This window comes from Halomonas sediminis (assembly GCF_044871105.1).
Taxonomy (GTDB): domain Bacteria; phylum Pseudomonadota; class Gammaproteobacteria; order Pseudomonadales; family Halomonadaceae; genus Vreelandella; species Vreelandella zhuhanensis.
On the sequence record NZ_CP085246.1, the window covers coordinates 2,005,806 to 2,121,148 of the forward strand.

General features: G+C 56.4%; 107 protein-coding genes (2 of these 107 cut by a window edge). 50 read left to right on the forward strand and 57 right to left on the reverse strand.

Features of this window, described 5'->3' with window-relative positions:
• From lipB to LG290_RS09645, 11 genes are all read right to left on the reverse strand, one after another.
• Positions 1 to 438, reverse strand: the 5' portion of a protein-coding gene (lipB, locus tag LG290_RS09595; protein WP_499834636.1) for a lipoyl(octanoyl) transferase LipB. The gene continues 273 nt to the left of window position 1, outside the view; the window shows 438 of its 711 coding nt (coding positions 1-438); its start codon is at positions 436 to 438; the stop codon falls past the left edge of the window.
• Complete coding sequence (locus tag LG290_RS09600; RefSeq protein WP_160418716.1) at positions 438 to 746, reverse strand: HP0495 family protein; 309 nt, start codon at positions 744 to 746, stop codon at positions 438 to 440. The genes lipB and LG290_RS09600 overlap by 1 nt, the downstream gene beginning before the upstream one ends.
• A 74-nt stretch (positions 747 to 820) precedes the next feature.
• Complete coding sequence (locus LG290_RS09605; protein ID WP_499837072.1) at positions 821 to 2,002, reverse strand: D-alanyl-D-alanine carboxypeptidase family protein; 1,182 nt, start codon at positions 2,000 to 2,002, stop codon at positions 821 to 823.
• A gap of 118 nt (positions 2,003 to 2,120) precedes the next feature.
• Complete coding sequence (locus LG290_RS09610; protein ID WP_499837073.1) at positions 2,121 to 3,083, reverse strand: septal ring lytic transglycosylase RlpA family protein; 963 nt, start codon at positions 3,081 to 3,083, stop codon at positions 2,121 to 2,123.
• Positions 3,083 to 4,141 (reverse strand): lytic murein transglycosylase B, encoded by a 1,059-nt coding sequence (mltB, locus tag LG290_RS09615; RefSeq protein WP_499834637.1) that lies wholly within the window; start codon positions 4,139 to 4,141, stop codon positions 3,083 to 3,085. The genes LG290_RS09610 and mltB overlap by 1 nt, the downstream gene beginning before the upstream one ends.
• A gap of 46 nt (positions 4,142 to 4,187) precedes the next feature.
• The gene (gene rodA / locus LG290_RS09620; protein WP_499834638.1) at positions 4,188 to 5,348 is read right to left on the reverse strand and encodes a rod shape-determining protein RodA; all 1,161 of its coding nucleotides are present in this window, start codon (positions 5,346 to 5,348) and stop codon (positions 4,188 to 4,190) included.
• A complete protein-coding gene (gene mrdA, locus LG290_RS09625; protein WP_499834639.1) occupies positions 5,349 to 7,235 on the reverse strand; it encodes a penicillin-binding protein 2 in 1,887 nt (628 codons plus the stop codon).
• A 50-nt stretch (positions 7,236 to 7,285) separates the two neighbouring features.
• The gene (rlmH, locus tag LG290_RS09630; protein ID WP_499834640.1) at positions 7,286 to 7,753 is read right to left on the reverse strand and encodes a 23S rRNA (pseudouridine(1915)-N(3))-methyltransferase RlmH; all 468 of its coding nucleotides are present in this window, start codon (positions 7,751 to 7,753) and stop codon (positions 7,286 to 7,288) included.
• Entirely contained in the window at positions 7,753 to 8,118 is a 366-nt protein-coding gene (rsfS, locus tag LG290_RS09635; protein WP_499834641.1) for a ribosome silencing factor, read from the reverse strand. Before rsfS ends, rlmH begins: the two co-directional genes overlap by 1 nt.
• A 111-nt stretch (positions 8,119 to 8,229) precedes the next feature.
• A complete protein-coding gene (gene nadD / locus LG290_RS09640; protein ID WP_499834642.1) occupies positions 8,230 to 8,895 on the reverse strand; it encodes a nicotinate-nucleotide adenylyltransferase in 666 nt (221 codons plus the stop codon).
• Positions 8,896 to 8,907: 12 nt separating this feature from the next.
• Positions 8,908 to 10,146, reverse strand: coding sequence for a glutamate-5-semialdehyde dehydrogenase (locus tag LG290_RS09645; protein WP_499837074.1), 1,239 nt, complete (start codon positions 10,144 to 10,146; stop codon positions 8,908 to 8,910).
• A 276-nt stretch (positions 10,147 to 10,422) separates the two neighbouring features.
• On the opposite strand from LG290_RS09645, the gene LG290_RS09650 reads away from it, so the two are divergent.
• From LG290_RS09650 to LG290_RS09660, 3 genes are read left to right on the forward strand one after another with little or no spacing between them, the layout of a single operon-like run.
• A complete protein-coding gene (locus tag LG290_RS09650) occupies positions 10,423 to 11,292 on the forward strand; it encodes a hypothetical protein (RefSeq protein WP_499834643.1) in 870 nt (289 codons plus the stop codon).
• Entirely contained in the window at positions 11,289 to 12,224 is a 936-nt protein-coding gene (locus tag LG290_RS09655) for a diguanylate cyclase domain-containing protein (protein ID WP_499834644.1), read from the forward strand. The genes LG290_RS09650 and LG290_RS09655 overlap by 4 nt, the downstream gene beginning before the upstream one ends.
• A 46-nt stretch (positions 12,225 to 12,270) precedes the next feature.
• Complete coding sequence (locus tag LG290_RS09660) at positions 12,271 to 13,668, forward strand: bifunctional DedA family/phosphatase PAP2 family protein (RefSeq protein ID WP_499834645.1); 1,398 nt, start codon at positions 12,271 to 12,273, stop codon at positions 13,666 to 13,668.
• A 4-nt stretch (positions 13,669 to 13,672) separates the two neighbouring features.
• Here LG290_RS09660 and LG290_RS09665 read toward each other — a convergent pair whose 3' ends face one another.
• Genes LG290_RS09665 through mpl form a run of 3 tightly spaced genes read right to left on the reverse strand, consistent with a single transcriptional unit; the run spans position 13,673 to position 16,390 of the window.
• Positions 13,673 to 14,296: a LysE family translocator gene (locus LG290_RS09665; RefSeq protein WP_499834646.1), complete on the reverse strand. Its 624-nt coding sequence runs from the start codon at positions 14,294 to 14,296 to the stop codon at positions 13,673 to 13,675.
• Positions 14,293 to 14,997 carry a flavin prenyltransferase UbiX gene (locus LG290_RS09670; RefSeq protein ID WP_499834647.1) on the reverse strand — a complete coding sequence of 235 codons (705 nt, stop codon included), beginning with the start codon at positions 14,995 to 14,997 and terminating at the stop codon, positions 14,293 to 14,295. Before LG290_RS09670 ends, LG290_RS09665 begins: the two co-directional genes overlap by 4 nt.
• Positions 14,987 to 16,390: a UDP-N-acetylmuramate:L-alanyl-gamma-D-glutamyl-meso-diaminopimelate ligase gene (gene mpl, locus LG290_RS09675; RefSeq protein WP_499834648.1), complete on the reverse strand. Its 1,404-nt coding sequence runs from the start codon at positions 16,388 to 16,390 to the stop codon at positions 14,987 to 14,989. Before mpl ends, LG290_RS09670 begins: the two co-directional genes overlap by 11 nt.
• A gap of 155 nt (positions 16,391 to 16,545) precedes the next feature.
• On the opposite strand from mpl, the gene LG290_RS09680 reads away from it, so the two are divergent.
• The 9 genes from LG290_RS09680 (at position 16,546) to LG290_RS09720 (ending at position 23,211) form a co-directional block, all read left to right on the forward strand.
• On the forward strand, positions 16,546 to 16,944 hold the full coding sequence (locus LG290_RS09680; protein ID WP_499834649.1) for a glutaredoxin family protein: 399 nt from the start codon (positions 16,546 to 16,548) through the stop codon (positions 16,942 to 16,944).
• Between the two features lie 71 nt (positions 16,945 to 17,015).
• Positions 17,016 to 17,672, forward strand: a complete 657-nt coding sequence (gene trhA / locus LG290_RS09685) for a PAQR family membrane homeostasis protein TrhA (protein WP_499834650.1) — start codon at positions 17,016 to 17,018, stop codon at positions 17,670 to 17,672.
• Positions 17,673 to 17,751: 79 nt separating this feature from the next.
• Entirely contained in the window at positions 17,752 to 18,204 is a 453-nt protein-coding gene (locus LG290_RS09690; RefSeq protein ID WP_499834651.1) for a DUF2170 family protein, read from the forward strand.
• Between the two features lie 61 nt (positions 18,205 to 18,265).
• Positions 18,266 to 18,967, forward strand: coding sequence for a PspA/IM30 family protein (locus LG290_RS09695; protein WP_499834652.1), 702 nt, complete (start codon positions 18,266 to 18,268; stop codon positions 18,965 to 18,967).
• A gap of 65 nt (positions 18,968 to 19,032) precedes the next feature.
• On the forward strand, positions 19,033 to 20,103 hold the full coding sequence (locus LG290_RS09700) for an ion channel (protein ID WP_499834653.1): 1,071 nt from the start codon (positions 19,033 to 19,035) through the stop codon (positions 20,101 to 20,103).
• Positions 20,103 to 20,822: a DUF2491 family protein gene (locus LG290_RS09705; RefSeq protein ID WP_160418734.1), complete on the forward strand. Its 720-nt coding sequence runs from the start codon at positions 20,103 to 20,105 to the stop codon at positions 20,820 to 20,822. The genes LG290_RS09700 and LG290_RS09705 overlap by 1 nt, the downstream gene beginning before the upstream one ends.
• Positions 20,823 to 20,911: 89 nt before the next feature.
• Positions 20,912 to 21,325: a DUF350 domain-containing protein gene (locus tag LG290_RS09710; RefSeq protein WP_160418785.1), complete on the forward strand. Its 414-nt coding sequence runs from the start codon at positions 20,912 to 20,914 to the stop codon at positions 21,323 to 21,325.
• An 11-nt stretch (positions 21,326 to 21,336) separates the two neighbouring features.
• A complete protein-coding gene (locus LG290_RS09715; protein WP_499834654.1) occupies positions 21,337 to 21,960 on the forward strand; it encodes a DUF1190 domain-containing protein in 624 nt (207 codons plus the stop codon).
• Between the two features lie 84 nt (positions 21,961 to 22,044).
• Positions 22,045 to 23,211, forward strand: coding sequence for a glutathionylspermidine synthase family protein (locus LG290_RS09720; RefSeq protein ID WP_499834655.1), 1,167 nt, complete (start codon positions 22,045 to 22,047; stop codon positions 23,209 to 23,211).
• Positions 23,212 to 23,290: 79 nt separating this feature from the next.
• Here LG290_RS09720 and LG290_RS09725 read toward each other — a convergent pair whose 3' ends face one another.
• The 11 genes from LG290_RS09725 to LG290_RS09775 all read right to left on the reverse strand — a co-directional run bounded on the left by LG290_RS09725 (position 23,291) and on the right by LG290_RS09775 (position 35,326).
• Positions 23,291 to 23,728 carry a VOC family protein gene (locus tag LG290_RS09725; RefSeq protein ID WP_160418737.1) on the reverse strand — a complete coding sequence of 146 codons (438 nt, stop codon included), beginning with the start codon at positions 23,726 to 23,728 and terminating at the stop codon, positions 23,291 to 23,293.
• Between the two features lie 128 nt (positions 23,729 to 23,856).
• Positions 23,857 to 25,302 carry an NAD(P)(+) transhydrogenase (Re/Si-specific) subunit beta gene (locus LG290_RS09730; protein WP_499834656.1) on the reverse strand — a complete coding sequence of 482 codons (1,446 nt, stop codon included), beginning with the start codon at positions 25,300 to 25,302 and terminating at the stop codon, positions 23,857 to 23,859.
• 15 nt (positions 25,303 to 25,317) lie between these two features.
• On the reverse strand, positions 25,318 to 26,889 hold the full coding sequence (locus tag LG290_RS09735) for a Re/Si-specific NAD(P)(+) transhydrogenase subunit alpha (protein WP_499834657.1): 1,572 nt from the start codon (positions 26,887 to 26,889) through the stop codon (positions 25,318 to 25,320).
• Between the two features lie 566 nt (positions 26,890 to 27,455).
• Entirely contained in the window at positions 27,456 to 28,511 is a 1,056-nt protein-coding gene (locus LG290_RS09740; RefSeq protein ID WP_499834658.1) for a YeiH family protein, read from the reverse strand.
• Between the two features lie 174 nt (positions 28,512 to 28,685).
• Positions 28,686 to 29,672: an alcohol dehydrogenase catalytic domain-containing protein gene (locus LG290_RS09745; protein WP_499834659.1), complete on the reverse strand. Its 987-nt coding sequence runs from the start codon at positions 29,670 to 29,672 to the stop codon at positions 28,686 to 28,688.
• A gap of 24 nt (positions 29,673 to 29,696) precedes the next feature.
• Complete coding sequence (locus tag LG290_RS09750) at positions 29,697 to 30,458, reverse strand: SDR family NAD(P)-dependent oxidoreductase (RefSeq protein ID WP_499834660.1); 762 nt, start codon at positions 30,456 to 30,458, stop codon at positions 29,697 to 29,699.
• A gap of 1 nt (position 30,459) precedes the next feature.
• On the reverse strand, positions 30,460 to 31,695 hold the full coding sequence (gene hisD / locus LG290_RS09755; RefSeq protein ID WP_499834661.1) for a histidinol dehydrogenase: 1,236 nt from the start codon (positions 31,693 to 31,695) through the stop codon (positions 30,460 to 30,462).
• A 319-nt stretch (positions 31,696 to 32,014) separates the two neighbouring features.
• Entirely contained in the window at positions 32,015 to 33,322 is a 1,308-nt protein-coding gene (locus tag LG290_RS09760; RefSeq protein WP_499834662.1) for a TRAP transporter large permease, read from the reverse strand.
• Positions 33,323 to 33,333: 11 nt separating this feature from the next.
• Positions 33,334 to 33,897, reverse strand: coding sequence for a TRAP transporter small permease (locus LG290_RS09765; protein ID WP_499834663.1), 564 nt, complete (start codon positions 33,895 to 33,897; stop codon positions 33,334 to 33,336).
• The gene (locus LG290_RS09770) at positions 33,869 to 35,053 is read right to left on the reverse strand and encodes a TRAP transporter substrate-binding protein (protein WP_499834664.1); all 1,185 of its coding nucleotides are present in this window, start codon (positions 35,051 to 35,053) and stop codon (positions 33,869 to 33,871) included. Before LG290_RS09770 ends, LG290_RS09765 begins: the two co-directional genes overlap by 29 nt.
• A gap of 45 nt (positions 35,054 to 35,098) precedes the next feature.
• Positions 35,099 to 35,326, reverse strand: coding sequence for a hypothetical protein (locus tag LG290_RS09775; RefSeq protein ID WP_499834665.1), 228 nt, complete (start codon positions 35,324 to 35,326; stop codon positions 35,099 to 35,101).
• A gap of 249 nt (positions 35,327 to 35,575) precedes the next feature.
• Here LG290_RS09775 and LG290_RS09780 point away from each other — a divergent pair, with 249 nt between their 5' ends.
• The gene (locus LG290_RS09780) at positions 35,576 to 36,604 is read left to right on the forward strand and encodes a LacI family DNA-binding transcriptional regulator (RefSeq protein ID WP_499834666.1); all 1,029 of its coding nucleotides are present in this window, start codon (positions 35,576 to 35,578) and stop codon (positions 36,602 to 36,604) included.
• 3 nt (positions 36,605 to 36,607) lie between these two features.
• Here the strand turns inward: LG290_RS09780 and LG290_RS09785 are convergent, their stop codons facing one another.
• The 7 genes from LG290_RS09785 to LG290_RS09815 form a co-directional block, all read right to left on the reverse strand.
• The gene (locus LG290_RS09785) at positions 36,608 to 37,612 is read right to left on the reverse strand and encodes an Ldh family oxidoreductase (RefSeq protein ID WP_499834667.1); all 1,005 of its coding nucleotides are present in this window, start codon (positions 37,610 to 37,612) and stop codon (positions 36,608 to 36,610) included.
• Entirely contained in the window at positions 37,605 to 38,546 is a 942-nt protein-coding gene (locus tag LG290_RS09790) for a hydroxyacid dehydrogenase (protein WP_499834668.1), read from the reverse strand. Before LG290_RS09790 ends, LG290_RS09785 begins: the two co-directional genes overlap by 8 nt.
• A gap of 72 nt (positions 38,547 to 38,618) precedes the next feature.
• On the reverse strand, positions 38,619 to 39,101 hold the full coding sequence (locus LG290_RS09795) for a tripartite tricarboxylate transporter TctB family protein (RefSeq protein WP_499834669.1): 483 nt from the start codon (positions 39,099 to 39,101) through the stop codon (positions 38,619 to 38,621).
• Positions 39,101 to 40,630 (reverse strand): tripartite tricarboxylate transporter permease, encoded by a 1,530-nt coding sequence (locus LG290_RS09800; RefSeq protein ID WP_499834670.1) that lies wholly within the window; start codon positions 40,628 to 40,630, stop codon positions 39,101 to 39,103. Before LG290_RS09800 ends, LG290_RS09795 begins: the two co-directional genes overlap by 1 nt.
• 19 nt (positions 40,631 to 40,649) lie before the next feature.
• Complete coding sequence (locus LG290_RS09805; protein ID WP_499834671.1) at positions 40,650 to 41,615, reverse strand: tripartite tricarboxylate transporter substrate binding protein; 966 nt, start codon at positions 41,613 to 41,615, stop codon at positions 40,650 to 40,652.
• Between the two features lie 190 nt (positions 41,616 to 41,805).
• Positions 41,806 to 42,975 carry a UxaA family hydrolase gene (locus LG290_RS09810; RefSeq protein ID WP_499834672.1) on the reverse strand — a complete coding sequence of 390 codons (1,170 nt, stop codon included), beginning with the start codon at positions 42,973 to 42,975 and terminating at the stop codon, positions 41,806 to 41,808.
• Positions 42,976 to 42,977: 2 nt separating this feature from the next.
• On the reverse strand, positions 42,978 to 43,262 hold the full coding sequence (locus tag LG290_RS09815; protein ID WP_499834673.1) for a UxaA family hydrolase: 285 nt from the start codon (positions 43,260 to 43,262) through the stop codon (positions 42,978 to 42,980).
• 231 nt (positions 43,263 to 43,493) lie between these two features.
• On the opposite strand from LG290_RS09815, the gene LG290_RS09820 reads away from it, so the two are divergent.
• Positions 43,494 to 44,219 (forward strand): GntR family transcriptional regulator, encoded by a 726-nt coding sequence (locus LG290_RS09820; protein ID WP_499834674.1) that lies wholly within the window; start codon positions 43,494 to 43,496, stop codon positions 44,217 to 44,219.
• Positions 44,220 to 44,247: 28 nt separating this feature from the next.
• Here LG290_RS09820 and LG290_RS09825 read toward each other — a convergent pair whose 3' ends face one another.
• The gene (locus LG290_RS09825; RefSeq protein ID WP_499834675.1) at positions 44,248 to 44,559 is read right to left on the reverse strand and encodes a transposase; all 312 of its coding nucleotides are present in this window, start codon (positions 44,557 to 44,559) and stop codon (positions 44,248 to 44,250) included.
• Between the two features lie 996 nt (positions 44,560 to 45,555).
• Here LG290_RS09825 and LG290_RS09830 point away from each other — a divergent pair.
• The 7 genes from LG290_RS09830 (at position 45,556) to pepQ (ending at position 53,678) form a co-directional block, all read left to right on the forward strand.
• The gene (locus LG290_RS09830) at positions 45,556 to 47,124 is read left to right on the forward strand and encodes an ABC transporter substrate-binding protein (RefSeq protein ID WP_499837075.1); all 1,569 of its coding nucleotides are present in this window, start codon (positions 45,556 to 45,558) and stop codon (positions 47,122 to 47,124) included.
• 122 nt (positions 47,125 to 47,246) lie between these two features.
• Complete coding sequence (locus LG290_RS09835; RefSeq protein WP_499834676.1) at positions 47,247 to 48,296, forward strand: ABC transporter permease; 1,050 nt, start codon at positions 47,247 to 47,249, stop codon at positions 48,294 to 48,296.
• The gene (locus tag LG290_RS09840) at positions 48,293 to 49,264 is read left to right on the forward strand and encodes an ABC transporter permease (RefSeq protein ID WP_499834677.1); all 972 of its coding nucleotides are present in this window, start codon (positions 48,293 to 48,295) and stop codon (positions 49,262 to 49,264) included. Before LG290_RS09835 ends, LG290_RS09840 begins: the two co-directional genes overlap by 4 nt.
• An 8-nt stretch (positions 49,265 to 49,272) precedes the next feature.
• Entirely contained in the window at positions 49,273 to 50,292 is a 1,020-nt protein-coding gene (locus LG290_RS09845) for an ABC transporter ATP-binding protein (protein ID WP_499834678.1), read from the forward strand.
• An 11-nt stretch (positions 50,293 to 50,303) separates the two neighbouring features.
• A complete protein-coding gene (locus tag LG290_RS09850) occupies positions 50,304 to 51,371 on the forward strand; it encodes an ABC transporter ATP-binding protein (RefSeq protein ID WP_499837076.1) in 1,068 nt (355 codons plus the stop codon).
• A gap of 38 nt (positions 51,372 to 51,409) precedes the next feature.
• Positions 51,410 to 52,330: a LysR family transcriptional regulator gene (locus LG290_RS09855; RefSeq protein WP_499834679.1), complete on the forward strand. Its 921-nt coding sequence runs from the start codon at positions 51,410 to 51,412 to the stop codon at positions 52,328 to 52,330.
• A 13-nt stretch (positions 52,331 to 52,343) separates the two neighbouring features.
• On the forward strand, positions 52,344 to 53,678 hold the full coding sequence (gene pepQ / locus LG290_RS09860; RefSeq protein ID WP_499834680.1) for a Xaa-Pro dipeptidase: 1,335 nt from the start codon (positions 52,344 to 52,346) through the stop codon (positions 53,676 to 53,678).
• 25 nt (positions 53,679 to 53,703) lie between these two features.
• Here the strand turns inward: pepQ and LG290_RS09865 are convergent, their stop codons facing one another.
• Positions 53,704 to 54,177, reverse strand: coding sequence for a GFA family protein (locus tag LG290_RS09865; RefSeq protein ID WP_499834681.1), 474 nt, complete (start codon positions 54,175 to 54,177; stop codon positions 53,704 to 53,706).
• 148 nt (positions 54,178 to 54,325) lie between these two features.
• Between LG290_RS09865 and LG290_RS09870 the strand changes: the two genes are divergently transcribed.
• The 5 genes from LG290_RS09870 to LG290_RS09890 all read left to right on the forward strand — a co-directional run bounded on the left by LG290_RS09870 (position 54,326) and on the right by LG290_RS09890 (position 61,259).
• On the forward strand, positions 54,326 to 55,180 hold the full coding sequence (locus LG290_RS09870) for an AAA family ATPase (RefSeq protein WP_499834682.1): 855 nt from the start codon (positions 54,326 to 54,328) through the stop codon (positions 55,178 to 55,180).
• 3 nt (positions 55,181 to 55,183) lie between these two features.
• The gene (locus LG290_RS09875; protein WP_499834683.1) at positions 55,184 to 56,362 is read left to right on the forward strand and encodes a vWA domain-containing protein; all 1,179 of its coding nucleotides are present in this window, start codon (positions 55,184 to 55,186) and stop codon (positions 56,360 to 56,362) included.
• A gap of 92 nt (positions 56,363 to 56,454) precedes the next feature.
• Positions 56,455 to 58,245, forward strand: coding sequence for an ABC transporter transmembrane domain-containing protein (locus LG290_RS09880; protein ID WP_499834684.1), 1,791 nt, complete (start codon positions 56,455 to 56,457; stop codon positions 58,243 to 58,245).
• Between the two features lie 109 nt (positions 58,246 to 58,354).
• Positions 58,355 to 60,499: a PDC sensor domain-containing protein gene (locus tag LG290_RS09885; protein WP_499834685.1), complete on the forward strand. Its 2,145-nt coding sequence runs from the start codon at positions 58,355 to 58,357 to the stop codon at positions 60,497 to 60,499.
• Between the two features lie 139 nt (positions 60,500 to 60,638).
• On the forward strand, positions 60,639 to 61,259 hold the full coding sequence (locus tag LG290_RS09890; RefSeq protein ID WP_499834686.1) for a rhomboid family intramembrane serine protease: 621 nt from the start codon (positions 60,639 to 60,641) through the stop codon (positions 61,257 to 61,259).
• A gap of 2 nt (positions 61,260 to 61,261) precedes the next feature.
• On the opposite strand, the gene trxC is transcribed toward LG290_RS09890, so the two are convergent.
• Both trxC and LG290_RS09900 read right to left on the reverse strand, forming a co-directional pair.
• A complete protein-coding gene (gene trxC, locus LG290_RS09895; RefSeq protein WP_499834687.1) occupies positions 61,262 to 61,705 on the reverse strand; it encodes a thioredoxin TrxC in 444 nt (147 codons plus the stop codon).
• A gap of 69 nt (positions 61,706 to 61,774) precedes the next feature.
• Positions 61,775 to 62,929: a phospholipase D-like domain-containing protein gene (locus tag LG290_RS09900; protein WP_499834688.1), complete on the reverse strand. Its 1,155-nt coding sequence runs from the start codon at positions 62,927 to 62,929 to the stop codon at positions 61,775 to 61,777.
• Positions 62,930 to 63,055: 126 nt separating this feature from the next.
• Here LG290_RS09900 and LG290_RS09905 point away from each other — a divergent pair, with 126 nt between their 5' ends.
• From LG290_RS09905 to LG290_RS09915, 3 genes are all read left to right on the forward strand, one after another.
• Positions 63,056 to 63,403 (forward strand): putative quinol monooxygenase, encoded by a 348-nt coding sequence (locus tag LG290_RS09905; RefSeq protein WP_499834689.1) that lies wholly within the window; start codon positions 63,056 to 63,058, stop codon positions 63,401 to 63,403.
• Positions 63,404 to 63,591: 188 nt separating this feature from the next.
• Positions 63,592 to 64,158 (forward strand): phasin family protein, encoded by a 567-nt coding sequence (locus LG290_RS09910; RefSeq protein ID WP_499834690.1) that lies wholly within the window; start codon positions 63,592 to 63,594, stop codon positions 64,156 to 64,158.
• A 179-nt stretch (positions 64,159 to 64,337) separates the two neighbouring features.
• Positions 64,338 to 66,320, forward strand: coding sequence for a hypothetical protein (locus tag LG290_RS09915; protein WP_499834691.1), 1,983 nt, complete (start codon positions 64,338 to 64,340; stop codon positions 66,318 to 66,320).
• 9 nt (positions 66,321 to 66,329) lie between these two features.
• Here the strand turns inward: LG290_RS09915 and LG290_RS09920 are convergent, their stop codons facing one another.
• Entirely contained in the window at positions 66,330 to 66,764 is a 435-nt protein-coding gene (locus LG290_RS09920) for a hypothetical protein (RefSeq protein WP_499834692.1), read from the reverse strand.
• Between the two features lie 216 nt (positions 66,765 to 66,980).
• Between LG290_RS09920 and LG290_RS09925 the strand changes: the two genes are divergently transcribed.
• The 3 genes from LG290_RS09925 to LG290_RS09935 all read left to right on the forward strand — a co-directional run bounded on the left by LG290_RS09925 (position 66,981) and on the right by LG290_RS09935 (position 72,162).
• On the forward strand, positions 66,981 to 68,702 hold the full coding sequence (locus LG290_RS09925) for a proline--tRNA ligase (protein WP_499834693.1): 1,722 nt from the start codon (positions 66,981 to 66,983) through the stop codon (positions 68,700 to 68,702).
• Between the two features lie 127 nt (positions 68,703 to 68,829).
• The gene (locus LG290_RS09930) at positions 68,830 to 71,175 is read left to right on the forward strand and encodes a putative bifunctional diguanylate cyclase/phosphodiesterase (RefSeq protein ID WP_499834694.1); all 2,346 of its coding nucleotides are present in this window, start codon (positions 68,830 to 68,832) and stop codon (positions 71,173 to 71,175) included.
• A gap of 90 nt (positions 71,176 to 71,265) precedes the next feature.
• Complete coding sequence (locus LG290_RS09935; protein ID WP_499834695.1) at positions 71,266 to 72,162, forward strand: DMT family transporter; 897 nt, start codon at positions 71,266 to 71,268, stop codon at positions 72,160 to 72,162.
• Between the two features lie 96 nt (positions 72,163 to 72,258).
• Here the strand turns inward: LG290_RS09935 and ccoM are convergent, their stop codons facing one another.
• A complete protein-coding gene (ccoM, locus tag LG290_RS09940) occupies positions 72,259 to 72,447 on the reverse strand; it encodes a cytochrome c oxidase subunit CcoM (RefSeq protein WP_499834696.1) in 189 nt (62 codons plus the stop codon).
• Positions 72,448 to 72,586: 139 nt separating this feature from the next.
• Positions 72,587 to 73,093 carry an FKBP-type peptidyl-prolyl cis-trans isomerase gene (locus LG290_RS09945; RefSeq protein ID WP_160418760.1) on the reverse strand — a complete coding sequence of 169 codons (507 nt, stop codon included), beginning with the start codon at positions 73,091 to 73,093 and terminating at the stop codon, positions 72,587 to 72,589.
• 107 nt (positions 73,094 to 73,200) lie between these two features.
• Between LG290_RS09945 and LG290_RS09950 the strand changes: the two genes are divergently transcribed.
• Complete coding sequence (locus LG290_RS09950; protein ID WP_499834697.1) at positions 73,201 to 74,568, forward strand: AmpG family muropeptide MFS transporter; 1,368 nt, start codon at positions 73,201 to 73,203, stop codon at positions 74,566 to 74,568.
• A gap of 5 nt (positions 74,569 to 74,573) precedes the next feature.
• Here the strand turns inward: LG290_RS09950 and LG290_RS09955 are convergent, their stop codons facing one another.
• Together LG290_RS09955 and LG290_RS09960 are read right to left on the reverse strand one after the other, a co-directional pair.
• Positions 74,574 to 76,394 carry an SEC-C metal-binding domain-containing protein gene (locus LG290_RS09955; protein ID WP_499837077.1) on the reverse strand — a complete coding sequence of 607 codons (1,821 nt, stop codon included), beginning with the start codon at positions 76,392 to 76,394 and terminating at the stop codon, positions 74,574 to 74,576.
• A 58-nt stretch (positions 76,395 to 76,452) separates the two neighbouring features.
• The gene (locus LG290_RS09960; RefSeq protein WP_499837078.1) at positions 76,453 to 77,697 is read right to left on the reverse strand and encodes an ABC1 kinase family protein; all 1,245 of its coding nucleotides are present in this window, start codon (positions 77,695 to 77,697) and stop codon (positions 76,453 to 76,455) included.
• Between the two features lie 143 nt (positions 77,698 to 77,840).
• On the opposite strand from LG290_RS09960, the gene LG290_RS09965 reads away from it, so the two are divergent.
• Positions 77,841 to 79,766 (forward strand): DNA topoisomerase III, encoded by a 1,926-nt coding sequence (locus LG290_RS09965; RefSeq protein ID WP_499834698.1) that lies wholly within the window; start codon positions 77,841 to 77,843, stop codon positions 79,764 to 79,766.
• A 23-nt stretch (positions 79,767 to 79,789) separates the two neighbouring features.
• Here LG290_RS09965 and LG290_RS09970 read toward each other — a convergent pair whose 3' ends face one another.
• The 4 genes from LG290_RS09970 to LG290_RS09985 form a co-directional block, all read right to left on the reverse strand.
• Entirely contained in the window at positions 79,790 to 80,305 is a 516-nt protein-coding gene (locus LG290_RS09970) for an MgtC/SapB family protein (RefSeq protein ID WP_499834699.1), read from the reverse strand.
• A 70-nt stretch (positions 80,306 to 80,375) separates the two neighbouring features.
• Complete coding sequence (locus tag LG290_RS09975; protein WP_499834700.1) at positions 80,376 to 81,668, reverse strand: cation:proton antiporter; 1,293 nt, start codon at positions 81,666 to 81,668, stop codon at positions 80,376 to 80,378.
• A gap of 135 nt (positions 81,669 to 81,803) precedes the next feature.
• Positions 81,804 to 82,514, reverse strand: a complete 711-nt coding sequence (locus LG290_RS09980; RefSeq protein ID WP_499834701.1) for an aspartate/glutamate racemase family protein — start codon at positions 82,512 to 82,514, stop codon at positions 81,804 to 81,806.
• Positions 82,515 to 82,663: 149 nt separating this feature from the next.
• Entirely contained in the window at positions 82,664 to 83,626 is a 963-nt protein-coding gene (locus tag LG290_RS09985) for a ribonuclease Z (RefSeq protein ID WP_499834702.1), read from the reverse strand.
• A 393-nt stretch (positions 83,627 to 84,019) separates the two neighbouring features.
• Here LG290_RS09985 and LG290_RS09990 point away from each other — a divergent pair, with 393 nt between their 5' ends.
• The gene (locus LG290_RS09990) at positions 84,020 to 84,940 is read left to right on the forward strand and encodes a ketopantoate reductase family protein (RefSeq protein WP_499834703.1); all 921 of its coding nucleotides are present in this window, start codon (positions 84,020 to 84,022) and stop codon (positions 84,938 to 84,940) included.
• Here LG290_RS09990 and mmsB read toward each other — a convergent pair.
• The 3 genes from mmsB to LG290_RS10005 form a co-directional block, all read right to left on the reverse strand.
• On the reverse strand, positions 84,928 to 85,818 hold the full coding sequence (mmsB, locus tag LG290_RS09995; RefSeq protein ID WP_499834704.1) for a 3-hydroxyisobutyrate dehydrogenase: 891 nt from the start codon (positions 85,816 to 85,818) through the stop codon (positions 84,928 to 84,930). The two genes, LG290_RS09990 and mmsB, sit on opposite strands and share 13 nt — an antisense overlap.
• Positions 85,819 to 85,886: 68 nt before the next feature.
• Positions 85,887 to 87,002: an enoyl-CoA hydratase/isomerase family protein gene (locus tag LG290_RS10000; protein ID WP_499834705.1), complete on the reverse strand. Its 1,116-nt coding sequence runs from the start codon at positions 87,000 to 87,002 to the stop codon at positions 85,887 to 85,889.
• A 62-nt stretch (positions 87,003 to 87,064) separates the two neighbouring features.
• The gene (locus tag LG290_RS10005; RefSeq protein WP_499834706.1) at positions 87,065 to 88,219 is read right to left on the reverse strand and encodes an acyl-CoA dehydrogenase family protein; all 1,155 of its coding nucleotides are present in this window, start codon (positions 88,217 to 88,219) and stop codon (positions 87,065 to 87,067) included.
• A 29-nt stretch (positions 88,220 to 88,248) separates the two neighbouring features.
• On the opposite strand from LG290_RS10005, the gene LG290_RS10010 reads away from it, so the two are divergent.
• Positions 88,249 to 88,428 (forward strand): hypothetical protein, encoded by a 180-nt coding sequence (locus tag LG290_RS10010; RefSeq protein WP_499834707.1) that lies wholly within the window; start codon positions 88,249 to 88,251, stop codon positions 88,426 to 88,428.
• 67 nt (positions 88,429 to 88,495) lie between these two features.
• Here LG290_RS10010 and LG290_RS10015 read toward each other — a convergent pair whose 3' ends face one another.
• The 5 genes from LG290_RS10015 to LG290_RS10035 form a co-directional block, all read right to left on the reverse strand.
• The gene (locus LG290_RS10015; RefSeq protein WP_499834708.1) at positions 88,496 to 89,488 is read right to left on the reverse strand and encodes a branched-chain amino acid ABC transporter permease; all 993 of its coding nucleotides are present in this window, start codon (positions 89,486 to 89,488) and stop codon (positions 88,496 to 88,498) included.
• Between the two features lie 2 nt (positions 89,489 to 89,490).
• The gene (locus tag LG290_RS10020; RefSeq protein ID WP_499834709.1) at positions 89,491 to 90,378 is read right to left on the reverse strand and encodes a branched-chain amino acid ABC transporter permease; all 888 of its coding nucleotides are present in this window, start codon (positions 90,376 to 90,378) and stop codon (positions 89,491 to 89,493) included.
• Positions 90,379 to 90,504: 126 nt separating this feature from the next.
• Positions 90,505 to 91,725 carry an ABC transporter substrate-binding protein gene (locus LG290_RS10025; protein ID WP_499834710.1) on the reverse strand — a complete coding sequence of 407 codons (1,221 nt, stop codon included), beginning with the start codon at positions 91,723 to 91,725 and terminating at the stop codon, positions 90,505 to 90,507.
• Positions 91,726 to 91,855: 130 nt separating this feature from the next.
• Complete coding sequence (locus LG290_RS10030; RefSeq protein WP_202114861.1) at positions 91,856 to 92,602, reverse strand: ABC transporter ATP-binding protein; 747 nt, start codon at positions 92,600 to 92,602, stop codon at positions 91,856 to 91,858.
• Positions 92,599 to 93,375 (reverse strand): ABC transporter ATP-binding protein, encoded by a 777-nt coding sequence (locus LG290_RS10035; RefSeq protein WP_499834711.1) that lies wholly within the window; start codon positions 93,373 to 93,375, stop codon positions 92,599 to 92,601. The genes LG290_RS10030 and LG290_RS10035 overlap by 4 nt, the downstream gene beginning before the upstream one ends.
• A gap of 322 nt (positions 93,376 to 93,697) precedes the next feature.
• Between LG290_RS10035 and LG290_RS10040 the strand changes: the two genes are divergently transcribed.
• The 9 genes from LG290_RS10040 to LG290_RS10080 all read left to right on the forward strand — a co-directional run bounded on the left by LG290_RS10040 (position 93,698) and on the right by LG290_RS10080 (position 104,091).
• Positions 93,698 to 94,216, forward strand: a complete 519-nt coding sequence (locus LG290_RS10040) for a MerR family transcriptional regulator (protein WP_499834713.1) — start codon at positions 93,698 to 93,700, stop codon at positions 94,214 to 94,216.
• A 33-nt stretch (positions 94,217 to 94,249) separates the two neighbouring features.
• A complete protein-coding gene (locus LG290_RS10045; RefSeq protein WP_499834715.1) occupies positions 94,250 to 95,419 on the forward strand; it encodes an isovaleryl-CoA dehydrogenase in 1,170 nt (389 codons plus the stop codon).
• A 10-nt stretch (positions 95,420 to 95,429) separates the two neighbouring features.
• Entirely contained in the window at positions 95,430 to 97,037 is a 1,608-nt protein-coding gene (locus LG290_RS10050; protein ID WP_499834716.1) for a carboxyl transferase domain-containing protein, read from the forward strand.
• Between the two features lie 7 nt (positions 97,038 to 97,044).
• Positions 97,045 to 97,929: an enoyl-CoA hydratase-related protein gene (locus tag LG290_RS10055; RefSeq protein ID WP_499834717.1), complete on the forward strand. Its 885-nt coding sequence runs from the start codon at positions 97,045 to 97,047 to the stop codon at positions 97,927 to 97,929.
• Positions 97,926 to 99,956, forward strand: coding sequence for an acetyl/propionyl/methylcrotonyl-CoA carboxylase subunit alpha (locus LG290_RS10060; protein ID WP_499834718.1), 2,031 nt, complete (start codon positions 97,926 to 97,928; stop codon positions 99,954 to 99,956). Before LG290_RS10055 ends, LG290_RS10060 begins: the two co-directional genes overlap by 4 nt.
• 13 nt (positions 99,957 to 99,969) lie before the next feature.
• A complete protein-coding gene (locus LG290_RS10065) occupies positions 99,970 to 100,878 on the forward strand; it encodes a hydroxymethylglutaryl-CoA lyase (protein ID WP_499834719.1) in 909 nt (302 codons plus the stop codon).
• A 71-nt stretch (positions 100,879 to 100,949) separates the two neighbouring features.
• On the forward strand, positions 100,950 to 102,650 hold the full coding sequence (locus LG290_RS10070) for an AMP-binding protein (protein WP_499834720.1): 1,701 nt from the start codon (positions 100,950 to 100,952) through the stop codon (positions 102,648 to 102,650).
• Positions 102,647 to 103,477, forward strand: coding sequence for a class I SAM-dependent methyltransferase (locus LG290_RS10075; protein WP_499834721.1), 831 nt, complete (start codon positions 102,647 to 102,649; stop codon positions 103,475 to 103,477). The genes LG290_RS10070 and LG290_RS10075 overlap by 4 nt, the downstream gene beginning before the upstream one ends.
• A gap of 53 nt (positions 103,478 to 103,530) precedes the next feature.
• A complete protein-coding gene (locus LG290_RS10080) occupies positions 103,531 to 104,091 on the forward strand; it encodes a putative outer membrane beta-barrel protein (RefSeq protein WP_499834722.1) in 561 nt (186 codons plus the stop codon).
• A 33-nt stretch (positions 104,092 to 104,124) separates the two neighbouring features.
• Here LG290_RS10080 and rluF read toward each other — a convergent pair whose 3' ends face one another.
• Positions 104,125 to 105,201 (reverse strand): 23S rRNA pseudouridine(2604) synthase RluF, encoded by a 1,077-nt coding sequence (rluF, locus tag LG290_RS10085; protein ID WP_499837079.1) that lies wholly within the window; start codon positions 105,199 to 105,201, stop codon positions 104,125 to 104,127.
• A 132-nt stretch (positions 105,202 to 105,333) separates the two neighbouring features.
• Between rluF and LG290_RS10090 the strand changes: the two genes are divergently transcribed.
• Positions 105,334 to 106,431, forward strand: a complete 1,098-nt coding sequence (locus LG290_RS10090) for an NAD(P)H-dependent flavin oxidoreductase (RefSeq protein ID WP_499834723.1) — start codon at positions 105,334 to 105,336, stop codon at positions 106,429 to 106,431.
• A gap of 20 nt (positions 106,432 to 106,451) precedes the next feature.
• On the opposite strand, the gene LG290_RS10095 is transcribed toward LG290_RS10090, so the two are convergent.
• Together LG290_RS10095 and otsB are read right to left on the reverse strand one after the other, a co-directional pair.
• Entirely contained in the window at positions 106,452 to 108,896 is a 2,445-nt protein-coding gene (locus LG290_RS10095) for a glycoside hydrolase family 65 protein (RefSeq protein ID WP_499834724.1), read from the reverse strand.
• Positions 108,893 to 110,503, reverse strand: a complete 1,611-nt coding sequence (otsB, locus tag LG290_RS10100; RefSeq protein WP_499834725.1) for a trehalose-phosphatase — start codon at positions 110,501 to 110,503, stop codon at positions 108,893 to 108,895. The genes LG290_RS10095 and otsB overlap by 4 nt, the downstream gene beginning before the upstream one ends.
• 212 nt (positions 110,504 to 110,715) lie before the next feature.
• Here otsB and LG290_RS10105 point away from each other — a divergent pair, with 212 nt between their 5' ends.
• Entirely contained in the window at positions 110,716 to 110,889 is a 174-nt protein-coding gene (locus LG290_RS10105; RefSeq protein ID WP_499837080.1) for a DUF1289 domain-containing protein, read from the forward strand.
• Positions 110,890 to 110,965: 76 nt separating this feature from the next.
• Positions 110,966 to 112,522, forward strand: coding sequence for an IS1182 family transposase (locus tag LG290_RS10110; protein ID WP_499834726.1), 1,557 nt, complete (start codon positions 110,966 to 110,968; stop codon positions 112,520 to 112,522).
• A gap of 176 nt (positions 112,523 to 112,698) precedes the next feature.
• Here the strand turns inward: LG290_RS10110 and LG290_RS10115 are convergent, their stop codons facing one another.
• Positions 112,699 to 113,859: an RNA-guided endonuclease TnpB family protein gene (locus LG290_RS10115; RefSeq protein ID WP_499837081.1), complete on the reverse strand. Its 1,161-nt coding sequence runs from the start codon at positions 113,857 to 113,859 to the stop codon at positions 112,699 to 112,701.
• A 308-nt stretch (positions 113,860 to 114,167) separates the two neighbouring features.
• Between LG290_RS10115 and LG290_RS10120 the strand changes: the two genes are divergently transcribed.
• On the forward strand, positions 114,168 to 114,905 hold the full coding sequence (locus tag LG290_RS10120; protein WP_499834727.1) for a PRC-barrel domain-containing protein: 738 nt from the start codon (positions 114,168 to 114,170) through the stop codon (positions 114,903 to 114,905).
• Between the two features lie 121 nt (positions 114,906 to 115,026).
• Positions 115,027 to 115,343 carry the start of an endonuclease/exonuclease/phosphatase family protein gene (locus tag LG290_RS10125; RefSeq protein WP_499834728.1) on the forward strand. 439 nt of this gene lie beyond the right edge of the window, so the window shows 317 of its 756 coding nt (coding positions 1-317); it begins with the start codon at positions 115,027 to 115,029; the stop codon falls past the right edge of the window.

Sequence of the window (115,343 nt, forward strand, 5' to 3'; positions counted from 1 at the left end):
GGCCTGTTCTTCATGGTCGTGGTTGCCTGCGACATACACACCCGGTGCATCAGGCCGGGCGCATGCAGAAACACCGTACCCTGCCAATACCGCAATCACGGCATTCTCCAGGGCTGAAACCAACGCTCTTACACCGATACGCGCCCGACGCACATCCAACAAGGGGTAAAGTACCACCTGTCCTGGCCCATGATAGGTCACCTGACCTCCCCGGTCGGTCTGCACCACGGGAATATCTCCCGGCATCAACAGGTGCTCCGGCTTGCCTGCCTGGCCTTGCGTGAATACCGGTTCATGCTCAACCAGCCAAAACTGATCCGGCGTCGCCGCATCACGCCTATCGGTCAGTTCGCGCATGGCCTGCCATACCGGCAAATAAGGCTGACGCCCCAAAACGTACATATTGATGGGAGCCGAGCCGAGGTCCTCATCATTCATCACAGCACCATATGCACACGACCAGTGGCCTTCAAATCTAAAAACAGCTGTTTCAGCTGCTTTTCTCCAGTAGCACGAATCGTAATACGAACCGATTGAAAACGACCGTTACGGCTATCCACCACCTGCATCTCGGTGGCATCGAATTCCGGCGCATGTTGAATGACTATCTGGCATACCGTAGCGGCAAAGTCATCGGCGGCATTTCCCACCACTTTGATAGGATAATCACAGGGAAAAACGATTTCAGGTTTTTCCGCCGGTGCCGCCGTAGCTGGCTGGCGCAGGTCTCGTAGCCCTTTTTTCATGATAAAGACGCTCCATGAAGAGAGAAATAATCAACGGGCCTGATCTCTCTTACCTCAACAGGCCGAACATGGCATTAATCGAAGAAGCGGCCCAGCAGTCCACTGAAGAAGCGTCTGACTTGATCCAACAGACGCTTGAACAGGCCTCCCTCTTCGACATCCTCAAGAGCTATCAGCGACCGCTCGCCAATCACCTCATCACCTAGACGGACTTCCAGCGTGCCGACGCTATCGCCCAAGTGAACCGGAGCATTCAGGTCGGAGTCCAGGTCCAAGCGAGCAGTCAGCTCGGCATCGCGATTACGTGGCAAGGTCATGTGAACATCGTCATCTACGCCCACACGCAACTCGTTCACACTGCCACCCCATATCCGTGGGGTAGTCAATACTGCGCCCCGATCATACAGCTTGAGCGTTTCGTAATAGCGAAACCCGTAACTCAAGAGTTTCTGGGTCTCCTGGGCACGCGCTTCTTCGGAGTTAGTTCCCATCACCACGGAAATCAAGCGCATGTCCTCGCGCTTGGCCGACGCCACCAGACAGTAACCCGCTTCATTGGTCCAACCGGTTTTCAAGCCGTCTACGCTGGGGTCACGCCACAACAGTCGGTTACGATTAGGTTGGCTGATGTCGCTATAGGTGTAGTTACGCTCGGAATACATGGCGTAGTGTTCGGGATAGTCATTGATGATGTGCTGTGATAAAAGCGCCATATCACGTGCCGTGGAGTAATGATCTTCTCCCGGAAGACCAGTGGCATTGACGAAATTGGTGTTATGCATGTCCAAACGGGTGGCATGCTGGTTCATCAAGTCGGAAAAAGGCACTTCACCACCGGCCAGGTGTTCGGCCATGGCCACACTGGCATCGTTACCCGAGACGATGACAATACCATGCAACAGATCGCGGATAGCCACCTTGTTACCGACTTCGATAAACATCTTCGAGCCACCGGTGCGCCAGGCACGCTCACTGACATTGACCATGTCATCCAGCTTGATAGTGCCACGATCCAGTTCATGCTCCACTAGGTAGGCGGTCATCAATTTGGTGAGACTGGCGGGAGGTAGGCGTTCATCCGGATTGTGCTGCGCCAGAATTCGCCCACTGTTGGCATCCATCAGAATCCACGAATTTGCCGCAAGCTGAGGTGTCGCTGGAATCATTGTCTGGGGTTGAGGAATGACCTGAGCCATGGCGTGAGATGTAACCAATACCAGACACATTAAGCAGGGTAGCAAGCGCAAACGGAGCATAGACTTCAAGGCATTCATCGACAGGATCTCATTGGCGTTACAGCAAAACTGATTCAGAAAAGCTGGTAAAGAGTAGGCGATGAAGTTTCAGCGCCTCTCAAGGTATGTATTCCGGCTATTATCGCACTACAAAAACTTGCGGAAAACCGGCTTGGCGCAGCGTCTCACGTAACAGCACCATACTATTTTCATTATCTACCGGCCCCACCTGTACGCGATGCATGTCGGCATCGCTCGTGACCCGAACCGGATGTGAAAGCTCACTTTCCAGACGATCTCTGAGCTCACGTGCACTGTCCGAAGATGCCAACGCTGCAATCTGCAGGTATACCTTATCAGCACCCTTACCCTTTTCAGTATCGACCGGCGTGGTGCTGCGTTGAGGGCTTATCGGCACCATAGCCACTGGATCAGGCTGAGCTACCGGTGAACGATTGAATGCGCTCCCCCGTTCGGCCAGCCAACGCTCAGGGTCAATGGTTTCCACTTCCACCGCACCGGTACCGGCATCCAGAAAGCCCAGGCGTGCCGCTGCCGCATAGGATAAATCGATTTCTCGGTCACTATGAAACGGTCCCCGATCATTGACACGTACTATCACCGAGCGACCATTGTCCAGACTAGTGACCCGAGCAAAGGTAGGCAAGGGCAAGGAGCGATGGGCTGCCGACATTTTGTACATGTCATAGATTTCACCATTGGAAGTGGCATAACCGTGAAACTTTTCACCGTACCAAGAGGCGGTTCCTCGCCGCTGGTAGTCGCGGGCGTCGGGTAATACCTGGTAGGTTTTACCCCACACTTCATAGCTTGAACGATTACCTGCCCGAGACGGCGCTTCGATACGCGGCTCAGCATCCGGCACTTGCGAAACATCCGGTGGCGCCATCGGGTAGGCGTCCCCACTCATGGCGTAACGCTCTGAGGAAGACGCGCTCGCGTCAGAGCCAGTTTGGCGCAGGGAATCGGATGTCTGACGCTCCGGTTGTTGAACATCCTGGCTAGCACAGCCGCTCAACAACCCCAGCGCCAACACAACTACCAGCACCACGGGGCGCCATTCATGAATACGCTGCTCGATCACGGTGTTTCCCCACGTTGTTCAGCAATCGCTTCGGCCAGTTCGGTCACTGCCATCGCATAGAGGTGGCTATGATTGTAGCGCGTGATGACATAAAAATTGTCATGCGCGAGCCGATAGCGATAATGCCCATCCGCCATCTCCAATGCCAGCGGAATGACCTTCTGATCGGCTTTCATAATCCTGGGTGCATCCCCCTGTGCAGCGGCGGGATCGATACCCTCGGCACGCAACGCTTCAAGCGTGACATACGGCCGTGACGTCTGATTGAATTCGATGCCCTCAACCAGGGTTTCGGGGCCATTAGCCTCATGATAAACAGGTGCGCCCGGCTGCCAGTCATGTTCGCTGAAATAGTTAGCGACACTACCGATCGCATCCACCGGGTTATGCCACAGATCGCGCAAGCCATCGTCGTCAAAATCTATCGCGTACGCCTGATAACTGGTGGGAATAAACTGCGGGTAGCCCATGGCCCCGGCATAGGAGCCTTTCAAGCTTTCCGGCGCCTCGCCCTGCTCATGAGTGAGTTCCAGAAAGGCACTCAGTTCACCGCGAAAGAAATCACCACGTACAGGATGATGAAACGCTAGCGTAGCCAGCGAATCCAACACTCGGTGACGCCCGGTATGACGACCATAATAGGTTTCCACCCCGATAATCGCGGCAATGATTTCCGCTGGCACACCATAGTCGGTTTGCGCTCGGCCCATGGCATCGGTATGGCTATCAATGAAAGCCACGCCAGCATCAATACGCTCAGGGGTTAGAAAGATAGCGCGGTACTCATGCCAGCCCAACCGCCTCTCCGCGGCCCCCGCCATGGCATCCAGGACCCCCTGAGTAAATTCGGCCTTGTTCAGAGTGGCGGTCAGCCATTCTCGCGAAAGACCGCGTTCTGATAACTCCTCGACCAACTCGGCGGCCTGTGAGTGAACCTCAGGATGAAAGTGTCGCTGTTCCGAAGTCGGATTCGCTGCGCTGGCAGAGTTAAGCAGAAGCCACCCCAGCACTACCAAAGTCAAGCCCGCGGTCGCCTTGTGTACGGCCATAGTCATGTCCTCACCACTCCTGGAATTCACTGATACATCTGGTTAGTGGCCGTTAACGCGGTAGTAACCGGCGATGGGCTTGGATCGACATGAGGATACCGAAACCGGCCATCAAGGTCACGCTTGAGGTGCCACCGTAACTGACCAGAGGTAACGGCACACCCACCACTGGCAATATGCCGCTGACCATTCCTATGTTGACGAACACATAGATAAAAAACGTCAAGATGATACTGCCCGCCAAAAGACGCCCGAATGTATCCTGCGCATAGTTTGCCAGCCATAATCCTCGGCTGACGATCATCACGTAAAGCGCGAGTAGCAACAGCATCCCCACCAGGCCGAATTCTTCACCAAGCACCGCGATGATGAAATCGGTATGACGCTCGGGCAAAAACTCCAGCTGCGATTGCGTACCCTCCAGCCAACCTTTGCCAAACAGGCCACCGCTGCCGATCGCCGTGGTCGATTGCATGATGTTCCAACCGGAACCTAGAGGATCGCTTTCCGGATTGAGAAACGTCAATACCCGCTGACGCTGGTAGTTATGCATGTTCATCCACAACACCGGCAAGGCGGCCCCGGCCATTGCCATGGCGAACAGAATCAGTTTCCAGGAAAGCCCGGCCAGCACTATCACGATCACTGCCGCGCTGGTGACCAACAACGAAGTACCCAAGTCGGGTTGAGTGGCGATCAGCACCACCGGCACGGCAATCAGTACCGCGCATACCACCAAGTCGCGCAGGCGGGGCGGCAATTGGCGGCGACTCAAGTACGCCGCGACCATCAGAGGCACTGCCAGCTTCATCATTTCCGAGGGTTGAAAGCGCATCACGCCGGGAATCACTAACCAGCGTTTGGCGCCCATTCCCACATCACCGAACAATTCCACGGCGACCAGCATGGCCAGCCCGACGCCATAGACAAGCGGCGCCCAACGTAAAAAGGTCACCACGGAGAACTGAGCCAACACCGCCATCCCCACCAAGGCAACGCCAAATCGAATGCCTTGGGCAATCACCACGTCGATATGTTGTCCCGAGGCACTGTAAAGAACCAGCAACCCGGCGCCCATAAGCAACAGCAACATTCCCAGCAACCACGGGTCTATATGAATCCGTTCCCAGAGACTCTTGCGCCGGGCAATGCCACTGTCAGGGGGGCGCACAGTGTAACCACGCCAGCGTCGTGTTAATTGCATAATGCTCATTTACAGTTCTCCCTCGAGCAAGGCATCGAGGTTGAGCTGGCTATCTTCCGGCTCAAGCAACCAGGCGTCGGTCATGGCGCGCGCCAGATGAGCGGCATGGGTACTTCCTCCTCCGGCATTTTCGACTATCACCGCGACGGCAATCTGAGGGTCATCCAGAGGAGCAAACGCTATGAACAAGGCATGGTCGCGCAAACGCTCCCGAAGCTCGTCAGCATCGTAGCGTTGATCCTTGCCCAGCGAGAACACCTGGGCGGTGCCAGACTTGCCTCCCATACGGTATTCCAGCCCTACCCCGGTACGGCGTGCTGTCCCTTCATTACCGCTAAGGACTTTTTCCATGCCGTTGAAGATACTGTCCCACCAATCGGTATTACTAAGCTCGATATCAACTAACGTATGCGGCAATTCAAGCGGCATCGACGTATCGCCGACACGTCGAGCCAGGCGCGGCTTGACCCACTGGCCGCGATTGGCAAGTGTCGCGGTGGCACTGGCTAATTGCAGCGGGGTCACTTGCCAATAGCCTTGGCCGATGCCTACCGACAATGTTTCTCCGGGATACCATGGCTGACTGAAACGGGCTCGCTTCCATTCGCGGGAGGGCATCAGCGCTGCACTTTCGCCCTGCACATCATGCGCGACCTGTCGACCAAAACCGAAGGCACGCATGTTTTCGTGCAAGCTATCAATGCCCAGGTCATGGGCCAAGGTGTAATAATAGGTGTTATTGGACACCGCAAGTGAGCGCTCCATGTCCACCCGGCCATGCCCCCAGCGCAACCAGTTTCGATAACGCCTTGAATCATTGGGCAATTGGTAATAACCGGGGTCGTAGATAGGACTGTTCGGTGTAATGACGCCTTCCGCTAACCCGGCCATTGCCAGAAATGGCTTAATCGTGGAGCCCGGTGGGTAGCGACCGCGAATGGCACGGTTGAATAACGGCAGATCAAGGTCTTGCTGCAAGGCACGATAGGAGGCAACGTCTATCCCGGTAACGAACTGGTTACTGTCAAAGCCCGGCGCTGACGCTAGCGCCAATATTTCGCCACTCTGCGGGGCCAGTGCCACGATCGAGCCACGCCGGCCATCAAGCAACTCATAGGCCAGTTTCTGAAGCGATTTATCCAAGGTTAACGTCAGGTTTTTTCCCGGCACCGGTGCCGTTCGGCTCAGCTCACGTAACACACGGCCTCGCGCATTGGCTTCCACCTTGCGCAGCCCCGCCTCGCCGTGTAACGCATCTTCATAGAAACGTTCAATACCGGTTTTACCGATGAAGTGGGTCCCTGCATAACGCCCCGGATCCAGCACTTTGAGTTCGTCGGTATTGATCCGTCCCACATAGCCCAAGGCATGGGCCATGATCTCGGCGTCCGGATAGTAACGCAGTAACTGGGCCTCCACTTCCACCCCAGGCAAGCGATGGCGATTGACCGCTAGACGGGCAATCTGATCTTCGTTCAGATCACTGGTCAACAGCGCCGGCTGAAACGGTCGTTGGCGTTGCCGTGAACGGACGTGAAACGCTGCGACTTCTTCCTCGGAAAGCTCCAGCAATTTCACCAACAGCTCAAGCGTGGCATCCAGATCCTCCACTCGCTCGCGTACCAGCGTCAAATTATAGGTAGGCCGGTTTTCCGCCAACAAGACACCGTTACGGTCGTATATCAATCCACGGGTAGGCGACAGCGGCTCGATACGCACGCGGTTGCTTTCCGAACGCGTGCTGTACATATCGTGTTGCACCACCTGCAGATAGGCCAGGCGGGCCGTCAACAGACCGGTCAACACCGTCACCACCAGCACTGCCAACAACGAACGCATCCGGAAGATGCGCTGCTCCTGCCCTGGATTTTTCAGCGTGTCACGACGCTCACGCATGACGGCAAGCCAACCTCGATGAGATAGTCAAATGTAGGCAAACGGGTAATTTAACGGTGGTAGGGATGACCGACCAGCAATGTCCAGGCACGATAAAGTTGTTCGGCCAACATGATCCTGACCAGCGGGTGGGGTAGCGTCAACGGCGACAACGACCAATGCTGATCCGCTTGAGCGGAAAGCTCGGGCGCTAAACCATCCGGCCCTCCCACCAGCAATACAACGTCACGCCCTTGCATCCGCCACTCGTCCGCTTCTCGAGCCAGCTGCTCAGTGCTCCAGGGTTTCCCCTTTACTTCCAGCGCCACGCAGTGCTCATTACCGCGTAATTTGTCACGGATACGCCCGGCTTCTTGATTGACAGCTCGAGGAATGTCGGCATTCTTGCCCCGCTGCCCCAGCGCGATTTCTTCAATTTCCAGGCTAAAATCCCGTGGCAACCGCTTGCGGTAAGTCTCGACGCCCTCATCTACCCAAGCGGGCATACGGGTACCCACCGCCAACAAGCGAATCTTCATCAGGTCGGCGTCTGTTCCAGCGCGACTAGTGAACTATCCGCGGGCAGATCCGCCCATAACCGCTCCAGGTCATACAGCTGGCGCGCTTCGGGAAGCATGATGTGAACCACGATATCCCCCAGGTCGACCAAGACCCAATCTGCATTAGGCCCGCCTTCCACGCCCTTGGGCCGCAGCCCTTGTTCCTTGGCCTTTTCCACCACGTTTTCAGCCAGTGCGGCGACATGACGGGTAGAGGTACCGCTGGCGATCACCATTAAATCGGTAACATCGGTAAGGCTGGAAACATCCAGCTGCGAGACATCTCGCGCCTTGAGTTCTTCCAGCGCATCAATCGCTAATAACTTGAGTGTTTCGATGTGCATAACTCCTGAATTACAACCCCTGAGATAACTGACAGAATCGAGCCGGCCATTGTAACGGCTTATGGCGTGGCTGCCAGCGCTATCGACGGTTTAGCCGTTCCGATCGACAATTTATTCATCTCGATACAACGCTTTCTGGATAATCAGTCGTTCGACGGCTTCCGGCACTAGGTAACGCACACTTTGGCTTGCGGCCAGTCGATGCCGAATGCCGGTTGCCGAAATCGCCATGCGCGAGGGTAAGCTCAAACGTAACAGGCCTCCTTTCGCATGCCTCATCAGTACCGACACACTATCGACTTCTCTTTCACCCAGCAGTTCCCTCAAACCCTCAGGAAGAGGATCGTTGTAGCCGGGGCGATCGATCACCACCACATGCGCCAGCTCGAACAGACGTTGCGGTGCATGCCATTGAGCCAGCTTGAGAAAGGCATCATGGCCTACTACCATTACCAACCTTGCCTGGTCGCCATACTGGTCACGCAATTCAGCCAACGTATCGGCACTGTAAGAAGGCCCGGCCCGGCGCAGCTCACGGTCATCCGCCACCAACCCCGGCGTATCCCCGATGCCCGCCTGCAACAACGCCAGGCGGGTTTGGGGGGCCACCCGAGGTTCGCCGCGCAATGGAGGCTGCGGGGCGGGTATCATGTGCAACCGTTCAAGCCCCAGCGCTTCGTGAAGTTCTACGGCGCTGCGTAAATGACCCAGATGCACCGGGTCGAATGTCCCCCCCAGCATGCCGATACGCTGAAAGGTCGGCTGACAGCTATTCATGGGCATTCCTGACTATTGACGTACCTGGCCATCACCGAACACCACGTATTTCTGTGTTGTCAAGCCTTGCAGGCCTACCGGTCCTCGGGCGTGCAGTTTATCCGTGGAAATACCGATTTCCGCGCCTAGGCCATATTCGAAGCCATCGGCAAAACGAGTCGAAGCGTTGACGATCACTGAACTGGAATCCACTTCCGCCATGAAGCGCCGGGCAAGCCCGTAATGGTCGGTGACGATGGCATCGGTATGATGGGAACCGTAACGCTCGATATGCGCCATCGCCGCATCGATACCATCGACCACCTTGACCGCCAATATTGGCGCCAGGTATTCGGCATGCCAGTCGTCTTCCGTGGCCACGCCCACATCGGGCAAGATGGCTCGGGTACGTTCGCAGCCACGCAGCTCCACGTGATGGTCGGCATAGGCTGCAGCCAGGGCAGGCAGCATATCATCGGCAATCGAGGCATCCAGCAACAGCGTTTCCATGGTATTGCAGGTGCCGTAACGGTGGGTCTTGGCGTTCACCGCAATTGCCATGGCTTTGGCTTTGTCCGCCGTGGCATCGATGTAAACATGACAGACACCGTCCAGGTGCTTGATCACCGGCACCCGGGCATCACGCGAAACACGTTCGATCAATGACTTGCCGCCACGCGGAATAATCACATCGACGAATTCAGGCATGCTGATCAATTCGCCCACTGCGGCACGATCGGTAGTTGCCACCACCTGAACAGAGCTTTCCGCTAAACCGGCATCCACAAGGCCGGCCTGAATGCAGGCACCGATAGCCGCATTGGAATCACAGGCTTCCGAGCCACCGCGCAGAATGCAGGCATTTCCGGATTTCAGGCACAGGCTGGCCGCTTCCATGGTCACGTTTGGCCGAGACTCGTAGATGATCCCGATAACGCCCAAGGGGACCCGCATCTTGCCGACTTGAATGCCGCTGGGGCGCGATTGCAAACCATCGATTTCACCCACCGGATCAGGCAAGGCCGTCACCTGACGCAGCCCTTCCAGCATGGCATCGATGCGCGTGTCATCAAGCGCCAAGCGGTCAAGGAGGGCTGCGTCCAAGCCATTTTCCCGGCCACGCTGCATATCACGCGCATTCGCAGCCAGCACCGTCTGGCGCGCTTGGTCGAGTTGCTCGGCCATGGCCAACAAGGCGGCATTCTTGGTGCCTGTATCGCACCGACGCAGGGTGGATGCTGCCTTGCGGGCCGCCTGGCCAACTGAGTGCATATACGTGGCCACTTCCACCGATGCGGCTTCATTGGCTTCATACTCTTTCGATGATATTGGAACGCTCATGCCCTCTCCGTGCGTGGTTACGCCTAAACAAGTAAAGTGATATACGTCAGCATACGATATCCTTAGGCTCGCTGCGTTATCAGGATACTTTCACAATGCCGGCATGGCGTAGCTGACCAGCAGCATCATGAAGCGTTACCTCAACGCATCGCCCATTATCGCAAATACGTCAGCACTAACAATCATCTCAACGAATAGTAAGGCACCATGCAGAGCAAGTACAAAATCAGCCTGCTGCGCGGCAATCTGCTTGCCGCCGCGGCGACCATGGCTTTCTGGACCCAGACCGCGATGCCTCAGGCGGCAGCTTTATTGTGGCTGAGCGTGGGCTGGTTGCTGGTGATGACATTACTGCTCGAATTCAGCCATCGCCGCTCTCGGGGATTACCTTGGCAGCTTTTCCCGGGCCTTCTACTGATGGCATTGATCAGCGTTGCGCCGGAGCGACATGCGATATTGGTGTGGGCCTGGGTCGCCATATTGATGCTACCCCAGCCTACCTGGGCATTAGCCTTTAATCTCGGGGCCGCCGCCATCAGTCTATTGATCGTCAAACCCACCCTTGGTATTCCCACTTGGGCACTGTTGGTAGCATCGCTGGGTGTATTGACGCTACTGGCTCTCTCTCGAGCTCGCCAGATGACGGACATGAATGGCGCGATTCGTCAACGCTTGCGCTTGATTCCAGGCTACAACCTTTGGCCCGGCGAACAGCTACTGCGCGACCTGCCTCGTGAACAGGTTCGCTGTGAGCGAGAAAGCGTGCATGGTGAGCTGTTAGTGCTACAAGTCAAACGTCATCAACTATGGTCCATTGCACGCAAGCTAAGCGAGCTAACCTATGATTTCGAAAATGTCTACCGGCTGGATGGCACCACGCTTGCTACCTTATTGCTGGCACCTTCGCCCCAGGAAGCTGCAACGCGTCGTATTCTTTTACTTGCCCCCTTACCCGACACGATAGTAAGTCAACGCTACCCTCTGTTGGAGGTAGAGCCGCAATCCTTGAGCCTGGCATCATTATGCCAAGCATCTCTTCTCCTCTCGTCGGCACCTTCGGCAGAGGATATATTATGATCCAACACCGCTTTTCCGGGCGTCTAATGACCCTGGCCTATTGCCTTAGTTTACTCTTGATAACCGTTTATACTCTCTGGCTTTACGCCATGGGTGAGTACCACCAATTATTGCTGCCCGCCTTCGTGACGCTGATCATGTTGGCTACCCTTCTGCTGCATCTAGGACAAGGATTGCAGGCATATTCACCCCGGGTGCTGGCGCTCGGTTGCACTTTCCTGCTGGTGATCTTCGCTCTGCATCAACGCCCCGAGACCACCATTATCTGGGTAGGCTTGCCCATCACCGCTACCTTTCTGCTGCTACCGCTATGGGCGGCCTTTATCATCAGTTTGGGCATGATCCCGGTCTGGTACTGGTTACCGCTGGGTTCACAGTTAGGCTGGGATACGGTCTGGGGTTATCTGACGCTGGTGTTACTGCTGGCCTTGCCACGTGGTGAGCACGTACGCCGCCGAGCGTTACTGCGCGCTACCGACCCAAACGACAGTGAATGCGATGCGTTTCATATAGACACCCTCAATGAACGCTTACGCAGCGAATATCAACGCGCCACCATGCTGAACCAGCAGCTCGCCGTCCTGGTCATTCACCTTCCGCAATTGGACATGGCCGGTGAGCAGTTTGGCAATCGTGCTCGCCTGGCCTTGCTCGAGGCTTTATGTACGGATGTGTACGGCAGTTGTCGTGAACATGATATTCTCGGCCGAGCCGGCCCCACCACCTTCTGGCTGGTATTACCAGACACCAGCGAAAGTGGCGCACTGCTGGTGCGGGAACGCCTGCAACACTCGCTTTCACAGCGAGTACTGGTGGAAACCGGACCGCTTGAGGTGCGTATCGCCGCCTGCTTACCTTCTCGGCAGGAGCTGTTTGAACGCTACCTGAAACGACTTCAAGCGCGTGCCGACGCTCTTATTGAACACACTTGATACGTTAACCCTCCTTTTCTGACTCACCCATTCAAGGAAACCGCCTGTGTCGCTTGCCGATGCGCTGTATCAACTCACCCCACCCCCTGCTTTATTATTACTGCTGCTGCTATTGATTGCGCTGGTGGAATCGCTGGCGTTGGTGGGGTTACTGGTCCCCGGCGTGGTGCTGATAACTGCTGCCGCTTCACTGGCAGGCCATCAGGAATTGGCCTTGGCCTGGGTTATCGGCGTGGCGTTCATTGGCGCGGTGATCGGCGATGGTGCAAGCTTCGGTCTGGGATATCTTCAGCGTGAAAGGGTCACTCGATTATGGCCGCTTTCGCACCATCCGGAATGGTTGGCGCGCGGGGCACGTTTCTTTCAGCGTTACGGCCCCTTTTCAGTGTTTTTCGGTCGTTTCATAGGGCCAGTGCGCCCGGTGATTCCCCTGATTGCCGGGATGCTGCACATGCGGCCTCTCACTTTTATCTGGGCCAACCTGGCCTCGGCAGCCCTTTGGGCACCGGCTTACGTCTTGCCAGGTTATTTGCTCGGGCGTACCTGGAAACGATTACTGGACTTCCCTCCAGGATTTGAAACCTGGCTGATCACGTTCGCCCTGATCGTGGTGGGGCTGGCTGTGGCATTTTCCTGGGGCCGTGCACAATTGGCACGGGAGGGGCGCCTGTATCGTCTGATGGCGGGCGTTGCCCGCAGGGCACCGTTGCTGCGTCGCCCCTGGCTCGCCATGAGCCACAGCGGCGAAGTACCCTTGGCTTCTACGCTATTGCTGGTGGTTTCTCTCGGCGCCCTCTCGGGCTGGACATTATTGGTGATTTCCCACCATGGCCCCATGCCCATGGATACTCAGTTGCAACAACTGGTAATGGAGCTACAGACCCCCTTCTTGACCCAACTAAGCCAAATCATGGCGAGCATCGGTGACAAATACGGTGTCTTGGCGCTCTTTCTCCCTTGGGGGCTATGGTTATTGGCCAAACGCCACCTTGCTGCCCTGTTGCACTGGTTAGCCGCACTGGGTGGCATTGCCCTATTGAATATCTGGGGCAAGAATTTCTTTGCAAGACCGCGCCCCGAAACCCCCGATTACTTGAGTGGCTCGCTAGCCTACCCCAGCGCTCACAGCTCCACCGCCGTGGTGCTGTTCGGCCTGGGGGCGGCCTTCGCCGCCGCGGAACTACCTCACCATAAGCGCTTCTGGATATATTGGGTGGCAATGGCATTGGCCTTGCCCATGGCACTTTCCCGTCTGGTGCTGGGCGTGCACTGGTTCAGCGATCTAGTGGGCGGCGCCCTGCTGGGGTTAGTGGTCTGCGCCTTGGTGCAGCTCAACTGGCAAAGCCGCCCCCGCCGATCGCTTAGCCCCTGCCCTTGGCAGGCACTGACGGTGGCGTCCCTGGTATTGGTAAGCACCCGGGTGGTGTTGCTGTCGCCGGTTTAGCGCCCTAGCCTAGCGCCAGCCATAATCCGACCCCTACCATCAAGGCCCCGGCGATACGGTTGAGCAGGCGGACATTACTGCTTTCCCCCAATAGCTTGCGCAGAGTGCTTCCCCCCGTGGCATAAACCAGCATACTGCAAAATTCTATGGTCAGGATTACGCCGATCAATACCACCAATTGCTTGGCCAGCGGCCGTGAAGCGTCGAGAAAAGGCGGCAGCAATACCATGAAGAATGCCCACCCCTTGGGGTTGGCCACGGCGGTAAGAAAGCCTTGCAAGGCAAGTTGAACGCGCCCGGCGGGAGCGGCAACCTCTACCTCCAGCGGTATCGCCATGCGCCCGCGCGAGCGCCACATCATTACCCCGAGATAACCCAGATAAGCCCCGCCCACCCACTTGAACAAGGCAAACAGTTCCGGCTGACGCAACATCAATGCCGCCACACCGGCACCGGCCGCCGTGGCCACCAACCCTACCCCGGCCAGCTCACCGATCATCATCCATAAGGTCCGTTTGACCCCTTGCGTCATGCCAAGCACCATCGCCAGGGTCATGCACATGCCCGGGGTCAGCGACACCAACAGGAAGGTCGGCACGAACACAGTCACCATCGCCCAGGACATCATGAGCGCGGCACCGAATCCGGCGTTTCGCCCCAACGCGGTATCAAAGCATGCTGAATGCCTAACTGGTTGAGGATTCTCGCGACGATAAAATCGATCAGGTCATCCACGCATTGAGGACGATGATAGAAACCGGGTGCTGCAGGCAGAATCACCACGCCCAAGCGGCTCAAGGTCAGCATATGCTCCAGATGAATCGCCGAAAACGGCGTCTCTCGCGGCACTATGATTAGCTGACGTCGCTCCTTGATCGCCACATCAGCAGCACGTTCGATCAGATTATTGCTTGCACCGCAGGCCACCGCGGAAAGCGTGCCCGTCGAGCAAGGACACACCACCATGGCTGAAGAAGCTCCCGACCCCGAAGCCACCGGCGCCATCCAGTCTTCTCGACCGAAACAACGGATCTGCCCTGCTGCAGCGTTACTGCGCTCACACAGTGCTTGAGTCAGCCGCTCGGGCTGTGCAGGCAGCGATATCTCCATTTCGGTGGCAATCACCATGTGCGCAGCCTTGGAGATCATTACCCAGACTTCATGGCCGGATGCCACCAGTATGTCGATCAAGCGCAGGCCGTACTGGGCGCCGGAGGCACCGGTCAAGGCAACCGTGATCGGTGGGCGAAAGCCAGCACTTATGTCAGCACCTGAAACAGCGCTGGGGCTGGGGCTGGAGCCGGAGCTTGAAACAGTATCAATGGCCATGCGTGTCCTTGTAACGAGTCCTCAGTGCCTGCAGCAATAATTCATGGACGCCCCCGAAAGCGCCGTTGGACATCACCACGATACGGTCCAGTGGTTTGGCAGCCGCCGTCACTGCTACTACCAGTTCATTGATTTGATCATGCAATGCCGCCGCCTGAGTCTGTTGGGCAATGACATCCGCCAACGACCAGCCGAGCCCCGGTGGCTGATACCAGAACACTTGGTCGGCAAGCGCCACACTGCCACTCAGACGGTCACGCAGCGCGCCCAGACGCATCGTGTTTGAGCGTGGTTCGATGACCGCCAGCAGCCGCCCTTTCGGTGTCGCCGCGCGCAGTCCCTGCAAGGTGGCGGCTATCGCGGTGGGATGATGCGCGAAATCGTCGATCACCTGAATCCCGTTGACTTCGCCGCGTATTTCCTGGCGCCGCCGCGGGGTTTCAAAACGTGAAAGTGCCGCGCAGCCGCGCGCCAGGTCCACGCCGCAGGCATGCGCCGCCGCCAATGCCGCCAAGGCATTGCGTGCGTTGTGCTCGCCGGTCAATGACCAGTCCACCACGGCATCCTCGCCACCCCTGACGCTCTGGGCGCTCTCATGAATCACCTGAAAACGGCTGGCATCGTCACGCTCCAGCACCAATCGCCAAGAGCTTTGCGGCTGGGTACCGAAATGCTCGACAGGTGTCCAGACCCCCTGAGCCAGCACCCGCTCAAGTGCCGGCTGTTCATCGGCCACCAGCAACTTTCCGTTGCTCGGAACCGTTCGTACCAAATGATGAAATTGCCGTTCGATTGCCGCCAAATTCTCGAAGATATCCGCATGATCGAATTCCAGGTTATTGAGTACCGCGATGGTGGGTCGGTAATGCACGAACTTGGAACGCTTGTCGAAAAATGCCGTATCGTACTCATCGGCTTCCACAACAAAAGGACTGCCGGCTTCTCCCAACCGCGCGGAAACCCCAAAGTTGCGAGGCACTCCACCAATCAGAAAGCCGGGATTAAGCCCTGCCGACTCCAGCAACCAGGCAAGCAAGCTGGCCGTGGTGGTCTTGCCATGGGTACCCGCCAGAGCGATTACCTTGCGTCCCGGCAGCACTTTTTCCGCCAACCACTGCGGCCCGGAACTATATGCAAGGCCGCTGTTCAAAAGTGCTTCCACTTCGGGGTTGCCCCTGGAAAGCGCATTACCCACCACGACCTGATCCGGCACAGGCACAAGGTTTTCCGCCTGGTAGCCTTCATGCAGAACGATACCCGCCTCAGCCAATTGCGTACTCATGGGGGGATAGACGTTGGCGTCAGAGCCACTGACTTCCAGGCCAAGCTCTCGTGCCAGTAATGCCAGGCTACCCATGAAGGTGCCGCAAATCCCGATGATATGAAGATGCATGAAGGTTAAACCCCTGACAACAGTCAAAAACAGCTTGGCAGCCTAGCATGACAAGCGGCTTTGCTCATCCATGGCAGTGACAATAGCAGCCAGTTGTTGCAGGATGCTCGACACATTATTTTCCTGTTTTTTACGATATTATTAAGGATGGCTTCATGAGAATCGTGATTCGTTACTTCTTTCGCGGCTTGCGCCTGGTGCTGGCACCGTTCATGTTAATTGCGGAAAAGCTTTCCACTCCGCAATCAGTCGAGCGTAGCGAAGAAGAACAGGCCAAGGTCGATGCCGAATGTGAAAACCTTGCACTCTATCAATTTCGCACCTGCCCGTTCTGCATTAAAGTACGCAAGGAAATGGCGCGCCTGGGGCTTGATATCGAATTACGCGATGCCCAACTCGACCCTGAGCACAAGAAGGCACTGCAGGAAGGCGGAGGCAGAGTCAAAGTACCCTGCCTGAAAATCAGCCATGCTGATGGACAGGATCAATGGCTGTATGAATCCGACGATATCAATGCCTGGCTACACAAGCGTTTCGGCAAGCCAGCTTTATGATCAACCCCACGCCTTGAGGGCAAGGAAGAAGAAGCTAGCCAGCGCCGAATAACACTGACGCCGGAGGCTCAATGAGAGAATGGCTACCTGCACCCAGACGTAACCAGTCATTGGGTGAAGAAATCGCCAACAGTATCAGTCATGGCCTAGGCTTGGTTGCCGCTGTGGTGGGAACGCCTTTTCTCGTGAAACAGGCAGGGCTTCATGAAGACATCGGTTTCGTCATTGGCAGCTACGTTTTCGCCGCAAGCATGATAATTCTCTATCTGTCCTCCACCCTCTACCATGCGCTGCCCCAGGGACAATCAAAGCGAGTGTTTCGAGTCATCGAGCACTCCGCCATCTACCTGTTGATTGCCGGTACCTATACGCCTTTTACGCTCGGGGTCCTGCAAGGTGCCTGGGGCTGGTGGCTACTGGGAGCTGTCTGGATACTTGCCCTTCTCGGCGTATTGCAAAAAGCCTTCAGCAAGGGTACTCATCCTGTGGTTTCCACGGGTCTCTATCTGGCGATGGGATGGCTGGTCGTCGTGGCGCTTGGACCCTTGGTGGAGAGGATGTCACCCTCGGGGCTTTACTGGGTCGTCGCAGGCGGTCTCTCCTATACCCTGGGCGTGGTCTTCTTCGCCATGGACGCACGACTGCGCTACGGCCATTTTGTGTGGCATCTTTTCGTGATGCTGGGCACTCTGTGCCATTACTTCGCTATTTTGTGGCATGCAATATAAAACACGCTTTTTCATTGGCCACCGACCCTGAGCGCCTTTCATACATACGACCTACCTCACTGGCCCCATGGAGACATAGATGGACGTGAACAACAGCCCCACCCCGCTTGATGCAAAAGTCCTTTTCGATATCGTCAACGATACAAGCTCTTCCGTTCTCACGGAGCTGGCCTGGCCGGAAGGCGACGTCACCCTGGATGTGGACAACAATACGCTGGTCTGGGAACTCAGCGACTACGGCAATCTCGCCATTACCCTTTCGCGTAGCGAAAATGAATGGGTGGCGATGACTCCGATCGCGCCTGTGGCCAGCGTCAAGGAACAGGCTACCTTCAATGAAATCCTGTTACGCCAAGGGTTGATCCTGCCGCTCGCCTCCATCGGCATCACCGATATTGGCGGCCACGCTTATTACGTCGCTTATGGCCAGCTATTCGGTGACTCCAAGCTTGAATCCCTCTGTGCCGAACTTCACGCCACGGCCGGGGCGGCGATGGAAGTGGCAGGGCTTATCCAGGAACATTTTGCCTGAGACCAGACGTCGTCACTGAAATAATTATCCAGTTATCTAACAGTTAAAATGAGGGATCAACATGTTGAATAAGTTACTAACGGCCTTTCGCGGCAAAGCGACCGAAACCGGCCAAGCCGCGGTCGATTCACAGGCATTACGCATTCTCGATCAGGAAATTCGCGATTCAGAAACCCAGTTGGGCAAATCCAAGACCGAATTGACGCGCCTGATGGGGCAACGGCAGCTCAATGCTAACAAGGCGAGCACCCTTGAAAGCAAGATCTCCCAACTGGAGCAAAGTGCCGCAGCCGCCCTGGATAAAGGTGAGGAAGAGTTGGCAGTGGAAGTCGCCAACCGTATCGTGGCATTGCAGGATGACCTGGACGCGGAACGTGCCATCGTGACTGAGTATGACGCAAGCATTGAAAGCCTGCGCGGGGCCATTCGCGGCACCGAAAATCAGTTGCGCCAGTTCAAGCAGCAGGTCAGCGTGGTGAAAGCGACCGAATCGGCGCAGAAAGCCCAGTCCGCGGTTGCCGCTCGCCACTCCGGCCAGAACAGTGCGATGCACAGCGCCATGGAATCGCTCGACCGCATCAAGGAACGTCAGCAGCTCGACTCCGCCCAGATGAAAGCCGCCGATCAAATGGCCGCCGAAGAAAGCGGAAGCTCTCTCGAAGCGCGCCTGAAAGATGCCGGCATCGGGGCCACCAATCGCAAGGCCGATGATGTACTGGCCCGCCTGAAAGCGAAAAGCAACAAGGGATCGGCCCCCGAATAAGTCTCACCCATGACAGACCTGCCCTTTCGGACAGGTCTTGAGTAATGTTGCGAAAAGGAAGGGCCGTGCCGATTTTCTTGCGCCTGATGAAAGCGCTACAGGCATCCACCATCAACGTCAGCTGGACGTTTCTGCTGATTGTCGTGCTTGGCCATGCCAGCTTGTCCTGGGCCATGATGGTGCTGGCAAGCGAGCCAATTGCCCAGAGCCTCGGCTTGTGGGTCTACTTCTACATAACCACGACCACAACGGTGGGTTACGGCGACTTCAGCCCCACCACCGGCGCCGGCCAATGGATCGCTGCACTGTGGCTCATCCCGGGCGGAATCATGCTCTTTGCCGCTTTTATCGGCAAGGCCACAGCAAACGTCAGCCAAGCTTGGAGACATATCATGCAGGGGAAAGCCAACCACCAGGACCTTTCCGGCCACACGCTGATCATCGGCTGGCATGGTGAGCCGACGAAAAAGATTATCAATATCCTTCTGGAGGATCGCAACCTGCCGGACGACATCGTTCTGTGTGTGGTCAAGGATATCGACAATCCCATGCCCGGCACCGTCAAGTTTGTTAAAGGCGATAGCTTTTCCAGCCCCGAGTTACTAGCACGTGCGGGCGTCAAGGGAGCCAGTCGCATCATCATCTATGACGATGCCGACGAACGCGTGGCCACCATCGCTCTCTCGGTCTATGACCAGAAGCGCCCGGATTGCCATGTCGTGGCTCATTGCGATAACCACGCCACGGCCAACATGTTACGCCGCACCCTGCCGGGTATCGAATGCACCGAAGGACTTTCCATCGAAATGCTGGTGCGCTCGGCGACCGATGCAGGCATCAGTCGCGTCGTTAACGAGTTGCTAGCCATCAACCATGGAGCCACCCAGTATCAGATCCGCCTCCCCCAAGCGACGCCAGCCGTACGCTACGGCGACCTCATGAACGTGGCGAAAGCTCAGTACAACATCACTTTATTGGGCGCATGTCGATCGGGAACGCAAGACACCCAACTGCTCAACCCGCCGTTCGATCATGTGCTCGCCCCGGGCGACACCCTTTACTACATGGGAGATAAGCGCCTGTCCGAAAACGATATTCTCACATTGCTCAACCATGCCACCGCAGGAGCGGCGTAATGCTCAAGACGCTCAAAGCACTGCTTCGTTCAACGCAACAAGATACCAGAGCCGACAACTCAGCCATTACCGCCACGGGACTGCCACCGATGGTTTCTCTGGAGACGGTCGAAGGCTTGCGCCTGGATGGTCGGGTCAAGATCCAGCTGATCGGCTTACGTGCCCACGAGGATGCCCTCTTTGCCTGGGACGATGACAGCTACCACCATATCGCTGCCGTAGGGCATGTCGACCTGGGGCAAGGTTCGCACCTGGTTCGCTTTTATCTGGACAACGACACCTGGCTGCAAGCCAATATCGAACACGGGCATGTCATCGAATACAAGCTCTTCGATTTCTACCGGGTTGCGCATGTCTCTGATAGTGAGTTCGATACCTTAGTCAACGGGGTCGAGAAAAAAGCCGATACATTGGGCGCCAATTGCGTCACCCTCACCGCCGCGCCGCCCGCGGAACGTAGCTGTGAATTCAACCGCGTTTGGGGCGCCCCCGACAGCCTTTGGTCGGCGCCGGTGGTCTTCGAGGAAAGCGTGACGACACTGGAAAGCCTCGTGCCCAGGCAGGTACGCCATCATGCCATGCTCTACGAACGCAACATCCAGGCTTCCGAACGTATGGAATACCTACTGATCAGTGCCGAGGATGACGGCCAGGGAAGCTTCATGGTGGTTTACAACTTGGGCGTGGATGTTGCTTCGGTGGATATCGACGCCCTCTAGTAACGCCCTCCTTACAGTATCATCTTCAAAACATGTTTTTTAGAACGTGTTTTTTCTAACATTCCAAAAGGACCCACCGCATGGACAACATCGTACTTTACCTACAAGGTTTGCCGTTTTTCTTCGCCTATTTGTTCGGCGCCATCGTACTGCTGGCTGCGTTCATGTTTTGCTACAGCTTTATCACTCCCCACCATGAGTGGACGCTGATTCGTCAAGGCAATGCAGCGGCCGCAACGGCTTACGGTGGTTCTATCCTGGGTTTCACCATTCCGCTGTATAGCGCCATGGCTAACTCGATCAATTTCATCGATTTTCTGCTGTGGGGTATTGTCGCCTTTTTCGTGCAGTTGGCGACGTTCTTCGGTTTCAAGCTGTTCTTGCGCAAGCAGGGAGAGAGCCTGTCGCAGCATATCACCGAGGGGCACCACGCCTACGGCATTCTGGTAGCAACGGTCTCCATTTCGGTTGGCTTGCTCAACGCCGCTTCAATGACGTGGTAAGGAGAGAGGACATGTCGACCCAAGATCAAACACCAAGATTGCCACGCCGCAAGCGCAGCGCTCGCTTATCACTCGCTCTGATGGGAGTGGGCGCCTTCGGTTTAACGGCCTGCAGCCCTGAGCCGGAAGAACAAATTACCGACGTTCGCTTCGACGAGCCCAAGGCATTCCAGAGTGTAGAAGAGTGCGTTGCCGCCAACGTCTATACCCGCAATGCCTGTGAAGCCGCTTATGAAGCATCGCTTGAGGCAGTGCCCCGCTTCGATTCTCTAGAAGCCTGTGAAGCCCAGCATGGCGAAGGCGCCTGCACAAAGCCGACCGAAGAACAGGCGCAGGCCGCTACCGGCAGCAGTGGCGGCGGCTGGTTCATGCCCGCGATGATGGGCTACATGGTCGGCAACATGATGTCGAACACCAACCGTGGACGTAGCATCGAGCGAGTCTACCAGGAACCGGTTTACCGCAACCGCCAGAACCAGGGCGACTGGAATGCCGCCACGAGAAATACCTCACAGCGAGTAGCGCGGCGCAATGAAGCTACCCGTACTGCTGTGCGCCAGACGGCAAGCACCCGAGCCACTCAGCGCAGCGGCTTCGGTTCCAGTTCCTCGGCACGAGGCGGCTGGGGCTCTTGAGGCTTCAAGCCAAGCGTCAGCCGTTCCGGTTGACGCTCATTCTTGTCTTGTGACTCATGGGATGTCACACACCCTAGGAACGCCATGCTGAAAATCGATATCGCCGAACGCCGCAACTGGAAAGGTTTGGCCAAAGAATTGGGCTTTCATTTCCACACCATCGAAGGCGCGCCTTACTGGAAAGAGGCGGCGTATTACCAATTCACCTTGACTCAGGTCGAAAATGACATTGAAGCCCCGACGGAAGCCTTGCACGAACTCTGCATGGCCATGGTCGAACGCGTCTGTCACTCCGATGAACTGATGCGACGCCTGGCCTTGCCCGAGTACATGTGGGAAACCATTCGCCGCTCATGGGCGGAGGGGCAGCCCCACCTTTATGGGCGCATGGATTTCGCCTATGACGGTAACGGACCGGCGAAGCTTCTCGAACTGAACTACGACACCCCCACTTCCATCTACGAAGCGGGTTTTTTTCAGTGGGTGTGGCTGGAACAAGCCATTCAGCAAGGGCTTATTCCACGTCAGGCCGACCAGTACAACTCCATCCAGGAACGCCTGCTCAACGTCATGGCCCATCTGGGGCAGCGGCTCGAAGACGCAACGCTGCATTTCTCCTGCGTAAAAGATAACGTGGAAGAACGGGCCACCGTGCATTATCTGCAGGATATTGCGGTCCAGGCCGGCCTCAAGGCGCCTTTCGTGTTCATGCAGGATATTGGCCTGAACCCCGGCATGACGCATTTCGTCGATCTCGACGACAACCCGATTCGAGCCATCTTCAAGCTTTATCCATGGGAAGAAATGGCCCATGACACTTTTGGCGAACAGCTGCCCGCCATGCAAACCCACTGGTTCGAGCCACCCTGGAAAGCGATTCTGTCCAATAAAGGCATTCTGCCGTTATTGTGGAAGTATAACGAAGGCCACCCCAACCTCTTGCCCGCCTTCTTCGACGACGACCCCAGCCAGCCGTTGCCCCCCGGCTGGGTGCGCAAGCCGTTTTTCTCGCGTGAGGGGAGCAATATCGAACTGGTCACCGATGCCGGTGAACGCGAGTTTGTCGACGGGCCTTACACCGATAGCCCCTATATTCGCCAAGCGTATCAGCCCATGCCCAAATTCGGCGATCAGCATGCGCTGATCGGCAGCTGGGTGGTCGGCGATCGTGCCTGCGGCATGGGCATTCGTGAAGATAGCGGCAAGATCACCAAGGACACCTCGTGCTTTATTCCCCATGCGATTGTGTGAGGGGGGCGACTACAAAGGAAATAGCGAGGCGCCTCTTGGCGATTAACTCGCTCTTTTCCTTGAGGCTTCGGGAATTGGCTCAGTTCTTCTTGAACAGCTGTTCATCCCGATTCTTGAAGGCCTTGAATTCCAGGGCGTTACCCGAAGGGTCGTAGAAGAACATGGTGGCCTGTTCACCGGCTTCACCCTTGAAGCGTATATAGGGCTCGATCTCGAAGGAGACCCCGTGTTCACGCAACTTCTTGGCCAATGCCTCCCAGGATGCCATGTCCAGCACCACACCGAAATGCGGTACCGGCACGCCGTGACCATCGACCGGGTTCTTGTGGCTGGTGACGGGATTGTCCTTGAGCGCAGGATTCAAATGACACACGAACTGATGGCCGTAAAGATTGAAGTCCACCCAGCTTTCCGATGAGCGCCCCTCCGGGCAACCCAGAAAATTCCCGTAGAATTGACGAGCTTCGTCGATATCGCGTACTTGTACCGCGAGGTGAAAAGGATCAGACAGGTTCATGGTTACTCCTTGCCAGTGGCAATTCTTTGCCAGTGCTATGTTGAACCAGAAAACCCGGGCCGATTTCGACGACCCGGGCGCTTAACCAACAGCTTATTACTAACAGTTTAATGCTCAAGCCAGGTGTTTCAGTCGATCAACGGCACCAGGGAATCGATACTGCTCTTGGCATCGCCATAGAACATGCGCGTATTCTCCTTGAAGAATAGCGGATTCTCGATACCCGAGTAGCCGGTACCCTGCCCACGCTTGGAAACGAACACCTGCTTGGCATTCCATACTTCCAATACCGGCATGCCGGCGATGGGGCTGTTGGGATCCTCCTGTGCCGCCGGGTTCACGATATCGTTGGAGCCGATCACGATAACCACGTCCGTATTCGGAAAGTCATCATTGATCTCATCCATTTCCATCACGATGTCGTAAGGCACTTTGGCCTCGGCCAACAGGACGTTCATGTGCCCCGGCAAGCGGCCCGCCACGGGATGAATCGCAAAGCGTACATTCTTGCCCGCATCGCGCAGCTTGCGCGTCAATTCCCTGACTGAATTCTGCGCCTGGGCAACCGCCATGCCGTAACCCGGCACGATGATGACACTCTCCGCATCATTGAGCGCTGCCGCTACGCCACCGGCATCGATAGCCACCTGCTCGCCTTCGATCTCGGCGGACTCACCCTTGGCGCCGCTGCCAAAGCCACCCAGGATGACGCTGACGAAGTTGCGATTCATTGCTTTGCACATGATGTAGGAAAGAATCGCACCAGAAGACCCCACCAAGGCACCGGTAACGATCAAGAGGTCATTGGAAAGCGTGAACCCGATGGCCGCCGCCGCCCAGCCGGAATAGCTGTTCAGCATCGAAACCACCACCGGCATATCCGCCCCACCGATCCCCATGATCAAGTGATAGCCGATGAAGAAAGCCAATGCCGCCAGTACCAGCAATGACCAGAAGCCCGCGCCGTTGAGATAGGCGATAGCCATGACCAGTGACAATACCGCCGCTGCGGCATTGAGCATGTGCCCGCCGGGCAACTGACGGGATTTACCATCGACCTTGCCCGCCAGCTTGCCGTAAGCAATCACCGAGCCGGTGAAGGTTACTGCGCCGATGAAGATGGCAAACACGATTTCGACTTGAAGAAACGTCAACTCGGCGGGGGTCTTGGTGACCAACAGGGCGGCAAAGGCCGAAAATCTATCCGTGGCCTCGCCTGCAAGTAGCGCCGAGGCGACCCGTGTACGCTCCAGATCCGCGCTCCAGGCCACGAACACCGCCGCCAGACCCACGAAACTGTGCAGTGCTGCGACCAGTTGCGGCATTTCGGTCATCGCGACGCGCTTGGCGATATTCCAACCGATCACCGACCCGATAAGAACCATCGGGATCATGATCCAGTAGCTACCGATTCCGGGTCCGAAGGCAGTGAACAACACCGCAATGGCCATGCCCACGATGCCATACCACACCGCCCGCTTGGCCTTTTCCTGATTACTCAACCCACCCAAGGAAAGGATGAAAAGTATACTTGCCGCAATTGCCGCGGCAGAAACGAAACCTTGACCTAACATGTCGTATCCCCGCGTTTATGATTTTTGGAACATGGCCAGCATCCGGCGTGTCACCAGGAAGCCACCCACGATATTGATGGTAGCGATCAGCACGGAAATCGCCGCAAGTATGACCACCACCCAGTTACCCGAGCCTATCTGCAAGACGGCTCCCAGAATAATGATCCCGGAAATGGCATTGGTCACCGCCATTAGTGGTGTATGTAGCGCATGGCTGACGTTCCATATCACCTGATAACCCACAAAACAGGCCAGCACGAAAACGATCAGATGCTGCATGAACGATGCCGGTGCGATTTGCCCCAATACCAGCATAAGTAACCCGCCCACCCCCAGCAATGTCACCTGACGCTTGGTCTGAGCCCGGATCGCCGCAAGCTCGGCGGCTTTCTTTTCTTCCGGCGTGGGCTCCTTGACTTTCTCCTTGGGCTTGGCCGCGGCAATCGCCTTTACCTTGGGCGGCGGAGGCGGAAAGGTGATCTCACCCTGATGAGTGACCGTGGCGCCACGAATCACGTCGTCTTCCATGTCATGCACGACGTCACCGTCTTTCTTCGGGGTGAGGTCGGTCAACATGTGGCGAATATTGGTGGAATAAAGCAGTGATGACTGAGTCGCCATCCGCGAGGGAAAATCAGTGTAGCCGACAATGGTCACACCGTTGTCGCTGACCACTTTCTGGTCGGGTTTGGTCAAATCGCAGTTGCCGCCCTTTTCGGCTGCAAGGTCGACAATCACCGAACCGGGCTTCATGGCCTTAACCATGTCCTCGAGCCACAATTTGGGCGCGGGCCTACCCGGAATCAGCGCCGTGGTGATGACGATATCGACTTCGTGCGCCTGTTCGCGGAAACATTCCAGCTGTTTCTCGCGAAATTCAGGGCTGGAAGGCGCGGCATAGCCACCGCTGCCGGCACCATCCTGGTTCTCGTCGAAATCCAGAAACAGGAACTCGGCGCCCATGGATTCGATCTGTTCGGCCACCTCAGGCCGCACATCGAAGGCACGCACCATGGCGCCCAGGCTGGTCGCGGTGCCGATAGCCGAAAGCCCCGCCACACCGGCACCGATGATCAACACCTTGGCCGGAGGCACCTTGCCCGCTGCCGTGACCTGACCGGTGAAAAAACGCCCAAAATTGTTGCCCGCCTCGATCACCGCGCGATAACCAGCGATATTGGCCATCGAGGACAGCGCATCCATCTTCTGCGCGCGGGAAATACGCGGCACCATGTCCATGGCAATTACGGTAGCGCCTTTGGCCCGGCACTCTTCCAGTAATGACTCATTCTGCGCCGGCCAAAAAAAGGCGATCAGTGTTTGACCTTCACGCAGGTAACCGACCTCCACCTGGGAAGGCTCACGTACCTTGATGACGATCTCGGCGTCGGCCCATAGCTTTTCGGCACTATCGATGACGGTAACACCGGCCTCTTTATAGGCTTCGTCGGAAAAACCCGCCGCCGCACCGGCTCCGCTTTCCACCAGGCATTCGTGGCCCAATTTCTGTATGTGCACGGCGCTTTCGGGCGTCAAAGCGACACGCGCTTCGCCCTTGGCCGTTTCCCTGGGTGCTCCAATCTTCACAGTAAATCTCCCGAATTGTTGATGTTATAGCCACTTAGTTGTGCCTGGATGCCTAACATAGCGTTAACGGCATGAAGAGCCACTGTTTTTTTGATTAGCAAACGGCAACGTCACTCTCTTTACTCAGTGGACGAATGACGCCACTCACAATTTCGATTGCCTCAAGCGAGAGGGTCTCTTTATGGTTAGCCTATGGCCTGCGGGTCGACCATGTCCACTCGCCGCTCGATATATGCACTCCATGCAAAGCAATATGTTGGCGGGTTTTTCACAAAAATTAAAGTAATTATTCAGCTTGAGCCATGAGATTATCTATCTGATTAATATAAATTTTTATTTTTTATGACTGAGAAAGGAGATTCATCTAAAAATTAAAAAACACATAACAAACAATAAGATAAATATTTATCTCATTATTGAAAGCCATCCTGAAAAACAGTCAAATAATTGATTTTCAAGCGCTTTATGTGGTGAATAGCTCCCCAAAAGTAATTAACGCATTGTTTCTGTTAGCCGTTCCATGTGTGATTTTAAAAACATCCACAGCGCTACCACTCACTAAACCCCTAAACCCCTAAACCCCCGAACAACACCACACCAAGCACGATGGCCAGCAGTAGCACTGTTTCCAAGGCCATTAATATCACCGGTTTCCATCCCACCACGGCAAGCTTCTGGAATGAGGTCTTGATACCCAAGGCGGCAATGGCCGTGACGAGGCACCAGCGTGACAGCGTCGACATTCCGTCATTCACTGCATCGGGAATCAATCCCAAGCTATTGACCACGACTAGAATCACAAAGCCCACCAGAAAACTCGGTAACATCGGGACCTTGGTTGCCTGTCCCTCTCCCTGACGCGATGCTCGAAATAGCCACATGAAGACCATTACTGCTGGCACCAGCATGGCAACTCGCACCAATTTAACCAGTGTTGAGATGTCCCCCGTTTCCTCCGAGATCATGTAACCGGCTCCCACTACCTGAGCTACGTCGTGGATAGTACCGCCTAGGAAAATTCCTGTCTGGACATTAGCCAGTTCCAGAGCCCCAGCGAGCAGTGGATAGATCACCATTGCGACGGTTGAGAGCGTGGTCACACCGACCACCGTGAGAATTGTATTACGTTCACTGTCCTCATGGCGCGGCATCACCGCCGACAGAGCTAATGCCGCCGATGCCCCGCAGATGGCGACAGCGCCACCAGTCAAGAGACCCAGGTCACGGGGTAAGCCTAACGCCCTGGCAAGCACCGTCCCTATCACGATGACAATCACCACAGACCCTATAACAGTGAGCACAACCCCAACTCCGAGCTCGCCCACTTGCTCGAAAGTCATCCTCGCTCCCAGCAATGCCACTCCCAAGCGAAGGACGGTGCGAGCGGCAAATTCGATGCCTTCACGACAACGTCCCTCGTCACTCAAAAAGTGCAGCGACATACCGAATAGCAACGCATAAAGTAGCGTCGGACCTCCATAGTGATCGGCGATGAACGTAGTGGCCAAAGCGATAGTGACGCACACTAACAGGCCACGGCCAATGTCGCGGAAGTTACCAATCCGACGGACCAGCCGAAAGGACCAACCAGCCTCAGGTGACGTGAATATTGGTGGCTTCATTTCCCTGTTCTCCTAATGCTGTTATGCCCCGCCAAGGACATGCGACTGATGCGAGGCTAGCGTTCAGCCTCAATAGCGCAGCGCTACATCAGATCCTTGTTATTGTCGTCGCGAGTCTGTCGACATGCCGCAATACATTACCGCTGCGAATCATTCAGAAATGTCATGGATACGTCAGGGGCTCAGGATGATTTTGGCCGCCGGGGTTCGGCCCGCAACAAGATCCGCGAAAGCGGCAGCGCCTTCATTGAGCTGGCGGACTTCCACCCAAGAGAGATCCCCCAGCGCTTGCGAATCCAGCAGGTCGACCGTGGCTCTCAAGTCGGTAGAGGTGTACGTGTATGCGCCGAGGAAGGCAATTTCCTTGAGTGTGATGGCTCGGGTATCCAACCCACCTTCGTTGTCCTGCAGCCCCAGATGCATGATGGCCCCGCCAGGTCGCACGAACCGCACAGCCATATCCCGGGTGGGTGCCGACCCGACGCAATCAAAGACCGCTTCGAAGGTATCTGTCTCCGGTGTTTCATTGCGTGGGTCAAAAGCAGTGAGTCCAGCCTCTTCTGCAGTGCTTCGCCGGAGTGGATTCGTTTCGGCGAGTTGCAGATGACGTACCCCTTTATGGCGCAGGATCAGCCCTGTGAGCAGACCAATGGCGCCAGCGCCAATCACCAGCACCCGAGCCTCAGAGAGCGGCCTCAAAAGACAACGTGCCAAACGATTCACCCCATGTAATGCAGTAGCTGCGGGCTCGGTCAGTGCTGCTGCCACGGCAGACAAGGAATCAGGCAGTTCGATCAAACAGTGATTAGGGATGGTGAGTGTCTCAGCGAACGTGCCGGGACGGGTCATGCCAATCATGGTGCGATTGGTACAAAGATTCTGGCGGCCCTCCAGGCAGTAGTCGCAATGCCCGCAGACAATAAGGGGGTTCATGGTCACTCGCTTACCGGCAAGCGGGCCTTCCAGCACCTCACCAGCAGCCTCATGGCCCAAGATTAACGGCGGCTGACGACGCGGATCATGACCATGAAACGCATGCAGATCGGAACCACAGATCCCTGTCGCTAGAATGCGTACCCGGGATTCCCCTTCGGCCAACGGCACCTCTTCAGTCTCGCGCATTTCAACCTGCTCAGGGCCAACATAATAAAGTGCTTGCATAGTGCAACTCCTCGCGGGGTCAAGTTATTTGGCGGTAAAACCACCATCGACATAGAGCGTTTGCCCCGTGATGTAACCGGAGGCTGGGGAAGCCAGAAATACCGTCGGACCGGCGATATCAGTCATGCTGCCATTGCGACCGATAGCCGTTCGTTCGGCCAGATTCCCGGCCGACACCGGATCATCGAAGACCGGTGCCGTCAGCTCAGTGGGAAAGAAGCCTGGCGCAATTGCATTAATATTGATGCCATGCCTGGACCATGCCTCGGCCATGGCGCGGGTCAGCTGAACAATGCCGCCTTTACCGGCGCCGTAGGGCGCGCTGTTGGGGAAGGCTCGCTGCGACTGCAGCGAGGCCAGATTAATGATGCGCCCATAGCCTTTTTCGCGCATGCCCGGCACCAATGCCTGGGACAAAAAGAAAGGCGTCCCCAGATGAAGCTGCAGTGTCAGCTGCCAGGAAGCCAAATCGACTTCCTCAATCGGTTGGCGCAGATTGACACCCGCAGCGTTGACTAGGATTGTCACGGTGCCGAAAGGCTCGGCTGCACGACGAGCAATATCATCCAGCGATTCCGGTGCAGCGAGATCGGCAACGAGAGCGGCCGCTTGACCGGCCTGTGCTTCGATTGCCGACACACTCTCTTCGAGTGCCTGACGCCGTCGGGCAGCCACTACCACCTTGGCACCTGACGCCGCCAGTGCCTCGGCCATGGCCCGCCCCAGGCCACTGCTTCCGCCTGTTACCAGCGCCACCTGACCATCGAGACTGAAGTCCGGCTGCATCTTAGATCTCCTCGTGAATGACCAGATCAAACGTCTCGTCCGGATAGTACTTCGCCAGACGAACATCACCGGTACGCGCATGCCCTTCCATGCCTTCGCAACGAGACAGGCGGGCAGTGGCAGAGGCCACACTGCGAGTTGCCTCGCGACTCTGGCGCTGATAACTCACGACCTTGAGAAACTTCTGGGCACACAGGCCGCCGGTATAGCGAGCGGCCCCTTTCGTCGGCAAGATATGGTTGGTTCCGGAACACTTGTCCCCAAAGGCGACGGTGGTTTCCTCACCGACAAACAGTGAGCCGTAACTGCTTAGTCGCGCCACCCACCAATCGAGGTCTTCAACCTGCAGCTCCAGGTGTTCGGAGGCATAGCGGTCGCTGACTTCCACAACTTCTTCGCGAGTATCACAGAGGATGATTTCACCGTAATCACGCCAGGCAACCTCCGCTGCTTTGCGTTGTGTCTCGGGAAGCGACTCGATCAGACCCGGCATACGTTCTGCCACCGCTTCCGCCAGCTCCCTGGAGGTTGTAAATAACCAGACGGGGGTATCCGGACCATGCTCGGCCTGTCCCACCAGGTCAGCCGCCACAATATTAGGGTCAGCATTATGATCGCCGATGATCCCGATCTCGGTGGGGCCTGCAAACATGTCGATACCACAGCGCCCGAATAACTGGCGTTTGGCCTCGGCAACGAAACGGTTACCCGGTCCGACGAGGATATCGGCCGGGTTGCCGGTGAACAGCCCAAAGGCCATGGACGCAATACCTTGTACGCCGCCCATCTGGAGAATGGTGTCAGCTCCCGCCAGGTCCATGGCATAAAGAATTGCCGGATGAATCCCCTGCTCGTCACGAGGCACCGAACATGCCACAACGTTTTGGACGCCTGCTACCTTGGCCGTGGCAACGCTCATGATCGCCGAAGCGATATGCGCATAGCGTCCGCCGGGGACATAGCAGCCGGCCGTTTCCATCGGAATCAGCTTCTGGCCAGCAAAAAGACCCGGCGACAACTCGGTTTCGAACTCGCCGATGCTGTCACGCTGGGCGACAGCAAAGCGGCTTACCCGTTCGTAAGCAAACTGAATGTCCTGCTTGAGCTGCTCAGGTACTTTCGCTTTCGCCGCCTCGATCTGCTCTCGGCCGACCACAATATCGCCTTGCCAACCATCCAGGCTGAGACAGTACTCCTTGGCCTTGCTTTCTCCTTCAGCTTCGATTTCGGCGAGCATCCTTGCAACAATTTCCTGAGTCTGGTCGTAGCCAGTCGATGCGTTTTTATCAGCTTTTTTATAGTAAGTAATTGCCATTTTTATATTCCTCTTATTGATTTTATTTACGCTTTAATCCGCGCGCAGAGGCTCTTGAAAAAGCCAAACGACACAACGGTTGTTATTTACCTGTCCGGTGATAAATGACGCAGCATCAATCCCTCATATTTAAAACTGCCTATTTTCACGGCCAAGTAATATTGCCTGCCCACAAAATTGTAAGCGCTTACAATTTTTATGGGCAATGCTCTCTTTAATTAAGTGCAAGATAGTTATGTTATTACCGCCACCAGAGCGATAGCCAAGGCACGAAAGCGACCAATAAAGCCACGGATAACATGGCTAACACGAAGGGAATTGCATAGCGCGCTATTGCCAGCACAGAGCAACGTGTCAACCCGGCGACAACGAAAAGGTTAAGACCCAACGGCGGAGTAATGAAACCCAACCCCAGCGTGGTAATCATCAGGATGGCAAAGTGAAAATTATCCATTCCCACCGTCTGCGCAAGTGGCAATAAAAGAGGCGCCAGAATAACGATGTTTGGCGTCGCCTCCATCACGCAACCCGCCAGAACTAGTACCCCGATCATCATCAAAATAATCAGCACTGAAGAGTCGGTAACGCCAGTGATACTTCCCACCATGGTTTGCGGAATAGACAGGCTGGCCAGCATCTGAGCCAATGGGTGCGCAATCGCAATGATCGGCACAATGACCCCACACACCCGTGCCGATGATTCCAGCATGCGTGGAATATCACTCAGAGTAAGCGTGCCTTGCTTCATACCCACCAGCACCACAACGACGACAGCCACTGACGCCGCTTCTGTTGGCGTAAAGATGCCTGAATAAATCCCGCCAAGAATAACAATAGGTACAAACAGTGCCCATCGTGCATCCCAGACCGCATGCAGCCATTTTTGCAACGAAAAATGCTCATGTCCCTTCTCAAAACCATGCATCCGGTTAAGCACCACGTTCGTCATCATGATCGCCAGCATCACCAGAATACCGGGGATGATTGCGGCCAGAAATAACGTGGAAACCGGCATGCCAAGCACTAAACCAATGACGATATAGGCAATGGAGGGCGGTATCAGAATACCCGTACAGGCCCCTGCAGCCACCAGCGCACACGCTGCCGGAAGAGGATATCCCCTTTCAACCAGACGAGGGATCGTCATGCGCCCCACCGCTGCGGCACCTGCCGCATCAGAGCCTGAGATACAGGCAAAGAATCCACAGCCCAATGTCGTAGAGCTTCCAACGCCACTACGGAAACTGCCTACGGTGGCCTGTGCCAGATTCAACAATTTATCCGAGAGGCCAGAGCGAACCAAGGCATCACCCGTCAAGATAAACAGTGGCACCGCAATTAATGCAAAAGCGTTGATTCCTTGGAAAAGAGAGGCTCCAAATACCGATAAGGGCAATGCCTCAGTAAATGTAAGCGCTGTCAAGGTACCCAGTCCGATAGCTACCCAGATCGGTACGCCCAATGCAATCATGACGACCAGACCCAATATCGGTAAGAAGAACGTCCAACCCAGATCTGCGGCAGCCGGTTGATATGCCAAAAACTCCATCACGCTTCTCCTCAGTCAAACAGTTTCTGGCCATCAAATACTGGCTCACCGCGTTGTATACGACGGATATCTGCCAGCATTGACTGCACCACTCGTATTACAATCAATGTAAAACCGAGCGGCACTGCAGCCAAAAAGATAGCCTGCGAAACACGTAGACCAGGTGTTATCGACCCAAAGTTTATGGAAGTGAGAATAGGAGAAATCGACAACCACAATGCCCATACTGCCAGCACCAGTGTCGCAATATCCGCAAACCACCACGCGAGGCGCTTCATGCGAGGACCGCCAAGGTTGACCAGGACGTCGATGCGAATGTGCGCACGATCCCTGACGGCTGCCGCAGCGGCAAGCCAGGCCAGATATATAAAGGCATACCGCGCAACTTCCTCGCCCCAGGACGAGGAGTAGTTCATTACGAAGCGTCGAAAGACTTCAATGGCAATCGTCAAAATGATGAGTGCGTAGAAGGTTAATAGAAGCCAGCGTTCAGCATTACGATCAATCTTGTCGCAGCGTAAACGGAACGCTCTCCATTTTGACATTTTAGCTGTTGCTGTCGACGAAGTAGCCATTGTACTCCTCCGTAGCGGCTAACAACTGTTCAAAAATATCCATCGAACCCGCCAGCTCACGCTTAGTGTCATCCCAGTCCGACAGATGATGGCCACAGCGATCACGCCACTGGCCTATTTCGTCTTCAGTGGGTGAGTAGATCTCGACACCGGCCTGACGCATCTGGTTATAAGCATAAGCACGGGCTGCTGGAACCTTGGCCAGGTTTTCGCGGAAGGTCGTCTCGGCAGCTTGCATGACACCGTCCTGAATGGGAGCGGAAAGTGAGTCAAACCACTCCTTGTTGCAGGTATAAACCTGCGCATCAGCCACCGACTGGATAGTCGAAATACTCTGTAAAACGTCCGTGAAGCCAAAAACCAGCAGCGCCTGAACGCTGGGGTCAAGCGCATCCGCGACGCCCTGCTGCATGGCAGAGGATGTTTCCCCCCACGCCACCGGGGTTGGATTGGCACCCAACAGCCGGTAAACCTTTTGCAGGATTTGCGAGGAAGGTACGCGGAACTTGATACCCCTGATATCTTCCGGGGTTTTCGCTGGACCATCCAGAAGACCACGACGGACAGCGACGGTACGGGGATCGATACAGATATAAGAAAGCACCTTGAACCCGCGCTCTTCTACCTTTTTATGCACCACGTTTTGCCAGGCTTGCGAAGTGACCAGGTTGACAAGATTCTGGTTATTACCACACCAATAGGGAATATTGATCAGATCGACCTCCGGTGCGAAGGCGGCAAGGTTTGACATGGAATGCTGAGCGATCGCGACAGATCCATTCTGCACCTTACTGATCAGCGCATCACCCACACCCAATTCACCAGCAGGGGCCAACCGGACGTAAACCCGGCCACCCGTGAAGTTCTGCAGATTTTCTTTAAAATTCAGCTGCATGATCGGATAAGCTCGACTCGAACCAACCCGGTACCCTGTCGCTAACACAATGGTCACTTCAGCAGTAGCCTGAAGCTTACTCTCCTCCTGAGCCGTTTGCGCCATGGCTTGCTCGGAGAAAAGGACGCCACCAACAGCGCCAATAACGGCGGCACCAAAGCCGTAACGCCCAACGCTCATCATGAATTGGCGGCGTTCTGGAAGGCTAGGTTCACCAGAAATACCGGGGTTGAATGTATTGAAATGTTTGAAAAGAGACATCAGCGTGCTCCTTGTATTTATTGTTAAGCCTTCAATCGGCTCAGTTCATGCGGTGTGAGAATTTCGAGATTCGAGCTTCATGCAGGCAGAGATAAAAACGCCTGTTGCAATGACTAGCAGCAGCGCTTCTTGGGCTGCAGAGATACTCAACAACCCTGGATTGAAGCGCTGAATCGCAACATTAAGGAAGAAGATCGCAAAAAGACCGAAGGCTACCCACATGAGCGCCCCCAGGCTCTTACTCTTGGAGGGTTTATTAGGTGAATCCGACATAGATTGACTCCTCGAATCTTGTTCTTGTCATTATCCTTCGCCCGTCAGTGTTTCCGTACCTAGCCTTGGCAGTCGCTCTTTCAAATTACGCTTTGAAGTTGTATATAGGAACAACCTGAATGTAAGCGCTTACAAGACCATGTTTTCAAGTTAAACTCATATAGATGAATTGTCCAGAAAAAATTTACCTTCGCTACGATCACGTAAACACACAGGTATCCAACGATATAAAAAAGGAAAAAATCTTTAATGAACAAAGAATTACGAAACATTTTGCTGACAGATGTCGCTCGAGAGGCCGGCGTTTCGACAGCCTCGGTATCAAGGGTTCTCAATCGGATTCCCCATGTCAGCAAGCCACTGCGGGTGCGTGTAGAAGCCGCTATAGATAAACTTGGCTACGTACCGCACGGTACCGCCCGTGCACTTGCCTCGCGGCGCATTGGTGCGATCGGAGTGCTTGTGCCCACCCTGGACAATTCTGTTTTCAGTACTGGCATCAACAGCCTGGAGCAACGTCTCAAACATCACGATTGCCGCTTGCTTATTGCCACCTACCGCTACGACCTTGATGATGAATTCGACGCTTTGCAGACCCTTATCCAGCAAGGTGTTGATGGTCTGGTGCTGATCGGCCACGATCATCGACCTCTTGTACTGACGACCCTGAAGCGGCGTAAGCTTCCTTTTTTGACCTGCTGGCATGGCATCGACGACATCGAGTGGCCATGCATCGGGTTTGACAATACCGCTCCGGCACGCGCACTGGCCGAACACCTGCTACAACTTGGGCATCGTCGGCTGGCAGTGGTAAGCGCACCGGTAGAAAGCAATGATCGTGCCCGTGCCCGGATGCAAGGCTTTCTTCAGGCAGCCGAGCTGGCCGGCTGTTCGATACTCCCCGAACACATAATTACCGTCGATTACGGTATTGCCGAAGGCTTTCAGGCGTTCGAGACCCTGATGCAACTTCAACCCTCTCCCACCGCCATACTGTGCGGCAACGACACCTTGGCTTTCGGCGTCATGTTGGCCGCCCAACGTGCCGGTGTATGCATACCGCATGAACTCTCGGTCACGGGCTTCGATGACCTTCCCCAAGCCCGCTTCATGACGCCAGCGCTTACCACCGTGGCGGTTCCTGCCACTGATATCGGGTATCAAGTCGCCGATGCATTAGTGGCCCGCATTGAGGGCGAAACACTCCCACACCGGCAGTTGCTGGACGCTCCCTTAGTCATCCGGGAATCGACTGGCCCATTAAACACAACCGCTTGAAAGTCAGCTCGCTGCCGCGTGACTCTCAAGCGCGGCGACAAGAGAGGTGGACAATGTGACCTGGCCATCGCCCTCACGGCGCAGTTGAAAGCGACGCTCACCCGGTATGCGAACACCGGGCTGTTCCAACATGGCCGCAAAAAGACTTTCGGCATGCTCGACGAAGCCCGGGGAAAACCGCTGCGGATCAATCAGCAAAATCAGTTGCGCAATACCAGGAGGCTTGCCTTCTGCATCAAAAAAGGAGCTTGCCTGAAACCCGAAATTGCTACCGGTCAGCCCTGCCGTCAGTAGCTCAACCATCAGCGCTAACGCGGCCCCTTTGGCATCACCGGCGGGCACCATACTCCCTGCAATCGCCTCATCGGGATCCGTCGTTGAGCGCCCTTCGATATCCAACGCCCAACCTTCCGGGATCGGCTCTCCCTTGATCTTTGCCATCATGACCTTTCCACGCGCCACCTTTGACAACGACAGGTCAATCAACAGTGGATCACTATCACGACGCGGGCATGCAAACGCGATAGGGTTGGTACCGAACAAAGGTAGTTTGCCGCCCCAAGGGGCCATCGCGGAAGGTGCATTACTGAACGCCAGCGCCAGATAACCGCGACGTGCTGCAGCCTCCACTGGAGCACCGGCCACTCCGAAGTGATGGGAGCGGGCAATGGACACCGCTGCCACGCCTGATTGCGCGACGCATTCATAGCCAGCTTCGAGCCCCCGCTCTACCGCAGGAAAGGCCAGGCCGTGCTTAGCGTCAACGCGTACCACAGCCCCATCAGACTCTATCCGAGGCACCGCCGACGCATCGACCTTGCCACTGGTCGCCTGATCCAGATAGAAAGGTAGTCGCGATAGACCATGCGATGGCAAACCGTCGCGTTCAGCAGCCAGCAAAGCCTCCACGGTTGCAGCAGCCTCAGCTTCACCGAAGCCGCGACCACGCATAGCGGCCATGGCCAGTTCACGAACCTGAGTCACATTGAGTTCGATGTTGTCACTCATACGCCCCCTCTGTCTTCTCTAGAACTTCACGAACATTATCGGCGGTCATCTGACTGATACGGGCATTGGATTCTTCAGTGACCCCCGCGATATGGGGCGTCAGGATGAGGTTCGGAACACTTTCCAGTACCGAGCCACTCTGCAAGGGCTCTTGCTCAAAGACATCAAGCAGGGCACCGGCCAAGCGGTTCTCACGCAGGGCCGTGGCCAAAGCGGCTTCATCGACAATACCGCCGCGTGCAGCATTGACTAAAATGGCGCTGTGCTTCATGCGCTTCAAGGCAGCGTCATCAATCAGATGACGCGTCTCATCAGTCAATGGAACGTGCAAGCTGACCACATCGGCCACTTCCAACAAGGCAGAGAGGCTGTCGTGACGTTCGACACCAGCCCACTCAGGCGCATCAGCGGGCAAATGCGGATCGAAAGCGACTACTTTCATATCCAGAGCCAGCGCTCGCCGTGCGGTCTCCCGTGCGATGGCACCGAAGCCGACCAGTCCCAGCGTAGAACCACTTGCTTCTCGGCCAATCAACGCCTGACGCGGCCACTCGCCTGCCAGCATTGACTGACTGGAAAAGTAGGCCTGACGACGCAATAGCAAAATACCGGTCAGCACGTACTCAGCAACCGAACTACCATTCCCGCCATGCGCCGGTTTAACCGCAACGCCTCGAGCCTTACAGGCATCCATATCGATATTGTCGAGCCCTACCCCGAGGCGCCCCACTACCTTGAGGCGAGATGCGGCCGCCAATAATTCAGCATCCACCTGGGTACGGTTGCGCACGATAATACCGTCAGCGTCAGCAACGGCTTCCAGTAGCGATGGACGGTTATCCACCAAAGAGGTTTCAAAGATCACCTCAAATCGATCCTTGAGGCTCACGACGACCTCTTCATCCATGAATTCAGATATCACGATTTTAACCATGCGTACTCCTGCTTTATTGCCAAGCTAGGCCCGTTATCAGCTTTGTTATATGACGCGACACAAACAGCTTGATTACATCCACCACCGGCCCACCGGCAAAGGGACATTGAGCAGCAAAGCAAACAAGCCGTAGAAAAACGCCACCAGCAAGATGCCACTGATCAAGTGGCCCATTAGCCGTCTCGGTGTCCAGGGTTTATATTGAGCAATCATCATCAAAGTTACGAAGCTCACCAGCCCTGCCAGCAGAAAGCCCGCCCACGGCATAATGAATGCCCAGGCCGCCATCGCTAACACCATCAGTACCCGTCGTGGGGTAGAACCCCGTTCTCGCTCGGTGTTGCTTGACACGCCGCGCAACATTAGCTGGCCGAGTCGCAGCAACCCCGAAACGATGGTCACTATTGCGATGGTGACGGGAAAGATGGCACCAAGCTGGCTCATGCCCTGACTCTGCCATAGACAAATACCGCCTATAGCGATGAACAACACTGGCATCAGGAACTCGGAACGCGCCGAGCAAGCCGCCTGAACCTTGGGAAGTTCCTTCGTCATTACAAAACCTCCTGGTAGGGGTCACCTGCACTGTTCGGATTGCGCCGCCAGGCACGGCGTGCCTTGATCAATGGGTAGAAGAGGCTGAGAATCGACAGGGCGATGATCGTCAGCGAAATCGGCCCACCAAAGAACGTCCCCGCATAGGAACCGCTAGCTCGCCCCATCAAAAAGCCCTGCACGAAGCCCTGCTCGGCAATAGGCCCCAGGATCAGGCCCAGCACGATCGGCGATGGTTTGAAGCCATAACGGTTAAGCAACCATCCTATTACCCCCAACGTCAGCATGATGATGACATCGTTGACGCTGTTGCGGATCGCATAGGTGCCGATCACCGTCATAAAAGCGATGGTAGGCACAAGTAACGCCTTGGGAATGGTAATAATGGATTTGAAGGCATAGCGGCCGATCAGTAACCCCAGTGGCAGCAGCAGGCAAGTGGCGATAAATAGCCCCGCGACAAAGGTGTAAGTGATGTTGGCGTTGGTGGTGAAAAGCTCCGGTCCGGTACGAAAGCCCTGCACTAACAGAGCACCCAGGATAACAGCATCCGGCGGCGTACCAGGAATACCCAGCACTAACGTCGGGATAAAACCACCACCCACGGTGGCATTGTTGGCCGCTTCGGTCGCCAACACTCCTTGAGGGTTCCCCTTCCCAAAGGAACTGGAATCCTTGGCGGCACGTCTGGCTTCCGAGTAAGATACCAGACTTGCAATCGACCCTCCCGCGCCGGGCAAGATCGCTACGCCCGTGCCAATAGTGGCCGAACGCAACAGGTTGAGCTTGCCGACCCATGCATGTTTAAGACCTTCGCGCAAACGAATTCCACGCTGCTCTTCATCGACCTTGAGGTGAGATTCAGGGGTAGCGACCAGGTCAATAAGCACCGGAATGCAGTACAACCCAATTAACGCTGACACTATTTCGAGACCGCCCAGCAGTACCTGAGAGCCAAACGTGTAACGGACATCCCCCCCCACCACAGCCACGCCGATGGTGGACAACAACAGCCCGAAGCCTGCCCCCATAAAGCCCTTGAGGGTAGAACCCTCGGACAGTGCTGAGATCAGCGTCAGCCCGAAAATGGCCAGCCAAAAGTATTCTACAGGCCCGAAACTCAGTGCTACTTGCGCCAGAAGCGGCGCCAGTGTTAACAGGGCCAATACGCCGACCAGCCCCCCTACCACCGAGGCCAATGTCGAGAGAGTAATCGCAAGATCACCGTCACCACGTTTGGCCATCGGGAAACCATCAAAGGTGGTTGCTATCGCCGAGGGCGTTCCCGGTGTATTGACGAGGATGGCAGAATAAGACCCCCCATAAATCGCGCCAGTGTAGATAGCACCCAGCATGATGAGTGCCGACTCTGGCGCCATACCGAAGGTCACTGGCACGAGCACGGCCACGGCCATGGTAGCCGAAAGGCCGGGCAGCGCCCCGATGATGATCCCTGAGGCAACACCTAGCAGCGCAAGGCCCAGATTCATCGGCGACAGGGCGCCTAATGCATGACTAAAAATATCCATACGACTCCTCCCATAGGGATCAGTCGATCAAGCCGAGTTCGTGCGCAGAAGTCTCGTAAACATCCCTGCGCTCAGCCATGAAGGTATCCATTTCGCCCACTGGGACATCTATCAGCACGAAGCCAAGAGCTCGCATTTTTTCCTGGAACTCAGGGTGCTGATTGATCTGCTGGAAGATACCGGAGAGCTGTTGCCGAATATCCTCGGGTGTTCCCTTAGGTACCGCCATGCCGCGATAGGCTCCCCCCATCATGTCATAGCCAAGTTCCTGGAAGGTAGGGACATCCGGGAACATGGGATGACGTTCCTCAGAAGCGACCGCCAGCATGCGGGCTTTGTCCTGATGGTTTGCCGCCACCGTGGTGTACCCCCACTCAGCCTGTACCTGTCCGCCTAACAGCGCCGTAACTGCCGCGCCCGTTCCTTTGAAAGGAATATAGGTCGTGTTGATATCCGCCAATTGCTGGAAACGCGTATTGGCGACATCATTGGCGCTATAAGTGCCACTACCGGAAAAGGTAACAGCCCCAGGCATTTCTTCAGCAGCCTGAATCAAGTCATCCAGGGTCTGATAGGGGCTTTCGTTGCGAACCAGGATCGCATCGGGTGAATAGTGGAAATAGAAAAAGTTGTTGAGATCGTCGGTCTGGAAACCGACATCCTTGCCCATGGGCTTGAGGATGATATGTGGCAGGTTAGAGCCCATGATCGTGTAGCCATCAGCCGACATGTCAGAGAGCTGGGACCAAGCCACGGCTCCGCCTCCACCAGGCATGTACTGAATAATCAGCTCCTCGCCGGTGATTTCTTCGAAGTACTTCTGCTGGAGTCGGGCACTGATATCGGACTCTCCGCCAGGACCGAAGGGGATCACGTACCGGACATCCTTCGAAGGAAAGTCATCTGCCAGGGTCACTGTAGTCAGTGCACTGGCAAGGAATAAACCGAGACCGGTTGCCAGACCGATGGAAAGAGAGATTCGCATGATTCATTCTCCAAGTATTTTTCGTTGTCATTGTCAACTTGCGAGCCTAAAGCACCGGGATTGCGATAAACTCACGGTGCACGGCAGATGAAATTTCCTTAGTGAAGCACTTCCTCTTGTTGTCCAGATCTTTTATTGTCTATTCAATGAACAGGACAACTCTCCACCAAAGGTAGGGCATCAGAAAATATCAGGCACTTTCATAAAGACGGGTCATCACGAACTCACGGTGCCCAAGCGCCTCGGCTGCGGTATGCCGACCGTTAGCGGTACGCACCATCATGTCCAACAATGCATCACCCGCCTGGTCCATATCCATCTCACGTCTAAGAAGATGAGTCACATCGACATCAATGTGTTCGCTCATGGTGCGCAGGGTGCGTGGGTTAGCGCAGAGCTTGATGACCGGCAGGATGGGGTTACCGATAACATTGCCCTGGCCAGTCGGGAAGAAATGCACCACATAGCCAGCCGCTGCACAGAGCGTCACCATCTCGGCCGCTGCAGAAGAAGAATCCATAAACCACAGCCCCGACCCGGTGGGTGCTTCGGCTTTATCTAGCACACCATCCACCATACAGCGCTTACCAATCTTCTGGATATTGCCCAGCGCTTTCTCTTCGATAGTGGTCAGGCCACCTTCAATATTGCCCTTAGTCGGCTGAGACTCAGAAAGATCACTGGTCTTGTAGCGATCAATCATGTCGCTGTAGCCGTCGAACATTGCTTGGAACTGTTCACGCACCTCGGGCGTAGCGCATCTTTCGGCAACAAGATGCTCACCGCCGGTTAACTCAGAGGTCTCACCGAAGACTAGGGTGCAGCCTGCATCGTAGAGTTTGTCGAAAGCGTTACCCGTGGTCGGACAAGAAGCTAGACCAGAGGTGGTGTCAGACTCACCACACTTGGTGGATACCCATAGCTCACTAATATCACACTCTTCACGCTGCAGCTCACTGGCGTACTGCACAAGTTCGCGAGCCTTTTTAGAAGCAGCGCAGATAGTGTTGTGATCGCCATTCTGCTCAATCCAGAAACCTTCAACAGGCTTGCCGGTAGACTTGATGCCATCAACAACCTTATTGGTCCAGCCCGGTTCGATACCAATCACGATCACAGCAGCAACGTTAGGATTACAACCGATTCCGATCAGGGTACGGAAATGCAGATCTAGGTCCGGACCGAACTGCAACCGGCCATAGGCGTGAGGTAACGCCAGGGTGCCCTTGATATTATTGGCGACGGCCTCGGCAGCAGCATTGGAAATGTCGTCAACCGGCATAACGATAACGTGATTGCGGACACCGACACGCCCGTTCTCGCGACGATAGCCCAGAAATTTACGATCTTTGATTTCCATGTTTACCACCTCTTGGTTTTAACGTTGTGGACGTGAAGGTGTTCGCCCTTCTTGATCGGCTTGATGGCGCGGCCGATATCGACGCTGTACTTCATAACGGCACCGTTTTCTGCCAAATCACGAATTGCCAGCTTATGCCCAATGGGGATGGCGTCACTGACGGTGCAAGTAATGGTTTGATCTCCCTCCATCACCCAACCTGTCAGCTCCTGACCGGCCTGAATCCCCTCGACCACCGCGACGCCGACACTGTCGTCGGCATCATGCACTACGAAGTCGATACTCATGGTGTTTCCTCTCAACGTGTTTGTGAGGTCTATTGACGTTGTCTCAATTTCAGCCTGTTAAAAGCCACTTATAGAAACTGCTACGCCCCAATGCTGTGAGGCCACAATTCATATATATGATATATGATAGAGGATAGCAAGTCCTCTACATGTTTTTTTGGTATCATTGGTAAGAGCAAAGACAATTGATGGAAGCGAATGCTCTGCTAGCAGCACTCCAAGGAAACGAACATGAACGACCAGCCAACACCCAGCTATCGCCCGCTATATCAACAGATCAAGGAAGCGCTGCTATCGCGCATTGTGTCGGGCGAGTGGCCCCCCGGTACTTTCATCCCCAGTGAGTCAGCCCTGTCACAGGAATACGGTGTCAGTGTCGGCACCTTGCGCAAGGCGGTAGACGCCCTGGCCAATGAACACGTCGTCATTCGCTATCAGGGAAAAGGCACCGTCGTCGCAACACATGACAGTGACCGTTCGCTATTTCAGTTCTTTCATCTCATGAACCTCGACGGCACCCGCTCGCTACCCATTTCTCGGGTGCTGCAGCGCGAGCGCCGACCAGCCACCAGTGAGGAAGTTAATGCCCTGGGGCTTGAGGAAAAGACAGTGGTTGTGCATATCCGGCGGGTCAGGGTCCTGGACGAGGTGCCAGCACTACTGGAAGATCTGGTAGTCGATGCGGCTCGCTTTCCAGCACTGGAAAGCGAGCCGCAAACATTGCCCAATACACTTTATCAGCTCTACCAACAGAAATTCGGTCAAAGTATTGCGAAAGCTGAAGAACGCTTGTTCGCCGTTACGGCAGGTGTTCAAGAGCAAAAATACCTGGGCGTGGATCCCGGCTCCCCGCTACTTGAAATCCGCCGGGTTGCCCGAGGTTTTCAAGGCGAACCCCTTGAATACCGTGTCTCGCGCTGTAAAACCCAGCAGCATTGCTACTGGAATGTGCTCTGATCGAGCACACTGGTCTTAAGAATTCCTTTCAAAACTGTCTTTTGAATTGCTTGAAGCAGATCAGCGAGCAACCTAGCAAGGTGAACGCATAGTGAATATCCACGCGTCGTTCATATCTCGTCGCGAGGCGCCTCATCTGTTCGAGCCAAGCGAAGGTTCTTTCGACAACCCAACGATGACGTCCCAGTTGTTGAGTGTCTTTCACGCCTCGTCTGGCGATACGAGCTTGAATATGCCGAACTCGGCATGCACGACGACAACGAGCAATGTCATAGGCATTGTCAGCATGCAGTTTCAAGGGGCGTTGACGGACGGCCAGGCCTCCCGGCACTGGTATCACAGCGTCTAGCAGGGCTAGTCAGAGGAACACTATTGTGCATGTTCGCTCCCGATAGCAGGACCGCAAGAGGTGTTCCTCGCCGGTTCGTCAACAGGTACCGCTTTATGCCCGGTCGCGCTTGGCTGTTGGGTTCGGGCCGATGGCAGATCCCTCTCTTTTGCTTTGATGCAGGCACGATCCCAATCCAACCGATCCATCACCTGGAGGTTTTCCCACAAGGCGTCGTTGGAGGCACTGTGCAACCAAACACGCCGCCAGTGCTCAGCGAGAGGCCGCACTGCGAGGCCAGGAGATCCTGAATTCGGGCATACGGGAACAACTGATACTGCGAGAGGTACACGACGTGCGCCTTCAGGCGTGAGCCATACTGGATCGGGCGCGTCACGCCCTCAGGAAACGGTGCCACATAGCGTTTGCCCTGATCATCCTCGACGACCTCCGCCTGGTATTCGATGACCACCGCCTTGATGACGATGTTCTGGACCTGGCGCTTTTCGACATCCCCGAGTGGTAGGTGCGCTCCTAGGGCAACGACTGGGGATCCACGTGCAGGCTGACGATCTCATCGGGATCGTCGACCGGTCGCAACGTCGTGCCTTCATGCCTTGGCTGCCCACCGGGCTTGCGCTCGCCCGACACGCGCTTCGCCCTTGGCCGTTTCCCTGGGTGCTCCAATCTTCACAGTAAATCTCCCGAATTGTTGATGTTATAGCCACTTAGTTGTGCCTGGATGCCTAACATAGCGTTAACGGCATGAAGAGCCTGTTTTTTTGATTAGCAAACGGCAACGTCACTCTCTTTATTCAGTGGACGAATGACATCACTCACAATTTCGATTGCCTCAAGCGATAAGGTCTCTTTATGGTTAGCCTATGGCCTGCGGGTCGACCATGTCCACTCGCCGCTCGATATGTGCACTCCATGCAGAGCAATATGTTGGCGGGTTTTTCACAATAATTAAATAGTCTGGGAACTCCTATGACCCTCAGAAGAACAATATTCTTCAAAAAGACAATGCTGGCTTCTGTCATTGGTGCCGCCCTTGCAGGTACCGCCGTACTGCCTATGACTGCCAGTGCGGAAACCCTGCGTGTCGGCTACACCGCCGACCCGGAAACCCTCGATATCCACGAACAGCTTTCCGGTGGCATGCTGCGTTTCTCCCACCTGTCCTTTGATCCCCTGGTGCGCTGGACCAAGGATTTCGAGTTTGAGCCGCGTCTAGCCACTGAATGGGAACAGGTTGACGAAACCACCATGCGCATGAGCTTGCGTGAAGGCGTCACTTTCCACTCAGGCAACCCCCTCACCGCCAAAGATGTGGTCTGGACCATCGAACGCTTGAAAGAAAGCCCCGACTACCGTGCCATTTTCGAGCCGGTGGAAAGTGCCGAAGCGCTTGACGACCACACCGTCGAGATCAAGACCAGCGAGCCCTACCCGTTGTTGCTCAACCTGGCCACGTACATCTTCCCCATGGATCGCGTCTTTTATACCGGCGAAACCGACGATGGCGATGACAAGTCCGAGATCGTCAAGGCGGGTAATTCCTATGCCTCGCGTCATGTCTCGGGCACCGGCCCGTTCATCGTTACCGAACGACGCCAAGGCGTGCGCGTGGATTTCGAACGCTTCGATGATTACTGGGACACCGACACAGGCAACGTCGACCGCATCGTGCTGACGCCGATTGCCGAAAACGCTTCGCGTGTCGCGGCACTGCTTTCCGGTGGAGTGGATTTCATCGATGCCGTGCCGCCCAACGACCTGGAGCGCGTTCGTGAGGCCGACGATGTCAAACTGGTCGAGATCAATGGCACCCGTATCATCGGCTTCCAACTCAACGAAGAACGCGTTGAAGCCTTCCAGGACCCACGGGTACGCCAGGCTGTTGCCTACGCCATCAATCAGGAAGGAATCGCCGACCGCCTGATGCGCGGCTTCGCCACACCGGCGGCGCAGTTCTCGCCGGAAGGTTACTCCGGCCACAACCCCGATCTGACACCGCGCTATGACGTCGAACATGCCCAGGAGCTGATGGCCGAAGCCGGTTATGCAGATGGCTTCACCATCGACATGATTGCTCCCAACAACCGCTACGTGAACGATGCCCAGATTGCCCAGGCCGTGTCCAACATGCTGGCGCGCATCAATATTGACGTGAACCTGCGCACCATGCCACTGGCCCAATACTGGCCGGAATACGACACTCGCCAGTCTGACGCGGCAATGATCGGTTGGCACGCGGATACCGAAGACAGCGCCAACTTCTTTCAGTACCTGACCTTCTGTATCGATGAAGAAACCGGTGCGGGGCAGTACAACTACGGTAGCTATTGCAACGAAGAAATCGATGCCTTGGTAACCGCGGCCGATAGCGAAACCGACCTGGAAAAGCGCAACGCAATGCTGCGTGAGGCAGAAGCCATGCTCTACGAAGATGCCGGTTACATTCCCCTGCACTGGCAGAACCTGGCTTACGCTGCGCGCGAAGGCGTGGAGATCGAACCTGTCGTCAACGCTATCGATTTTCCCTACCTGGGTGATCTCGTCATCAGCGAATAATCGCAAGTTTTTCTAGAGCGCATGGATGCTTCGTCCTTTGGCCAGTTCCGAAGGGCGTAGCCTTTTGCCGTGACAAAACTTATTTTCCCCTGCTTTACTCCTTCATACAGGTGGCGCGAGCCATGATTGCGTTTTTGATCAAGCGGCTGATGCACGCGATATTGGTGATGTTTATCATCAGCGTGCTTGCCTTCGCCATCCAGGACAACCTGGGTGATCCCGTCCAACAGATGGTGGGACAATCGGTACCCGAAAGTGAACGCGAAGCCCTACGTGAGCGCCTCGGCCTCAATGATCCTTTTCTGGTGCAATACGGCCGTTTTGCGCTCAACGCGGTACAGGGAGACTTCGGCACTTCCTATTTCTATCGTGAGCCCGCTCTGGAAGTCATTGGACGGCACCTGCCGGCCACCCTGGAGCTGGTCTTCGCCTCCACCCTGATCATCGTGCTGTTTTCGGTGCCGATCGGGGTCTACAGCGCCATCAAGCCGCGGGCCATGCTGTCGCGCTTTTTCATGGGTGCATCGATTGTAGGTATTTCGATACCGGTATTTCTGACGGCGATCATCCTGATCCAAATATTTTCCATCGGCGTGACTATAACGCCGTTTCCCGAGTCGACCGGCTGGGGCAGCTGGCTCAATGATTTCTTCTCGACCGAAGGCAACATGCCGTCGTTCGGGCGTGGCTATGACCTGGTCCATGTGTTCGGCCATTGGGACACCAACCTGGCAACCTGGAACGGCCTGCAGCATCTGGTACTGCCCTCCATTGCCCTGGCATCGATCATGTTGCCGCTCTTCATTCGTCTGATTCGGGCGGAAATGATGGAAGTCATGCAGTCCGACTACGTCAAGTATGCCCGTGCCAAAGGTATCTCGATGCGTCGGGTGTATTTCGTCCATGCACTGAAAAATACCATGCTGCCGGTGATTACCGTCGGTGGTGTGCAGATAGGCACCATGGTGGCCTATACCATCCTCACTGAAACCGTCTTCCAGTGGCCAGGCATGGGCCTGATGTTCCTGGATGCGATCAATCGCGCGGATATACCCTTGATCGTCAGTTATTTGATGATCGTCGGGGTAATCTTCGTGGTGACCAACACTATCGTCGACCTGGTCTATGGCCTGGTGAATCCCACCGTCAAACTCACCGGTAAGCCCGCATGACGACACCGACCGTTACTCAGAGTAGTTCTCAAACGACCCGACCGCGCATCCCCAGCCGCTGGGAGCGTCTGCGCGACTCCTACCTGTGGTACAGCTTCAAACGCGACCGTACCGCGCAGCTGTGCCTGGCTATCTTCATCGGCCTGGTCATCGTCGCATTCGCCTCGCCGCTGCTGGCACCCACCGACCCTTATGACTTGCGCCAGATCGACATCATGGCCTCCGAGTTACCGCCCTTCTGGATCGAGGGTGCCGACGAACAGTTTCTTCTCGGCACCGACGCCCAAGGGCGCGACCTGTTGTCGATCATTTTATACGGCACTCGGGTATCGCTTTTGATCGGCTTTGGCGCCGTGATCCTGCAAGCACTGCTAGGTGTCACTTTCGGTCTGATGGCAGGCTACTTAGGTGGCCGCGTGGATGCCCTGCTGATGCGCCTGGCGGATATCCAGTTGTCATTCTCCACCTTGATGGTCGCCATCGTGGTGGGCGCCGTGGTCAAAGCGACCATGGGAGGTGCTTTTTACAGCGAATATGCGGTCATCATGCTGATTCTGATCATCGGCCTGGCGGAATGGCCGCAGTACGCAAGAACCGTCAGGGCCTCGGTATTGGCGGAAAAAAACAAGGAATACGTGGATGCTGCCAGGGTCATGGGCCTGCGCAGTAAACGCATCATGTTTCGCCATGTTCTGCCCAACACCCTGTCGCCGATTTTCGTGATTTCCACGGTACAGATCGCCAACGCCATCATCTCGGAAGCGGCGCTGTCGTTTTTGGGGCTAGGCATGCCGGAGACGCATCCTTCACTGGGTTCACTGATCAAATCCGGGTTCGATTATATCCAGTCAGGCTCTTGGTGGATCACCCTGATTCCCGGTGCGGTACTGGTGATACTGGTGCTGTCCATCAACCTCCTGGGTGACTGGCTGCGCGACGTCATGAACCCACGACTCTACAAAGGCTGAGGTGCACCATGGCATTGCTGGAAGTAACCAATCTGGACTTACGCTTTGGTTTACGCCAAGGCGAAGTACGCGCTTTACGCGACGTCAGTTTCACCCTGGAGCGTGGCGAACGCCTGGGCATCGTCGGTGAATCCGGCGCGGGCAAATCCGTGGCCGCCTTTTCCTTGTTGAACTTGGTCGGCAAGCCGGGGTTTATTGCCGGCGGGAGTATCACCTTCGACGGCCTCGAGCTGAATTCGATGTCCGAGCGCGCCTTGCGCAAGGTACGCGGCAACCGGATCTCGATGATTTTCCAGGACCCGATGATGACCCTGAACCCGGTGCTCTCGATCGGCGAGCAGATGGTCGAGTGCCTCAAGGCCCACCGGCGGATCTCATCGAAACAGGCTCGCGCCATTGCGCTAGACAAGCTGCAACAGGTCCAGATTCCGTCGCCGGAGACCCGTCTGGATCAGTATCCACATGAGCTTTCAGGCGGCATGCGCCAACGCATCATCATCGCCATTGCGCTGTTGCTAGACCCGGATATCATCATTGCCGATGAACCTACCACTGCGCTGGATGTCACCATCCAGGCGGAAATCATGGCATTGCTGCTGGATCTATGTGAGCAGCATAACGTCGGCCTGATCCTGATCACCCATGACTTGGGGGTGGTCAGCCAGGTTACCCAGCGCATGCTGGTCATGTATGCCGGTCGCGTCATCGAGCAGGGGCTGACCCGCGAGATCATCAACGACCCGCAACATCCTTACACCCAAGGATTGATCAACGCCTTGCCGCAAATGGCGACGCCCGGAGAAAGACTCAACCAGATTCGCGGCAGTATGCCGTCATTATCCAACCTGCCCAATGGTTGCGCCTTCCATCCGCGCTGCGATTTCATCAATAATACCCACGGTGAACCGCGCCCGGCCTGTATACAACAGGTGCCTGAATTCGTTGATTCGGGTAATTGCCGCGTCGCCTGCCACATGGTGGCGGAAATGCAGGAAGACCGCCGCCTGAAGCTGGAGGAAATATCATGACCGCGACCGCCATGAATCTGAAAGGCGCTAACCTGGAGAGCGTCGACACCCCGACCCAAAATGAGGAAAGCGCCGACTCATTGCTACAGATACGCAACCTGAAGAAGCGTTTTTCATTGTCCGGCGACTTTCTCGAACAGTTGCGTTTCAAGGGCGGCAAGCTGGTCCGGCATCGCGAATACGTGCATGCCATCAATGGCGTCAACCTGGATATCAAGCGCGGTGAAGCGCTATGCGTGGTCGGCGAGTCCGGATGCGGCAAGTCCACCGTGGCACGTACCGTCATGGGGTTGTTGACCCCCACGGAAGGTGAAATCAGTTACGCCGGCCAGCGTATCGACAACCTCAGCTCGCGTGAGTTATTGCCGTTTCGCAAGCGTATGCAGATGATTTTCCAGAACCCCTATGCATCGCTCAACCCGCGCATGACCATTCAGCAAACCTTGGAAGAGCCGCTTCGCCTGCACCACCCGGACTGGAATCACCAGAAAGTCCAAGAAAAGGTCCAAGAGGTGATGAGCTCGGTGGGCATCGACCCAGACTGGGGCAAGCGCTTCGGCCATGAATTTTCCGGCGGTCAGCGTCAACGTATCGCCATTGCCCGGGCGCTGGCTGTCGATCCCGAATTCATCGTTGCCGACGAACCCATTTCGGCACTGGATGTTTCCATTCAAGCCCAGGTGCTCAACCTGCTGATGGATGCCCAGCGTGACCGCAACCTGACCTATCTGTTCATCACCCATGACTTGGCCGTGGTGGAACACTTCGGTACTCGCGTGGCGGTCATGTACCTAGGTACGGTGTGTGAAATTGCCACCACCACCACTCTGTTCAACAAGCCACGTCACCCTTACACCCAGGCCCTGCTGTCGGCGATTCCGCGTCTAGAGGATGACCGCCCCCAGCATATTCGTCTGAAAGGCGAAGTGCCCACGCCGGTCAATCTGCCCAGCGGCTGCGTGTTCCATGGGCGCTGCCCGTATGCCAATACGCGCTGCCGCCAGGAGATCCCCACGCTGGTCACTCAATTGGATGGCACCCGGGTAGCGTGCCATGCGGTGGAGGAAGATCGCTTATGAAGTCAGGCATATCGTCTGCAGGCTCAGCGGGGTAATTCATGGAAATTCGCTGGCTGGAAGATTTCATCGCCCTGGCCAGAACACGGCATTTTTCGCGGGCGGCGGATGAGCAGAACGTCACTCAACCCACCTTTTCGCGACGGATCAAGCTACTCGAAGAAGAAATGGGCGCCACCCTGATCAACCGCCAGACGTTGCCGCTGTCGCTCACCCCGGCAGGGGAGGAATTTCTAGCGCTGAGCGAAGAGGTCACCGAACGTGTTCGATTGGCGCGTGACCGTGTACGCGAAATCAGTGCCGGACAGCAACGCCGCATCATGCTCGCGGCGCCCCAAAGCGTCTTGGCGCACTTTTTGCCTCAATGGCTTGGCATGATTGACCAGCAGTCACGCATACAGCCCTACCTGCGTGCCACCGGCTGGACCGCCAGCGAATACTTTCAGGCACTGGGACGCGGCGAATGCGATCTGGCTCTGTGCTACTGGCCCAAGGAACGTTGTGAACTGGACCTGGACACCAGTGCCTGCAGCTATCGGGTGATCGGCCATGAACGCCTGATTGCAGTTACCACGCCGGATGCTCAAGGCAAGCCCAGCGCCGTGCTCCCCGGTAGTCGCAGCCAACCCATCGCATGGCTTACCTATCCCAAACGTAGTTTGCTCGGTTCGGCGGTCAAGGCCCATCTGTCGCGCCTGGCTCAGGGCACTCACCTGATGGCTCAGAGCGAAAATTCCTATGCCGCCAGCATCAAGGAATTGGTGCTGCTAGGTTACGGCATGAGCTGGCTACCCGAACGCACGATCAAGGCGGAACTGGAAAGCGGCCAAGTGGTACGCGCAGGCGACACACGCTGGGACGTTCCCATGGAATTGCGCCTTTATCGTCATCAAAACCAACATCATGCCGGACTGGATGCCTTCTGGGCCACCGTACCCAGCTTCCCGACTCCATGCCCTTGAACGGATTATCGATATGCATGTAACAGCACTCGAAACACTGCATGCCCAACAGGGCGAGCATTTGGTCCACTTGCAACGCAGTTACGCCACCTTGCTGGAAACACACGGTTTCGATGCCGTCTTGCTCTACAGTGGTCACGCCACTGCGCATTATGCCGATGATCAATTTCCTGCCTTTCAAACCTTCGGCCACTTCATGCACTGGATGCCGATGGCCGATATACAGCACAGCTGGCTTTTGATTCAACCCGGGCGCAATCCTCAGCTTTATCTGCATGCGCCAACCGATTTCTGGCATTTGCCCACCGCCCTTCCCGACGAGCCCTGGGTCGCCGCCTTTGACGTGACCCTGAGCCCTGAGCCGTTGCTTCCGACCTTGCCGGGCGGGCGTATTGCGATACTGGGCGATACGGCTGCTCTGGCACAGGCGCCCGATGCCAAGCCTGACATAAAGCCCGATACCAAGCCCAATCCGGACGCTTTGCTGAAGGCGCTGGATGAGCTACGCATGCATAAAAGCGCATACGAAATCAGCTGCTTGCGTTCAGCAAACCGTATGGCGCTGGCCGGGCATCAGGCTGCCCGCGAGGCTTTTTCCCAAGGCGCCGGCGAGTTCGACATTCAGTTGGCTTACCTGGGCGCCAGCCGCCAGCGCGAGTCCGCGGTGCCCTACCAGAACATCATCGGCACCAATCATCACGCCGGGGTGCTGCATTATCAGCATTACGACCTGAACGCCTCGTCCAAGCACCACAGCCTGCTGGTGGATGCCGGGTACCGTTATCGCGGTTATTGCGCCGATATCACTCGCACCCAGGCAGGGCCGGATGCCCCGGCCGCCTTCGGGGAGCTGATCGATGCCATGCAACAGCTGCAAACCCAATTGATCGAGAGTGTTCGGCCCGGCGTCAACTTTGTGGATCTGCATCGACAGATGCATCGCAGCTTAGGCGAAGTGCTACAAAGCCAAGGGCTTATCCATTGTTCGGCAGAAGAAGCCGTGACCCAAGGTATTACGCGCGCCTTTTGCCCCCATGGCCTGGGACACTCGCTGGGACTTCAAGTGCACGATGTTGCCGGGCGGCGCCTCCCGGACGGCACACCGAACCCACCACCTACAGAGCATCCCGCCTTGCGTCTGACCCGCGAATTGACGCCTGGCATGGTGGTCACCATCGAGCCTGGCCTGTACTTCATCCCCATGCTGCTCGAACCGCTGCGCTTCGCGGAAACGGGCAAGATGATTGACTGGCAGCGGGTGGACGCTCTCACGCCCTGCGGCGGCATTCGTATCGAAGACAACATTGCCGTGACCGACACCGGATTCGATAACCTCACCGCCCCCTGACCCTGAGCACCCCTGTGCCAAGCGCTCAGGCTTTAACCAGGCCTCTGCGCTCGTGCCACTCAGCGATGCTTTCCTCGGGAGCGGCATCGAAACATTTGTCGTTGTCCCGGGCATCGACCTCGACCCAGTTGGCCTTGCTGTTCAATAGCAGATGAACCCGTTCCGGGGGAATTGGCAGGTCGCTATCGATCGCCGAGGCGAAAGGATGGATCAGCTCCGGCCAACGCGGATCGTAAACCCACAGGGCACTGGCGCAATTACCACAGAAGTGGCGTTCCCCCACGCTCGGCTCCCCTTCGATCATTGCATGGTAGACGCGCTTATGCTCGCTACCTTGCACTTCGAGCGTCTCGGCACGTCCACTCAGGTTGATGGCATAGCCACCGCCTCCGGCGGTCTTGCGGCAAATCGAGCAATAGCAGCGTTGATAAGGATACGGATGCGGTGACTCCAGGCTAAAATGCACGGAACCGCAGTGACAGGAACCTTCAAGCAACATATGACCTCCCTTACGTCAGCTTGCGTCTGAAAACCTCCTTGAACCATAGCCGATATTGCGCAAAGCAGCATTTGTCCCCGCCCGCTCCCTTACGTACACTTGTTTGATTCTTGAACTCCTTATTGATGATTAAGCCGAGGCACGACCCATGGCGTTTGAATCCACTTCCTCCTACATCGCAACCGATGCCTTGAAACAAGCGGTCAATGCCGCCGTCACCCTCCAGCGTCCACTGCTGATAAAAGGCGAGCCGGGCACCGGCAAGACCCTGCTGGCGGAAGAACTGGCCGCCAGCCTGGGTACGCGGTTGCTTACCTGGCATATCAAGTCCAGCACCAAGGCAGCCCAAGGGCTATATGAATACGACGCGGTCAGCCGCCTGCGTGACTCCCAGCTGGGTGTCGAAGGCGTGGAGAATGTCGGCAACTACATCAAGCCCGGCAAGCTGTGGGAAGCGTTTACCGCCGGCGAACGGGTGGTGCTACTGATCGATGAGATCGATAAGGCGGATATCGAATTCCCCAACGACCTGCTCCAGGAGCTGGATCGCATGGAGTTCCATGTCTACGAAACCGGCGAGACCATTACCGCCGAACACCGCCCGATCATCATCATTACCTCGAACAATGAGAAAGAGCTGCCGGATGCCTTCTTGCGCCGCTGCTTTTTCCACTACATCGAGTTTCCCGACCGCGAGACCATGCAGGCCATTGTCGACGTTCACTTTCCGGATATCGCACCGAAGCTGGTCAGCGAAGCGCTGGAAGTGTTCTTTGATCTGCGCCAGGCTCCCGGGCTAAAGAAGAAACCTTCCACCTCAGAGCTGGTCGACTGGCTGAAGCTCTTGATAGCCGATGAACTGGCCCGCGAAGCGCTCTATTCCCGCGACCCGGTGAAAGCGATTCCACCGCTGGCCGGCGCCCTGGTCAAGAATGAACAGGATACCCACCTGCTCGAGCGGCTGGCCTTCATGCTGCGCCGCCAAGGCAACCCGAGGCGCTAAGCCATGTTCATCACTCTGTTCGAGACCCTCAAACGTGCCGGTGTGCCGGTATCGATCCGTGAACTGCTCGACCTGCATGCGGTGGTCGAGCGCGGCGTGGTGTTCGCCGACATGGACGCCTTCTACCAGGTGGCGCGTACCGTCATGGTCAAGGATGAACGCAATTTCGACCGCTTCGATCGTGCCTTTGCCGCCTGGTTCGAAGGGCTGGAAAACCTGGATGCCGCCATTGAGGCCCTCATTCCGGATGACTGGCTGCGCCGCGAGTTCGAAAAGCAGCTTAGCGAAGAAGAGAAGGCCCAGATCGAATCCCTGGGCGGGCTGGAAAACCTGATCGAAACCTTCAAGAAACGCCTGGAGGAGCAGAAAGAGCGTCACGCCGGAGGTAACAAATGGATCGGTACCGGCGGCACCAGCCCCTTCGGTGCCTACGGCTATAACCCGGAAGGGATTCGCATTGGCCAGGAAGGCTCCCGCCATCGCCGCGCCATCAAGGTATGGGACGAACGGCGCTTTCGCGATTACGACGACTCCCTGGAACTCGGCACGCGCAATATCAAGATGGCCTTGCGCAGGCTGCGCAAGTTCGCTCGCCAAGGGGCACTTGATGAATTCGATGTCAACGGCACCATCCGTGAGACCGCGCGTGACGCCGGGTTGCTCAATGTGCAGATGCGCCCGGAACGGCATAATTCGGTAAAAGTACTGCTGTTTCTGGATGTGGGCGGTTCCATGGATGACCACATTCGCGTCTGCGAGGAACTGTTCTCGGCGGCACGCTCGGAATTCAAGCATCTTGAGCATTATTACTTTCACAACTGTTTGTACGAAGGCGTGTGGCGCAACAACATGCGGCGCGGCAACGAACGAATTCCCACCCTGGATGTGCTGCATACCTACGGCAGCGATTATCAGGTGGTCATCGTGGGGGATGCCGCCATGTCGCCCTATGAAATCACCCATCCCGGTGGCAGCGTCGAGCATTTCAACGACGAAGCCGGCGGTGTATGGCTCAAGCGACTCGCGGAAAAATTTCCACGCCTGGCCTGGCTCAACCCCATGCCCCCACGTGCCTGGGAAACCACCTATTCCAGCGGTTTGATCCGTGAGCTGATAGACGACCGCATGTACCCCATGACCCTGGAAGGCCTAGAAAACGCCATGCGGGAATTGGCCAAGTAAAATAGAGGTAGCCAACCCGCCGAATATTGAGCGCGCCACTGACGCGCCTTCGGCTGCTATGCTGCCTGTGTTTCTCTGCCGGAGCCAACCTCATGCCGACTCGCCCCAATCCGCGAATACTGCTACGCCTGCTCGGATTGTTACGTCCTTATCACTGGCGTCTGGTGCTGGCGGGGGTTGCCTTGCTGGTGGCGGCATCCAGCGTACTGGTGCTAGGCCAAGGGTTGCGGTTAGTGATCGACCAGGGGTTTCTAGCCGCCGACCGTAGCCGGCTCAACCAGGCATTGGGCCTGATGCTTGCCATAGTCAGCGTGCTGGCGATGGCCTCGGCGCTACGCTATTACCTGGTGACCTGGATTGGCGAACGCCTGGCAGGCGATCTTCGCTGCCAGGTTTTCGATCATCTGCTGTCCCTGGAACCGAGTTTTTTTGAAGCCAGCAACGGCGAAGGTGGTGGTGCCGGCGAGATCACCTCGCGTCTCACCGCCGATACCAGCGTCCTGCAAAGCCTGTTCGGCTCTTCGCTGTCGATGGCGGTACGCAACCTTCTGATGCTGGTCGGCGCCGTCATCCTGATGCTGGTCACCCAGCCGTTGCTTTCGGCCATCGTCCTGTTGGGGATTCCCGCAACGGTGTTGCCGATTCTCTGGTACGGGCGCCGAGTGCGGCGGCTTTCGCGTTTCAGCCAGGATCGAGTGGCGGAACTGGGCCGCTACGCGGGGGAAGCCCTGAACGGCATCCGCACCGTTCAAGCCTTTCATCACGAAAATATAGAAAGACATAACTACGCTCAGCGTGTCGAAGAGGCTTTCACCAGTGCCGTCGAACGCACCCGCCAACGGGCCTGGCTAACCGGTATCGCCATGTTGGTGGTCTTCGTCGCCGTGGGCATCATGCTCTGGCAAGGGGGCCAGGCGGTGCTGGCCGGCACCATGACCGCCGGCGAACTCTCGGCGTTCGTTTTTTATGCTGTGCTGGCCGCAAGCGCCGTGGCCACCCTTTCAGAGGTGGCGGGCGACGTACAGCGAGCGGCGGGCGCTGCGGAAAGGTTACTCGAATTACTCGATACGCAGCCTGAGATTCATGCGCCCACCCATGCCGCCACACTTCCCGAGCCGATAAACGGCGACATCCGTTTCGAAGCGGTCGATTTCACCTACCCTGGCCGCCAACAACCGGCACTCGAAGGGCTTGATCTGCATATTCGTTCGGGGGAACGCGTAGCGTTGGTAGGGCCTTCTGGCGCTGGCAAGAGCACGTTGCTTTCGCTGTTATTGCGTTTTCATGACCCGGACACTGGCCGGCTGATGCTTGACGGCATTGACTTGCGAAAACTTGAGCCGCAATCGCTACGTCGCACCCTGGGACTGGTGGCGCAGGAACCCACCTTGTTCACCGGTAGTGCCGCCGAGAACCTGCGTTACGGCAAACCCAATGCCACCCTGGAAGAGCTTCGCGACGCCGCCCGTAATGCCAACGCCTTGAGCTTCATCGAGGCGCTACCCTTGGGGTTCGACACACCGCTTGGCGCTGGGGGCATACAGCTTTCCGGTGGCCAGCGCCAGCGCCTGGCTATTGCCCGAGCACTTCTCAAGAACCCGCGCGTACTGCTGTTGGATGAAGCCACCAGTGCCTTGGACGCCGAAAGTGAGCGGCTCGTGCAACAGGCGCTTGATCGGCTGATGCAAGGACGCACCAGCCTGGTAATCGCTCACCGATTGGCTACGGTGGTTGCCGCCGACCGTTTGCTGGTGCTGGAAGCAGGTAAATTGGTTGCCCAGGGCCGTCATAATGAACTGCTGGAATCGAGCCCTTTATATCGCCATTTGGCCGAACTGCAGTTCGATACTCATCAAGGCATTTCGTATGTCGGCGAGCTTTAGCACAAGCAAGGTGTTTGCTGAAACACTACTTTTCCGACTAAATTGATGAATGCTTAAGCCGTTACGGTTCAACTCGATTTAACACTGACAGATGACGCAAAGGAACTGGATGCTTCCTCCTCCCGGCCCTTCTCGAATTGTTTTCAGCATCGCCCTGAGCATGGCCCTGCTAGGTTTTCTTATCGCTGCCGGCTTGCTCTGGGTCGATCGCAATGCCCGTGTGGAAACCACCGAGACTTGGCTGGAACGCATCCAGGAAGACACCACCGCGGCCGCCGAGTCCCTCGATCAGAACCTGCGCAATATGGCTGAGCTGGGCGATGAACTGGCCGCTGAACTAAGCAGCGGTGAACTCTCGGTCAAGGCAGTCGATGAACGCCTCGAAAACCTGGTTAAAGAGCACCCGCATGTATTCGGCGCCGGGGTGATATTCCGCCCCTTCGCCTACGACCCAAATCAGCGCCTTTACTCGCGCTATCTGGTTAGGCGCGACGATGCCTATCGGATGCTCCAGATCGAAGATCTTTACGATTATAGCCAGCCCCAACATGAATGGTTCCAACAGGGTATTAAGCAATCCGGTTGGATCGAACCCTTCTACGGTGAAGCCAGTCAGGCCATGCTAGCGCTGTATTGCACGCCTTTCAGCCTTCCCCAACAGCAGCCAATCCGGGAAGATACCCCAAGCGACGGCACTGTGTGCATCGATTATTCGATCGAAGATGTGTGGAGTCTGGTCAGCGCCCTGGATCTTGGCCAAACTGGCTATGCCATTGCCATGACCGACCAGGGCACACTAGTGGCGCATCCCCGCCGAGAGTATGTGCGCCAAGGGCAAAGCTTGTTCGACTTGGCCGAAACGCGGCAGGATTCAGACTTGCGCCGCCTGGCGGAGCAAGCCACCGCACAGCGAAGCGGTATACTTACCCATTCCAATTCGTTGACCGGTCAATTTTCCTGGATCTTCTACGAGCCGATTCCAGCGACCAACTGGTCTCTGGCGGTGGTCGCCTTTCGCGATGAAATACCGCTGGATATCAGCGAGCATAAATATCGCCAAATCGGCACCACCATTTTTTTGGTCATCGGGGGGATCGGCCTGATGGGCTTGGCTGCCTCCTATCAGTTGGACTCCAAACCCACACTCTGGGGCGCAAGCGTTGGCATCACCCTGCTATTTCTGTTGGGCATCATCAATATCTGGCGAATCGAATTTTCCGAAACCAATCGCGACCCACCGGAAGCCGTGATGCTGGTCGACTCTGCCGGTATTGAAAGCTATCTCAGCGACTATGACAAAACGGCACAGCAACAACAATTCGCAACCCCGATCAAGATTCCCACTGGGGTATTCGTTCAGGCTATCAATTTCGATACCCCGCATGACCCGGTGGTCTCCGGGTTCGTCTGGCAGCGCTATCGCGTACCTGAACATGACGATCTATCGCGTGGCATATTCTTTCCCGACGCCGTGCCTGACTACGATATCCGGGAAGAACTGTATCGCTTCCGTGAGGGCGATACAGAAGTGGTGGGCTGGTTTTTCAAGACCACCTTGCACCAGCCTTTTGATTATTCGGGATTTCCCATCGATGTCAAAACCGTACGCTTGCGCATCTGGCACCCGTCCATAGAACGCAACGTGATTCTGGTACCCGAGCTTGAAGCGTATCGCCTGATTCACCCAACCTCCCAACCCGGCATGGAAACCGACTTCCATCTGCCCGGTTGGAAAGTACAACGCAGCTTTTTTGCTTACCGTTTTCACAACTATCGCAGCGACTTCGGCATTCGCGGTAGCGCTATAAGCAGGTCATTTCCAGAGCTGACCTACAACGTCACCCTGCTGCGCAATATTACCGATGCCTTCGTTTCCAATCAGATTCCATTGTTTGTCGCTGCGTTCATGCTGTTCGCAATGCTGGTAATCGATACCCGAAAAAAAAGCCAAGCCTTGCTGCACGGTTTCACCACATCCACGGTACTGGGAACGGCAGCTGCCATCTTTTTCATCATACTGCTCGCCCATATCGATATCCGTCGCCGCTACGTCGCCGAACAAATCATGTATCTAGAATATTTCTACTTCATCACCTACTTCTCCATCCTCGCCATATCCTTTAACGCCTTCATGCTGACCGCCACCAGCCATAATCATTTCTTTCACTACCGCGACAATCTCATCCCCAAACTGTTGTTCTGGCCGCTACTCCATGGTGCCTTCTTCGTGGTCACTGTTTATGTCTTTCTGTGAGGAATCCATTCCATGCCTCAGCAAATATTGATCCTGCAAGGATATTCAGGCGAGCAACCCAATGTTTTCTCATGGCGGTCGGTTGCCATATATCTGCTACCGTTAACATTTCGCCATCCATGCAGTGTGGAGCACAACGATGCTGGACCTGACACAAACCCCCATCACCTTGTTACTGCTTATCCTCAACATTGTGGTCAGCCTTTATGTACTGAGCCGTAAGCCAGCACTTATCGACCGCCTGGCTTTCAAGCCCGAACGCATACTCAAACAGGGGGAAGTCTATCGCCTGGTGACGGCTGGATTCGTGCACATCAATGGTATCCACCTCCTCGTCAACATGATCACCTTGTATTTTTTCGGACCGTGGATGGAGCTTACGCTGGGGATCCTAGGCTTCTTGGTGTTGTATTTCGGCGCCGAGTTTACCGCCCATGGGCTCTCGCTCATCATTCAGCGCAACAATCCGCGTTATGCAGCGGTAGGAGCCTCAGGCGCCATCGCTGGGGTGCTTTTTGCTTTCTGCCTCTACGAGCCTTTTCGCTTGCTCTTCCTTTTCTTTGTAATCCCCATCCCCGCCATTCTCTTCGCGATTGGTTTTGTGGCCATTTCAATCGTAGCGATGCAAAGACGAGAGGCGGACCAGGTCGGTGGCCTGGCCCATGAAGCTCACTTGGGTGGGGCACTTGGAGGTATCATTATTGTGCTTCTGCTGGACCCAAACGTGCTACCCCGGCTATTCGATCAGTTGGGTGGCTAGGGCTATATGGTCTTCAAATACGGTGCTAGCCATTGGCGCAGCTGCGGCCCCTGCATGGCACCGGGCTGACGGGCGACTTCCTGACCGTTACGAAACACTATCAAGGTGGGAATGCTGCGGATGCCGAAGCGGCCGGCCAATGCCTGTTCGGATTCGGTATCCAGCTTGGCAAAGCGCATGTGCGGCTCCAGCTCGCGAGCGGTCTCGGCGAAAATAGGCGCCATCATCTTGCACGGGCCGCACCAACTGGCCCAGAAATCCACCACCACCGGCAGCTCGCTGCGCTCCACCAAGGCGGTGAAGTTGGCGCTGGTGAGTTCGACCGGTTCACCGGTGAAAAGCGCCCGTTTGCACTTGCCGCATTTGGGACCATCATTCAACCGAGCGCTGTTAACTCGGTTTATGGCACTGCAATAAGGACAACCAAGCGTAATGGAATCCGCCATGTAAAACTCCTTTATAGAATGGGTGGAAAATTCCAACCTTTATTGAAGAGTAGTCCACTTGATCGATACTCAAAGCTGTTCCACGATCAACCGAGCCGCCCGTTCCTTCAGGCGCACCCAACCACTGCGGCGTTTGAATTGCTCAGCACTCAAGGGTATCGCTCGCTTGCAATCGTCGTCGAAGTCAGCATCCAGACGGGCGACAACATCCTTGCAAAACATCATGGCGCTGCATTCCTCGTCTTTACCCATAGAGCGTTGATTGACGTTCACCGAGCCGACACTGGAAAGAATCCCGTCGACGGTCACGATCTTGGCGTGCAACACCGTGGGCTGGAAGGCCCAGACCTTCACTCCGGCCTTGAGCAGCACTTCGATGCTGGGCTGTCCGGCGAGTTGTGACAAGCGGCTATCGTTGTGGGCTCCCGGCACCAGTACTTCCACCTCGACCCCACGCTTGACCGCGGTAATCATTGCATTGATCAGGACGCTATCCGGAACGAAATACGCCGTGACGATACGTAACCTTATCTGGCTGATCGAAACCAATGACCGCAGTATGGCAGCTGTTTCGGTCCAGCCGATGGTCGAGGATGCGCGCAGGAATTGAATGGGCACCCCATTTTCATACGCTTGAGCACGGTGATGGATCGGCCGCCATTGCCAGCCCCCTCTCTCGTTCCAATTATCGAGAAAGGCCGAATACAGCCCTATGACGGAAGGCCCGTACACCCTTATATGAGTTTCACGCCATTCATGTTCGTTGCGGGCATCTCCTTCCCATTCGCTGGCGATACCCACGCCACCGGTAAACCCCACCTTGCCGTCACAAATGAGTATCTTGCGATGGGTTCGTTTGTCTATATGCCAAAGGCGTAGCAAATTGAACGGGCGAAACCAGCGAATCTCGACACCGGCCTCTTCCATCAGCGTCACAAGTTCTTGAGCCATCTTCTTGGCGCCTATCGAATCCAACACCAATCGCACCACAACGCCTTCACGCGCTCGGTCTGCCAACGCATGGGCAAATTTTCTGGCAATGTCACCGGTCCAGTAAACGAAAGTCACCATCTCGATGGATTCCCGAGCGGCACGAATGGCACCAAGCATGGCAGGGAAAATTTCCACTCCATTACGCAGTACGTCCACCCGATTACCTTCAGTGAAAGGCATTCCCAATGCATATTCCAGCTCAAGACGATAATCCGGGCTGTTAGCAGACATATTATATTCGCCCTCGCGCTAGCTCTTTGAAAGGCCTATAGGTATCACTTATTCTACGAAACCGTCTAGCTTGATGATATCGTCATTGCTATCTCATTAAATTAACCAACTACGCCAGGAAACATCATGTCCCAGAAGATCTACTGCACCGCGAGTTTCAAGCCCAAACCCGGCAAGGAAGATGCCGTCTTCAAGGCATTGCAAGCCTTGGAACCGAATGCTCACCGTGAAGATGCCTGCCTGCGTTACACCGTCACCCGCCATATCAGCAACCCCTTCGCCGAAGGCCAAAGCTACCCCATCGTGTTTCATGAGGTCTGGGCCAACCGGGCCGCCTTCGAAGCTCACTGCCAGCGCAATGAAATTCGTGAGTTCTTTGCCTCTCATCTTGAAGCCGAGGATGGCGATATAGAGGACGCCAATGTGTGCGTCTATACCGATGAACCGGTCAACTTTGACGCCCCGGACATATAAAGCCGCCAGCAGAAAAAACCATACTTCGCTGCTTGATTGGCTATCCAGTCGCCACTAAATAAGCCATTGTCTAAAAAGGCTTTTTAAAAAATCACCCACTTCGACTTATTTATTGCACTGCAATACTGGTAGTTTTCTGGCAATGATCTACCTTCAGGTAAAGGAATTGGCAGGACAAGGATCTTACCTTGGATTGTTACCTACGCTGGAGGAGTGAAGTGAGCATGGATAGTAACGAAAAAACTACCGAGAATGTCGAGCAGGCAGCCGAGCTAGCCCGTGATCAATTCGCAAACGCCGTTGTTGAGCCGGCGCGTGCCTACGGCTCTCTCGCGCTGGAGTATTACCAGAAACTGTTCTCCACCCAGCTGAATGCAATCCGTGAATTTACCGACACAAGCTTGGAACAGTCACGCTCCTGGCTTGAAGTGAAGGACAGCGATAGCTTCAGGAAAGTGATGGAAGACCAGCAGAAAGCGCTGCAGAACCTGAACGACCGCTTCAAGGCCGATGCTGAAGAAATAACGGCACTGAACCAGGAATACATGCAAAAGAGCATGAAGTTGATGGAAGACAACATGCAAAAAGGCCAGAAGCAGTTTGAGGAAAACATGCAGAAAGGCCAGCGCCAGCTCGAAGAAACTATGCAGCAAGGTCAAAAGCAGGTCGAAAAAAACATGCAAAAGGGCCAGAGCCAACAGCAAAAACAGTCTGAAGGCTCCAAGAAATCCAGTTCTTCTTCCAGCAGCTCGTAGTATTTAGTAGTCCATAATATTTGCAGTACAGTTATCGCCGTGAGTTACGGGTCACCTTCCCTTGGGAGGTGACCCGTTTTCGCTGTACTCTATTTAGTACTCTATCTACCAGCCAGCCTGGAAAAACCAGGGGCAGCAGTGTTCCGTGCTTCCCCGTTCGTTGGCATAAGGGAAGCGATATGACGCACACACCCCGTGATTCACAGAATGGCGGTGAAAGCCTTGATCTGTTGGCGGCTCAGTTCGATGCCGCCCTAAATCGACTGCTTCAGGCCCGTCAAATTGACCCGCTCTTCCCAACTGACGATGTCATCGAGTCGGCGAAGAAGCTGCTGTCGGTACCTGGTGGACACGAGACGCTCTATGTTCGGGTACCGGCAATCGAAGCCGCCGGTTTCTTTACCGGCACCGACTGGGGAAAGCCGCAAATATTACAGGCGGCACTGGCTGTTCGCTCGCTGCGCCATGGCGACTTGGCGACCACCATCACCGAAACCTTGAGCGAAATTCGATTACTCGCCGTCGCCAAGGGAGACTATTTTCACTCAGGTATCTCCGCCGAGCAGGCCTGGAATTTTCTGACCCAAGTTATGGCGCTGAACTTGGATTTGCTGTCAGGGCAAATGAGCGAAGCTGACCGTGAACGTTCCCATGGACTCGGCACCCTCATTCATGCGCATTATCAATATTTGCTCAACCAACTAGGTTACGAGAGCATTCTCGAAAGTTTGGTTGATGAAGTCTACCGGCTGCTTGCCCAGCGACAGGTTCAGGCTGACAGTATCAAACAAATGATCAGCCAGATCGCCATCTGCCTTTTCGATCCTGCCATCGAGACTGCGGGCATGGTCAGCGCAGCGCGCTTGGTCAGTGCATTGTTTGGCCCGACTCGCGGCTGCCGTGAAGATCCCGGCCTGGAAGTCTACGCTCAACGCCTATCGTCAATGGATGATATCACCCTGGCTGAAGAGGCCGCAGGCTTCGCTTTTGCGATGCACGATACCGGCTTGGTTTCGCCCTACCACCCCATGCTCATTCGCCACTTGCGCGGCTCCCGTGATCACCTGATCCCTACCGCTCTGGGGCTCAGCATGACGGGCATGGATGCGCTGCAGTGTTACAGCCAGTTGGTCCATACCCTGATCGACGAGGCCGTTTTTCCGGAAACCAGTCAAGCAGCCTATGGCTTGGCCATGATGCTCGAGCGCGGCGTACTTTTTACGCCGCCTATCGCAGCGGCGCTATGGCGACAAATTGCCCTGCCGCTATCCGCTGAAACCTCGCAAAAACTAAGCACCGTCTTTGGCCAGGCCCACCCTCCGCGTGTAACGCTTCTGGCGGGCGTGCTGAGCCTGTTGGGCTTGCCCTTGGGCATGGGACAGGGCAACAACCCTACCTGCCAATCAGTGATAGGCCTTTCCATGTGGGCTTGGAACGATGCGGATTATCTCTTGCAGCTTGTGGCCTGGGCGGCGCGTGATGACGAAGTGCTCACCCGCTTCGAAGGTCAACGCATATCTTCCAGAGGACTGGAAGCGGGACTTGCGAAAGCCCCACCCTGCGATGTGGACCCTGTCTCATTGATCTTGATACCGCACCTTGATCGCATCTATATAGAGATGGGCCGCTTATGCGGCAAGCGTGACGATGACCTGCACCGCTGGATCAACCCCGAATTTTACGGCTGGTGGGTAGGCCATGGCTTTCGTGTGGTAGTCAATGTAAACACCGGGGAGCTTGACGACTACGAAGGCTTTCTTCGCCAGTTCTTTGCCTACTATCACCCTTTTTACAATGGCAACCTGCCGTTGATCCATCCACAGCCTGCAGGCATTGCCGTCACTGACAGCGATGCACGCTTGGTGGGTCGCCATGCAATTACCATTCTTCGAGTGGCTCTCGACCCCAACAACCAGATGCGCGTTTACTTTTTCAACCCCAACAATGACAGCGGTCAGAACTGGGGGCAGGGAATTATCTGTGCCACCCAGGGCACTGGCGAGCTTCATGGCGAAGCCTCCCTGCCCATCGTCGAGTTTGCTTCCCGGCTCTATGTGTTTCACTACGACCCGCTGGAGCTCGGTGATACCCAAGCGGTTCCCACTGAAGAAATAACCCGAGCCATGGTGTTACAAAAAGCTAGCTGGGGTTCCCAGCCGTGAGGGGTAGGCTTATAAAAGCTCAAGGCGTTTCTGGTCATGCACGCCGGACATGCGCACCAACGCCAAGGCTTCTTCCAGAGAATCCACTTCTTCGATAAGTAGCTGTTCGCTTTCCACGCTTACCGGCCGCCCGGCCTTTTCCGAAAGCAGGCGGTCCAATGTGGCGATATCGATACTGTTATCGAGCTTTAACGCATCGATCGAGGCACTTTGGGAATTGGGCAGATAAATCGTGCCGTTGGAAAAATCCACCGCATAGGCAATTATCCCCGGCACTATGAAGAATAGCAGGCCGATACCATTAGCGACCGCTACCACCGGATCGATATCCCCCGTCAACTGGCCCTTGCGTTCGGGGTAAAGCAGCGTGCCACAGCCCGCTAGTGTCGTTATCATTATTGTTATGGACATAGCGCTCAACCAGCGACGAAGTGATTGCTGCATCGACATTTCCTTGTGAAATTCATATTGCCCGACATGCCACTATAGCTTCCTGTATCACTGGTAAGCCGGTACCTGCAAAGGCGTTGCAGTCTAACATAACCTTTTCCCGGGATAAGCGAGGTTTTACCGCACGCTTTGCCGCGCTCATGGCTTGGCCGTACAATGCTCACCATGCTTTAGAGCTCTTATTGACAAGACCAAGGAATCCTCACCCTCATGCGCGCTAGCCAATTACTGATTGCCACCCTGAAGGAAACGCCTGCCGACGCCGAAGTCATCAGCCACCAGCTGATGTTGCGTGCCGGCATGATTCGCCGCTTGACCTCCGGCCTGTACACCTGGCTGCCCGTGGGCCTGCGTACGCTGCGCAAGGTGGAAAACATCGTGCGCGAAGAAATGAACCGCGCCGGTGCTCAGGAAGTGCTTATGCCGGCGGTACAACCCGCCGAATTATGGCAGGAGTCCGGTCGTTGGGAACAATACGGCCCCGAGCTTTTGCGCATGAAGGATCGCCACGACCGTGATTATTGCGTCGGCCCGACGCATGAAGAAGTGATTACCGACCTGGTACGCAAGGAAATCGCCAGCTATAAGCAACTGCCGATCAATTTTTATCAGATTCAGACCAAGTTTCGTGACGAGATTCGCCCGCGTTTCGGAGTAATGCGCTCGCGCGAGTTCATCATGAAGGATGCCTATTCCTTTCACTTGGATGAAGCCTCGCTCAAAGATACTTATCAAGGAATGTACGATGCCTACACACGCATCTTCACTCGCCTGGGCCTGGATTTTCGTCCGGTAATCGCCGATAACGGCGCTATTGGCGGCACCGGCTCGCATGAATTTCATGTACTTGCCGAGTCCGGTGAAGACGATATCGTGTTTTCCAATGCATCCGACTATGCCGCCAATATCGAAAAGGCCGAAGCCCTACCCGCCCCGTTGGGAGAAACGCCCGAACGCCCGGCACCTTCGGAGGAACTGCGCCTGGTCGATACCCCCAATGCCAAGACCATCGCCACCTTGGTGGAGCAGTTCAAGCTGCCCATCGAAAAGACAATCAAGACATTGATAGTCAAGGCGGAACAAGGCGGCTTGATTGTGCTACTGGTACGCGGAGACCACGAACTCAACGAAGTGAAGGCCGAAAACCTGCCGCAAGTGGCCGTACCCTTGACCATGGCCACGGAAGAGGAAATTCGTGCAGCCGTGGGCGCAGGTCCCGGCTCACTCGGCCCGGTAAACCTCGATTTACCGATCATCGCTGACCGTAGCGTCGTCCTGATGAGTGACTTCGGCGCGGGTGCCAACATCGACCACAAGCACTATTTCGGCATCAACTGGGAGCGCGATGTCACCCTGCCCCAAGTCGCCGACTTGCGCAAAGTGGCCGAAGGCGACCCTTCGCCGGACGGCCAGGGCACGCTCTTGATCAAGCGCGGTATCGAAGTCGGCCATGTCTTCCAGTTGGGGCAGAAATACAGTGAAGCCTTGGGTGCCAGTGTGTTGGGTGACAACGGCAAGACCAGCCATCCCTGGATGGGCTGTTACGGCATTGGCGTAACACGCGTGGTCGCCGCTGCCATCGAGCAAAATCACGATGATGCCGGGATTATCTGGCCGAATGCGATTGCCCCGTTCCATGTCGCCCTGGTACCGATGAACGCGCATAAATCCCAGCGCGTGCGCGAAGAAAGCGAGCGCCTTTACCAACTCCTCACCCAGGCCGGACTGGATGTATTGCTGGATGATCGCGATACACGTCCCGGCGTCAAGTTTGCCGACCTGGAATTGATGGGGGTTCCGCACCGTTTGGTGATTGGCGATCGCAGCCTGGATAAAGGCGAACTGGAATACAAGGGACGGCGTGACAGCGAAGCCACCATGGTCCCGGCGGAACAGATCGTCGACTTCCTGCTCGAAAAAGCCCGTGCGTAGCGTGCCTTTCGGCTATAAGGGTGCCTGAAAAGCCTTTCGCATGCTGAATCGAATATCGTCTTTGCAGCAACGTTTTCGAGAGACAACCCAGGCTCTCTGAAACCTTTACTCATACCGAGATTTAAGCATGCGCTTTCGTTCGCGCCTTTTGATGATGCTACTTGCCGTCGTGGTGATCTCCCAGGTGGTTACCGGCGGCGCCTTCCTGCGGATCATTTATCAAGATGCGCTGGCCGAGGGCTCGCATAACCTGGAGGTCGGGACGCACCTGCTCAAGCAAGTACTGGACGCACAAGGTAGCCAATTACGCAACAGCATGACAATCCTGACCGACGATGTCGGCTTCAAGAGCGCTATGGCCACTCAGGATATCGCTACCTTGAATTCAGTACTGGCCAACCATGGCGACCGGGCCGGGGCTGACATGGTCATTTTCGCCAACCTTGAAGGCGAATTGCTGGCCAGCAGTCACCATGTCGAAGGTAGCTCGATGCCGTTTCCTGAGTTGTTCGCGCAGGCTCAACGTGACGGCGACGCCGTTAGTGTCGTCATCGAAAACGGACAGCCATTTGAATTCGTTCTGTTACCCGTGCGTGCTACCAAACTGATCGGCTGGGTTGGAATGGGGCTCTTGATTGATGCCGAACTAGCCGAGGAAGTACGTGGCTTAACCGGTCTTGAAATCAGCTTTATTCACCGAGATGCCAGCGGCAACCCCACTTATTTCGTTAGCTCTCATGAAAATATACAGGCGGCAAATATGCCCCGCCGCATGCAGGAAGTGACTCAAGGTGCTTATCTGCGACGCAGTGCGCTTACGCCCGATAATATGTATGTGACGCGAGCAATGACCCTGTTACGCAACGATGGTCACCATACCTACGCCCTGCTACAAATCTCTCGTGACGATCTACTCAGTGCCTATCACGATCTCCAGTGGCAGCTTCTAGGTATCATCGCACTTATCCTGTTATTAACAGTGGCGCTTGCAATCTGGAGCGCCAGAAGTATAAGCCGTCCCTTGATGATGCTGGCAGAAGCAGCACGCTGCATCGGCCGCGGTGAACGGCTCAATAGCATTCCGGTGTCCTCCCAAGGCGAAACCGGGATCCTGGCGCAGACACTACTATCAATGCAAGACGATATCGCGCTTCGTGAACAAGTCTTATTGCATCAATCGCGCCATGACCTCTTGACGGACCTTCCCAACCGCAGCTGCGCCCAGGAAGCGATTACCCAGCTTATCGCAGCAGGCCAGCCTTTTACGCTCATCCGCTTGGCCATTGACGATTTCCGCCGCATAAACGATACCTTCGGCTATGCCTTGGGTGATCGCGTATTACTCACCCTGGCCCAGCGCCTGGCCGCTTTACCCGCGCCTGCTCGTCAAGCATACCGCTTGGCAGGTGATGAATTTCTGCTGATCGTTGAGTGTGACGCGAGCGACCCTAACTGGCTGGATAGCCTGTTTAATGCCTTATCACAACCCATAGATCTCCAGGAATCCCCCATAAGGCCCTCATTAACCGCCGGTGAGGTCAATTTTCCTCGACATGGCATCGACCCTCACTTGCTTTTGAGGCGTGCTGATATTGCCTTGGGCATGGCTCGTCGCCAACACCGTCGCCACCAAACCTATCAAGAAGGCCAAGATGAGCAGCACTTGCGACAATTGACGCTGATTCGTGACCTTCAAGAGGCGGTGAGCGGACAGCAACTATGGATAGCCTATCAGCCCAAGGTGGATGTACGCAGTGGCGAGGTCATCCAATTCGAAGCGCTGATGCGCTGGCAACATCCCACTCTCGGCTTCGTTCCTCCCGATGAATTCATCAGCCTGGCCGAACGCTCCGGTAACATTCGCATTCTCAGTCGCTGGATGATCGATACCGTTTGCGTACAGCTGCACGAGTGGCAACGACAAGGCCATCATGTGTCTGCCGCGATCAACCTTTCCGCCGCAGACGTGATGGATATCGACTTGCCTGAACGGCTGCTAGGGACGCTGAATCATTACGATTTGGAGCCTCGCCAATTGGGGCTGGAGGTGACTGAAAGCGCAGTGATGCAGGATGCTGATCTCGCTATACAGTCATTGGAGCAATTGAGCCAGGCAGGAATGCTTATTGCAGTGGACGACTTCGGTACCGGATATTCCTCTCTGGCCCAGCTCAAGCGCCTTCCGGTACATGAACTCAAAATCGATAAGTCTTTTATGCTTCACCTGAATACCCTGGAAGATGACCTCACCATTGTGCGCTCCACCATTGAGCTTGGGCACAATTTAGGCCTTCGCCTGGTGGCTGAAGGTGTGAAGAATCAGGCCAATGCTATCCTGCTCGGCCAACTTGGTTGTGACTACCTGCAAGGCTACTGGATCGCAAGACCTATGCCCGCCTACCAGGTAATCGCTTGGCTCAATGATTTCCAACCTTTGGAACTGCCTTTTCCGAAGCCACTCCACACCCATTAAGAATACTCGAATAGTGTTTTTCTTTTATCCAGCTACCTTATCAGTAGTACTGCGCTTGATGTTTTATCCCAAAATTTATCGGGAGAGATCGTGTTGTTTCCGAGTACCCTGCTTGTAATATCAGCCGCTTTCCAATGGGGCCTGGCCGGAGGACTTGCCAGCCTGCTTATGTCCCGGGGTTGGTCACCGGAGGTAATTTCCTTCTGGCGCGTCCTGGTTGGGCTAGGATGCATGGCGATTTGGCTGGCCGTCATCCGCATACAAGGGCAGCGCTTCTCCTTTAACCGCAGGTTGGTATTTTGGTCACTGGTCGCAGGGCTGGGGGTCGCAGGTAACTTCACTTTCTATTTCATCAGTATCAGCGAGGGAAGCGTGGCGGTGGCCGTAACGCTGATGTATAGCGCGCCGGTCTTCGTTTACCTGGTCTCCTTTATTGCCGGAGTGGAGCGCCCCACACCGGTGAAGCTAGTCACCATCGCGCTAGTGATGGGGGGCATTGTCCTGCTGACCGGCATCTACCGTACAGAGGCGGACGCGATCACGACACTGGGCATCGTCAGTGGCCTGCTTGCAGGGGTTTCCTACGCCCTGTTCATCTTCGGGTTCAAGTACGCTGGCAAGTATGGGCCTGCGCCGAGCGTACTGGTGATCGCTTTCGTCACCGGCACGCTGGTACTGCTGCCGCTGATCGACCGCGGACAGGCGATGACCGTGACAATATCCGCCGATGTGGCCTGGTTCATCCTGCTTGGCCTGCTGGGCGCTGGCTTGTCGTTTTACTGCTATATCGTCGGACTCCGGCACACACTACCGACCATAGCCTCGATCGTCGCCATGGTGGAGCCGGTTACCGCTGCTCTCTTCGGTCTGCTCTTGCTGAGTGAGGCGTTAAATTTGTCACAGATGGCGGGCATGGCGCTGATTCTGGGTGCCGTCACCAGCTTGAGTATTCTGCAAAGCCGCCCTTCGCTCAGCGGCGCACCATAAAGGCACAAAAAAAAGCCGACCCCAAAAAGGGTCGGCGAGTGGGGGAATTTCCCCCTGGGGGAAAATCCCCCTCCCCTGACGACTTAAAGCAGCTGGCTAGTCCTTTTTCTGGCGATGGTGATCGCGAACGATAAAGCCTACCCAACCTGCCATGAATACGATCATCAACCCGACGGTTACCAGTCCAAAAATTACTGCATCATCCCAATACATGGTAATGCCCTCCCGCCGCGATGTGTTGAACACATGGTAGCCGCAACACGGCGGGCAAAATCTGACTTGCATCAAGTTTAGGAAATACGCTGACAGCAGCGAACAGGAAGTTGATATAAGTCAGTTTTTGGGCCCTTACGAAGGCCAAGGCGCTCTCTGTCTTTGACCTCTTGCTTGACTTGCTGCGGGACTCTCACTTGCTTTGAGCTGGCTACAGCACTTTGCGGTCTTCCACCTTGGCGTGGTCGGTACCCGGGGGTAGTGGATGGCCCTTGGCAAGTTCGGCTCGGGTAGCTTCGCGCACCTCAAGAATCTTGATTTGATACCGCAAGGTGTGCCCAGCTAACGGATGGTTGGTGTCGACCAGCACATGGTCTCCCACCACTTCGAGTACAGTGACGATCTGCGGACCGGCTTCGCCTTCGGTCTGAAAGCACATGCCCGGCTCAAGCTCTTCAGCTGTGAAAGCATTACGGCTCACTTCCTGCACCAGGTCTTCATTACGGATGCCATAGGCCTGCGCCGGCATCAAGGTAACGCTGAGTTCGGCCCCGGCCTGCTGACCTTCGAGCGCTTGCTCCAGGCCGGGCAATACGTTGTCATGGCCATGCAGGTACTCAAGAGGGGTCTCTCGTGCCTGTGAATCATCAAGCACCTGACCACTTTCATCTGTGAGCACGTAATGTAGCGTCGCCACTTGGTGGGCAGTAATCGACATATAAAACTCCTCTCCGGTAAGCTATCGGCGTCATTCACTGGTATCGGCTCAGTCTAACACCTGCCCTTTGTCATCGTCTTTGTTCAACCGCAAGGAGCCCTTGCCCTATGCTCATCCCCAACGCTCAGCGCAGCTGGCGCGCTGCCTTGATGATTTATCTGCAGGCGCCGGTCATCACCATGCTGTTTCTGGGGTTTTCCGCAGGACTGCCTTTCCTGCTGGTTTTTTCCACCCTTTCCGCCTGGCTGCGCAGTGACGGCGTGGAGGTCGCCGCCATCGGATTTTTCGCCTGGATCGGGATGCTCTATTCGATCAAATTTTTCTGGGCGCCGGTGGTGGATCGCCTGGCCTTGCCGGTACTGACGCGTGCTTTCGGCCAACGGCGTGGCTGGATGCTGCTGGCACAAGCCATGATCGCTGCAGGCTTGATTGGGCTGGCCGGGTTTGAACCGATAGGCAACTTGGGGTGGGTGGCGGCATTTTCCCTTCTGGTCGCCTTCGGCTCCGCCACGCAGGATATCGCCATCGATGCCTTTCGTATCGAATCCGCCCCGGACGATGTCCAGGCGGCCATGGCATCGACCTATATCATCGGTTATCGCGGCGGGTTGCTTGCCGCAGGCGCAGGCGCCCTCTACGTGGCATCGCTGGCCTCATGGGATGCCGCTTACATGACCATGGCTGCCTTGGTAGGGGTCGGGGTAGTGACGGTACTGCTACGCCCGGAACCGGCACGCACCTCACTGAGTATCCAACTGATTCATGAACCCAAGGTACGTGCCTTCATTCGCGCCAGCCGAGGCAAGCCCAAGGCATTGCGGCGCCTGGGCGCCTGGGTAATCGGCGCCATTGTTTGTCCGTTCACCGACTTCTTTCGCCGTTACGGCGTCAAGGCGCTGGGGATTCTGGTGTTTATCGCCATGTTTCGTATCAGCGACCTGGCCATGGCCTCGATGGCCAACCCCCTGTACATCGATCTGGGATTCTCGCTTGCCACGATTGCCAACATCACCAATATCTTCGGCATCGCCATGAGTATCGGGGGAGGTGTTTTGGGAGGGTTGCTGGTGGTGCGTTACGGTATCGGGCCGATCCTGGTATTCGGTGCCGCCGCCGCGACCCTGACCAACCTGCTATTTGCAGCGCTTGCCCTGGCCGGTGAAAGCCTGCCGTTTCTGGTGATGGCGATCATCGGCGACAACCTGGCCAACGGCATGGCCAGCGCGGTGTTCATTGCGTTTCTTTCGAGTCTGACCTCGCGGGCCTATACCGCCACCCAATATGCGCTCTTTTCCTCACTGATGACGCTGCCCGGCAAGTTTCTCAGCGGTTTCGGTGGGCTGGTCGTCACCGCCCAGGGCTATGCCACCTTCTTTGTCGTGGCCACCTTGCTAGGCTTGCCGGCAATTGCCCTGGCTATCTGGATCAGCCGGGACCGTAATCTCGTTCCCAAGCCGGTGCTTGCCGGCAGCTGAGCGAATTACTTGCGGTGTGCTTGCAGCCATTCAAGGGCACCGGGAGTGGTGCGCCATTGGTCACGCATCAAGGTACGGTATTGCCAGGCTTCAGCGCGAGTACCGGGGTCCACCTGCCCATCTGAAGCAGGCAGTGCCGGGCGCGGGGCTTCTGCGCAGAGCATGTCCACTGCATGGCGGTTATAGGCCGCCACTTGGCTGAGTACTTGCTCAGCCTCTTCAAGCCGGTCAAGACGATATAGCGCCAGCGTCCGACCCAACAGCAAGCCCAGTAGCATGGAGCTCTCTTCATCTCCCCGCTCGGACAAGCTCAGGGCTTCCTCATTGCGGTTATCGCGCAACAGTTGATCCAGCACCAGCTCCCGCAACCCCAGGCTGTCCTCCTGATCGATGGCAAGAAGCTCCTCGGCCAGTTCACGGGAATGATCCCGTGCACCACGCTCCATTCCCACCACCAACGCCAAGCCGGTGCGCAACAATAGGGCATTATCGGCATCGTCCCAGCACAGGCTACCTTCACCTTCCGCCCGCGCCTGTTGCAACCAACGCGACAGACGACGGGCCAAGGGTTCCAGCAAGCTCGGTGCCATCCACGGCAAGCTACCGAAGCGGCTGGTCAGTGCCAAGGTTACGTCCTGAACCACCTGAGGCGCATCCAGCCATTCCGGATGCGCGCAGAGTTCGGGCATCCATTCCTCGGCCGTCGCCCAGGGGTCTCCACGAAACCCCAGGGCGACATCTTCATCGATCATGACCTGGAAATGCTCATACCAGGCGGCATACAGCGTCGCTTCCCGGGCGCTGATATGGTAGGTGATACGCTGGGCATCGTCGTCATAGCGCAGGTCCAGGCGCGGCGCCGTGGGTAGCGAATTCAGCAGCGACTGAAGCGCCACCAGCGGTGTCGCCAGGTCTTCTTCGGCACTCAGCAGTTGGTCGGCCAAGGTGGCACCGGGGTTTTCCGCCAGGGCGGCGAGAAAATCCAACTGATCGGGGTCCAGTTCACCCTGACGGGCCAGGCGCCGATACCAGAACCTGGAGCGTTCCTTGGCCTCTTCTTCGTGGCCTTCATGCAGCAGCAGCATGGCTTCGACATAGGCCAGCGTCGGGGAATCAGGCAGGGCCTGCTGCGCCTTGACGAAGGCGGCGCGGGCACTGTCCAGGTCATCGTTATCCAGGTGCATCAAGCACAGACGCTCAAGTGCCACCCCGCGTAGAAACAATGGGCCATGGGCCATGATCTTATCCAGCAGGTCGGCGCGCTTGCGCGTGAAGCCACGCTCCTGATAGAGGTCGAGCAGAATTTCAAAGGCAGGTTCGGCTTGTTCCGGCAAGTGCGACCAGTCGCCACCGCCAAACAGAGATTCGAGAATCTGAATGGCGCGTCCACTCTGGCCGCTTTCGGCGGCGACCAACCCTGCTTCGAGCAATGCCTGAGCCGGTGCCTTACGGCTGGCCAGCGCCGCCTTGAGCACAGGGCCCTTCCATTCGCGTAGCGAAAGCATCCACATTAATTGATCGGGAAGATCGGTAGGTAATTCCACCGCCCGGCAACAATGTTTGTACTTGCGCCCGGAATCGCACCAGCACGGCTCGTTGGGGCCGGGCGTGGCCAATGGTTCACAATCGAAATCGAGACGTTCAAGCGGGGTTTGCGACCATAGCATCGGCGCCAACGCCTGAGCGGTGGCGATGTCGCCTTGAAAATAGTCCGCGCCTTCGGCACGTACCCACGTCATGAAATCAGGATAACATTCCTGTTGTCTGATTGCCGTGAGCGCCCCGGAAGCAAATCCCAGCAGTTGATCCACCCATACCGCCAGCATTGCCATCTCCATTGCCATGAAAAGCGCCATAGTTTAGCACGCCCATTCAAACAGTGCTTTAACCACGCGCTCGGGCGAGCAAGGGGCCGGTACGCTCGGCCATGTTCAGACGCGCTTTCAAGCGAACCAAGTTCCAGTAGTGCCCATTTAGCGCACGCGAAAGCAACAACGTGTCCGCGGGTGGCTGCAGCCGGTCCATCGCCGCCCATACCTTGGGGCTGAGTTCGCGCAGACGACGGTGCACACGCACATCGCTGAAATCCTGTTCGCCCGGTGCGAACAGCGGTGACACCGCCTCCGCCGCTTCACGATACAGGGCAAGCGGTGCGCCATGCCCCTGGCGCCCGCCCATCTTGAGCATCGCCTGATCCATGGCCATCGGGTCTTGCGCCAGGGTGGCGTCGAGAAGCTGCAACATGCTGTCGAGACTCGCTTTGGGTACGGCAATCACCGCCCCCAGGTCATAAATCACCAGCCTGCCCTGCTCATCAGCGGCAAAGTTACCTGCATGGGGATCGGCATGCAGTTCACCATGCATGAACAGTTCTGCCGTGATCCAGTCGGCAAGCGCTGTGGCGATCTTCTGGCGGCGTTCATCATCAGCGCTTTCCAGCTCGCGCAAGGGAGTTCCCTCTACATAACGCATGGCCAATACATGCGGGCCGCAAAGTGCCGGCAAGGGCTCGGGAATCACCAGGTTTTCCACGTCGCGATAACGCTCCCGATAACGCACCAGGGCTTCGGCTTCGGCCAGGTAATCCAGCTCTTCACGCAGGCTTGCGGCAAGTTCCTCGAACAATGCATCCAGGCGCGACTGCGGCACCTTGAACCAGCGCCCCAGACGCATCAGGCGGCGCACCTGAAACAGATCATTTTCCAGCACCTCGGCAAGCCCCGGGTACTGTACCTTGAGCACCAGGGTCTCGCCGTCATGCGTGATGGCGCGATGCACCTGCCCCATGGACGCACTGGCAAAGGGGCGTTCTTCGATGTCACGAAACACCGTATCCAGGTCACCGTATTGGAGTACCAACGCTTCACGGATACGCGGCCAAGGCATCGGTTCGGCTTGGCGCTGCAAACGCGCCAGTTCATCGGCAAGGTCCGGCGGCAGGATGTCATCCCACTGCGAGATGACCTGGGCCAGCTTCATCGCTGGACCCTTGAGCTCAGAAAGCCCTTCAAACAGCGCCTCACCCAGCGCCCGCCAATCGGCCTGACCACCTAAACGGGTTTTTAGCAGGGCACCGCCGGTGCGTGCTCCCAACCCCATCAATCGACGTGTTCTGCCTTTCTCACGCATGATCTCGGCCTCAATCCAAAAGTGATACAAATACTATACACCTACTTAAGTCAGGTATCGCCTATCACTTATGCCGGCATCAAGCCGATCTGATAAAATATCCAGCATTCCATTCGTTTGCCAGCCTGCCAGCCGGGAGTCCTATGCGCCTGATCATTGCCGAAAAACCCAGCTTGGCGCGTGCCATTGCTGATGCCTTGCCGGGCAACTCGCGCCGGGAAGAAGGCGCCATTGTGTGTGGGGAAAGCGTGGTCACCTGGTGCCTGGGACACTTGCTGGAACAGGCCTCTCCAGAGGTCTACGATGCCGCCGACAAGCAATGGCGCCTCGACCGCCTGCCTATCGTCCCCCAGCGCTGGAAGTTGACTCCGCGCGCCAAGGCCCGCGGGCAGCTGGCGATAGTCCGCCGTTTACTCAAGCAAGCCGCGGACGTTGTACACGCAGGCGACCCGGATCGTGAAGGGCAACTGCTGGTCCAGGAAGTCGTCGAGCACTGCGGTTATAAAGGCCCGGTCAAGCGCCTGTTGATCAACGACCTGAACCGCCCGGCCGTGGTTCGCGCCCTGGGCCGCTTGCAGGATAACGCCGACTATCAGCCGCTCTTTCAGGCGGCCCAGGCACGCTCCCGCGCCGACTGGCTGTATGGCATCAACCTGACCCGCGCCTGGACGCTGACCGGACGCCAAGCGGGGCACGATGGGGTACTGTCAGTTGGCCGGGTTCAAACTCCGGTGCTGGGGCTGATCGTACGCCGCGACAACGCCATTCGTGACTTCGTGCCCCACCCCTTCTACCCGCTGTGGGTGGAGCTTGCCGTACAAAGCGGCCAACTTAGAGCCTGGTGGGTGCCGGGTGAATCCCAGCCGCTGGACGACCAGGGCCGTTTGATCGACCGCAGCCCGGCGGATGGACTGGCCGCCCGACTGCCGGGCGCTGAAGGAACCTTGACGCGGCTGGAGCAGCAGGAGAAACGCCAGGCACCGCCGCTGCCTTATTCGCTTTCCGCCCTTCAAGTGGATGCCGCCCGGCGTTATGGCGTGTCCGCCCAGGCGGTACTCGACAGCTGCCAACGACTCTACGAACAGCATAAACTGATCACCTATCCGCGCTCGGATTGCCGTTATCTGCCCGAAGAACATCTCGCCCAGGCCCAGCGCAGCCTTGGCGGCGCCTGCGCCAGCGACAACACACTTGGCGAATGGCTGGCGGGGGCGGATTTTTCGCTACGCTCGAAAGCCTGGAACGACAAGAAAGTCAGCGCCCACCACGCCTTGGCTCCCAGCGGCAAGACGCCTGACTTCAGCGCCCTTTCAGCCACCGATGCCAACGTCTTTCGCCTGATTACGCGCAATATGCTGGCGCAGTTCTATCGCCCCTTGCGCACCTTCGAGGTCAAGGCGCAGTTCAGGGTGCTGGATGAAACCTTCAAAGCGCGTGGCCAGAGCGTGCTCGACCCCGGCTGGAAGCCGCTGTTCACCACCCGCGACGAGACCCCGCCGCTCCCCAGCCTACATGAAGGCGAAACCTGCAAAGCGCTGGATGCCGGGGTGGAAGAACGCGAAACGCGGCCCCCCGAACCGTTCACCGATGCCAGTTTGATCAATGCCATGATGAATATCGGCCGTTATGTGCAGGATCCCGCCGTCAAGCGCACCCTGAAGGAATCCGACGGCCTGGGCACCGAAGCCACGCGCGCCGGAATCCTCGAAACCCTGGTGATGCGGGGTTATCTGGTGCGCCAGGGCAAGGCACTGCGGGCCACGCAACTGGGCAGTGCCTTGATCGCCGCCCTGCCCAGCGCCGTGAGCACGCCGGAACGCACCGCGCTTTGGGAGCAGCGCCTGAGGGCGATTTCCGAACGGCAAGACGACGCAGACGCCTTTCAGCACGCGCTTTTGGATGACCTGCGCGCCCTGCTCAGCCAAAGCGACGCCGGCAAGCTAAAGCAGAGTTTGCGGACGGCACAGGGCGAAGCTGCCGCCCCCGCCAAGCGCGCGGTGACATCAAGGAAGAGTTATGCGAAACGAAAAAGTAGCGGTGGAAGAAAGAAAACTACCGCGAAGACATGAGGGGGTTTGGGTATCGGGCATCATTAATTAGCTGAATTATCTTCACTAGGTTCTGAGCGTGCAAATTTCTTCTTGCGTATCGAGCGCGAAAAGAAAGGCACCACATAAAGCACAAGCCAGGCCAGAAGCGTGCACAAGATCGCCGTCTGCTCGCGCCCCAGGCCAACGGCTACGCCGATGGCTGCCGTAAACCAGATGCCAGCCGCCGTGGTAAGCCCTGTAGCACCTTGTTCATCCTTGCCGGTGATGATACTTCCAGCACACAGAAAACCAATGCCGGCAATAACACCCTGAATGACCCGGCTCATCTCCGAATCGGAAATACCTGCTTGCTGAGGGATCAATATGAACAGAGCAGCGCCCATGCAAACAAGCATATGGGTACGTACTCCGGCGGCCTTGCCGCTCTGTTGCCGTTCGAGACCCAGCAGCCCACCTAGCAGGGCAGCGAGCAGTAACCGAATGACCACAACGACGAATTCACCCAAGTCATTAAAATCTGAAAACTCAGAGATAATGATATTGCCGACCTGTTCCATCGCTTGATTCCAGTTGGTTGACTAACACAAAGCTCAGGCCGGCATAGAAAAACCGGAATCCGGTAACTTCCTACGACCACCATTTTGACATCATCGGTTTAACGGTTAGCCCGTGGATAACGATTGAGAGCACGATAACCACCAGCGTAATGTGAATGAACTCCACGGCCAGCTCTTCCGGCAGGCCAAAGACGATTGCGAACATCAAGTAATAGATCGAACCGATGCCGCGTACGCCGAACCAGCCCACCAGCACCTGCAGTCGAACCGGGGTGCCAGAGCCAAGCAGGCCTAGGAACACGCTGACAGGGCGAACCACCATAAAAAGAAACAGCGCCAGGCCGACAGCCCTTATACTCCAGGAGTCCAGAAACAACATCCCGCCCAGCAGCAAGACAAGCACCAGCTCGGTGAGCCGCTCGAGAGACTCCTTGAAAAACAGCGACCCTTCGGATATTCGGGTGCTGTGCTGTGGCGTCGACTCCTCGGCGTGAACCGGGCCTTGCGGGGCAACTTCAGCGTCTTTGGAGGGCGAATGAAGGCCCGCCAGCTTGCGTTCCGATTGACGAAGGGAAATGGCAGCGGCAAAAACCGCCAAAAACCCCCAAGCATCGAGTAACAGGCAGATGCCATAAACCACGCCAATCAAGCCCAGGCCAAGAAAGTCATCCAGCAACGGGCCTTCGCCACTGAGAAAACGTTGCTTCCATACAAGCTGGGCCAATAAGCGCCCCATCACCAGCCCGACCACAAGAGCCACTAACGTCGACCACAAAACGTCCTTCAGCATCCAGGTTCCCAGCAACTCAAAACTGAACGGAGCGCTGAGCAATGCCAGCCCCAGCATCACAAACGGGAAGGCACTGCCGTCATTCATGCCCGCTTCACTGGTCAGGGTGAACCGCAAAGGATCCTTATCGCCCATGTGCCGAACCTGTACATCCGTGGCCAGCACCGGATCGGTGGGCGCCAGAATGGCGCCCAGCACAATAGCCGCACCCAGAGGCAGGGCCAGGACGTAATAACCAAACACAGCCGTCAGGGCGACACTGATCGTCATGGAAAAAAATGCCAGCCGTACTGGCGCATGCCATTCCCGCCATCTGAACGGCACGGGCATTTTCATGCCGGCAATAAACAACGACACCAGAACCGCAATTTCAGCGAGAATTTCCAGCAAATGCGCCTGTTCTAGCGGATTGAAATGAAAGGCTCCAATAACCGAGGGGCCAAGAATGATTCCAATAGCCAAATAGATAATGGACGGTGTCAGGCGTAAGCGTTGGAGGATGGGAGAACGTAAACCCATCATGATCAACAGGGTTCCGATCAATACAAACCAGGCGGCGTTGGTCAAAGTCATTCTTCCGGTGCGGGTTAAGCCGCAGTGTGACTCATCAATGCTGTCCGGTCACGAGTACGATTCGAGAACACCCGACAAACTGCGCCACAGCAGTTACGTCATCGCAAGTTACATTACTCTCTACACAATTTCCCTCTACTTCAACAATATAAGTGCTCTTCCCAAAGCGAGCTGCACCACCTGCTCTGCGTGTATTTCTGTGGTGTCATAGAGTGGAACATCGGTATCCGACCCCTGGATCAAAAGCCCTATCTCCGTGCACCCCAGGATGACGCCTTGAGCCCCGCGGTCAGCCAGTGATGCTATTACGTCCAAGTAGGCGGCTTTTGAATCAGGGCTGACCACACCCCGGCACAGTTCATGGTAAATGACCGAATGAACCAGATCCCGCTGGGGCGCATCCGGCACCATCACCCGGATACCATGCGCTTCGAGACGATCACGGTAAAACGCCTGCTCCATGGTAAATTGGGTGCCGAGCAGCCCCACACAGGTAATGCTGTTGCTTAGGAGTTCGCGGGCAGTGGCGTCTGCGATATGCAGAAGGGGAATGCTGACGGCTTGCTCGATTTGAGCAGCGACCTTGTGCATCGTGTTCGTGCACAGAACCACAAATTCAGCCCCTGCCGCTTCAACCGCCCGACCGGCTGAGCCAAGTATTTCCGCTGTTGCCTGCCAATCACCTTGGCGTTGCAGGGACTCAATTTCTGCAAAATCCACGCTATAGAGCACCAGCTTGGCCGAATGCAGCCCGCCAAGCTCGTCCCTCACTTTCTGGTTTATCAGCCGGTAATAGGCCTGGGTAGACTCCCAGCTCATGCCCCCGATCAGGCCAATTGTTTTCATTCACACCTCCCTGTTGGACCGCTGATTTAAGAAAGCTCGGCGGCCAACAGCCGCGTACTGCTGAGACTGGTTAAACAGCTTTTGGCTAAGCTGAGCTATACATTTTCGAGTAGCCGCTTATTTGCAAGTATGGTCGAAACACGAAAAGGCTATTCGCACGCCACCTTAGAAAAGAGGCCCGATTTATCCAGGGTGTATTCGCAAAAATCCCGCGCCAGGTAAAGCGAGCTCGAATAGACGCTCTGGGCCTCTTTGCGGATGTCCTCAATGGAAGGCCACGCATGGGGGTTGAGCTGGTAACGGGGGCTAAAGTGCGTCAGCACCAGGTTGGGCAGCGCTATCGATTCGGCAAACGCGGCGACAAGCTTGGCGTAACTATGCCCCACATCACCGGCCTTCTGGGCCATCTCTTCGGTGTAGGTGGCTTCATGCACCAGCACCTGTGCTCCCGCGCACGCCTCAGACAACAAGTCAGGCTGGTCATTGTCCCCAGCGATCACCACTTTTCTCGGCTTGTGTTTGAAGATCAAGAACTCATGGCTTTTTAACCGCTCACCCGCGAACTCGATATCGAAACCTTGCTTCAACTGCCCCCACAAAGGCCCTCTCGGAACACCTTTTTGCGCTAGCTTATCCACGTTCAATGCAGACTCGACCGTCCTCTCTGTAAACCCATAGGCATACGAGGCGACACCGTGGGAAAGGCCAAACGTGGCCACAGCGATGTTCTCAAACTCAACGCTTGGCAGCTCGTCCGAGGCGATAAACTCCAAAGCAAAGGGTAAGCATAGCTGAGTGGCCTCGCAGGTGGCATCCAACCACGCCTTGATAGCTGCGGGCGCCACAATGGTAAGCGGCGCTTTCCGGCCACCCATTGCCGCAGTCGCCAGTATGCCCGGCAACCCATAGCAGTGGTCACCGTGCACGTGGGTAATAAAGATGGCTTTCAGTGAATGGAACGACAGCTTTGTACACAAGACCTGATGCTGGGTGCCCTCACCACAATCGATCAGGTACCAGCCCTTCCCCTTGCTCTCTCGCAAAGCGACCCCAGAGACGTTTCTGCTTTTTGTTGGCACACCGGCGGATGTCCCAAGAAACAGTAAGTTCATATATTGTTCGTGATCTCTTATTTACTCGCTTTGGGAACAAGGCAGTGGATCCCGAAATTGCCAGTTAGCTAAATCCTGAATCCGTGAGACTGGCCCCCTGTGGTGCTTCTAACCAGGGAAAAACAATGGGATAGACTCCTCCTCACCTAACCGGCATCAATGTGTCAAAATGGAGAGTCGTATACACACCCTCTATACGATGAGGAGAAGCCCAAATGACTATTATCCGTGTCGGTTAGCGCTATGCGCTCCGCTTGCGACCGTCCTTGGGTGTGTTTGCCTCCCTTGCCTTTCTGCTTTCTAATGGGCAAACCTTTACACTGACTTTACTTAATCCACCTTTGTTTTGCAAACTAATTAACTAATATCAACGACTTAACAAAAAACAACCTTATGAGTACACACTGGATTATCGGCCCGGGTGCCATAGGCCGCCTGTTGGCGCATTCGCTTTCGCCGGTGGCTGCGATCACGTTGGTGGGCCGCAGTGAATTGGCTGAGCAACAGACGCTCTCCTCGCCTGAAGGCGAGCAGCACACACAGCACCTTGATGTGACAACAATCGAGCATGTGCTTCGTGATGCCCCCGCCCCACCTGCCTTCGTGCATATCACCACCAAAGCCATGGCGGCGCAGGCGGCGCTGGAAAGCCTTGCCGGGGTGATGTCTCCCACCACCCCAGTCGTGCTGTGGCAGAACGGTTTTCTTGCCCAGCCGCGTATCTCGGATGCATGGCCCGGGCCGGTGCTCTGTGCCACCACTACCGAAGGCGCCTACGTGAATGGCGAGGCCGACGTGGTGCATGCCGGGCGCGGGCATACGTTTATCGGCGATCTGGATAACCACCATGGGGAGCTTGCGAAAAACCTGGCGTTGCAGCTAACGAATGCTGGGCTTGTCGCCACGCCGGTTGAGGATATTCGCCGGCGCCTGTGGCAGAAGCTTGCCGTGAACGCGGCGATCAACCCGCTAGTGGCACGCTACCGGATACGAAACGGCCAGCTGCGCGACCGGCCGTTTCGCCTCTACGTGGAAGCGGTGATCGAGGAAGTCGCGGGAATTCTCGACAAGGAAGGCATCGCGCCACCCAACGGGGCTGGGCTGGAAGGCTGGCGAGCGCTGGTGTGGCAGGTAGTCGAAAATACCGCCAACAACCGGGCTTCGATGTTTCAGGATGTGCTCGCCGGGCGCCCTACCGAGCGCGCGGCGATTCTTGGGCCGCTAATCGATAACGCAAAACGCCACCAGCTGCCCTGTGAGCAACTGGTGGCGCTGGATCAAGCCTTGGAAAATATCGAGGCTCAGCTGTCCTGATAGAGCTTTAGCAGGCTGGAGAAGTCCAGGCTACCGTTACCCTTGGCCTTGTGCAGGCTGAACAGCGCGCGCGCCGCCGAACCCATGGGAACCGATGAGGCGCTTTGCTGGCTGACATCCATGGCCAGCCCCAGGTCCTTGAACATCAGGTCCACCTGGAAACCGCCCTGGTAGCCCTTGGACGCCGGGGTGTTTTCCATGACGCCCGGGTAGGGGTTATAGACGTTCAACGCCCAGTTGCCGCCCGAGCTCTGCTTCATGATCTCGGAAAGCACCGCCGGGTCGAGGCCATTTTTCACGCCCATGTTGAGCGCTTCACAGGTACCGGCCATCAGAATGCTCAACAGCATGTTGTTGCATACCTTGGCGATCTGCCCGGCGCCGTGTTCCCCGGCGTGGAAGATGTTCTTGCCCATCACGTCCAGCACCGGCTTGGCCTTGGCGAACTGCTCTTCCGAGCCACCCACAATGAATGTCAGGGTGCCCGCCTGAGCGCCGCCCACCCCGCCGGACACCGGCGCATCGACAAAGGCGATGCCGCGCTTGGCACCTGCTTCCGCGACACGCCGGGCGGTGTCGGCATCGATGGTGGAGCTGTCGATCACCAAGGCATCCTGGCCGATGATATCGAACAGCGGCGAATCACCGCTGACATACAGGCTTTCGACATGCTTGCCGGCGGGCAGCATGGAGACCACGAAATCCGCTCCCTTGACCGCTTCCTGAGCACTTTGCGCGGCTTTGCAGCCTTGCTCGACCGCGGTATTCAACACGGCTTGAGACAGATCGAAAGCGCGCACCTCATGCCCGGCCTTGGCCAGGTTCGCAGCCATTGGGCCGCCCATGTTGCCCAGTCCGATAAATGCAATCGTTGCCATGATTCATAATCCTTGTTGTTTTGATCGCCCGAGGGATTAACTCAGCCGAATAATAGTGAATTCGAGGTTCAGCGAAGGTCCGCCAACGGATTTTGCGGCCAAGGTTGTAAAAACAATGTCTCAATGAACGAATCTTCCACCGATTCCACGTCAGGATAAGTCCATTGCGGCTTGCCGTCCTTGTCCACCAACAGAGCGCGTACGCCTTCGGGAAATTCACGGTGGCGACAGCACTGCACCGAGAGCGCCAGCTCCGACTGGAATACTTCGCGCAACGACATGTACTTGGCCCGCTTGAGCTGCTGATCGATTACCTTGATCGACACCGGACTGCCGTTGGCGAGGGTCTTTTGCGCCTTGTTGAACCATTTGTCATCGCTTTCCACTGCCAGAATGGCGTCTACCGCTTGCTCGATGGTGTCGTGATCCATCAATTCCCGAATTACCGGGGCGAATTTCTGAACCGGCGCTTCCATCCCCTCGAATACCGCCTGGGAATCGCGTTCAAGCTCACACAGCACCTTGTTGACCACCCCCTGGGCATCGGTGTCTTCACCTTCGCCCCAAGTCGCTTGCATCAGTTGCTCCACCAGGGCTGGACGTTTTTCACTGGCAATCAAGCGATCCGCCAACCCCAGGTACACGGCATCCGCCGCATTGACCTGGCTGCCGGTCATGGCCAGAAAGCGACCGGTACCGGTGGGCAGGCGGTTCAAGAACCAGCTCGCCCCCACATCCGGGTACAAACCGATGGTAACTTCCGGCATGGCCAAGCGTGAGGTTTCGGTCACCACGCGATGGCTGCTGCCGCTCAGCAGGCCCATGCCGCCGCCCATGACAATACCGTTACCCCAGCAGATGACCGGCTTGGAATAGGTATGCAGCCGGTAGTCCAGGCGGTACTCGTTGTCGAAGAAGGCTTCAGGGAAGGCCGGGTCACCTTCCCCGGTAATCGCCTTGTACAGGCTGACCACGTCACCACCGGCACAGAATGCTTTCTCTCCGGCGCTATCGAGCAAGACCGCCACGATACGCTCATCGTTTTCCCAGGCTTCCAGCCGTGGCTGGATCTCGTTGATCATCTCCAGCGTCAGGGCATTCAGCGAGCGCTCGGCGTTGAGCTTTATTTCGGCAACGACGTGCCCGTCCTTCGTGGGGTGTTCGGTAAAGATCACGCTGCTCATCAAGGTTTCCTTTGTCCTGTAAAGATGCAAGCTACCCATAGCCACTGAACTTGAAAACTAGCTTATAACTCTGCGGCGCCCTCGGCCAACACACGGCGTGCAATGATCATGCGCATGACTTCGTTGGTACCTTCCAGGATGCGGTGTACCCGGGTATCGCGCACGAAGCGTTCCATGGGGTATTCCTTGATATAGCCATTGCCGCCATAGAGTTGCAGGGCTTCATCGCATACCTTGAAACCTACATCGGTCGCAAAGCGTTTGGCCATCGCACAATAAGCGGAGGCATCGGCATGGCCGGAATCCAGCTTGGTCGCCGCCAGGCGCACCATTTGGCGAGCCGCCACCAGTTCCGTGACCATATCCGCCAAGCGGAACTGCAGTGCCTGGAAGTCCGCCAGCCGCTGGCCGAACTGCTTGCGTTCCAACATGTATTCACGCGCCTTGTTGATCGCCTGCTGGGCGGTACCGATGGAACAGGTGGCGATATTGATGCGCCCGCCATCCAGCCCTTTCATGGCAATCTTGAAGCCGTCACCTTCGTTACCCAGCATATTGGCCGCAGGCACCCGTACATCTTCAAAGGTGATCATGCGCGTCGGCTGGCTGTTCCAGCCCATTTTCTCTTCCTTGCGCCCGTAGCTGATGCCGGCGGTATTGGCATCTACCGCGAAGGCTGAAATACCCTTGGGTCCAGGGCCGCCGGTACGTGCCATGACCACCAGAATCTCGGTGTCTCCCGCGCCGGAGATGAACATCTTGCTGCCGTTGAGCACGAAGTCGTCGCCATCCGGCTTGGCACTGGTTTTCAGCGAGGCGGCATCCGAGCCCGCATTGGGTTCGGTCAAGCAGTAGGAGCCGAGAAGCTCACCGCTGGCCAGCTTTTCGCCCCATTGCTCGATTACTTCGGGCTTGCCGAAATCCGCGACCATCCAGGTCACCATGTTATGAATGGTGAGGTAGGCGGTCGTGGAGGTACAGCCCATGGAAAGCTGCTCGAAAATGATGCTGGCATCCAGACGTGAAAGCCCCAGGCCACCCACCGATTCCGGGGTATACAATGCACAGAAACCCAGTTCACCCGCCTTGCGAATCACATCCACCGGAAAGAAAGCGGTCTGATCCCACTCCCCGGCATGCGGTTCCAGCTCGTTCTGGGCGAAGGCCCGCGCCATATCGGCAAAAGCCACCTGGTCTTCGTTGAGTTCAAAATCCATCGCACATCTCCCGTTTATCGCAGGGGTCGATGCTTGATGATGGCACCGATCCGCTGGCTGAATTTGTGATTATGATTACCCGTGGCTGTCATGCCAGGAAAGCTGTCATGCCAGGAAAGATTGACGTTTACGTTAACTTATTTTTTTACGTCATCACAATAGCCTGTTCTGCAAAATCAACTTTATCTCGCCGGGCGTTTCGATTGTGATGGAAAAATAAACGCTTCCATAAAAAAGGGCGCCCTACGGCGCCCAACCAACGGACTGATGTCTGGTTTACTTGAAGTTCTTGCGATAGCTTTTGGCAAGCTCACCCACGATGCCGCTACGAAAGCTCAGTACACAGACAACGAACAGCAGGCCCAGTATAACGCTCACCCAATTACCCAGCGGCGACTGCGCCAGAAGATGCTGCAGACTGACCACGATACCCGCCCCCATGATCGGCCCCAGCAGCGTTCCCACACCGCCCAGCAGCGTCATCAGGATCACCTCGCCGGACATGTGCCAATGGGCATCGGTGAGGGAGGCAAGCTGGAAGACCAGCGTTTTCGTGGAGCCGGCCAGCCCCGCCAGGCCTGCGGAAATAACAAAGGCCAGCAGCTTGTAGGCATCGACGTTATACCCCAGGGATACCGCACGTGGCTCGTTTTCACGAATCGCCTTGAGTACCTGCCCAAAAGGGGAATGCACGGTACGCTGAATGATCGCAAAGCCGATCAAGAAAACAGCAAACACGAAATAGTACATGCTCAGGTTGTCACTCAGGCTGATAAAGCCCAGGAGGTGGCCGCGCGCAACCCCGTGCAAGCCGTCTTCCCCACCGGTAAAGGGCGCCTGGATGAAGAAAAAGAACATCAACTGAGCCAGGGCCAAGGTGACCATGGCGAAGTAGATGCCTTGCCGACGAATCGCAAGCAACCCGAAAACAGCACCCAGGGCAACGCCCGCCAAGGTGCCGATAAGTATGCCCACTTCAGGGGTAATGCCGGGGTAGCTTGAAAGCAGATACCCGGTCACATAGCCGCCGGTCGCCAGAAAAGCGGCATGCCCGAAGGATAACAACCCGGCATAGCCCAGCAACAAGTTAAAGGAGCAGGCAAACAGGGCAAAGCATAGAATCTTCATCAGGAAGACGGGGTAGGCAAGAAACGGCGCCACCAGCCCGATAATGATCAATGCCAGATAGAACATATTGCGGCGCATGTTGGCCCTGCGCTGCCGTTCCATGGCAGCCGAGGGAATGCGTGCGGTTTCTGTGGTCGCCATTGTCATGCCTCTTTGCCGAATAGTCCCGCGGGACGCAACATCAGTACCAGTATCATCACCAGGAATATCACGGTATTCGCCGCTTCCGGGTAATACACCTTGGTCAACCCTTCAATCAGCCCCATGGACAAACCGGTAATGATCGAGCCGAGAATGGACCCCATTCCACCGATGACCACCACGGCAAACACCACGATCAACAAGCTGGACCCCATGGTAGGTGAAACCGGATACAAGGGGGCGGCCAATACCCCGGCAAACGCCGCCAGGGCGACCCCGAACCCATAGGTCAAGGTAATCAACAAGGGCACGTTGACCCCGAAGGCCTGCATCAAGGCCGAGTTCTCCGTACCGGCACGCAGGTAGGCGCCCAAGCGTGTCCGCTCGATGATGAACCAAGTACCCAAACACACCACCAAAGCGGCCAACAATACCCAGCCACGATAAATCGGCAAGAACATGAAGCCCAAGTTATAACCGCCCTGGAGCAGTTCCGGGGTCGGATAACGCAAACCGGAAACACCGAAAAAATTGACCAGCGTTCCCTCGAAAATCAGTGCTAGACCAAAGGTCAACAGCAACCCGTAAAGATGGTCTAGATGGGAAATGCGGCGCAGGATAAAGCGCTCGATCAGCATCCCGAAGCCGCCCACTACCAAAGGTACCAGGATCAGTGAAACCCAATAGTTGATGCCCAGATACTGCATGCCTAGCAGGGTGGCGAACGCCCCGAGCATATACATGGCGCCGTGAGCGAAGTTGACGATCTTCAGCAGGCCGAAAATGACCGCCAGCCCCAGGCTCAACAGTGCATAGAAGGCGCCGTTGATAAGGCCCAGCATCAGCTGGCCCGTGAATGCAGCTAACGGCACCCCGAATATCATCATCATGACGTGGATCTCCTCGCCGTCAAGCGGGTGGCGGCCAATGCCGCCACCCTGTTCTGCTTATGCATGCTTATGCAAACGCCTGGTCTAGCTCTTCAAAACCAGTTCTTCAAAACCAGCTCTACACAATCAGTTCTGCACCAGGTCGCAATTGCTTTCGGACAGCGGACGGTAAGCTTCTTCCGCGGGAATGGTGCTGAGAATTTCATACAGGTCCCACTCACCGGTGGACTCTTCCGGAGTTTTCACCTGGGCCAGGTACATGTCGTGAACCATGCGGCCATCTTCACGAATTCTACCGTTACGCGCGAAGAAATCCTCGATCGGCATTTCCGCCATCTGGGCACGTACCGTTTCAGGATCATCGGTACCCGCTTCCTCGATCGCCTTCAGGTAATGCATCGTGCTGGAGTAAACACCTGCCTGCACCATGGTCGGCATACGCTCCATGCGCTCGTAATAACGTTCGGCCCATTCACGCGACTGCTCGTCCATATCCCAGTACCAACCGGTGGTCAGCAGCAGGTTCTGGGTGGCTTCCAGCCCCATGGCGTGAACGTCGTTGAGGAAGATCAGAAGACCGGCGAGCTGCTGGCCTGACTGGGTGACACCAAACTGGCTGGCAGTGGTGATCGCGTTCACCGTATCCGACCCGGCGTTGGCCAGCCCGATGATATCGGCACCCGAGCTCTGCGCCTGGAGAATGTAGGAGGAGAAGTCGTTAGTGGGGAAAGGATGGCGCACGCCACCGACGATTTCACCGCCATTCTCTTCGACCACCTTGGTGACATCGGCTTCCAGCGCATGACCGAATGCATAATCGGCGGTGAGCATGAACCAGGTGTCGCCACCCTGCTCGACGACGGCCTTGGCGGTACCGTTGGCTAATGGATAGGTGTCATAAACCCAGTGAATATGGTTCGGTGTGCAATGCTCGTTGGTGATACTGGAGGCCGCCGAGCCCGAGACTAACGCCAAACCATCATTTTCCTCGATTACATTGGTCACCGCGATGGTCACCGAGGAGGCTACCAAGCCACCGACCATGTCGACGTTGTCCTGGTCAATCCATCCGCGAACGGTATTGGCACCCACATCGGCGCTATTGCGGTCATCGGCACTCAGGACCATGATCGGTGCACCGTTGACGGTGCCACCAAAGTCTTCGATGGCCATTTCCATGGCAGTCAGGCCACCGGGGCCGGCCAGGTCACGATAGGTACCTGACATATCCGCCAGGTAACCGATACGTACCTCACTGTCGCTCATGTTTGCCTGAGCCGTGGCCGCCATGGCGGAGGCCGTGGCGAGGGCAATGCTGGTAGTAAGTGCTTTTTTGATAAAGGTCATGTTTGTCTCCGCGCCCTGAAGGGCATTGTTTTTGTGCTACGACGTAAGGTGTCGGCCTGAGTCGTTAGTTCTGGTTGTTGTGAATTGTTGTGGGCCTTCTCGGATCAATCATTAGTCGTTGAATGAATCGTTATACCCCCAGCATGGAATTGAGATGTTCGCGACGTGACGGAAGTTGCGCCGCACTGATTTCCTCTACGATCTGACCGTGATCCATCACAAAGTGACGGTCGGCCAAGGGAGCGGCAAAACGGAAGTTCTGCTCCACCAGCACAATAGTCATCCCACGTTCTTTAAGCTGCATAAGGACTTCGCCAAGTTTTTGCACAATAACCGGTGCTAGCCCTTCGGTAATTTCATCCAGGAGCAGCATTCGTGCGCCGGTACGCAGAATTCTCGCCATGGCCAACATCTGCTGCTCCCCACCGGAAAGTCGCGTGCCCGGACTACGCCGACGTTCATAAAGGTTGGGAAACATCGCGTAGATTTCATCCAACCCCATGCCACCCGAGCGCACGGTTGGGGGAAGCAACAGGTTTTCCTCGACATCCAGGCTCGCAAAGATGCCACGCTCTTCCGGACAATAACCTACGCCCAGACGCGGAATGTGGTGGGCCTTCATGCCCAGCACTTCTTCGCCGTTGATCACGATGGAACCCGTGCGGCGCCCCACCATGTTCATGATGGACTTCAAGGTGGTGCTACGCCCGGCGCCGTTGCGCCCCAGCAGGGTCACCAGTTCCCCACGTTTGACGTTGAAGCTCACTCCATGAAGGATATGAGACTCGCCATAGAAGGCGTGCAAATCTTGAACCCGCAGCATTTCCGACTGAGAGGCTTCGGGTGTTTCCTGAACTTGTTCGGCTGTCTCGATCATGCTTGCGCCCCTTCTTCTTCCGCCGCTTCACTTCCCATGTAAGCCTCCTTGACCAGCGGATTGCGCGATACGCTGTCGTAATCCCCTTCCGCCAGAACGGATCCACGGGCGAGTACCGTGATGCAGTCACACAACCGGCTCACAACACTCAGGTTATGCTCCACCATCAGCACGGTGCGCCCCTTGGAAACACGCCGGATCAACTCGACGATACGATCGACATCTTCCGCCCCCATGCCTTGGGTCGGTTCATCGAGCAGCATCATGGTGGGGTCAAGCGCTAGCGTGGTCGCCACTTCCAGTGCGCGCTTGCGCCCATAAGGCATCTCGACGGTGAGGATATCGGCATATTCCCGCAGGCCGACCTCTTCGAGCAGCTCCATGGCACGTTCGTTAAGATGATCGAGGGTTTTTTCCGACTTCCAGAAATGAAACGAGGTCCCCAGCTTGCGCTGCAAGGCCACACGAACATTTTCCAGAGCGGTCATATGCGCAAATACGGCGGAAATCTGGAAGGAGCGCACCAGGCCCAGTCGGGCAATTTCGTTGGACTTCATTCCCGTAATGGGTTTACCCCGATAGAGAATTTCACCGCGGGTGGGAGGAAGGAATTTTGTCAGCAGATTGAAAACGGTGGTCTTGCCGGCACCGTTGGGACCAATCAATGCATGAATATGGCCTTCTTGTACCTGAAGATTGACGTCGTCCACGGCGGTAAAGCCACGAAACTCTTTGGTCAGCCCTCGGGTTTCGAGAACGTAGTCTGCACTCATGAAATAAACAAGCCTCTAGTTGTTCTTGTGCTGACTTTTTTACCGGCTGGGCCTTCTCTTGTCTTGCCGGCATCCAGTCCTTACCTGAACGTAAGGTGTGAGAGCAAACTAGCAACCTACAAGGGGGTATTACAATTACAACTTTGGTATAGATGCACGATCATATCCACTCCAAAAGGCAGCTGTATATTTAAAATTCAAAGACTTAACGCTATTCAACGCAAAATGAAAATGAATAGTTAGCACTTTACGTTAACGTGAACTTGTTTTAGCCTCAGTGACACTGTTTCATAAGAGGCACTCCTCTGAGAGAGTTTCCGCAATGAGCAAAACCTATTCCATCAGTGAGCTTGCCAGCGAGTTCGACCTCACCACTCGCAGCATTCGTTTCTATGAAGATCAGGAGCTTTTGCATCCTGCCAGGCGTGGCCAAACGCGCGTCTACAGCAGCAAGGATCGGGTGCGTTTGAAGCTCACCCTGCGCGGTAAACGGCTAGGGCTCTCCCTTGCGGAAATCCGCGAGCTGTTCGAGCTTTGGGATGAAACGCGTAGTGGCAGCGAAAAACAGCTGCATCTTATGCTTAGCAAGATAGCTGAACGGCGCGCTGCCCTGGAACAACAAATGAAAGATATCGCCATTGTCCAGCTAGAGCTGGAAAGCGCCGAAATTCGCTGTCGGCAAGCGCTCGAGGAGCTTCTCCAGAAACAGGACGATGACCCCTCCAGCGATGACATCAAGTCCGAACCCAACGCCGAAGCCAATGACAAGCCCGAGGGTGAGGCCTCCGACGTGACCCGCAAGCACAGCAAGGCATCCTCTCGCTCCGCCACGGTGCACTGACCCTTTTTCCACACTCCATAACGGTGATTGATCATGTTTACCCATTACGCAGAACTCAACTTCGGCCTCGACGATGAACTCAACATGCTGCGCGAGCAGGTCAACGCTTTTGCCGCCAGCGAAATCGCTCCTAGAGCAGCCGAGATCGACGAGAAAAATGAATTCCCCAACGATCTGTGGAAGAAGTTCGGCGATATGGGTCTGCTGGGGATCACCGTCTCGGATGAAGATGGCGGCAGCGGCATGGGCTACCTTGCCCATAGTATCGCCATGGAAGAAATTTCCCGTGCCAGCGCCTCGGTCGGGCTTTCCTATGGCGCCCACTCCAACCTTTGTGTCAATCAGCTCAAGATCAACGGCAACGCGGAACAGAAAGCCAAGTACCTGCCCAAGCTGATCAGCGGAGACCACGTGGGCGCCCTGGCCATGTCCGAGCCGGGTGCGGGGTCCGATGTGGTGTCGATGAAACTACGCGCACGCAAGGAAGGCGACCGTTACATTCTCAACGGCAACAAGATGTGGATCACCAACGGCCCAGACGCCGATGTGCTGGTGGTGTATGCCAAGACCGATCCGGACGCAGGCTCCAAAGGGATTACCGCTTTCATCATCGAAAAGGACTTCAAGGGATTCTCCACTGCCCAGAAACTCGACAAGCTGGGCATGCGCGGCTCCAATACCTGCGAGCTGGTGTTCCAGGATTGCGAAGTACCCGCGGAAAACGTTTTGGGGGAAGTCAATAAAGGCGTTCGCGTACTGATGAGCGGCCTGGATTACGAACGCACCGTGCTGGCGGCAGGCCCTATCGGGATCATGCAGGCGGCCATGGATATCGTGCTGCCCTATATTCATGAGCGTAAGCAGTTCGATCAATCGATCGGTGAGTTCCAGTTGGTTCAGGGCAAGGTGGCCGACATGTACACCACCATGAACGCCTGTCGGGCCTATCTCTATGCGGTAGCCGGCGCCTGCGACCGCGGCCAGACCTCGCGCAAGGATGCCGCCGGGGTCATTCTGTACTGCGCCGAAAAGGCCACTCAGGTGGCACTGGATGCCATCCAGCTGCTCGGCGGCAACGGCTACATCAATGAATACCCCACCGGACGCCTGTTGCGCGATGCCAAGCTGTACGAGATCGGCGCCGGCACCAGCGAGATTCGCCGCATGCTGATCGGCCGCGAACTGTTCAACGAATCCAAGTAAGGGCGGCACCATGAGCATTCTGCAATCCCAGATCAACTCGCGCAGCGACGTCTTTCAGGCCAACCAGGCCAGCATGTTCAGGGAGGTCGTCAAGTTGCGCGACCTCACCGCGGCGATTCGCCAGGGCGGCGGCGAAAAGGCCCGTACCCGACACGAGTCGCGTGGCAAGCTGTTCGTCCGCGACCGTATCGATCATCTGATCGACGAAGGGTCGCCTTTCCTGGAGTTCTCGGCACTGGCGGCCCATGAGATTTACGATGCGCCGGTGCCCTCCGCCGGTGTGGTGACCGGCATCGGCCGCGTTTCCGGCGTGGAATGCGTCATCGTCGCCAACGACGCCACCGTCAAGGGCGGCACCTATTTTCCAATGACGGTGAAAAAGCACCTCCGCGCTCAGGAAATCGCCCGCAAGCATCGCCTGCCGTGTATTTATCTGGTGGATTCCGGCGGTGCTCACCTGCCAAGCCAGGATGATGTGTTTCCCGACCGCGACCATTTCGGGCGCATCTTTTACAACCAGGCCACGCTCTCCGCCGAAGGCATTCCTCAGATCGCGGTGGTGATGGGCTCCTGCACCGCCGGGGGCGCTTACGTTCCCGCGATGGCCGACGAGTCGATCATCGTCAAGGAACAGGGCACCATCTTTCTGGGCGGCCCGCCCCTGGTCAAGGCCGCCACCGGTGAGTCGATCAGCGCCGAGAACCTGGGTGGCGCCGACGTTCACGCCAAGAAAAGCGGCGTGGCCGACCATTACGCCGAAAACGACGCCCATGCCCTGCAGCTGGCCCGCGCTTGTGTGTCACGCCTGAACTGGCAAAAACGCGGCAAGCTGGCGATGAAGGAACCCAAACCACCCCGGCTGGACCCCGCCGAGCTCTACGGCATCGTCGGTACCGACCTGAAGAAACCCTATGACGTCCGCGAAGTCATCGGGCGCATCGTGGACGACTCCGACTTCGACGAATTCAAGCGCTATTACGGCGACACCCTGGTCACCGGTTTCGCGCATATTCATGGCTATCCGGTGGGCATCGTTGCCAACAACGGCGTGCTGTTTTCCGAATCCGCGGTCAAGGGTGCGCATTTCATCGAACTCTGCGCCCAACGCAAGATTCCGCTGATCTTCCTGCAGAACATCACCGGCTTCATGGTGGGCTCGAAGTACGAGCACGAGGGTATCGCCAAGCACGGCGCCAAGCTGGTCACCGCCGTGGCCTGTGCCAAGGTGCCCAAGTACACCGTGCTGATCGGCGGCAGCTTCGGTGCCGGCAACTACGGCATGTGCGGGCGTGCCTATGATCCCAATCTGCTGTTCATGTGGCCCAATGCACGCATCTCGGTGATGGGTGGCGAACAGGCCGCAGGCGTTCTGGCTCAGGTCAAGCGCGACCAGTACGAGCGCGAAGGCCGCGAATGGACCCAGGACGAGGAAGAAGCGTTCAAGAAGCCAACCCGCGAGCAGTACGAGCATCAGGGCCATCCTTATTATGCCAGTGCCCGCCTGTGGGACGACGGCGTGATCGACCCCGCCCAGACCCGCGATGTGCTCGGCCTCTCCCTGGCTGCGGCAATGAATGCTGACGTACAAGAGACACGCTTCGGCGTGTTCCGGATGTGAGGTCAATATGACGGATTCCCCCCACTACTCACAGCTGGTAATCGACGACCGCGGCGTGGCCTGGCTGACGCTGGACCGCCCCGAAGTACATAACGCCTTCGACGACAGCCTGATCGCCGAACTCAATGCCCACCTGACCCACCTGCATGACGCCGCCCATCGCGGCGACGTACGGGTGGTGGTGCTGGGTTCGAAAGGCAAGAGTTTCTCGGCGGGTGCCGATCTCAACTGGATGAAGCGCATGGTCGATTACGACCTTGACGCCAATCTTGCTGATTCGCACAAGCTCGCGGCCTTGATGCACGGCCTGGACACCCTGCCCTGCCCCAGCATCTGCCGGGTGCAAGGCGCCGCTTTCGGCGGCGCGGTTGGCCTGGCCGCCTGCTGCGATATCGTCATTGCCTCGGAAAAAGCCAAGTTCTGTCTTTCCGAAGTCCGCATCGGCCTGTCGCCGGCGGTGATCAGTCCTTATGTGTTACGGGCGTTGGGCGAACGTCAGGTACGCCGTTACGCCCTCACCGCCGAAGTCATCGACTCATCCACGGCGCTGGTGCTGGATCTGGTTCATCTGGTCGTCGGGCCCGACGATCTCGACGCGGCGGTCAGCGACATGCTGAATACGCTACTGGGTACATCTCCTCAAGCCAGCCGAGCTACCAAGGCATTATTGGCGGCGGTGGCCCGCGAACCGGATAGCGACGCCACTCGCGCCCATACCTGCGACGTGATCAGCAAGCTGCGTGTCAGCCCCGAAGGTCAGGAAGGCTTGGCCAGCTTTCTGGAAAAACGCCGCCCCGCCTGGGTTCCTTCGCCAAGCCCTTCCGACAAACAGTCTTCCGCTCAAGATTCTTCCGATAAAGACTCTTCTTCCGCTACGGAGCGCCGCTCATGATATTCGATACTTTGCTGGTCGCTAACCGCGGCGAAATCGCCTGTCGCGTGATGCGTACCGCCCGCGCCATGGGCCTGAAAACCGTGGCGGTATATTCCGACGCCGATGCCAACGCCCGTCATGTGCGTGAAGCCGATGAAGCCGTACGCATCGGCCCGGCGGCGGCTCGCGAAAGCTATCTCAAGGTCGAGGCGGTAATCGAAGCCGCCAAGCGCACCGGTGCTGGCGCCATTCACCCCGGCTACGGTTTTCTCTCCGAAAACGGCGCCTTTGTCGAAGCGCTGGATCAGGCGGGAATTGTGTTCGTCGGCCCGCCCGCCTCGGCGATTGCCGCCATGGGCGACAAATCTGCCGCCAAGGCACGCATGGCGGATGCCGGCGTGCCGCTGGTGCCCGGCTATCACGGCGCTGACCAAGACGACGCCCTGCTGCGTATCGAGGCCGACAAGATCGGCTACCCGGTGCTGCTCAAGGCCAGCGCCGGTGGCGGCGGCAAAGGCATGCGGGTGGTTGAATCCGGGGTGAATTTCCAGGCGGCACTCGATGGCTGTCGCCGGGAATCCCAGGCGGCCTTCGGCGACCAGCGCATGCTGATCGAGAAATACCTGACCCAGCCGCGTCACGTCGAAGTCCAGGTGTTCTGTGACAGCCACGGCAACGGTGTCTACCTGTTCGAGCGCGACTGCAGCGTGCAGCGCCGTCACCAGAAGGTACTCGAAGAAGCCCCGGCGCCGGGCATGACCGCGCCGCTTCGCCGCGAAATGGGTGACGCTGCCGTGCGCGCCGCCAAGGAAATCGGTTACGTCGGCGCGGGTACCGTGGAATTTCTACTCGATGCAGATGGCTCCTTCTTCTTCATGGAGATGAACACCCGTCTTCAGGTCGAGCATCCGGTCACCGAAATGATCACCGGCCAGGATCTGGTCGAGTGGCAGCTGCGCGTGGCCATGGGGGAAACCCTGCCCTGCACCCAAGACGCGCTGACCATTACCGGCCACAGCTTCGAGGCACGCCTTTACGCCGAAGACCCGGAGCAGGATTTTTTGCCTGCCACCGGCAAACTCAACCGCTTCGCCATGGACCTGGAAGGTGCGGGTCTGGACCCCGCCCGCGTTCGCCTGGACAGCGGTGTGGAATCCGGTGACGTGGTGTCGATGCACTACGACCCGATGCTCGCCAAGCTGATCGTTCACGGCGATGACCGCCATCAGGCCCTGGCCACGCTCAACCGTGCCCTGGCCGCCTTGGATGTACAGGGTGTGGTCACCAACCGCGCCTTCCTGCAACGCTTGGCCACCCATCCGGGGTTTCGCAACGTCGAGCTGGATACCCGTTTCATCGAGCGCAACGAAGCGACCCTGTTCGCGCCACGCAACTACTCCACCGAAGAGTACGCCAGCGCCGCCCTGGTGGGTTTGAATCAACTGGCACGGGAATGCGAGAGCGACTCTCCCTGGGACAGGCACGACGGTTTCCGCCTCAACGCCCCCTATACCATTCGCATCGCCCTGTGCGACCCGGCGCATGCCCAGGACAGCGACGACTCCGCCGCCGTGGTGATTGTCGAAGGCACGCGTGAAAACGGCGATAACCCCTGGAATCTGACCATTGGCGATGAAACGCTCACCGCCTACCTGACGCCCCTTAACGGCGATGCCGTGGCCATGACCCTGAACGGGCATCGTCGTCGCCTGCAGGCACGCCGGGACGGCAATGTGGTGGTAATGGCCGACCCCGCCGGTGAGACACGCCTGTTCTGGCGGCGTATCGATGCCATTGACCATGGTCACCATGAAGCCGAAACCACTCTGACCGCGCCCATGCACGGTACCGTGGTGGCGCTGCTGGTCGACCCAGGTGTGCGGGTGGAAAAAGGCATGCCGCTGATGGTCATGGAAGCCATGAAGATGGAGCACACCATGACCGCCCCCGCCGACGGCCATGTGGAAAGCTTCCACTTCCAGTCCGGGGATACGGTGAGCCAGGGCGATGTGTTGCTGGAATTCGCCGCCGACGATGCCAACTGATCAGGAGAGCGACATGCCACTTCCTTCCTCCGTGCGCCTGTTCGAGGTCGGCCCCCGGGATGGCCTGCAAAACGAACCCGGCCCGATCATTGCCACCGCGACCAAGATCGAATTCATTCATCGCCTGGCAGCGGCCGGCATGACCCATATCGAAGCAGCGAGCTTTGTCTCGCCCAAATGGGTGCCGCAAATGGGCGATGCCGCCGAGGTCATGGCGGGTATCACTCGCCAGCCCGGCGTGGTCTATTCGACGCTGACCCCCAACTTGCGCGGTCTGGAAGGCGCCATTGCCGCCGGCGTGGAGGAAGTAGCAGTGTTCGGCGCGGCCTCGGAGGCTTTTTCGCAAAAGAACATCAACTGCTCCGTGGCGGAATCCCTCAAGCGTTTCGAGCCGGTACTGGAGCGCGCCCGTGAGGCCAATGTGCGGGTGCGCGGCTATGTTTCCTGTGTGCTGGGCTGCCCTTACGAAGGCGAGATTGCCCCCGCCAAGGTCACCGAAGTATCCAAGGCGCTGTATGACATGGGCTGCTATGAAATCTCGCTGGGCGACACCATCGGCACCGGCACGCCGCTGGCGGCCAAGCGCATGGTCGAGGCGGTCAGCCGTGAGATACCCGTCACTCAGCTTGCCGCGCATTTCCACGACACCTACGGCCAGGCACTGGCCAACCTTTATGCCGTCATGGAAGAAGGCATTCAGGTGATCGACAGCGCCACCGCCGGCCTGGGGGGTTGTCCCTACGCCAAGGGTGCGTCGGGCAATGTGGCCAGCGAAGATGTGCTTTATTTACTGGAAGGGCTCGGCATCAAGACCGGGATCGATCTCCAGGCGGTGATCGATACCGGCTATTGGATAACCGCTGAGCTAGGTCGCAAACCCAGTTCCAAGGTGGCATTGGCAAAGGGCTGTGTCGGTGCTTGATGCAGCCGCCTCTATAGCACTGATTGCGATGCCAGGCCGTTCGGACAACAACAATCTTCGGAGAAACGCTCATGAACAACCCCCAAATGCCGGTGCTTCCCAGCTACACCAGCAGCACCGCCTCCAAGCCGTTGATCGGCATGACCATCGGTGACAAATTCGATGAAATTGCGGCACTTTATCCGGACAACGATGCGCTGATCGTCCTGCATCAGGGCATTCACTGGAGCTACCGCCAGCTACAGGAAGAAGTCAACCGCTGCGCCCGCGCCCTGCTCGCGGTGGGTGTCAAGCCTGGCGATCGCGTGGCTATCTGGGCCCCCAACTGCAGCGAGTGGACGCTGACTCAATTCGCCACCGCCAAATTGGGCGCGATCCTGGTCAACATCAACCCAGCCTATCGCACCCATGAGCTGGAATACGCCCTGAATCAGTCCGAAGCGCGCTTTCTGATCACCGCCAACACCTTCAAAAGCTCCAATTACGGCGAGATGGTGTATCAACTGGCGCCGGAGCTTAAAGCGTCAGCCGAAGGCCATTTGAAATCCCAGAAACTGCCCTACCTTGAGTGCGTGATTAACCTGAGCAACGACAAGCATGACGGCATGTGGCGCTGGGCGGACTTCATGGCGGAATCAGACGCTATCAGCCAGACGGACGTCGACGACCTGCAAGCCACGCTGCAGTTCGATGATGCGATCAACATCCAGTACACCTCCGGCACCACCGGCTTTCCCAAGGGCGCCACGCTTTCCCATCATAATATTCTCAACAACGGCTTCTTCGTCGCGGAAAGCATGGGCTTCACCAGTGAAGACCGCCTGGTGATTCCGGTGCCGCTTTACCATTGTTTCGGCATGGTGATGGGCAACCTGGGTTGCATGACCCACGGGGCGACGATGATCTACCCCGGCGAAGGTTTTGATCCCGCCGACGTGCTCAAGGCTGTACACGAACAACGCGCCACGGCGCTCTACGGCGTACCCACGATGTTCATTGCCGAGCTCGAACACCCGGATTTCGCCAGTTTCGATCTTTCCACGCTGCGCACTGGGATTATGGCGGGCTCCATCTGCCCCAGCGCCGTGATGCAGCAAGTGATTGAAAAGATGCACATGAAAGGCGTACAGATCGCCTACGGCATGACCGAAACCAGCCCGGTTTCCACCCAGACCGGTGCCGACGACAGCATCGAAAAGCGCGTTTCCACCGTAGGCCGCACTCAGCCACACCTGGAAAGCAAGATCGTCGATCCCGGCAATGGCGGGATTCTGCCGCGCGGTGAAATCGGTGAACTGTGCACGCGTGGCTATAGCGTGATGCTCAAGTACTGGAACAATGACAAGGCCACGGCCGAAGCCATTGATGAAGCCGGCTGGATGCATAGCGGCGACCTCGCCACCATGGATGAAGAGGGCTATTTGCAGATCGTCGGGCGGATCAAGGACATGGTGATTCGCGGCGGCGAAAACGTCTATCCCAAGGAAATCGAAGAGTTTCTCTATACTCACCCGGCCATCTCGGATGTTCAGGTCACCGGCGTGCCTGACAAGAAATACGGCGAAGAGTTGATTGCCTGGGTCAAGCTGAACAGCACCTCGGAAGATGTCACCGCGGAAGACCTTCGCGCCTTCTGCAAGGGCAAGATCACTCACTTCAAGATTCCGCGCTATTTCAAGTTTGTCGATGAATTCCCGATGACGGTTACCGGCAAGATCCAGAAATTCAAGATGCGCGAAATTTCTATCGAAGAGCTTGGTCTAGAAAAGTGAGCCTTGTTAATCACTATCAGCAATATCTCAGCGTGGAAGATGTGCTCGACCGGGTGGCCGAGCACTACCCTGCAGGGGCGTCGTATTATCAGTTGGCGCCACTGGACCAACTGCATATCGGTGGGCTCAAGGCTTCCCAACGACTGCTGAACCTGCTGAATACCGACACTCACCCCCGAGTGCTGGATGTTGGCGCGGGTGTCGGCGGTTTGATGCGCCAGGCCGCCCAGCAAGGCTTTACGCTGGTCGGGCTGGATATCACCCACGCCTTCAACCGCCTCAACCAGGGCTTATCCCGCCAGCTAGGGCTGGAACATCAGCTTCATGCAATTACCGGCAACGCCATGGCGCTGCCTTTTATCTCTTCCAGCTTTGATGCAGTGCTGTTTCAGCACAGTTTTCTCAACATGCCGGATACCACCAAGGTGCTTGCGGAATGCCGCCGCGTACTGCGTCCCGGTGGCGTCGTGGTCATGCATGAGGTGGTCAGCGGGCCGAATGTAGTGTCACTGCGCTACCCGGTGCCTTGGGCCAGCGATCCTCAGCATTCCTGTTTGATGCCTACCGCGATGTTGCTGGAAAAAATGCGCAAGGCGGGATTTCATCTGGATCATGTAGAAGATTGGAGTGCCGATGCCTTGGCCTGGCGTCAGCGACAGCGCGAAAAGGAAACTCTTTCCACTCAACATGATAGCCAAACCAAGCCCGCCCCGGCGCTATCGCCCCAGTTGATTTTCGGCCAACGCTTTATGGAAATGGGCAAGAATCTGGTAAAAAATCTGGCCGATGAAGCGATCCAGGTGGTGGAAATCAAAGCGAGTTGCTAGTCTGAGTGGATTACTATTTTCCCCATCCGCATCAGGATGAAGAGAGGATAGCCATGAAACGCTTGGCTTGGGCAACGCTTTTAAGCTTTACCCCGTTTCTTTATAGCCATGCCGATGAGAGCATTATTCCAGCGTACAGTGCACCGGATAGTGAGCTGCTACAGCTCGATAATGGTGTGATCATCGAAGGCAGTAACTTGAGCAGCCAAGACACCTATACTTCTGGGTTTCGTGTCACGGCAGGCTTTAGTCCTTGGCAGTCACCCCGTCTGGATCTCGGCGCCGAACTGGCTTATCGCGCAAGCGATGAAGTGCCTATCGATGCCGGCTCCAGCAGCATGCTGATCGATACACTCAGTTTAGGCGGCGCTCTGGTGGCGGGGATTCGCATGGGGGCATTCAGTGTTTATGCCAAATCCGGCCTGACAGAATGGCGCGGCGAATCAAATAATGCGCGCAAGCTGCATGATAAAGGCGGCACTGCCAACATTGAGGGGTTTGGCGCCACAATGACGATCGATCGGCTGGTCAGCCGTCTGGAATACGAACGTATCGACGCCTCTAACCTGAGCCATCTCAACCAGCTGACCGCCTCAGTGCATTTGCCGTTTTGAAAGCATTTATCGCTTTAAAGAAAGCAGCTAAGTTTATTTGTTGGGTTTGGCGCGGCGCGTATTGCCTCGGGTTTTCGGCCCAGTGCCGGACGGCCCCGACTTTTTTCCCCGAACGGCTTGAGGCTTGGCCCCCGGCTTGCCACTGGATTTAGGTTTTGCTTTCGATGCAGGCTTGGAGTTGGCTGCAGATTTTGGTGTTGCGCCAGTTTTTGGTTTGGCACCACCGGATTTGAATTTCGCGCCGGGCTTGGGCTTAGAGCCCGGTTTAGACTTTGAACCAGCTTTGGGTTTTGAACCGGGCTGGGCTTTGGAAGCGGACCTTTTGTTGGCGGGCGCTTTTTTCTCCGAGGCTTTACCTCCTGAGGGGCTGGCTTGTATGTCTGCTTGGGAAGTTGACTGTTCCGTCAAGGCGATAATTGTTTCCACTTCACGCTGGGTTAAATCACGCCAATCGCCCAACGCCAGTCCCTTTAGCGAAACGTTCATGATCCGGTAGCGAATAAGCTGAGTGACCTCATAACCAAAATATTCGCACATTCGGCGAATCTGGCGGTTTAAGCCTTGCACCAGCGTAATCGTGAAGACGTTAGCCGATTGCTTGACCACCGGGCATTTCTTGGTAACTTTCCCCAGGATAGGCACCCCACCACTCATGCCCGCAATGAACTCGTCGGTAATCGGTTTGTTGACCGTTACCTGATATTCCTTTTCGTGGCTGTTATTGGCGCGAAGGATCTTGTTGACCAGGTCCCCATTGTTCGTCAGAAAAATAAGCCCTTGGGAATCCTTGTCCAGGCGGCCGATGGGAAAGATACGCGCGCCGTGTTTAACAAAATCGACGATATTGTCCTTTTCGCTCGGCTCCGTGGTGCTGACGATGCCCACCGGCTTGTTCAGCGCGATGAGAATCAAGTCGTCTTCTTCCTGCGGCTCGATGGTTTGGCCATTTACTTTAACCAGGTCGCCTGAAAAAACCTGGTCACCCGTGGTGGCACGTTTTCCATTGATGTAAACGTTGCCCTGCTCAACAAAACGATCGGCCTCACGCCTGGAACACAGGCCGCTTTCGCTGATGTATTTATTGATACGAGTCGAAGTTTTCAGCACCATGTTGTTTTGCCACCAAACCTGAATAAGAAAAAAACCCGGCCACTCGCAGCATGCTCGGCGAGAAAAGCCATCATCGGCCAACAATCGATTTAAGAACTCTAAGGATACCCTAACCAGGCAAAGAGGGTCACCATGGCCTGGCGGCACGTCGGCAAACACAAAGGAAAAGTAGATATGGCTGACAAACATTTCCTGCAGAAACTTGGGATCGAGCATCCTATCGTGCAGGCACCCATGGCCGGGGTTTCCACTCCTGAACTGGCCGCCGCCGTTTCCAATGCAGGAGCGTTAGGCTCTATAGGACTAGGTGCGAGCTCCATTGATAGCGCGCGTGAGATGCTAAAAAACACCCAAAAGCTCACAACCCAGCCCTTTAACGTGAACCTGTTTTGCCATCAGCCAGCGAAAATCGACAAGGCCACCGAAGAGGCATGGCTGACACATTTATCGCCGTTCTTTAGCGAGATGCAGGCGCAGCCGCCTGCGGCAATCAGCGAAATATATCAGACGTTTATCGGCAACGAAGAAATGCTTGATATGCTGCTTGAGGAAATGCCGCCCATTGTCAGCTTTCACTTCGGGCTACCTTCCAAAAGGTTTATCGATGCACTGAAAGCGCAGGGCATCGTATTGTTAAGCTGCGCTACCACGCTTGAAGAAGCCCGGCAGGCTGAAGCGGCGGGTATCGACGCGATCGTGGCGCAAGGCGTGGAAGCGGGCGGCCATCGCGGTACGTTCTCTGCGCTCAGTGATAAAGAAATGGGCGCCTTGCCTCTCACCCGCCTGTTGGCGTCACATGTCTCGCTTCCGATCATTGCTGCCGGTGGGATCATGGATGGGGCGTCCATCAACGCTGCCCTGACGTTGGGCGCCTCGGCCGTTCAAATGGGAACGGCGTTTATTCTATGCCCCGAGTCCTCGGCAAACAGCACCTATCGCGAAGAATTGAAAAGCCCTCGGGCACATGACACGCAAATTACCTCCGTCATCTCGGGTAGGCCGGCGCGCGGCATCGTTAACCGAATGCATACCGACGTCGCCCAGTGCGGTGGCGTCATATTGCCGGACTACCCTATCCCCTATGACGCAGCAAAATCGCTTAACGCCGCAGCAATGACCAAGGGTCACCGTGAGTTTGCAGCCCATTGGGCTGGCCAAGGCGCACCCTTGGCCAGGGAGTTACCAGCAAAAGACCTTATCGGCATTCTCTTGGCAGAAATGCAGGTTTAAAAGCCAAGCATGCGGTTAGCTCAGTTTGAATCCGCCGATTCGCTCTGATCCATGATTTGCCAATCAGTACCGCCTGGCTGACAGTGAAATTCGAGGCTTTGGCCAGCCTCGAAAGAATGAATCTTGTCCCGCACGGCGATACGCACGGCTTTCGCGCCTCCCTCCGAGACGCTAAGCGTCATCCTGTTACCTTTCATGGTGACTTCTATCCAGCGGCCATGGTAACGCAAGCGCAGGTGCAGGCCCGGTAACGGGTCGGGCAGGCAGGGGTCGAACCGCAACAGACCGTCACGAACCTCTAGCCCCGTCTCACCACGCTGAACCAGATCGACGGTACCGGCCATGGCGCCCAGATGAATGCCCTCCTGCGTCGTTCCGCCCTGCGCATCGGCGATGTCGCTTTCGAGTGCTTCACTGAGCAATGTCAGAGATCTTGGCCGGTCCGAACGGGCCAGCACCCAGGATTCAACGATGCGGCTTAAGGTAGAACCGTGCGAAGTACGCTGCTGATAATAGTCAATGGTGCGCGGAATCAGCTCCTGGGTGAAGGTGTAGCCCAGTTGCTGGAAAAGATCGCTGAGTTCATCAGCGGAAAAAAGATAAAACAGCATCAGGGCATCGGCCTGCTTGGACGCCTTGTAGCGATTGGCCGTATCTCCCTCAGCCTCAAGAAGCCGATCCAGGCGATGGATGTCCCCGTACTGGCTTTGATACTTTTTCCAATCGAACTCTTCGAGGCGCTCATAGCCCTCGAACTGGCTGATGACACCCTCGTGAAACGGGACGAAGAGCTTGTGGCTGATTGCCTCCCATGTCGCAATTTCCTGGTCGGTCACTGCCAATGTTGCACACAGCTCCTGACGGCGTTCAGCACCGACTCGCCCCAAGGCATCGTCAGCCCGTCGCAGCACCCAAGCCACCATCAGATTGGTATAGGCATTGTTATCCAACCCGGGTTCGTCTGCCCAAGGATAACGGTCATGAAATTCGTCTGGTCCCATCACGCCACAGATATCGTAGCGCTTGCGGCGGGCATTCCAGCTAGTGCAACTGGCCCAGAAACGTGCAATTTCCACCAGCAACTCAGCCCCATAATAGGAGAGAAACTCGTAGTCCTCGGTTACTTCATAATAGCGCCATACATTGAAGGCGATGGCGGCGTTCACGTGGCGTTGCAGATGACTATGATCCGCAATCCAACGCCCCGACTTAGGGTTGAGATGCAGCATCTGACTTTCTTCACGTCCACTACTGCCGCTTTGCCAGGGATACATGGCGCCGCGATATCCCGCTTCTCGCGCCAGGCGGCGGGCTTCTCCCAAGCGACGATAACGGTAACGCAGCAAGGCACGCGTAATCTCGGGTATGCGAAAGTTGAGAAACGGAAAGATAAACAACTCATCCCAGAAGATGTGGCCACGGTAAGCCTCACCATGCAGACCGCGTGCCGGCACGCCGACGTCCAGGTCAACCACGTGGGGCGAGACGGTCTGCAGCAGATGAAAAATATGCAACCGCAAGATTTTCTGGGAGCGCCCCCCACCCTTGAGCACTAAATCACAGCGATACCAAAGATGCTGCCATTTCTGGGCATGGCTTGCCAACAGCTCGGCAAACGGCCCTGCCTGGGCAACCGAATGACTCACGGCAAGCCCCGGTTCCGAGATAGCCCGGTCCCGGGACGTATGCATGGCTATCACCTTTTCAATGCGCATCTCCTGACCCTGGTTGGCCTCGAAGCTCAACTCCTGCGCAATGTAGCCGGTCTCCTGCACGAGCCCACGCTCGGCATCCACCTGGCGCTCACCGAGGTACGCTTGAGTCCGTGCGGCCTGAGCCACACGCAGATGAGACTGGTTGGTTTCGACCAGCAGACGGATGGTGTGCTCATCGAGCAGTTCGCTGCTCAGAGGGGCCAAATGAGTGCTTGCCAATTCACGATACCGCGTCACGCCGGCATTGATGACGCGCCCGTCGAGTGCGGAGCGCACGGTAACCCGTCCCGACCAGTTCTCCGGCTTCAGGCGCCATTCGATGGCAGCGAGGTGCGGATTTTGCATATGCACGAGGCGCCGGGAAGCGAGGGTGGTTTCCCGGCCTTGACGATCGCGAAAGCGCATATCGCGTTGGAGAACGCCGGTTTTCATGTCCAGCGTCTGGTCATAATCCAGAATTTCGACCGCCATGAGATTGAACCATTCACCTCCCTCGGGTCGGAACGTCAGGCTTAGCCAGTTCGGCATGTTGACGAGATCCTCGTTTTCGATCTCATGTCCGGCAATCTGGGTTTTTAGCCGATTATAGCCTCCAGCAAGGTAGGTACCCGGATAATGAATATCACCTGCTTCGGCCTCTTCATTCGCGCCTCGGGTAGCAAAATAGCCGTTCCCCAAGGTACATAGCGCTTCGCGAAGCCCTTCCTCGTGGGCATCGAAGCCGGAATAATCGAGTGTCCAGTCGCTCATGGCAGTTCTCCATCGGCATTGCAAAGGCGCTGCAGAAAACGCCCGACCGCCTGGGGGTCTTCAAGCCAATAGTGAGCCTCGGTTGACTGGGGGGCCTCGGCTACCAGCAACCCAAGCCCCTGTTCATGCCCCTGCCCTTCACGCAAGACCTTGAAAGCGTCTTCGTCCGTTTCATCGTCCCCGAAATAAAGCGGCAGAATATCTTTATGACCCGGCTCAACTTCCCCGCTGTGTACCAGCGCATCAAGCAGCCAACTTAGGGCCTTGCCCTTGTCCCAGGATAGCGCTGGCCTCAACTCGAAGATTTTCTTGCCACCGGTTCGGCGCAGCATTGATGCCGACGCTTCGACGGCATGCTCGACGGCGTCTTCGATAGCCTCAATATGCTCCTCCGCCACGAGCCGGTAGTGCACGGCAATCGCGTAGCGCTTGCGCTCGACGATTACGCCCCCAATATCATTCAGTTCTTGCTTCAATTCGGCTTCGGCACGATCCAGTGCAGGCAGGAACTCCTCCGCACGTTCTTGTTGCATGTGCAGTCCACCGGGGCCGGCGATGTCGAAACCATGGCTTCCGGCATAAACGAGGTTATCGAGAGCTACCAGCTGCTCGACGTCGGCACGGTCACGCCCGCTGACAATCGCCACGGTAAAGCGCTCAGCCACTTTGCGTAGCGTTTCACGCATGTCATCGCTGAGCACGGCAAGCTCAGGTCGATCGACAATCGGTGTCAGAGTGCCGTCGTAATCGAGAAAAATGACCAGACGCTTATCGGCCAGGTAGTGAGCGATCTCCTCGTAACAGGCCAGCGCATTCGGCAATGTCGATTCGCTGGATGCGCTATCCGGCATCAACTCCCCAAGGTCGTCAACCACGATATCGGCACCGTGTTCGAGCAAGGCATTAGCCTGATCGGCACGGTCCACCCCCACCACCAGCGCGTAACCAGCGGCGCGTGCCGCCTCGACACCGGATAACGCATCCTCCACCGCAAAGGCACCGCTCGGCGAGACCTCCAACAAGTTTGCTGCCAATAAAAAGATATCCGGGTCGGGTTTGCCCTTCAGTTTCCTGCGCTCGATGTCGTTGCCATCCACACGAGCATCAAACAGCTGGCTCAAACCGGCGGTTTCCAGCACAGCCGCGGCGTTCTTGCTCGACGAAACCAATGCTATCTTCAGCCCCGCACCTCGCAGATGCTGGATAAGCGCTACCGAGGAATCGAAGACGTCAACCCCGTCTTTTTTCAGACGCTCACCAAACAGTCGATCCTTGAGGTTTCCCAACTCACAGACCGTCTCATATCCAGGTGGATCATCAGGCGAGCCGTACGCCAGGGTAATCGAGCGGGATGCCAGAAAACTCTCTACTCCCTGGTAGCGAGGTTTGCCATCAACGTAACGTGGGTAATCCACATCGGCATTAAAGGGTTCGAACCGCTCGCCCGTCGCTTGCGCGCGGCTACGCAGATAATCGTCGAAAAGCTGTTTCCAGGCTGCACAGTGCACATTGGCGGTATCCGTCACGACACCGTCGAGATCGAATACACCCGCACTGAAAGAAGCAAGATTGAAACCGTGCTTGGCACTGTCGGCTTTTTGCATCATGTCGAACCCCGGCATGTCCAGCAGCAAGATGGCTGATTCTTATCATCCTAGACGACATATGGCCGATGAGAAGCGATTCGACTTTTTCCCGGTGCAATCCGCTAAATTCAATCATGTAGGGCCAAAAAATTCACCTGAGCATGAAGACATCTAATTTCACCTTTAAGGTGAGTTATGCCATTATTCACATCCATTTTTTATGACTTCTGATGATGTCCAAGACAATCGATAGTCCTTGCATATCAGTATGTAAGCTTAGCAAAGAGCTTTGTATCGGCTGCGGACGAACATTGGAGGAAATCCGTCTCTGGAAAACCATGCAGTACCCAGAAAAAAGCCTCACGGTGAAGCGCGCTGAACAACGCTTGACCTCCTCGCCGCCCTGAAGAGGGTGTCGCGAAAGGGATAAAGCCGTAAAATGATTTCTCTTTTGCCTGAGAGCTTACCGTGACGACCGCATGTATGCCCACGCCTGATGACAGGCAGTTTTCGCTTTTTCAGGTGTCGCCTGCTTCGTCCACCCCATCCTCTCGCGTCACGGCAACCTCGTCGGGACGACGCTTTCTGCACGGTGATGCCACGGCGATCTTCCTGGGCATGACACCGCTTGAAGAGCATCTGAGGCAGGCCGGAATTCGCGCTCCTTTTGTGGTGGCCGACCTATTGGATGCCCAAGACTGGACACCCTTCGAGGATCGCTATGCCGCCACAGGACGTGCACCCTATGCGCCACGCGCGATGATGGGGCTGATTCTCTATGGGATAATGCACGGGGTCTCATCACTGCGGGCGCTGGAACGGCTGGCACGTGTCGACTTGGGATGCATGTGGGTGACCGGAGGCATCGCTCCCGATCATGCCAATATCGGGCGTTTTATCTGCCTGCATGAACAGGCCTTGGCGCAGGAGTTTTTCGAAGCGCTGACACGTACCGTTCTGGCCAGGACGGCGACATCCACCGCATGCCTGGCGGGTGACGGGACTGTGATCGAAGCTGCCTGCTCTCACTATCGTCTGCTCAGGGAGGAGGCGGTACGCACCCGGGTCAGTGACGCCCTGACACGCCATCAACAGACCCCTCTAGAGCAACAGGACGAGACCCGGCAGCAGCTGGATAGAGCGCACGCCTGTGAACAGGTTCTTGATGCGAGGATCGCGGCACGACGGCGCCATGGCAAGCGTACCGATACGGTTCGTGTCAGCCTGACGGAGCCAGAGGCCGCCATGCAGCGACAGAAGCGTGGACGCGGCTTTGCGCCGGCTTATACGCCCTCCGTCCTGGCCAATGAGGCACGGATCATCGTGGCACACGCCGTTGATCCCACGAGCGAGACGCGCGTGGTCGGTGAGCTGATCGATCAGAGCGAGCGCGTGGAACCCAAGACCCCACGCGAGCTTCTGCTGGATGCCGGCTATTTTGATGATGGCGTTATTAACGCGACACTGGCTCGTGATGTCAGCCTGCTTTGCCCGCCCAGGCCCAGTACCACTGACAAAGCGAAGGGCCTGTATCATAAAAACCTGTTCACTTACGATGCCGAACAGGATGTTTACTACTGTCCAGCGGGGCAGCGGCTTCAGCTCATCAGTCATACGCGAGCCTCGGCACGCTCGCGTGAGCAGTCGGTTTATGCCTGTGTCACCTGCGCGGACTGTCCGCAACGGATCGCTTGTACCCGTTCAGTCCGGGGGCGCCGAATCAGACGTTACCCGGAGGACGAGGCACGCCTGGCACTGCAACAGATCATGACCCACCCGGGTGCCCAGGCGGTATTCCGGCAGCGAAAGGCCATGGTCGAGCCAGTTTTTTCAGCGCTACGTCAGCAACAGGGACTGTCTCGCTTCCGGCGCCGTGGGCTGGCGGGTGTCAAACGCGAGTTTGCTTTGCATGCCCTGGCTTACAACCTGGCTCGCGCTGTAGCGCTGAGCCTTTATCATCGTCTCTGGGATCGGTTGTGGAGATGCCTGGGATTATCTTACCTAGCAACAAAGGAAATGATCGCGGCTGCCAGGGTGTGAGTGATGATGTCGTCCAGCCTTCGACGTCGCTGAGCATCGGTTTAGTTATGAGTCGTTAGGAGATTTGCGACAACCTCTGAAGGACGGCGATTCCCGGTTGTCACCTTCCGGGTTCCTGCTTCATTGCCCGTTGCCCTTGGTGATGACACCGCCGGTCTTACACAGGCTCCACAGGCTTAACGTTCCGTGAGCCCCACGGTAGTCTTCTTTTCGTGCTGTCGGAGCTTGTCGGCCCCGACCAGTATGGCCTTGCCCGCCTGAAGGATATTGCGGGCGGCGTTGATATCGCGGTCGATGCCTTGGGTGCCACAGGCAGGGCAGTCCCAGGTACGAACATTGAGCGGCATCTTATCGGTGATGTGTCCACAGTGAAAACAGCGCTTTGAGCTGGGATACCACTTGTCGATCTGGACGAAATCGCGTCCGCAACGCTGGGCCTTATAGTCGAGTTGGCGCACCAGCTCACCCCAGCCCACGTCGCTGATGGCCTTGGCCAACGACCGGTTTTTCAGCAGGTTCTTCACTTGGAGGCTTTCGGCAGCGATAACTTGGTTCTCGTGAATAAGCTGCGTGGAAAGCTTGTGGGTGGCATCTTGGCGTTGATCGGCGAGTGTCGCGTGAATTTTCGCCACCTGAAGCCGCGCTTTGGCGCGGTTATTCGAGCCCTTCTGTTTGCGTGACAGGTTGCGCTGAGCAAGCGCCAGCTTGCGCTTTGTCCGGTGCAGAAAGCGCGGGTTGGGAATCTTGTCGCCGTGGCTGGTGATGACACGGTGCGTCAGCCCCAGATCAATACCCACCATCGTCGGTGTCACCGGCAACGCCACTATATCCTCTTCAACTAAAAAGCTGACATGGTAGCGGCCAGCGGTATCACAACTGACGGTAATACTGGCGGGCTGACCGGAAAACGACCGGCTCCAGCGAATATTCAAAGGGTCTTGATGCTTGGCAAGCCAGAGCTGGCCATCGCGCCAGCGAAAGCCGTTGGCCATGTAGGTCGCCGACTGCTTGCGCTGTTTTTTCTTGAAGGTGGGATAGCACGCCTGGCCTTTAAAGAAGTTGCTAAACGCTCGATCCAGGTGCCGCAGGGATTGTTGCAGGCATACGTTGGACACCTCGGCCAGAAACGCCGTCTCCGACTGCTTCTTGAGCGTGGTGAGTGCTTTCGCGGTGGTGTTGTAACCCATCCGTTCCTGACGCTCGAACCAGGCGTCCGTGCGCTCGCGCAGGAAGTGGTTGTAGATGTACCGCACGCAGCCAAACGTCCGGGCAAGCTGTTCGGTTTGCTCGGGCGTTGGGTAAAAACGATAACGGTAGGCGCGGTGTACAGTTGTCATCATTTGAATCTAGTGCGCTATATTTAACCTGTCAACAAAGAGGCGCTAACGCGCCTCGCGCTATCCTTCCTCGCACTAGAAGTACGAGGTTTGACGCGCAATTTGATCAAACAAACCACTCGAATTGATTAAGCCGTTACCCCACGACACGTAACGTATCAATTTGTCATTGAACGCACGTCCAGCATTTATAGATGATTTGATTTTTATTAGTCGAATCGATTCGCTGCAGCCACAAATACGCCTCCTTTACAGTCAGGGTCTTCTCTTCTAGCTTTCAAATACATAAACAGGAAGGGAGTTCTGTCATGTCAGTCAAACGAAACATTTCTGTCACCACGCTAGCCATCGCCACTACCACTGTCATGTTTCAAGCCCAAGCCCAAGAAGATGTAGTAAGGCCACTAAGTGATTGGGATTATGAGGCTATTTATGAAGCTGGCGGTATAAGAGCTGACAATTTAATCGACGCCGAGGTCTTTGGTGGTAATCAGGAAGAAATCGGCAGTATCGAAAATGTACTTATCACACAGGAAAACAAGATAGCTGCTATCATCGCTCAAGTGGGAGGATTCTGGGATATGGGAGATACCCATGTCCTGGTTCCTTGGGAAGAGGTTGAGCTGAATGAAAAAGGAATAATGACTCCTGTAACAGAAGACAACCTCGATAAATACGGACTCTTTACTTCCGATGACTACATTACCAAGCAAGATCTCAGTCAGACACAGCGAGTTGATGACGATCTCGAAACCGGCCCTGGCATCTGGAAGCTCACCGATTTACTTGATGACTACGCAACGGTTGGAGAAGGTGTTGGCTATGGTTATGTCAATAACATGCTCTTCTCACGTAATGGCGAGGTTCAAGCCGTAATCGTCGAGTCAGATACCGCCTATGGTCGCGGAACTTACGCTTATCCCTTTTATGGTTATGGATACGGCTGGGCACCAGGCTACCCGGCTTACGCCTTGCAATATGATGCAGATGAAATTGGCGAAATGAAGCCATTCGACTACGAAAAATACGACGGTCTCTGGGACTAATTTGCTAAATACTTCTGCCAAGCAGCTCAGTCATTACCGCTAATTGAGCTGGCCGGTCTCGTCACGTGTGCTCTGCCACAAGTCAGCTGCCACAAGTCAGAGCACCATGAGGAACCAAGATATGCATCCCAACGCGAGCTTTCAAACGCTGCATATCATGACGATAAATGTGCATAAGGGCTTCAATTTTTTCAACCGTCGCCACATCCTGCCGGAGCTGCGCGATGCGGTGAATACTCTATCTACTGATATGGTATTTTTGCAGGAAGTTATCGGTGAACATAAAGAGCATGCCATGCGCTATCACGACTGGCCGGGCGTGACGCAATACGAATACCTGGCCGACAGCATGTGGCCGGATTTTGCTTATGGTCGTAATGCTGTCTATCCCGAGGGCGACCATGGCAACGCCTTGCTCTCCAGGTTTCCGATTCTACG

Coding starts and splice junctions, on each gene's coding strand:
- LG290_RS09600 (WP_160418716.1), bottom strand. CDS start 746: ATGAAAAAAGGGCTACGAGACCTGCGCCAGCCAGCTACGGCGGCACCG.
- LG290_RS09605 (WP_499837072.1), bottom strand. CDS start 2,002: ATGCTCCGTTTGCGCTTGCTACCCTGCTTAATGTGTCTGGTATTGGTT.
- mltB (WP_499834637.1), bottom strand. CDS start 4,141: ATGACTATGGCCGTACACAAGGCGACCGCGGGCTTGACTTTGGTAGTG.
- rodA (WP_499834638.1), bottom strand. CDS start 5,348: ATGAGCATTATGCAATTAACACGACGCTGGCGTGGTTACACTGTGCGC.
- mrdA (WP_499834639.1), bottom strand. CDS start 7,235: ATGCGTGAGCGTCGTGACACGCTGAAAAATCCAGGGCAGGAGCAGCGC.
- rlmH (WP_499834640.1), bottom strand. CDS start 7,753: ATGAAGATTCGCTTGTTGGCGGTGGGTACCCGTATGCCCGCTTGGGTA.
- rsfS (WP_499834641.1), bottom strand. CDS start 8,118: ATGCACATCGAAACACTCAAGTTATTAGCGATTGATGCGCTGGAAGAA.
- nadD (WP_499834642.1), bottom strand. CDS start 8,895: ATGAATAGCTGTCAGCCGACCTTTCAGCGTATCGGCATGCTGGGGGGG.
- LG290_RS09645 (WP_499837074.1), bottom strand. CDS start 10,146: ATGCACTCAGTTGGCCAGGCGGCCCGCAAGGCAGCATCCACCCTGCGT.
- LG290_RS09650 (WP_499834643.1), top strand. CDS start 10,423: ATGCAGAGCAAGTACAAAATCAGCCTGCTGCGCGGCAATCTGCTTGCC.
- LG290_RS09655 (WP_499834644.1), top strand. CDS start 11,289: ATGATCCAACACCGCTTTTCCGGGCGTCTAATGACCCTGGCCTATTGC.
- LG290_RS09665 (WP_499834646.1), bottom strand. CDS start 14,296: ATGATGTCCTGGGCGATGGTGACTGTGTTCGTGCCGACCTTCCTGTTG.
- LG290_RS09670 (WP_499834647.1), bottom strand. CDS start 14,997: ATGGCCATTGATACTGTTTCAAGCTCCGGCTCCAGCCCCAGCCCCAGC.
- mpl (WP_499834648.1), bottom strand. CDS start 16,390: ATGCATCTTCATATCATCGGGATTTGCGGCACCTTCATGGGTAGCCTG.
- LG290_RS09680 (WP_499834649.1), top strand. CDS start 16,546: ATGAGAATCGTGATTCGTTACTTCTTTCGCGGCTTGCGCCTGGTGCTG.
- trhA (WP_499834650.1), top strand. CDS start 17,016: ATGAGAGAATGGCTACCTGCACCCAGACGTAACCAGTCATTGGGTGAA.
- LG290_RS09690 (WP_499834651.1), top strand. CDS start 17,752: ATGGACGTGAACAACAGCCCCACCCCGCTTGATGCAAAAGTCCTTTTC.
- LG290_RS09695 (WP_499834652.1), top strand. CDS start 18,266: ATGTTGAATAAGTTACTAACGGCCTTTCGCGGCAAAGCGACCGAAACC.
- LG290_RS09705 (WP_160418734.1), top strand. CDS start 20,103: ATGCTCAAGACGCTCAAAGCACTGCTTCGTTCAACGCAACAAGATACC.
- LG290_RS09715 (WP_499834654.1), top strand. CDS start 21,337: ATGTCGACCCAAGATCAAACACCAAGATTGCCACGCCGCAAGCGCAGC.
- LG290_RS09720 (WP_499834655.1), top strand. CDS start 22,045: ATGCTGAAAATCGATATCGCCGAACGCCGCAACTGGAAAGGTTTGGCC.
- LG290_RS09725 (WP_160418737.1), bottom strand. CDS start 23,728: ATGAACCTGTCTGATCCTTTTCACCTCGCGGTACAAGTACGCGATATC.
- LG290_RS09730 (WP_499834656.1), bottom strand. CDS start 25,302: ATGTTAGGTCAAGGTTTCGTTTCTGCCGCGGCAATTGCGGCAAGTATA.
- LG290_RS09740 (WP_499834658.1), bottom strand. CDS start 28,511: ATGAAGCCACCAATATTCACGTCACCTGAGGCTGGTTGGTCCTTTCGG.
- LG290_RS09745 (WP_499834659.1), bottom strand. CDS start 29,672: ATGCAAGCACTTTATTATGTTGGCCCTGAGCAGGTTGAAATGCGCGAG.
- LG290_RS09750 (WP_499834660.1), bottom strand. CDS start 30,458: ATGCAGCCGGACTTCAGTCTCGATGGTCAGGTGGCGCTGGTAACAGGC.
- hisD (WP_499834661.1), bottom strand. CDS start 31,695: ATGCTCGCCGAAATCGAAGCTGAAGGAGAAAGCAAGGCCAAGGAGTAC.
- LG290_RS09760 (WP_499834662.1), bottom strand. CDS start 33,322: ATGGAGTTTTTGGCATATCAACCGGCTGCCGCAGATCTGGGTTGGACG.
- LG290_RS09765 (WP_499834663.1), bottom strand. CDS start 33,897: ATGGCTACTTCGTCGACAGCAACAGCTAAAATGTCAAAATGGAGAGCG.
- LG290_RS09770 (WP_499834664.1), bottom strand. CDS start 35,053: ATGTCTCTTTTCAAACATTTCAATACATTCAACCCCGGTATTTCTGGT.
- LG290_RS09775 (WP_499834665.1), bottom strand. CDS start 35,326: ATGTCGGATTCACCTAATAAACCCTCCAAGAGTAAGAGCCTGGGGGCG.
- LG290_RS09780 (WP_499834666.1), top strand. CDS start 35,576: ATGAACAAAGAATTACGAAACATTTTGCTGACAGATGTCGCTCGAGAG.
- LG290_RS09785 (WP_499834667.1), bottom strand. CDS start 37,612: ATGAGTGACAACATCGAACTCAATGTGACTCAGGTTCGTGAACTGGCC.
- LG290_RS09790 (WP_499834668.1), bottom strand. CDS start 38,546: ATGGTTAAAATCGTGATATCTGAATTCATGGATGAAGAGGTCGTCGTG.
- LG290_RS09795 (WP_499834669.1), bottom strand. CDS start 39,101: ATGACGAAGGAACTTCCCAAGGTTCAGGCGGCTTGCTCGGCGCGTTCC.
- LG290_RS09800 (WP_499834670.1), bottom strand. CDS start 40,630: ATGGATATTTTTAGTCATGCATTAGGCGCCCTGTCGCCGATGAATCTG.
- LG290_RS09805 (WP_499834671.1), bottom strand. CDS start 41,615: ATGCGAATCTCTCTTTCCATCGGTCTGGCAACCGGTCTCGGTTTATTC.
- LG290_RS09810 (WP_499834672.1), bottom strand. CDS start 42,975: ATGGAAATCAAAGATCGTAAATTTCTGGGCTATCGTCGCGAGAACGGG.
- LG290_RS09815 (WP_499834673.1), bottom strand. CDS start 43,262: ATGAGTATCGACTTCGTAGTGCATGATGCCGACGACAGTGTCGGCGTC.
- LG290_RS09820 (WP_499834674.1), top strand. CDS start 43,494: ATGAACGACCAGCCAACACCCAGCTATCGCCCGCTATATCAACAGATC.
- LG290_RS09835 (WP_499834676.1), top strand. CDS start 47,247: ATGATTGCGTTTTTGATCAAGCGGCTGATGCACGCGATATTGGTGATG.
- LG290_RS09840 (WP_499834677.1), top strand. CDS start 48,293: ATGACGACACCGACCGTTACTCAGAGTAGTTCTCAAACGACCCGACCG.
- LG290_RS09845 (WP_499834678.1), top strand. CDS start 49,273: ATGGCATTGCTGGAAGTAACCAATCTGGACTTACGCTTTGGTTTACGC.
- LG290_RS09850 (WP_499837076.1), top strand. CDS start 50,304: ATGAATCTGAAAGGCGCTAACCTGGAGAGCGTCGACACCCCGACCCAA.
- LG290_RS09855 (WP_499834679.1), top strand. CDS start 51,410: ATGGAAATTCGCTGGCTGGAAGATTTCATCGCCCTGGCCAGAACACGG.
- pepQ (WP_499834680.1), top strand. CDS start 52,344: ATGCATGTAACAGCACTCGAAACACTGCATGCCCAACAGGGCGAGCAT.
- LG290_RS09865 (WP_499834681.1), bottom strand. CDS start 54,177: ATGTTGCTTGAAGGTTCCTGTCACTGCGGTTCCGTGCATTTTAGCCTG.
- LG290_RS09870 (WP_499834682.1), top strand. CDS start 54,326: ATGGCGTTTGAATCCACTTCCTCCTACATCGCAACCGATGCCTTGAAA.
- LG290_RS09875 (WP_499834683.1), top strand. CDS start 55,184: ATGTTCATCACTCTGTTCGAGACCCTCAAACGTGCCGGTGTGCCGGTA.
- LG290_RS09880 (WP_499834684.1), top strand. CDS start 56,455: ATGCCGACTCGCCCCAATCCGCGAATACTGCTACGCCTGCTCGGATTG.
- LG290_RS09885 (WP_499834685.1), top strand. CDS start 58,355: ATGCTTCCTCCTCCCGGCCCTTCTCGAATTGTTTTCAGCATCGCCCTG.
- LG290_RS09890 (WP_499834686.1), top strand. CDS start 60,639: ATGCTGGACCTGACACAAACCCCCATCACCTTGTTACTGCTTATCCTC.
- trxC (WP_499834687.1), bottom strand. CDS start 61,705: ATGGCGGATTCCATTACGCTTGGTTGTCCTTATTGCAGTGCCATAAAC.
- LG290_RS09900 (WP_499834688.1), bottom strand. CDS start 62,929: ATGTCTGCTAACAGCCCGGATTATCGTCTTGAGCTGGAATATGCATTG.
- LG290_RS09905 (WP_499834689.1), top strand. CDS start 63,056: ATGTCCCAGAAGATCTACTGCACCGCGAGTTTCAAGCCCAAACCCGGC.
- LG290_RS09915 (WP_499834691.1), top strand. CDS start 64,338: ATGACGCACACACCCCGTGATTCACAGAATGGCGGTGAAAGCCTTGAT.
- LG290_RS09920 (WP_499834692.1), bottom strand. CDS start 66,764: ATGCAGCAATCACTTCGTCGCTGGTTGAGCGCTATGTCCATAACAATA.
- LG290_RS09925 (WP_499834693.1), top strand. CDS start 66,981: ATGCGCGCTAGCCAATTACTGATTGCCACCCTGAAGGAAACGCCTGCC.
- LG290_RS09930 (WP_499834694.1), top strand. CDS start 68,830: ATGCGCTTTCGTTCGCGCCTTTTGATGATGCTACTTGCCGTCGTGGTG.
- ccoM (WP_499834696.1), bottom strand. CDS start 72,447: ATGCAAGTCAGATTTTGCCCGCCGTGTTGCGGCTACCATGTGTTCAAC.
- LG290_RS09945 (WP_160418760.1), bottom strand. CDS start 73,093: ATGTCGATTACTGCCCACCAAGTGGCGACGCTACATTACGTGCTCACA.
- LG290_RS09950 (WP_499834697.1), top strand. CDS start 73,201: ATGCTCATCCCCAACGCTCAGCGCAGCTGGCGCGCTGCCTTGATGATT.
- LG290_RS09955 (WP_499837077.1), bottom strand. CDS start 76,394: ATGCTGGCGGTATGGGTGGATCAACTGCTGGGATTTGCTTCCGGGGCG.
- LG290_RS09960 (WP_499837078.1), bottom strand. CDS start 77,697: ATGCGTGAGAAAGGCAGAACACGTCGATTGATGGGGTTGGGAGCACGC.
- LG290_RS09965 (WP_499834698.1), top strand. CDS start 77,841: ATGCGCCTGATCATTGCCGAAAAACCCAGCTTGGCGCGTGCCATTGCT.
- LG290_RS09970 (WP_499834699.1), bottom strand. CDS start 80,305: ATGGAACAGGTCGGCAATATCATTATCTCTGAGTTTTCAGATTTTAAT.
- LG290_RS09975 (WP_499834700.1), bottom strand. CDS start 81,668: ATGACTTTGACCAACGCCGCCTGGTTTGTATTGATCGGAACCCTGTTG.
- LG290_RS09980 (WP_499834701.1), bottom strand. CDS start 82,514: ATGAAAACAATTGGCCTGATCGGGGGCATGAGCTGGGAGTCTACCCAG.
- LG290_RS09985 (WP_499834702.1), bottom strand. CDS start 83,626: ATGAACTTACTGTTTCTTGGGACATCCGCCGGTGTGCCAACAAAAAGC.
- LG290_RS09990 (WP_499834703.1), top strand. CDS start 84,020: ATGAGTACACACTGGATTATCGGCCCGGGTGCCATAGGCCGCCTGTTG.
- mmsB (WP_499834704.1), bottom strand. CDS start 85,818: ATGGCAACGATTGCATTTATCGGACTGGGCAACATGGGCGGCCCAATG.
- LG290_RS10000 (WP_499834705.1), bottom strand. CDS start 87,002: ATGAGCAGCGTGATCTTTACCGAACACCCCACGAAGGACGGGCACGTC.
- LG290_RS10005 (WP_499834706.1), bottom strand. CDS start 88,219: ATGGATTTTGAACTCAACGAAGACCAGGTGGCTTTTGCCGATATGGCG.
- LG290_RS10010 (WP_499834707.1), top strand. CDS start 88,249: ATGCTTGATGATGGCACCGATCCGCTGGCTGAATTTGTGATTATGATT.
- LG290_RS10015 (WP_499834708.1), bottom strand. CDS start 89,488: ATGGCGACCACAGAAACCGCACGCATTCCCTCGGCTGCCATGGAACGG.
- LG290_RS10020 (WP_499834709.1), bottom strand. CDS start 90,378: ATGATGATGATATTCGGGGTGCCGTTAGCTGCATTCACGGGCCAGCTG.
- LG290_RS10025 (WP_499834710.1), bottom strand. CDS start 91,725: ATGACCTTTATCAAAAAAGCACTTACTACCAGCATTGCCCTCGCCACG.
- LG290_RS10030 (WP_202114861.1), bottom strand. CDS start 92,602: ATGATCGAGACAGCCGAACAAGTTCAGGAAACACCCGAAGCCTCTCAG.
- LG290_RS10035 (WP_499834711.1), bottom strand. CDS start 93,375: ATGAGTGCAGACTACGTTCTCGAAACCCGAGGGCTGACCAAAGAGTTT.
- LG290_RS10040 (WP_499834713.1), top strand. CDS start 93,698: ATGAGCAAAACCTATTCCATCAGTGAGCTTGCCAGCGAGTTCGACCTC.
- LG290_RS10045 (WP_499834715.1), top strand. CDS start 94,250: ATGTTTACCCATTACGCAGAACTCAACTTCGGCCTCGACGATGAACTC.
- LG290_RS10050 (WP_499834716.1), top strand. CDS start 95,430: ATGAGCATTCTGCAATCCCAGATCAACTCGCGCAGCGACGTCTTTCAG.
- LG290_RS10055 (WP_499834717.1), top strand. CDS start 97,045: ATGACGGATTCCCCCCACTACTCACAGCTGGTAATCGACGACCGCGGC.
- LG290_RS10060 (WP_499834718.1), top strand. CDS start 97,926: ATGATATTCGATACTTTGCTGGTCGCTAACCGCGGCGAAATCGCCTGT.
- LG290_RS10065 (WP_499834719.1), top strand. CDS start 99,970: ATGCCACTTCCTTCCTCCGTGCGCCTGTTCGAGGTCGGCCCCCGGGAT.
- LG290_RS10070 (WP_499834720.1), top strand. CDS start 100,950: ATGAACAACCCCCAAATGCCGGTGCTTCCCAGCTACACCAGCAGCACC.
- LG290_RS10080 (WP_499834722.1), top strand. CDS start 103,531: ATGAAACGCTTGGCTTGGGCAACGCTTTTAAGCTTTACCCCGTTTCTT.
- rluF (WP_499837079.1), bottom strand. CDS start 105,201: ATGGTGCTGAAAACTTCGACTCGTATCAATAAATACATCAGCGAAAGC.
- LG290_RS10090 (WP_499834723.1), top strand. CDS start 105,334: ATGGCCTGGCGGCACGTCGGCAAACACAAAGGAAAAGTAGATATGGCT.
- LG290_RS10095 (WP_499834724.1), bottom strand. CDS start 108,896: ATGAGCGACTGGACACTCGATTATTCCGGCTTCGATGCCCACGAGGAA.
- otsB (WP_499834725.1), bottom strand. CDS start 110,503: ATGATGCAAAAAGCCGACAGTGCCAAGCACGGTTTCAATCTTGCTTCT.
- LG290_RS10105 (WP_499837080.1), top strand. CDS start 110,716: ATGTCCAAGACAATCGATAGTCCTTGCATATCAGTATGTAAGCTTAGC.
- LG290_RS10110 (WP_499834726.1), top strand. CDS start 110,966: ATGCCCACGCCTGATGACAGGCAGTTTTCGCTTTTTCAGGTGTCGCCT.
- LG290_RS10115 (WP_499837081.1), bottom strand. CDS start 113,859: ATGACAACTGTACACCGCGCCTACCGTTATCGTTTTTACCCAACGCCC.
- LG290_RS10120 (WP_499834727.1), top strand. CDS start 114,168: ATGTCAGTCAAACGAAACATTTCTGTCACCACGCTAGCCATCGCCACT.